A 99,279-nucleotide genomic window follows, 5' to 3' on the forward strand; every position below is an offset into this window, starting at 1 on the left:
GGCGACGCCCCGCGCGGTGCCGGCGTCGGGCTCGGTCTCGCGGTCGCACGCGGCTTCGCCGAGGCGATGGGCGGCACCCTGAACGCCGAGGACACCCCCGGCGGCGGGCTCACCATGGTCGTCACCCTTCGCGCGGGGGCGCGTCCCGAGTCCCTCTCCGTACCTTCAGAAAGGCAGGCCTCATGGTGAGTCCCGCGGGGGGTGCACCCCAGACCCCCAGAGTGCTCGTGGTCGACGACGAGCCGCAGATCGTGCGCGCCCTCGTGATCAACCTCAAGGCACGCAAGTACGAGGTCGACGCGGCCCAGGACGGGGCCACCGCCCTTCAGCTCGCCGCCGCCCGCCACCCCGACGTCGTGGTCCTCGACCTGGGGCTGCCCGACATGGACGGCGTCGAGGTGATCAGGGGGCTACGCGGCTGGACCCGGGTGCCGATCATCGTGCTGTCGGCGCGGCACACCTCCGACGAGAAGGTCGAGGCGCTCGACGCGGGCGCCGACGACTACGTGACCAAGCCGTTCGGCATGGACGAACTGCTCGCCCGGCTGCGGGCCGCCGTACGCCGTGCCGAGCCCGCCGGGGCCGGTGAGGACGAGGTGGTCGTGGAGACCGACGAGTTCACGGTCGACCTCGCGGCGAAGAAGGTCAACCGCGACGGCCGGGACATACGGCTGACGCCCACGGAGTGGCATCTGCTGGAGGTGCTGGTGCGCAACACCGGCAAGCTGGTCAGCCAGAAGCAGCTGCTCCAGGAGGTGTGGGGGCCGTCGTACGGGACGGAGACGAACTATCTGCGCGTGTACATGGCGCAACTGCGGCGCAAGCTGGAGGCTGACCCGTCGCACCCCAAGCACTTCGTGACGGAGCCCGGCATGGGCTACCGCTTCGAGAAGTGAGCCGGTGCGAGCCAGGACACGAGCCGGCGACGGCTGGGACGCGAATCGGGGTGCCGGCCGGGATACGAGTCGGGGTGCCGGCCGGGATACGAGTCGGGGTGCCGGCCGGGACGCGAATCGGGGTGCCGGCCGGGTGACGGGTCGCGGTCGTGCCGTCGGTTCGGGCGGTGGGACCGGGGTACGTGACTGGGGGTAGGTTGCTGTCAGTCACCCCGGTAGGCTTCAGACATGAGTGCTGTTCCTCGTTCCGACAAGCCGGTGGGCCGGTTCCGGCGCATGCTCGACCGGCTCTCCTCTTCGCAGGAGGACCTGGAGTCCGAGGAGCTGCGAGAGGATGCCGTGACCGCGGGCTGTACGCGCATCGGCGACTGTCACGACCGGCAGATCGTCACGGTTACTGGTACCTTGCGCACGGTTACGCTGCGTCCGCGTGCGGGAGTTCCGGCCCTGGAGGCCGAGTTGTTCGACGGCTCCGCCCCCCTGGACGTGGTGTGGCTCGGCAGGCGCTCCATCGTCGGAATAGAACCGGGGCGCAAGCTGATCGCATCGGGCCGGATCTCGATGAGCCGGGGCCGCCGGGTGCTGTTCAACCCCAAGTACGAACTGAGACCCCTCGGACGGGAGTAGCCGGTGACGTCGCTCGACAAGCCGACTGAACACACCGAAGACACGGAGCATGAAGTCCGGGCAGTGACGGAGGCCGCGCTGTTCGAGGCCTTCGGCGGCGTGCGGGGCATGATCGAGACGGTGCTGCCGGGCCTCCTCTTCGTGACCATCTACACGCTCAACAAGGATCTGCACCTGTCGGCGATCGCCGCCCTCGGTGTGTCCCTGCTGCTCGTGGTGGTCCGCCTGGCGATGAAGGACACCGTGAAGCACGCCTTCAGCGGTGTCTTCGGTGTGGCCTTCGGTGTCGTCTTCGCGATGATGACCGGCAACGCCAAGGACTTCTACCTGCCAGGCATGCTCTACACGCTGGGCCTGGCCCTGGCGTACATCGTCACGACGCTGGCCGGCGTCCCGCTGATCGGTCTGATGCTCGGCCCGGTCTTCAAGGAAAACCTCTCCTGGCGCACCCGGAATCCGGGTCGCAAGAAGGCGTACGCCAAGGCCAGCTGGGCCTGGGGGCTGATCCTGCTCGCCAAGTGCGCGATCCTCTTCCCGCTGTACTGGTGGGCCGACACCACGCAGCTCGGCTGGGTGCTGGTCGCCCTGAAGATTCCGCCCTTCCTGCTGGCGGTCTGGCTGACGTGGGTCTTCCTGGCCAAGGCTCCGCCGCCCATCGACGTCTTCGCCGAGATGGAGGCGGAGGAGAAGCGCCGGGAGGCGGAGGAGCGGCGGGACGCCGGGGCGAGGTCGGGGGAGTAGGCCTCCGCACTACCGGACTACCGGCTGGCTGGCTGGCTGGCCGGCACGGGCCGGCAGGGGGCTGGCAGGGCGGGGCCCGTGGGGTGGTCGTGCTGGAGTGCGCCGGTCGGTGGCGCCAGGTCGGGGCAGGCGGGGAGTCAGGCGGGCTGGGCGGCGAGTGGGTGTCCCGCGGGTCGACTGAGCGTGCCCACCGGCCACGGGCCGGTGTCGCGGTCGGCGGGGTGCGTTCGGGCTGGTCGGGCGTGGTTCCGGCGGGTCGGGTGAGCTGAGGTCGGGGTTGGCCCGGTGGGGGCTCGATAGGCGTCCGGCGGTCTCGTGGGCTCGGGTGTGGCTGTGCGTGTGGGGCGCCGGTGTGCAGGTGCAGGTGCAGGTGCCGGGGCTGGGTGTTTCGGTGGCTTGGGCGGGGGCCGACGCCGTCCGTTGAGTGTGCCGGTGTGCGTCTTCGGTGGGTCGGTGAGCAGTCGTCGGGGGTGTTCGGCGTTCTGCGGCTGAGCGGCTATCCGGTTCCCCCGCCCGGCCACCGGTCCGCCGAACGGGCGAGGGCGCCCCGTGATGTGCGGGGCGCCCTCGGTGTCGTGGAGACCGGTCCTCAGCCCGCAGGGTGTTCGCGGCGGACCGACAGCAGGTCTTCCAGTTGCTCCTCGCGGGCCTGCGCGGCCACGAAGAGCAGTTCGTCGCCCGCCTCCAGGGAGTCCTCACGGGAGGGGGTGAGGACGCGGGTGCCGCGGATGATGGTGACCAGGGAGGTGTCCTCGGGCCACTCCACGTCGCCGACCTGGGTACCGGCCAGGGCCGACTCCTCCGGCAGGGTCAGCTCGACGAGGTTGGCGTCGCCGTGGCTGAAGCGCAGCAGACGGACCAGGTCGCCGACGCTGACCGCCTCCTCGACCAGGGCGGACATCAGACGAGGCGTGGAGACGGCGACGTCGACGCCCCAGGACTCGTTGAACAGCCACTCGTTCTTCGGGTTGTTGACGCGGGCGACGACGCGCGGGACGCCGTACTCCGTCTTGGCCAGCAGGGAGACGACCAGGTTCACCTTGTCGTCGCCCGTCGCGGCGATCACGACGTTGCAGCGCTGGAGCGCCGCCTCGTCCAGGGACGTGATCTCGCAGGCGTCGGCGAGCAGCCACTCGGCCTGCGGGACACGCTCGACCGAGATGGCGGTCGGCGCCTTGTCGATGAGCAGGACCTCGTGGCCGTTCTCCAGCAGCTCACCGGCGATCGACCGGCCGACCGCGCCGGCTCCGGCAATGGCGACGCGCATCAGTGACCGCCCCCCAACTCGGGTCCCTCGGCGAACGACGCCTCGACCTTCTCGACATCGTCGCTGCGCATCATCACGTGCACCAGGTCGCCCTCCTGCAGCACCGTCTGCGAGGTGGGCAGTATGGCCTCGCCGAGCCGGGTGAGGAACGCCACGCGGACGCCGGTCTCCTCCTGCAGCTTGCTGATCTTGTGGCCGACCCAGGCGCTGGAGGCGTGCACCTCGGCGAGCTGGACCCCGCCGGTCGGGTCGCGCCACAGCGGTTCGGAACCGGACGGCAGCAGCCGACGGAGCATCTGGTCCGCCGTCCAGCGGACGGTGGCGACCGTCGGGATGCCGAGGCGCTGGTAGACCTCGGCGCGGCGGGGGTCGTAGATGCGGGCGGCGACGTTCTCGACACCGAACATCTCGCGGGCCACCCGGGCGGCGATGATGTTGGAGTTGTCGCCGCTGGAGACCGCGGCGAAGGCGCCGGCCTCCTCGATGCCGGCCTCGCGCAGGGTGTCCTGGTCGAAGCCGACGCCGGTGACCCTGCGGCCGCCGAACGAGGAGCCCAGTCGTCGGAAGGCGGTGGGGTCCTGGTCGATCACCGCGACCGTGTGCCCCTGTTGCTCCAGGGTCTGGGCGAGAGCGGATCCCACTCTGCCGCAGCCCATGATGACGATGTGCACGACCGTCCTTCCGAGGTCAGGAGATGTTGCCTTGGTGTGAAACAGGGTCTCAGACCGCCGCCCAAGCTACACACGCGCGGTACGCGGCGGGGACCCCTGTGCACGGTTCGCGGCGATCAGCGGCGGCTGATGCTCCAGACGCTGAGGACGGTGAGGATGCCGAGTCCCACCAGGGAGGCGGTGGCGCCGATGAGCTCTGCGGTCGCGGGCATGGGTCCTCCGGGGCTAGAGGTGAAGACGTAGAGGCAGCGCATGTGGGGAGACCGTACGAAAGGGTCGTACCGACAGGTCGAACGGACACGTCGTACGGACAGGTCTACGGTTAGTCGTACGCATGAATCGTGCGATAGGTCGTACGGAAGGGTTTTGTCATATAGGCATGTGGATGGTCGTGTCGGTCGGAACCGTGCCCTGACCTGCCGGGTATTTCACCCGGGGGGCAGATCTGGGGAGGCCGGTGGGCGACCCCCTGTTCGAAGGCTTACGATCCTCTGTTGTGTCCAAACTGACCGACGTGCCCAAACGGATCCTGATCGGGCGCGCACTGCGCAGTGACCGGCTGGGAGAAACGCTCCTGCCGAAGCGCGTCGCACTCCCTGTCTTCGCTTCCGACCCGCTCTCCTCCGTGGCGTACGCGCCCGGCGAGGTGCTGCTGGTCCTGTCCATCGCGGGTTTGTCGGCCTACCACTTCAGCCCCTGGATCGCCGCCGCGGTGGTCGTGCTGATGTTCACGGTGGTGGCTTCCTACCGGCAGAACGTCCACGCCTACCCGAGCGGCGGCGGTGACTACGAGGTCGCGACCACCAACCTCGGCCCCAAGGCCGGCCTCACCGTCGCCAGCGCCCTGCTCGTCGACTACGTCCTGACCGTCGCCGTCTCCATCTCCTCCGGCATCGAGAACCTCGGCTCGGCGATCCCGTTCGTCGTGGAGCACAAGGTGTTCTGCGCGATGGCGGTCATCCTGCTGCTGACGTTGATGAACCTTCGCGGGGTCAAGGAGTCGGGAAAGCTGTTCGCGATCCCGACGTACGTCTTCGTCGGCGGCGTCTTCATCATGATCGCCTGGGGTTCCTTCCGCGGTCTGGTGCTGGGCGACACCATGCGGGCGCCCACGGCCGACTTCGAGATCAAGCCCGAGCACCAGGGCCTCGCGGGCTTCGCCCTGGTCTTCCTGCTGCTGCGGGCCTTCTCCTCCGGCTGCGCCGCACTCACCGGCGTGGAGGCGATCTCCAACGGCGTCCCGGCCTTCCGCAAGCCCAAGTCGCGGAACGCCGCGACCACGCTGGCGCTGATGGGCCTGCTGGCCGTCACCATGTTCTGCGGCATCATCGGCCTCGCCATGGCGTCCAACGTGCGGATGGCCGAGAACCCGGCCCACGACCTGCTCGACAACGGCGTCCCCGTCGGCGCCGACTACGTCCAGAACCCGGTGATCTCGCAGGTCGCCGAGGCCGTGTTCGGCAGGGGCAGCTTCCTGTTCGTCCTGCTTGCCGCGGCCACCGCGCTGGTGCTGTTCCTCGCCGCGAACACGGCGTACAACGGCTTCCCCGTGCTCGGCTCCATCCTCGCCCAGGACCGTTACCTTCCGCGCCAGCTGCACACGCGCGGTGACCGCCTCGCCTTCTCCAACGGCATCGTGCTGCTGGCCGGCGCCGCCGCGCTGCTCGTCTGGGTCTACGGCGCCGACTCCACGCGTCTGATCCAGCTGTACATCGTCGGTGTGTTCGTCTCCTTCACCCTCAGCCAGACCGGCATGGTCCGGCACTGGAACCGGCACCTGGCAACCGAGACCGATCCCGCCAAGCGCCGCCACATGATCCGCTCGCGCGCGATCAACACCTTCGGCGCCTTCTTCACCGCCCTGGTGCTGGTCGTCGTCCTGGTCACCAAGTTCACCCACGGCGCCTGGGTGGCGCTCCTCGGCATGGTGATCTTCTACGCGACGATGACCGCGATCCGCCGCCACTACGACCACGTGGCCAAGGAACTCGCCGCCCCCGACGGGCCGAGCGACGACAGCGTCCGGCCGTCGCGGATCCACTCGGTGGTCCTCATCTCCAAGATCCACCGCCCGGCGCTGCGGGCCCTCGCCTACGCCAAGCTGCTGCGCGCGGACACCCTCGAGGCGCTCAGCGTCAACGTCGACCCGGCCGACACCAAGGCGCTGCGCGAGGAGTGGGAGCGGCGTGGGATCACCGTGCCGCTGAAGGTGCTGGACTCTCCGTACCGCGAGGTCACGCGGCCGGTCATCGAGTACGTGAAGAGTCTGCGGCGGGAGTCGCCGCGGGACGTTGTTTCCGTGATCATCCCGGAGTACGTGGTCGGGCACTGGTACGAGCATCTGCTGCACAACCAGAGCGCGTTGCGGCTGAAGGGGCGGCTGCTCTTCACGCCGGGAGTGATGGTGACGTCTGTGCCGTACCAGCTGGCGTCGTCCGAGGTGGCCAAGAACCGGGCACGCAAGCGGCAGGACTGGAACGCGCCGGGGTCGGTGCGGCGCGGACCGGCGCAGGTGCGGCCCAAGGAGCCGAGTGGCAAGGAGTGAGCGGGGCCGGTGCCCCGCCGTCGGCGCCCGGCATCGGGGTGCCCGGGAGCACGTAGACTGGTGGGCTGTTGTCCGGTCGTACCCCCCTCTCGCATCTGGAGCGCCCCCGCCATGCAGGCAGAACCGAAGAAACCGCAGGCGGGGTCGCTCGTGGGGGAGGAGTACGAGGTCGAGGTCGGCCCCGTCGCCCATGGCGGGCACTGCATCGCGCGCACCGACGCGGGCCAGGTGCTCTTCGTCCGGCACACGCTGCCCGGTGAGCGGGTCGTCGCCCGGGTGACCGAGGGCGAGGAGGGCGCGCGTTTCCTGCGGGCCGACGCGGTCGAGGTGCTCACGGCGTCCAAGGACCGCGTCGAGGCGCCCTGCCCCTACGCCGGCCCCGGCCGGTGCGGCGGCTGCGACTGGCAGCACGCCAAGCCGGGGGCGCAGCGGCGGCTGAAGGGCGAGGTCGTCGCGGAGCAGTTGCAGCGGCTCGCCGGGCTCACGCCCGAGGAAGCGGGCTGGGACGGCACGGTGATGCCGGCCGAGGGCGACAAACTGCCGGCGGGGCAGGTGCCGCAGTGGCGGACGCGGGTGCAGTACGCCGTGGACGCCTCGGGGCGTGCGGGGCTGCGCCGGCACCGCTCGCACGAGGTGGAGCCGATCGACCACTGCATGATCGCCGCCGAGGGCGTCAGTGAGCTGGGCATCGAGAAGCGCGAGTGGCCCGGGATCGCGTCGGTCGAGGCGATCGCGGCGACCGGTTCGCAGGACCGGCAGGTGATCCTGACGCCTCGCCCCGGGGCGCGGCTGCCGATCGTCGAGCTGGACAGGCCGGTGTCGGTGATGCGGGTCGGGGAGAAGGACGGGGGAGTGCATCGCGTCCATGGCCGGCCCTTCGTCAGGGAGCGGGCGGACGACCGTACCTACCGGGTCGGTTCCGGCGGCTTCTGGCAGGTCCACCCGAAGGCGGCCGAGACGCTGGTGACGGCGGTCATGCAGGGCCTGCTGCCACGCAAGGGCGACATGGCGCTCGACCTGTACTGCGGCGTCGGCCTGTTCGCGGGCGCACTGGCCGACCGGGTCGGCGAGAAGGGCGCCGTCCTCGGCATCGAGTCCGGCAAGCGGGCGGTGGAGGACGCGCGGCACAACCTCGCCGGCTTCGACCGTGTGCGGATCGAGCAGGGCAAGGTCGAGTCGATCCTGCCGCGCACCGGCATCACGGAGGTCGACCTCATCGTCCTGGACCCGCCCCGGGCCGGGGCGGGCCGCAAGACGGTGGAGCACCTGGCGTCGCTCGGCGCCCGGCGGATCGCGTACGTGGCGTGCGATCCGGCGGCGCTGGCGCGGGACTTGGGGTACTTCCGGGATGGGGGGTATGGGGTGCGGATGTTGCGGGCGTTCGATTTGTTTCCGATGACGCATCACGTGGAGTGCGTGGCGATTCTGGAGCCGGCGAAGTAGGGCGGTTGACCTGCGGCTTTGCGGTGGTCGTCGGCTACTCGACCTGTTTCCGGCTATTCATCGGGTCGAGTGGGCGTTCTTCCACTGAGGGTGGTCTGACCTGCGATGTCATGCCGAGCTGGCATCCAGGCCGACTGTGGGGTGCCATGCCGCTCGAAATTCTTGACGCTCGAACGACGCTCGTCCTGAGCAGCCGTCACAGCTCGAGGAAGCCCCGAGTTCGTCCTGGTGCGAGTGCGGGGGTCAGTCCGGGAAGTCGAGACTCTCCTGGCCAGGTCCAGGGGTGCGCCAGGATTGACGCGGCGATTTCGGTTCCTTGGTTGCGTAGGCAGGTACGGGCAGGACGCCCTCGCCCCGTAGGTCGTCGGTGGTGATGAGTGGGCCGCTGCTCACGGCGTCCAGCAGCCGGGCCTGTCGGGGTTCGAGGGCTACGAGGAGCCCGAGCGCGTTGATGAGGTCGAGCAAGTCAACGGTCCATCGGGCAGGCCAGGTTGAGGGCAGGATGTCGTTCAATGGAGTCTGCCGTTCCACGTCTGGCTTGCGCTTGCGGAAGCTGAACCATTTGCGGATCACCTGTACCCCGCCGATCCGATACTCCCAGAGTTCCGGTGCCACGGGACGAATGCGGCCCGTGCCCACCGTGAGGGTTCGCGTGTCCGCGTCGTAGGAGATATGGTCCGGCAACTCGTGGTTCTCTCCGATCGCTGCGACGCATTCCGGCTGCTCCGCCTGGGGAAGCCTCGGGGTTGCTCCGGCCGTGCTGTCTCGCTGCTCGGAGGCGAAGCGCTGGCCATACGTGTGAATCCACACCGTGCGCCTGCCCACTTCCACGACCTCCGCCCACAGTGCCGGATCACGCGTCAGAGGGATGCGGGCGCCCCGGTGAGCCGGGTTCGCTGCGAAGTGACGAGGGTAGCCGCTGTGACCGGCGATCCCCGCGATATATGCGAAGAGGTCCTCGGCGGTCACCGCCCCTCCATGCGTCTTGGTGAGCAGTTGCAGCAGACCGGGAGTCACGTTCGGATCTGACCGGTGGGGGTGGCGGTAGAGGGGAGCTACGCGGCCACCCTCCGTGCCTTTGAAGTGGTGGACGTCGGGCAGGAGGGCAGTGAAGCTCACCGCAGGGCCCGGACGGACCGACTCGGTGTGCAGTTCGGAGAGGTAGATCTGACGTCGGTCGTCGTGAGCGAACCGCAGAGCCGGTCGCGGAAAGTCGATCACCCGCCGGTCCGCTATGGCGTACTGCCGGTCGAAGGTCATCCGGCCGTAGGGAACGATGACCGGCACCGTCTCCTTCTCCTCCGCTCGGGTGCCCGTCTGTCGCTGGCCGGGCAGCGGAGGTTCCGACTTGTCCGGACGGCGGTCTCGGGTGGATTTCATCAGAGCCGCCTTGGCGTCTTCCGGGCTCTGGACAAGTCTGCGCCAGCGCCTCCGCAGGACCTCTCGACTAGGAGAGACGGGCCAATTGCGGTTGTTCGTATTGCCAGTGCTCGTCCAGGGCAGCAGCGCGTTCACTGGTGGCATGGCCGCCCACTGGGAGTCGGACGTGCCGTGGAACGGTGCCGTACACTCTGTGGGGCAGAGCTGCCAGGAGGAGCCGTCGCGGTGGCCGTTGAGGCCGAGACCGTCTAGCCAGCCGAACTTCTCCCCGCGGGTACAGGCGGGGACGTCGAGTCGCCATACTCGCGCCGGTTTGATCGGGTTCGCGGATCCGTGGCGGACGAATACAGCGATGCAGATCTCTGTCTTCACATCCTGGAAAACACGAGTGCGGGCGTCGGAGTAGGGGCCCTCGGGAGAGAGGCCGACGATCCAACCCTCGTCGGCGGCCTCACGCAGGTAGTGGCGCATGCCGGCTGCGCCCTCGCTGTCCAGGTAACCGGAGTTGGTGATGAGGGCGACGACCCCGCTGGGGGCCTTCGGTGCTCCCGTGGCTGTCACCTGGTCGAAGACCTTCCAGGTGGACCACGCCCAGAAGTAGACGTAGAGGTTGTCGAGGGCGTACCCGACGCGTCCGTTGTCCTCGGGGTGGAAGCGGGCGAGGATCGGGCCCTGGCCGTTCGGGTTGCCCTCGGTGACCCAGCGTCCGACGCCCGACTGCCTCGCACCCCGGAGGTAGGGCGGATTGCCGATGACCACCATGACCTTTTCATCCGCCTTGATCCTGTTCGCCATGCGGCGATGGCGGGCGATTGCCTCGTACATGAAGCCCAAGTGGTGTTCGACGGCGGGATCGTCGAGTGTGTCAGCCACCAGGAGCCTCGGTGGGCGGCGCGTGACATCCGCGTCGTGGGACTGGAAGGCGTGGTGCACGCGGAGTTCGGCGACCGCGTACGGCCCGGTCTGCTTCTCCAGCCCGACCAGCCGACCCGAGAGTTCCCGGAGAAGCCCGGACTTGAGCGTCTTGCCGTACTTCAGCGACAGGGACTTGGCGACGTGGTCGATGATGTTGATGAGGAAGGTCCCGGTGCCCATGGCCGGGTCGACCACGGTGACGTCCTCGCTTCCGTACCCATCCGCCTGGCCGAGCCGGTCACGCAGTATCTCGTCGGTGAACCCGACCATGAAGCGGACGACCTCGCCGGGTGTGTAGTACGTCCCCGTCCGCCGTCGCAGTTCCGGGTCGTAGGCGCTGAGAAAGCCCTCGTACAGGTGGAGGTAGGCGTCTCCGGACTCGTCCTTGAACATCTCGGGGTCGACGGCCGATATGACGTCGATCAGAGGGTCGGTGATCCCTCGCAGATCGTTGAGGGCGTCGTCTGTCAGCACCGCCAGCGCCCTGCCCATCAGGGAGTGTCGTTTACCCAATCGAATCGCGACGTCGGGGAGGGAGAGCCGGTCGAGATCGATGCGCTCAAGACGCGCCAGCAGCATGGCGAAGGTCAGTGTCTGGCTGTACTGGTCTGCGAACTCCTCCGGACGGGCATCGGGAAAGAGCAGGTCCTTCCAGTTGCCGGCCAGGATCGAGAACGCCGCGTTGGCCTCCCCGTGCTCCTCGCGGGTGAGACGTTGGGTGACCTCGTCGCGCAGCAGGCCGCAGATTCCCGCGATACGTCTGACCAGTTCGTCAATGCTGCCGTGGACGATGGGTGCCGGCAGGAAGAAGTGCGTGAGGGCACGCTCGAACCCGGTGTCCGGGGCGATGAGTTGTCGGTTACCGGTTTCCAGGTCTCCGACCAGCATTCCGGTCGGGCCGACCTGCACACCGAAACGGTAGACAGCCCACTGGTATCCGTCGGTGTACAGCACATTGTGGAGTGCCTTGATCTTCTCCCACTGCTTCCGGTCGTGGGACCTCACGGACCATCTCTCCGGATCGGCGCCCGAGCCCGGCTGCTTCAGCTCGACGTGCCCTATGGTCCTGCCGCCGCAGGCGATGGCGAAGTCGGGCCGGATCCCGAGTTCCTGGACACGACTCTGACCGTGAGCAATGAGCTTGAGGCGTTGCCGCGAGGCGATGCCGCGCAGCAGTTGCTCCACCGGCGCCGTGAGGGCGTCCTCCTTACTGCTTACCGCCCCTGCGGGACCTTGCAGCTTGGCCCTGACCTCCTCGCCGAACCGGGCGACGAGGTCCGCTACCGATCTGGTGGTGCTCTTCCCCGCCTGGATGTCCCCTCTTGCCATCGGCCCCCCAAGGTTGCACCTCTGCCGACGATCAGACTCATACAGAATGCCCATGACATACCAACCAGCAAACACAGCTAGTTGTAGGCTGATTGGCGGAATATGCCGAAAAGCCTGTGTATGGAGGGGCGTTGGAGCGCGAGCCGGGAGTGTGTCCCGTGCGGTGCCTCGCGGGCTGCTCCCTTGAGTACGGCCGCGTGACTCTCCTCGCGGATCCTCTCGTACCGCCCCGTGGCGAGCTGGCTAAGCACCCGCACTTCAAGTTCCCGGTCACCGAGCACCGCCCCCAGCAGGTTAGGGCGCTTGAGCGGAGGGTCCTGCACCGGCGCGATCCATCCGTCGGGGATCTCACGGCCCATGACGATCCACCAGCCGTTGTCCGCGGGCGGAGGCGGTACCCGCGGCGGCCTGCCTCTCCCGCGTCGCGGATTCGGCCCGGCGAGGTGCAGTCCGCGGGACCTTCAGTGGTCATCGCCACAGGGATTTGGCGCAAGTGCGACCGTCGGCAACGGCAATTCGCCTTCCTCAGTGTCCGGCCTCGCTTCGGTAACTCGGCGCGGACCGGAAGGACCCGGAATCGTCGCCGGCGTCAACCTCGACATCCCGACGTGCCGGGGCCCCCACCGCGAGCCCGCCCTGGGTCCGTACCCGCTCCGCGAGGGCGTCGACGAGCGCGAGCTGCCCGCCCGCGTGCTCGTCCGGGACAAGGACCACCCCTGCCGCGGCGCCAGGCGGGCCGGCGAGCTTGTTCATCCGGGTGATCTCGACCACCCGCGTCTCCCGCTCCGGGAGCGCCGCGTCCGGTCGGCCGGACACGTTCACGAACCCGCAACCCCCCTCACGTATCGTCCCCCGGTGTCGGGCGGTCCACCGACCGCCACCGGAGGAGTGACATGAGCAAGCCGTCGAGCACCGCCCCGATGCCGGACGAACTGAACCGCCGGCTGGGGGTGCCGGACGCCGTGGTCATCGGGCTGGGATCGATGATCGGCGCCGGAATCTTCGCCGCGCTCGCCCCCGCCGCCGGGGCCGCGGGCTCCGGGCTGCTGCTCGGTCTCGCCCTGGCCGCGGTGGTCGCCTACTGCAACGCCACCTCCTCGGCGCGGCTCGCCGCCCGCTACCCCGCCTCGGGCGGCACCTATGTCTACGGCCGCGAGCGGCTCGGCGACTTCTGGGGGTATCTGGCCGGCTGGGCCTTCGTGGTGGGCAAGACGGCCTCCTGCGCGGCGATGGCTCTCACGGCCGGCGCGTACGTCTGGCCCGGGCACGCGCACGCTGTGGCGGTCGCGGCGGTCGTGGCGCTCACCGCCGTGAACTACGCCGGCGTGCAGAAGTCCGTCTGGCTGACCCGCGTGATCGTCGCCGTGGTGCTGGGGGTGCTGGCCGCGGTCGTGGTGGCCGCCCTCACCTCGGAGCAGGCGGACGCGGCCCGGCTGCGGCTCGGGGACGACGCGACCGTCGGCGGTGTGCTCCAGGCGGCGGGCCTGCTGTTCTTCGCCTTCGCCGGGTACGCCAGGATCGCCACCCTGGGCGAGGAGGTCCGGGACCCGCGGCGCACCATCCCGCGGGCCGTCCCCCTCGCCCTCGGCATCACCCTGGCCGCCTACGCCGCGGTCGCCGTCGCCGTCCTGACCGTACTCGGTTCGGCCGGCCTCGCGGAGGCGGCCGCCCCGCTGTCGGACGCCGCCCGCGCCGCCGGGGCCGGCTGGCTGGTGCCGGTCGTGCGGACCGGTGCCGCGGTGGCCGCGCTCGGCTCGCTGCTGGCGCTCATCCTCGGCGTCTCGCGCACCACTCTCGCGATGGCCCGCGACCGGCATCTGCCGCATGCCCTGGCCGCGGTCCACCCCAGGTACAAGGTGCCGCACCGTGCCGAACTCGTCGTCGGGGCCGTGGTGGCCGTGGTGGCGGCGACGGCGGACGTTCGCGGTGCGATCGGGTTCTCGTCGTTCGGTGTGCTCGCGTACTACGCCGTCGCCAACGCCTCCGCCTGGACCCTGGCCCCGGACGAGGGCCGCCCCCACCCCGCGATCCCGGTGGCCGGGCTCGCCGGTTGTCTCGTGCTGGCGTTCGCCCTGCCGCTCTCCTCGGTGATCTCCGGAGCGGCGGTTCTCGCCGTGGGCGCGGTGGCGTACGCGGTGCGCGGGGCGGTCGGACCGCGCACCACCTGAGCGTTCTCCGGGCCGCGCCGCAGGGCCCGGGACCCTCGCCCCTGCCTCGTCACATCGGGTGTTCATCCGAGACCTTGACCACAATTGCGCAGGTCGTCGCCACTCGGGGTACCCGATACGAAGCGGCAGCTCAACCAACAGTTGCCGTTTGACAACTATGCCGCGAGGCAACAAAGTAACCGTGTCGTGACGGGGCACGGGGAAGGGTCAGCAATGTGTTCCGGTGAACGGAGGCCGTCCGGTGCACGTCGCCGGAGCGGCGGTGCGGGGAGGCCGCCGGTGGGGAGGCAGGCTCAGGCGGTCCGGCCGCCGGAGACGTCGGCGTCGTCGTGTATCCGCGCCGAGGCCGCGTCGCAGAAGGCCTCCAGCCCCTGCACCAGCGCGATCCGGCCGGCGGTGGGCATCTGGTCCAGTACCGCCTGCAGCGCCCGCTCCCTGCGCACGCGCAGATCGGACAGGAAGGCATGTCCACGGCCGCTGAGATACAGCCGTACCTCACGCCGGTCGGCCGGGCTCACCACGCGCTCGACGAATCCGGCCGCCTGGAGCCGGTCGCACAGGCGGCTGGTGGACGGCGGCGTCGAGGCCAGGGAGTCGGCGAGCGTGCGCAGGTTGATGCCCTCGTGGTGTTCGAGGACGAGCATCACGCGCAGCTGGGAGGCGGACGCGGGCGCGGTGGACGCCCGGCCCCACAGGACCTCCAGCAACTCCGCGGCCGTGGCGGTCACACGCGCGGCGACCTCGTCCGGCTCGGGGCGTGGGCGGAAGGCAGTCACTGTCACACTCTCGCAGGCACTGGGATGACCGTCAGCGTACTAGGCACGCGAGCCGGCCGACGATGCCCCGGGTGGCCGGTGCGGGCGGTTCGGGCGGCTCCACCGCCCGCGTGTGGTCCGCGGGCGCCCGGCGAAGGATTGGTGTGTGGGACATCGTGAACAGATTCGTGGCCGCTGAGCGCGCGTTGCGCACGGCGGCGCCCCATGAGTTGCTCGACGCCGTCCGCCGCGTTCTGGTCGAGCGGTACGCGGCGGAGTCCGTCGAGCTCTACATGGCCGACTACGGCCTGACCGTGCTGCAGCCGGTGTCCGTGCTGCCGCACACCCTGGAGCCGGTCCCGGTCCACAACAGCCCGGCGGGCCGGGCCTTCGGCGCCCAGGAGCCCTTCGTCGAGGACGTACGGGACGGCGTGGTCCGCGCGCACCTGCCGGTCACCGTGCGTGGCGACCGGCTCGGCGTGCTGTCGGTGACGCTGCCCGGCGGGGACCATGTGAAGGAGACCCTGGGCGAGCTGGCGGAGATCGCCGAGGTGCTCGGGCACGAGGTGGTCGTGGCCGAGCGGGACACCGACGTCTATCTTCAGGCCCGCCGCAGGGACCGGCTCACGCTCGCCGCCGAGATGCAGTGGCATCTGCTGCCCGGCCGCTCCTGCGCCCGGCCCGAGTACGAGCTGGGCGCCCAACTGGAGCCCGCCTACGCCATCTTCGGGGACAACTTCGACTGGTCCGGCACGGCCGACCGGCTGACGCTGTACGTCACCAACGGCATGGGCGAGGGTATAGAGGCCTCCCTGCTGACGAACCTGGCGATCAACGCGCTGCGCAACGCGCGGCGGGCCGGCATCCCCATCGCCGACCAGGCCGCCCTGGCCGACCAGGCGGTCTACGCCCACTACCGGGGCCGCAGCTATCTGTCGGTGCTGATGCTCGACTTCGAACTGGCCACCGGCCGCGTCCGGGTGGTGGACGCCGGCTCGCCGCGGCTGCTGCGGCTGCGCGGCGGGGCGGTCGAACGGGTCACCTTCGAGGCCCAGCTTCCGCTGGGCATGTTCGAGGAGACCGACTACGTGGCGCAGGAGTTCCGGGCGGAGCGCGGCGACCGGCTGGTGTTCGTCAGCGACGGCGTCTACGACGTGGCGTCCCCGGGCGGGGAGGTCTACGGGGACGCCGCGCTGGCACGTGCCATCCTGGCCACCCGCCTGCTGCCCGCGGCCGAGGTGCCGCGCGCCGTCCTCCGTGAGCTGACCGGCCACCGCGGCCGGCCGGCTCCGGACGACGACGCCCTCGTGGTGTGTCTGGACTGGCGGGGGCGATGATCCGGACGTGGGAAGCCCCCGCCCGGGGAAGGTGATCGCTTGTTGTTCGAGCCGCACGCCCGGGGCTAATGTTTGTCATACGGCAATAAATGGTTGAAGCTGAGCCGCTCGCCACGCCGCAGGAGCTTATGGAGAAGGAGACGATTCAGGTGCAGGAGCACGACGCGGCGGACGAGCCGGCGGCCCGGCAGGTGTCCGCCTTCCTCGACCGTTCCCGGGAGCAGATCGCCCAGCGCTGGGCCGACGCGGCCCTGTTCCGCACGGTCTTCACCGTTTCCCGGGACGAGGCCGTGGAGGCCGGAAAGGCCGTGGTCGACGCCCTGGCCGAGGTCGCCGGTTCGGGACGGCTGGAGGACATCGCGGCGCCCGGCTTCGAGGGCGTGCGCGACCAGTTGGGGCGGATGGCCTCCTCGCGGGCCCGTACCGGACTGAACCCGGCGCAGATCGCCGACGAGGTCGCCGCGCTGCGCGAACCGGCCGTGGCACTGCTGCGCGACGGCTACGCCGACCCGGCCGATGCGCAGGCGGGTGATGCCGTGGTGGCGCTGACCGTGCTGATGGGTACGCTGCGGCTCGTGGTGATGGAGCGGGCGCTCAGCGCGGGTGAGGAGCTGATCGAACGCCAGCGGCAGCAGTTGCTGGAAGTGGCCACGCCGGTGGTCAAGCTGTGGGAGGGGACCGTCGCCGTACCGCTGATCGGCACCCTGGACAGCGCGCGCAGCCAGGTCGTGATGGAGAACCTGCTGGACGCGATCGTCGCCCAGCGCGCCCGGTTCGCCATCCTCGACATCACCGGTGTGCCCACCGTCGACTCGCTGGTCGCCCAGCACCTGATGAAGACGGTGGCCGCGGCCCGGCTGATGGGCGCCGAGTGCATCGTCTCCGGCATCCGGCCGGCGATCGCGCAGACGATCGTGCACCTCGGCATCGACCTCGGCTCCGTGCTCACCCGGGCCACCCTCGCCGACGCGCTGGCCTACGCCATCACCCGGCAGGGCGCCGAGGGCTCCTCGCGTGCGGCGGCGGGAGCGAGCCCGCAGTGAGTGCGTCCGCCGACCCCGCGGCCCCGGTGCCCGTGCTGGCACTGGGCGACGTGCTGCTCGTCTCCCTCCAGGGCGAGTTGCACGACGGTATGGCCGAACAGCTCCAGCAGGACATCACCCTGCGCGTCGCGGGCAGCGGAGTCACCGGCGTGGTCATCGACATCTCCGGCGTGGACATGGTGGATTCCTTCCTCGGCCGCGTCCTGGCCGAGATCGCATCCAGCGCCCGCCTGCTGGCCGCCCGTACGGTGCTGGCCGGCATGCGGCCCGCAGTGGCGATCACGCTGGTCGAACTGGGGCTCACCCTGCCCGGTCTGCGCACCGCGCTGGACACCGAACGCGCGCTGGAACTCCTCGGCCACCCGGCGGGCGGGGGGCGCACATGACGCCGACCTCCCGCCCGGCAGCCACGACCAGCCTGCCGATCGGATCGGACGCCGATCTGGCCTGGGTACGGCAGCAGGTGCGACAGGTCGGGTCGGAACTCGGGTTCGGACTGGTGCAGTTGACCAAGCTGGTCACCGCGGCGAGCGAACTCGCCCGGAACACCCTCGTCCACGGCGGCGGAGGGCATGTGGAGATCACTCCGTTGGACAACGGGCACGACCGTGGGCTGCGGCTGTCGTTCGTCGACGCCGGTCCCGGCATCCGTGACGTGGAGAGGGCCATGACCGACGGCTACACCACCGGTGGCGGCCTGGGCCTCGGCCTCAGCGGGGCCAAGCGCCTCGTCCACGAACTGGCCATCGACACCGCACCCGGCCGCGGCACCACCGTCACCGTCGTCGCCTGGAACTCCGTACTCCCCACGGCCCGTCCGGACAGCGCATGAGCAGGGTGTGGGACATCCCCGTGCACGACTCCACCCGGGTCCGGGACGTCCGCGTCGCCGCCGAGGCGGCCGGGGCCCGGGCCGGGCTCGACCCGCACCGCATCGCGGTGGCCTCCCTCGTGGCCACCGAACTCGCCACGAACCTCGTCAAGCACGCGGACGGCGGCCGTATCGTGATCGATCTCGTCGAACGCCCCGCACCGGACGGCCCCGTGCCCTCGGTGCAGCTCGTCTCCCTCGACCACGGGCCCGGCATCACCGACGTCGAGGCGGCCCTGCGCGACGGCCACACCACCGCCGCCACCTCCCTCGGCGCGGGCCTCGGCACCTGCCTGCGGATATCGAGCGACTTCGACCTGTACAGCGTCCGCGGCCGGGGCACCGTGGCGGTCGCCCGTATCGACAGGACGCCCGCGGCCCGGCACGCCGTGCCCCCGCCAGGCCCCCGCGTGGGCGGCATCAACATCCCCCTCGCGCAGGCCGAGCACTCCGGCGACGCCTGGAGCTGGGTGCGCACCCCGACGGCGCTGACGCTGATGCTCGCCGACGGGCTCGGCCACGGCCCCAAGGCCGCCCAGGCCTCCGGTGCCGCGGTCGAGGAGCTGCACCGCTGCGGACATCTGCCGCCGGTGGAGATTCTGCGGCTCCTCAACACCGCGCTGCGGCCCACCCGGGGCGCGGCCATCGCCATAGCGCAACTGGACACGGCCAGCGAACAGCTCCGCTTCGCCGGCATCGGCAACATCGGCGCCCGCCTGCACACCGGCGGCGACTGGCGGGCGCTCGTCTCCCGCCCCGGCATCGTCGGCTCGCACTTCCCGGCCACCGTCCCCCAGCAGCAACTGGCGTGGGGGGCGGACAGCCTGCTCGTCCTGCACAGCGACGGACTGCCGAGCCGCTGGAGCCCGCCCGGCGACCCCGGCCTGCCGCACCACGACCCCGCTGTGGTGGCCGGTGCCATCCTGCGCGATGCCAGCAGCGCCGCCCGCCCCGTACGCGACGACACCAGTGTGGCCGTACTGGCCCCCGACAGCCGGACCCGCGCCCATGACCGCCGCCGCTGACACCTGGACCATCGCCTCGGCCGCCGACGCCGCCCGGGCCCGCAGCGCCGTCGCCCGGCTCACCGAGCACGCCCCGGCCCTGGACCGGGCACGCTTCCTGACCGACCTCACCGCGCAACTGCGCCGCTGCCTCGCTGAGGGCGGCGCGGAACTGGTCCTCAGCACCCGGCACACCGACCGGCTCCAGATCGACGTGCACCCCGCCGGCCGCCCCGCGCGGCGGTTCACCCTCAGCTGCCCCCAGGGGCCGGCCGGGAAAGGCGCCGACGGCACCGACCTCGCCGACGCCCTGCTCACCGCGGACGAGGACACGGGCGAACTGGTCGAGCAACTGGACGGCGTACGCCAGGAACTGGACGGCCTCCGGGAGAAGCTCGACGGACTGCGCCGGCAACAGGGCGCCCTCCAGGAGAAACTGGACGAGAAGGAGGCCCTGGTCCGCTTCCACCGCGAGGAACTGCACGAGACCAACCAGGGCGTGCTGGCCCTGCACGCCGAACTGGACGCCGCTGCCCTCGCCCAGCGGGAACTCCTCGACGCCGAACGGGCCGCGCGCGCCGAGGCCGAGAGCGCGCGCCGGCTGCTGACGTTCCTGGCCGACGCCAGCGCCGTCGTGACCGCCTCGCTCGATCACGACGCCATCCTGCACCGCCTGCCCGGGCTGCTCGTCCCCGAGTACGCCCGCGACGTCGACGTGTGGCTCTTCGACGACGAGCAGGGGCCCCGCAGCGGCGGCCGCCCCGCCGCCGCCGTGACCGCCGCCCGCACCGGCCGCCCCCAGCACGCCGCGGGCCACACCGGCGGCCTGCCCGGCGTCGACGACCTGCCCGCCTCCGTACTGGCCCCGGACCGGCCGCTGCTGTGCATCCCGCTCACCGCGCACCGCATGCTGGGCGTGCTGACGCTGACCGCGCCCGGGCCCCGCTTCGACCCGGACACCTCCGTCATGCTGGTCGAACTCGCCCGCCGGATCGGCATCGCCCTGGACCACGCCCGCCGCTACGAGCAGCACCGCGACATCGCCGAGGCCCTGCAACGCGCCCAGCTCACCGAGCTGCCCGACGTCGAGGGCGTCACCCTGGCCGCCCGCTACCTGCCCGCCACCCGCGGACTCAACATCGGCGGCGACTGGTACGACGCCTTCCCGCAGCCCGACGGCAGCCTGCTCGCGGTGATAGGGGACGTCACGGGGCACGGACTGCGGGCGGCCGTGATGATGGGCCAGTTGCGCACCGCGCTGCGCGCGTACGCCGTGGAGGGCGACGGGCCCGCCCGGATCCTCACGCGCCTGCACCACATGCTCCGCCACCAGGAGCCCGACCTGTACGCCACCGCGGTCGTCGCACGCTTCCGGCCCGGCGACCCGGCCCTCGTGTGGGCCTCCGCCGGGCATCCGCCCCTCGTGGTGCGCGAACCGGACGGGGCGGTGCGGGTCCTGGACGCCAAGCCCGGCATCATGCTGGGCGTTCCCATCCCGTACGAGTACCAGGAGCACGCCGTCGACCTGCCCCGCGGCTCGACGCTCGCCCTGTACACCGACGGCCTGGTCGAGCGGCGGGCCCTCGGAATCGACCCCGGCATCGACCGGCTCCGCGCGACGCTGGCCGCGTTCAGCGGGACCGAGCTGGAGCGCGACCTGGACGCCTCCGCCGAATCCCTGCTCAAGCCGATGCTGCACGATTCCGAACGCGACGACGACGTCTGCATGCTGCTGTGCCACACCACCAGCACGCCGTCCCCGGTGCCGGTGCCGTCACCCAGGTCGAACCGAGGAGCCGTCCGGACGGACGCGGCGGACCGGCCCCTGCCGCGCTGAGGCCGCGACTCCGCGACCGACGTCATGTGCCGGACGTCGCGTCACCGGGCAGCGGTGCCCGCCCCGTCCGGGTGCCCAGGAAGGCCCGCAGCCCCCGGCTGAGCGCGTCCCGCTCGCCCGGCTCCATCCCCGCCAGCGCCGCCCCCAGCGCCTGTGCCCGCCGCTCGGCCACATCGCCGAGCACATGCCGCCCGTGGGCCGTCAGACTCAGCCGCACCTCTCGCCGCTTGTGCGGATGCAGGCCCCGCTCCAGCAGCCCCGCGGCCTCCAGCCGGTCGCACAGCCGGCTGGCCGTCGGCAGTCCTGTGTCCAACCGCTCCGCCAGCCCCGTCAGATTCAGCCCCGGCGACACCTCCAGCGCCCGCAACGCCCGGAGCTGGTGCGGCGACAACCGCAGCACCGCCCCCTGCGCCGCCAGCGACCACAGGTCCGTCAGGCTCTCGACGGCGTCGGCGATCTCCGGCGCGACGGCCCGCGGACCGTCGCCCGAACCCTTCGCCTGATCGTCGCCGGGGCCGCCGAGGTGGGTCACGAGAACATCACTTTCAGTAAACTCCGGGCAGGTGAAAATCACCCTCTCAGACGCTGTACCCGAAGGGCGCGAGGACATACAGCCCGGTGCCGGTGCATTCCGATCGTCGTTGCCGGAGCGAAGGCGGGCAGGGGAGTTGCTCCGTTTACGCGCTTTGTTCTGTTCGCGCGGATTGCCCAACCCATGCGGAAAGCGGACCTGGTGCGACCGGCCCGGCGGCCGGGGCACGCACACCCGGCCGCCGCGGGCGTCGACCGCGGGACCGTCAGACCTGGTACCGGTCGGCCGTGACGAGGCGGACGTGCACGGTCACAGTGCCGCCGGCCCACAACTTCTCCCGGCAGCCGCGCAGTTCTTCGTAGAACTCCATCGCCTGGCGGGCGTCGCCTTCGAAGACGAGACCGGGGTCGAGTCGCGAAGCCATGAGAGCCTCCCGAAGGGAGCGGACGGTCATTGCCGCGCACCCTGGCCGGGGCCACCGCCAACCGCCCTTCGCACACGATCGCCCCCGCTTCGTCGTCGCCGACCGTGTCGCTGTTCGGCCGAACGGGTGACATGGCGTAAGAATTGGCTGGTGCAGGCGATGAGTGCGACGCAGATCGGGGGAGCCGGTGAACAGCCACGACGTCACCGATGAACAGTGGGAAGGGCTCGCCCAGGTCGTGCCGTTGCGGGGCCGCGACGCCTGGCCGTCCTCGGTGGACCACCGCGCGCTGCCGGAGGCGCCGACGGAGGCCCGCCGTCGTTTCGTCGTCCTGCGCGTCAACGTCTTCGGGGACGCGCGTGAGGTCGCCGAGACCCTGATGGCCGGCATCCCGGTCCTCCTCGACCTCACCGGAGCGGAGACGGACGTCGCCAAGCGCGTCCTGGACTTCAGCACCGGCGTCGTCTTCGGCCTGTCCAGCGGCATGCACCGCGTCGACCGCAACGTGTTCCTGCTGACCCCGCCCGGGACCGAGGTCCAGGGCCTGATGGAGGGTGCGGGGGGCCCGGGAGTGTGAAGGCGGCCCAGGGGATGCGGGAGCGCGCGGGGTGCGCGCCGGCACAGGCCGTCGTCGCTCGATCGTAGGAAGGTCCGGCAGGCGGAACGGTTCGGCCGTCCCGCGGTCTCCTACGGTCCGGACATGACCCCACCCCTCACCACCGCCACGCCCCGCACGACCCCCCACCCGCCGGCCCCGGGATGTCCGGAGCGGCCGTGCGTCACGGAACTGCGGCTGTCCGCCTTCGCCGGGCACCGCGGCACCGCGTTCCCGCTCGGGCCGTGCACGCTGCTCGCCGGGCCGAGCGGTTCCGGCAAGACGACCGCCCTGCGGGCGTACGAGGCGCTGGCCGGGCTCGGCGGCGGAGCGCGGCTCGACGAGGTGTTCCCCGACCCGGCCGCCTGCGTGCCGGAGCGGGCGCGGCCGGACGCCCAGCGGCGGCGCGGCTTCCGGATCGGCTGCACCGCGGACGGCCCCGAGGGCCCGGTACGGCTCGACCTCGCCGTGCAGGCCGAGCCGGAACTCCGCGTCGTCGGCGAGCGGTTGACGTCCGGACGCCGCGTGCTGCTGGAGACCGCGCTGCGCGATCCGGGGCGGCGTGCCGTGCAGGCCGCATGGCACAACGGGGGATCGGTGCCGGTGACGCGGGCGCCGCTCCCCGACGACCGGCTCGGCACCGCGCTGCTGCCGTTACGGGTGGCGGGCAAGACCGAAGGGCAGCGGCAGGTGCTCGCCGCCGCCGAACAGATGGTGGTGGCGCTGCGGTCGGTGTTCGCCTGCGATCCGCTGCCCGGGCGGATGCGCACCCCCGCGCCGGCCGGCTCGGGGCACCTGCTCACCGGCTGCGACAACCTCGCCGGAGTGCTGTGGCGCACCCGCGAGGAGTGCGCACGGCGGCACGGGCTGTTCGTCGCGGCGGTACGGGCCGGCTGCGCAGGGACGGTCACGGACGTGCTCGCCGAGGCGGCGGCCGACGGCACGGTCCGGGGGAGCCTCGACCGCGGCGACGGCTACCGGACCGGGTTCGGGCGGCTGGGGGACGGGGAGCTGCGGTACCTCGCGCTCGCCCTGGTGCTGCTCACCGGTCCCGGCGTCCTGGAGGTCGACCCGGCGGGAGAGGTGCCGGCCGCGCTGCAGACGCTGACCGTGCTCGCCGACGGCTTCGACCGCGCGCTGGACGTGCCGCAGCGCACCGAACTGCTGCGGCTGGCGGCCCGGATGGGGGAGCGCGGGCACATCCGCTGGGTCGGCGCGGTGAGCGACGCCTCGTGGGCGGCGGGGGAGGAGGGGATCACGGTGGTACACCTGGAGCCGTGACAGCACAGCCGGAACATCCCGGGCCGCCGGATCTCGCCACCCTTCAGCGCCGGCTCGCCGCGTTCGCCGCCGCGCGCAACTGGCAGCCGTACCACACGCCCAAGAACCTGGTCGCCGCGCTGAGCGTCGAGGCCTCCGAACTCGTCGAGATCTTCCAGTGGTTGACGCCCGAGGAGTCGGCCGGCGTCATGGCCGAGCCGGGCACCGCGCACCGCGTGAGGGACGAGGTCGCCGACGTACTGGCGTATCTGCTCCAGTTGTGCGAGGTGCTCGGCATCGATCCGCTGGCCGCGCTCGCCGCGAAGATCGACCGCAACGAGGAGAGGTTCCCGGCGCCTCAGGAACCGTGACACCCCTGCCGGCCGGTGAAGGAAGAACTCCACTTTCACTCTGCGTGAGTGAAATCCGAACTGAATCCGAATTGTTGTCCACAGATTTCGGTCTTCCACTGGCTTTTCGTCTCAGGCGACCTCACTCTGGGTAGTGAACCAGGGAGTTGAGTCAGACGTGCGGAGAGAGCGCGTCGGGACAGACGGGGGCAGCGCATGGACGCGGTGCGACTCATCCTGACGAGCAGGCGTGCCCTGGCAGGAGGCGGTGGGGTTTCCGAGATCATGACGGAGGTGTGGCAGGCGCAGGCCCTCGCCCAGGCGATCGGCAGCCGCCTCGCGGTCTCCGGGCCGCCCGAACTGCGCGGTGAGGCACTGGGGTTGACCGAGCTGGCGGGCCGCGGCTGCGGTGTGCTGGACACCCCGGAGCTGGCCCTCGGTGAGCTGCGCGCGGCCCAGCTCACCGAACTGGGCGACGCCCGCCAGGCCCTGCTCCACCTGGGCGGCCTGCTCGGCGAGGTGGGCATCGCGCTGGTCGGCATCACCTGCGCCGCCCCGGACGAGGGGACGTACTGGCAGTGCATGGAAGCCATCGACGCGGCGGACGAGTCGAGAGACCGCGTCCGGGAGATGCTCCGCAAACTGACCGACCGCGAACAGGCCGTACCGGCGCGGGAGGCCGGCTAGCGTGCAGCGGCGGCGGTGAGCCCGGCAAGGCGCCGGACGCGCGCGAGGGGCCTGCCGCCCCCCTGCCAGGGCCTACGGGGCGGCGCTGCCGGCCTCTGTGCCCGCGGTCCACGACACCGCGCTGACCGCGTGCTGTGGCCGCGGTCCACGACACGGCGCTGATCCACCGACCTGGCAGGGGCAGGACCCCGACACGCCCGGCCGGCGTCCCATGCCCTCAGACCACCCCCGCTCCCTCGGGCGGCTCAACCCCCCGCTCCTCCACCGCCGGGCGGGCCGATCTGTGCGGGCCCGCTGCCTGCAGGTCCGCGTCCAGGGCCGACAGGTCCGCGTTCAGCGCCGCCATCAGCTCCTCCATCTGCTGCAGCAGCCCCTTCGGCCGGGCCTCGCCCCCGCCCTGCTGCGGCACGGTCTCCTCGGACATGACGGCCTCCTCGGCCCTGGGCCCCCCGGGAGGGCCGATGCGGGTGTCGCCCGGCGTCGACCGGCCGGCGCGGGCGCCGGGCGGGCCGGCTCCGCCCGAGCCAACGATCACCACCGAGGCGGGTCACTGGCACGGGCGCGCACCCGCGCGCGGCGTTGACGTATTTCACCCTCGGCGGGGAAGCGGTCACGCCGTGCGCGACGGGCGCACGCACCGACGCGGTGCCCGTCCGCCCGCGCGAACAGGCAGGATGGAGGCATGGATCTTCGAATTTTCACCGAGCCCCAGCAGGGGGCGGCCTACGACACCCTGCTCACCGTCGCGAAGGCCACCGAGGACCTGGGCTTCGACGCCTTCTTCCGTTCCGACCACTATCTGAGGATGGGCTCCGGAGACGGCCTGCCCGGCCCCACCGACGCCTGGATCACCCTCGCCGGACTGGCCCGCGAGACCAAGCGGATCCGGCTCGGCACCCTGATGACCGCCGGTACCTTCCGGCTGCCCGGCGTGCTCGCCATCCAGGTCGCGCAGGTCGACCAGATGTCCGGCGGCCGGGTCGAACTCGGCCTGGGTGCGGGCTGGTTCGAGGACGAGCACACGGCGTACGGCATCCCCTTCCCGAAGGAGAAGTTCGGCCGCCTGGAGGAGCAGCTGGAGATCGTCACCGGGCTGTGGGCCACGGAGCCCGGCCGCACCTTCGACTTCCACGGCACCTACTACGACCTCAAGGACTCGCCCGCGCTGCCCAAGCCCACCCAGCCGAAGATCCCCGTCCTCGTCGGCGGCCACGGCGCGACGCGGACGCCCAGGCTGGCCGCGAAGTACGCCGACGAGTTCAACATGCCGTTCGCCTCCGTCGAGGACAGCGAGCGCCAGTTCGGCCGGGTCCGCGCCGCCGCCGAGGACGCCGGCCGGGGAGGCGACGACCTCGTCTACTCCAACGCCCTCGTCGTCTGCGTCGGCAGCAGCGACCAGGAGGTCGCCCGCCGCGCCGCCGCGATCGGCCGCGAGGTGGACGAGCTGAAGGCCAACGGACTGGCCGGTTCCCCGGCCGAGGTCGTCGACAAGATCGGCCGCTACGCCGCGATCGGCTCCCGCCGCATCTACCTCCAGGTCCTCGACCTCGGCGACCTGGACCACCTGGAGCTGATCTCCGCCCAGGTGCAGGCGCAGCTGCCGTAGGGGCGCGGAGCCGGCCGCCCCGCCGTCGCGCGCGTCACCCGGTCGGCCCCTGTCCGCGTGCCCTCGTCTCGGACGCGTGGCCGCGCCGACCGCGGGAAGGCGCCGGACAGGGCGAGGAACGCGACGGCGGGGTTGACGTAGCCGGGGACACCGGCCGGGTGGCTCGCGCCCGTCCCCGTGTGGCAGACCAGCCAAGGGCCGAACACATGCGGCGCCCCCCACGTGTACAGACGGGGAGATGCAGGTGCCGCATCCGCCGAGTCGATCGGCGCCGGTCGCGCAGAGCTGCGACGGAGGCCACTCCTCCGGTCACAGGCCGGTCACAGCCGCACCCCGGCCGGGCGGAAAAAATCCCCGGTGGCCCGGCCCTGTTGCCGATACGTTGGCTGGGACCCGCGGGCAGACATACCCGCACTTCAGACCCTTTCGAGGCAACCACCGTGTTCCTGACGATCAGTACCACCGGCACCCCTGAACGCCCCGCGACCGACCTCGGGTTCCTGCTGCACAAGCATCCCGGCAAGGCGCAGGCGTTCTCCACCTCCTACGGCACGGCACATGTCCTCTACCCCGAGGCGGACGCCGATCGCTGCACGGCGGCGCTGCTGCTGGAGGTGGACGCGGTGGCACTGGTCCGGCGCGGCAAGGGCAAGGGCCGGGGCGGCGCGCCCGACGCGGCCCTCGCGCGGTACGTCAACGACCGCCCGTACGCGGCCTCCTCACTGCTCGCCGTGGCGCTCAGCGCCGTCTTCTCCAGCGCGATGCGCGGGGTGTGCGACGCCCGCCCCGAACGCGCCACCGCGCCGCTGCCGCTGCGCGTCGAGATACCCGCGCTGCCGGCCCGCGGCGGACCCGCCCTCGTACGCGCGCTCTTCGAGCCGCTCGGGTGGACGGTGACGGCCGAACCGGTCCCGCTGGACACCGAGTTCCCGCAGTGGGGGGACTCGCGCTACGTGCGTCTGGTGCTGGAGTCCGAGACGCTGACCCTCGCCGCCGCCCTGCGCCACCTGTACGTCCTGCTCCCGGTCCTGGACGACGCCAAGCACTACTGGGTCTCCTCCGACGAGGTGGACAAGCTGCTGCGGGCCGGTGAGGGCTGGCTGCCCGGCCACCCGGAGCAGAGGCTGATCACCAGCCGGTACCTCTCGCGCCGCTGGTCGCTCACCCGCCAGGCCATGGAACGCCTCGAACTGGTGCGGCTGGCCGAGACCGACGACAGCGAGGTCGAGGACATCGACAACGCGGTCGAGGCGGAGACGGAGGAGGCCGGGAAGCCGGCGCCGCTCGCCGTGCGGCGGCGGGAGGCGATCGTGGCCGCGCTCCACGAGTCCGGTGCCGCCCGGGTCCTCGACCTCGGCTGCGGGCAGGGCCAGTTGGTGCAGACGCTGCTCAAGGACGTCCGCTTCACGGAGATCGTCGGCGTCGACGTGTCGATGCGCGCGCTCACCATCGCCTCCCGGCGGCTGAAGCTCGACCGCATGGGGGAGCGGCAGGCGGCACGCGTGAAGCTGTTCCAGGGCTCGCTCGCCTACACGGACAAGCGGCTGGGAGGCTATGACGCCGCCGTGCTCAGCGAGGTGATCGAGCACCTCGACCTGCCCCGGCTGCCCGCCCTGGAGTACGCGGTGTTCGGCGCCGCCCGCCCCCGCACGGTCCTCGTGACCACCCCGAACGTCGAGTACAACGTCCGCTGGGAGACCCTCCCGGCCGGGCACGTCCGGCACGGCGACCACCGCTTCGAGTGGACGCGCGCCGAGTTCCGCCGGTGGGCCGGGTCCGTCGCCGAACGGCACGGCTACGAGGTCGGATTCCGGCCGGTCGGACCGGAGGACCCCGAGGTCGGGCCACCCACCCAGATGGCCGTGTTCACCATGACCGGCACCGCGAAGGAGGAGAAGGCCGCATGACCGTCGACACCCCGGGGCGTACCCTGCCCGTGACCGACCTGTCCCTCGTGGTACTCGTCGGTGCCTCCGGCTCCGGCAAGTCCACCTTCGCCCGCCGGCACTTCGCACCCACCGAGGTCATCTCCTCCGACTTCTGCCGTGGCCTGGTCTCCGACGACGAGAACGACCAGAGCGCCACCCGGGACGCCTTCGACGTCCTGCACTACATCGCGGGCAAGCGTCTGGCCGCCGGCCGGCGCACGGTCGTCGACGCGACCAGCGTGCAGCCGGACGCCCGGCGGCAGCTGATCGAGCTGGCCCGGCAGTACGACGTGCTGCCCATCGCCATCGTGCTCGACGTGCCCGAGGAGGTGTGCGCCGAACGCAACGCGGCCCGCACCGACCGCGCCGACATGCCGCGCCGGGTGATCCAGCGGCACATCCGCGAACTGCGCCGTTCCCTGCGCCACCTGGAGCGCGAGGGCTTCCGCAAGGTGCACGTCCTGCGCGGAGTGGCGGAGGCCGAGAACGCCACCGTCGTCACCGAGAAGCGCTTCAACGACCTCACCCACCTCACCGGTCCGTTCGACATCATCGGCGACATCCACGGCTGCTCGGCGGAACTGGAGTCGCTGCTCGGCAAGTTGGGATACGCCGACGGAGTGCACCCCGAGGGCCGTACCGCGGTCTTCGTCGGCGACCTCGTCGACCGCGGCCCGGACAGCCCGGGTGTGCTGCGCCGCGTGATGTCGATGGTGAAGTCCGGCAACGCGCTCTGCGTGCCCGGCAACCACGAGAACAAGTACGGGCGCCACCTGCGCGGCCGCAACGTCCGCCGGACGCACGGGCTCGCCGAGACCGTCGCGCAGATGGAGGGCGAGAGCGAGGAGTTCAAGCGGGAGGTCCGGGAGTTCATCGACGGGCTGGTCAGCCACTACGTCCTCGACGGCGGCCGGCTGGTGGTCTGCCACGCGGGGCTGCCGGAGAAGTACCACGGCCGCACCTCCGGCCGGGTCCGCAGCCACGCCCTGTACGGCGACACCACCGGCGAGACCGACGAGTTCGGACTGCCGGTGCGCTACCCGTGGGCGGAGGACTACCGGGGCCGGGCGGCCGTGGTGTACGGCCACACCCCGGTCCCGGAGGCCACCTGGCTGAACAACACGATCTGCCTGGACACCGGTGCCGTCTTCGGCGGCAGGCTCACCGCGCTGCGCTGGCCGGAGCGGGAGCTGGTCGACGTACCGGCGGAGCGTGTCTGGTACGAGCCGGTGAAGCCGCTGCGGAGCGAGGCGCCGGGCGGGCAGGACGGGCGTCCGCTGGATCTGGCGGACGTGCGGGGCCGGCGGGTCGTGGAGACCCGGTACGCCGGGCGGATCTCCGTGCGGGAGGAGAACGCGGCGGCGGCCCTCGAGGTCATGAGCCGCTTCGCGGTCGACCCGCGGCTGCTGCCGTACCTCCCGCCGACGATGGCCCCGACGGCCACCTCCCGTGTCGAGGGGTATCTGGAGCACCCGGAGGAGGCCTTCGGGCAGTACCGGCAGGACGGGGTCGCGCGGGTCGTGTGCGAGGAGAAGCACATGGGTTCGCGGGCGGTGGCGCTGGTGTGCCGGGACGCGGAGGCGGCGCGGCAGCGGTTCGGCGTGGACGGGCCCACGGGCGCGCTCTACACCCGGACCGGCCGCCCGTTCTTCGACGACGGGTCGGTCACCGAGGAGATCCTCGGACGGCTGAGGACGGCGGCCGAGTCGGCCGGCCTGTTCACGGAACTGGACACGCGGTGGCTGCTGCTCGACGCGGAGCTGATGCCGTGGTCGCTGAAGGCGTCCGGGCTGCTGCGCAGTCAGTACGCGGCGGTCGGCGCCGCCTCCCGGGCGGTGTTCCCGGGTGCGGTGGCCGCCCTGGAGGGCGCCGCGGCTCGTGGCGTCGACGTCGGCGGCCTGCTGGACCGCCAGCGGGAACGGGCCGCGGACGCGGCGGCGTTCACGGAGGCGTACCGGCGCTACTGCTGGCCCACCGAAGGCCTGGACGGCGTACGCCTCGCCCCCTTCCAGATGCTGGCCGTGCAGGGCCGCAGCCTCGCCGCCCTGCCGCACGACGAGCAACTCGCCCTGCTGGACCGCCTCGTCGAGCATGACGGCACCGGCCTCCTGCGGACCACCCGGCGGCTGTACGTCGACACCGGCGACCCCGAGTCGGTCCGGGCGGGCGTCGACTGGTGGCTGGAGATGACCGGCCGGGGCGGCGAGGGCATGGTGGTCAAGCCCGTCGGGGCGGTGGTGCGCGACGAGCGGGGGCGCATGGTGCAGCCCGGCATCAAGTGCCGGGGCCGTGAGTACCTGCGGATCATCTACGGCCCCGAGTACACCCGTCCGGACAATCTGGCCCGTCTGCGCTCGCGGTTGCTGAACCACAAGCGGTCGCTGGCGCTGCGCGAGTACGCGCTCGGCCTGGAGGCCCTGGACCGGCTGGCCGAGGGCGAGCCGCTGTGGCGGGTGCACGAGGCGGTGTTCGGGGTGCTGGCACTGGAGTCGGAGCCGGTGGACCCGCGGCTGTAGCCGCCCGCGGCCGTGGGCCGGACCGTGTCCTGAACGCGGTCCGGCCCGCCGCCGTGGGGCGGCCTTCCGAAACAGGGGGTGAACAGGCGCGCGAATGGTCAGGATGGAGGCATGGGATTCCACGTCGACTCCGAGGCCGGGCGGCTGCGCCGCGTCATCCTGCACCGGCCGGATCTGGAGCTCAAAAGGCTCACCCCCAGCAACAAGGACGCCCTCCTCTTCGACGACGTCCTCTGGGTGCGCCGCGCGCGTGCCGAGCACGACGGGTTCGCCGACGTGCTGCGCGACCGCGGTGTCACCGTCCACCTGTTCGGCGAGCTGCTCGTCGAGGCCCTGGAGATCCCGGCGGCCCGCACGCTCGTCCTGGACCGGGTCTTCGACGAGAAGGAGTACGGCCCGCTGGCCACCGACCACCTCCGGGCCGCCTTCGAGGCCCTGCCCACCCGGGAGCTGGCCGAGGCGCTGGTCGGAGGGATGACCAAGCGGGAGTTCCTGGACGCGCACGCGGAGCCGACCTCGGTGCGCTTCCATGTCATGGACCTCGACGAGTTCCTGCTCCAGCCGCTGCCGAACCACCTCTTCACCCGCGACACCTCCGCCTGGATCTACGACGGTGTCTCCATCAACGCCATGCGCTGGCCGGCCCGGCAGCGCGAGACCGTCCACTTCGAGGCGATCTACCGGCATCACCCGCTGTTCCGTGACGAAGGGTTCCACCTCTGGTCCGAGGGGCAGGCGGACTACCCGTCGACCATCGAGGGCGGGGACGTACTCGTGATCGGCAACGGCGCCGTGCTCATCGGGATGAGCGAGCGGACCACCCCGCAGGCCGTCGAGATGCTGGCGCACAAGCTGTTCGCCGCGGGCTCCGCCGAGACGATCGTGGCCCTCGACATGCCCAAGCGGCGGGCCCTGATGCACCTCGACACCGTGATGACCATGGTCGACGGCGATGTGTTCACCCAGTACGCCGGGCTCGGCATGCTCCGCTCGTACACCATTGAGCCGGGGGTGGGCGAGAAGGAGCTGAAGGTCACCGACCACCCGCCGGAGCACATGCACCGCGCGATCGCCGCCGCCCTCGGGCTGAGCGAGATCCGGGTCCTCACCGCCACCCAGGACGTGCACGCGGCCGAGCGTGAGCAGTGGGACGACGGCTGCAACGTGCTCGCCGTCGAACCGGGTGTGGTAGTCGCCTACGAGCGGAACTCCACCACCAACACGCACTTGCGCAAACAGGGCGTCGAGGTGATCGAGATCCCGGGAAGTGAGCTGGGGCGGGGACGAGGGGGCCCGCGCTGCATGAGCTGTCCCGTCCAGCGGGACTCCGTATAGAAATTCTGAACTTCGTATAGACTTTCAGCGCCCTGGTCCTGTCCCCGTACGTCTGGAGCGCCCCCATGGCGACAGTCCCGACCGCTCTCGCTGGCCGCCACTTCCTCAAGGAGCTCGACTTCACCGAGCGGGAGTTCCTCGGCCTGATCGAGCTGGCCGCCGAGCTGAAGGCCGCGAAGAAGGCGGGGACCGAGACCCGGTATCTGCGGGGCCGCAACATCGCGCTGATCTTCGAGAAGACCTCGACGCGCACCCGCTGCGCGTTCGAGGTGGCCGCGGCGGACCAGGGCGCCTCGACGACGTACCTCGACCCCACAGGTTCGCAGATGGGGCACAAGGAGTCGGTCAGGGACACCGCGCGCGTGCTCGGCCGGATGTTCGACGGCATCGAGTACCGGGGGGACAGCCAGGCGAAGGTCGAGGAGCTGGCGGCCTTCGCCGGTGTCCCCGTCTTCAACGGCCTCACCGACGACTGGCACCCCACCCAGATGCTCGCCGACGTCCTCACCATGTCCGAGCACGGCCCGGGGCCGCTGACGGCGACCGCGTTCGCCTACCTCGGCGACGCCCGCTTCAACATGGGCAACTCCTACCTGGTCACCGGCGCCCTGCTCGGCATGGACGTCCGGATCGTCGCACCCAGGTCCTACTGGCCCGCCCAGGAGGTCGTGGACCGCGCCCGCGCCCTCGCCGGCACCAGCGGCGCGCGGATCACCCTCACCGAGGACGTGGCCGAGGGCGTCCGCGGCGCCCACTTCGTCGCCACCGACGTCTGGGTCTCCATGGGCGAGCCCAAGGAGGTGTGGGACGAGCGCATCACCGCGCTCGCCCCGTACGCCGTGACCATGGACGTGCTGCGCGCCACCGGCGAGCCGGACGTGAAGTTCCTGCACTGTCTGCCCGCCTTCCACGACCTCGGTACCGAGGTCGGCCGCGAGATCCACGAGAGGCACGGGCTGGACTCCCTGGAGGTCACGGACGAGGTCTTCGAGTCCGCCCACTCGGTCGTCTTCGACCAGGCCGAGAACCGGCTGCACACCATCAAGGCGGTGCTGGTCGCCACCCTGGCCTGAGCGGCACGTGTCCTGACCTTGCCTGATCAGGCCTTATGCTGGCCGGCGGCCCGGAGCCACCCTTTCCGCGGCCGCCCCGCGCCCCATCCGGGCGCACCCCGTCCCCCCCCAGAAACGAGCACCACCCGCATGCCCCGCACCTTCCGGGTGCCGCTGTACCCCGTGGTCCCGCTGCTGGGCGTCGGCTTCTGCCTGTACCTGATGTACGAGACGGGCTGGACGACCTGGGTGCAGTTCGCGGTGTTCGTGGCCGTGGGGCTCCTGGTGTACCTCGGCTACGGGCGCCGAAACTCCCGGATGGCCCAGGTCACGACGCCGGACGCGGCCGGCACCGAGGCCGGCGCTGACGCGGTACGACAGGGAGTCTGAACCACACCGCCTTGCCGGACTCGGTGGGGCGGTGACCGCAGGACGCGCTCAGCGTGCGGATCAGCAGCAGGCCCCGCCCGTGTTCCTGCCACGGGTCGGGCTCGCGGTCGGCGGGCCGCGTGAGATTGCCGGGCGGCGCGGGGTCGGGGTCGTGCACCTCGACCTTGCAGCCGGTCGGCAGCAGCTCCACGACCAGCTCTATCGGGGCGTCGCCCACGGTGTGCTCCACGGCGTTGGCGACCAGCTCGGCGGTGAGCAGTTCGGCGGTGTCGCTGTCGGCGCCGTGCTGAAGCTCCGCGAGCGCCGTACGGACCAGCGCGCGGGCCACCGGCACGGCTGCCGCGGAATGCGGCAGCGCGATGCGCCAGGAGGCGGGGGCTGAGTGACGTTCGTGCAAGGCCAGTCCGTTCATGGTGCAGGCATGTCCTGAATGCCGAGATCTTCAGGCTGTCCTGCCTTCAACCTCAGAGATGGTACGGCGCCCCTCGGCGGAGTCTCACGACGGGCACCGCCCGGGTCCTCGGACCCGGTGAGTGAGACCTACCCCGGTGAACGGACGGGTTCGCACGGATGCTCCCACTGTTACCGCGTCATTGATGTCCGGTGACGTCCGTGACCCGCCACGGCCACTGTGACCAGGTCAACACCCGGGCCCGTCTCTTATCGCGCACTCATGACGACAGTCACAGATAAGTGATAACTTCGGGGGGTAGAGGTCAGTGAGGCAGTGCCCGCCCAAGGAGGCCGCACCCCATGAGTCCCTTCACCGGCTCCGCCGCCCCCACCTCGCCCTGGCACCATCTGCGCGTGGACCGCGCCGACGGTGTGGCGACGGTCACCCTGGCCCGCCCCGACAAGCTCAACGCCCTCACCTTCGGCGCCTACGCCGACCTGCGGGACCTGCTCGCCGAGCTGTCCCGGGAACGGTCCGTGCGCGCCCTGGTCCTGGCCGGCGAGGGGCGCGGCTTCTGCTCGGGCGGGGACGTCGACGAGATCATCGGCGCCACGCTCTCCATGGACACCGCCCAGCTCCTGGACTTCAACCGGATGACCGGGCAGGTGGTGCGGGCGGTACGGGAGTGCCCGTTCCCGGTGGTCGCGGCGGTGCACGGCGTGGCGGCGGGCGCCGGGGCGGTGCTCGCGCTGGCGGCGGACTTCCGCGTCGCGGACCCCACCTCCCGCTTCGTGTTCCTGTTCACCCGGGTCGGCCTGTCCGGCGGTGACATGGGTGCGGCCTACCTGCTGCCCCGGGTCGTCGGCCTCGGTCACGCGACGCGCCTGCTGATGCTGGGCGAGCCGGTCCGGGCGCCCGAGGCCGAACGGATCGGACTGATCAGCGAGCTCACCGACGAGGGCCGGGCCGACGAGGCCGCCCACCGACTGGCCCGCCGGCTGGCCGACGGCCCCGCACTGGCGTACGCCCAGACCAAGGCCCTGCTGACGGCCGAGCTGGACATGCCGCTGGCGGCCTCGGTCGAACTGGACGCCTCGACGCAGGCCCTGCTCATGAACGGCGAGGACTACGCCGAGTTCCACAAGGCGTTCAAGGAAAAGCGGCCCCCCAAGTGGCAGGGGCGATAGGGATGCCGGCCAATCCGCTCCGTATCGCGGTCACCGGGGGAGGCCCCGGCGGCCTCTACGCCGCAGCCCTGCTGAAACGCCTCGACCCGCGACGCCGCATCACCCTCTGGGAACGCAACGCCCCCGAGGACACCTTCGGCTTCGGAGTCGTCCTCTCCGACGAAACGCTCGGCGGCATCGAGCACGCCGACCCCGTCGTCCACGAGGCGCTGCGACAGCACTTCGTCCGCTGGGACGACATCGACATCGTCCACCGCGGCGAACGGCACACCTCCGGCGGGCACGGCTTCGCCGCCCTCGGCCGCCGACACCTGCTGGAGATCCTGCACGACCGCTGCCGCGGGCTCGGCGTCGACCTCCGCTTGCGCACCGAGGCGCCGCCCCCGGCCGCGCTCTCGGCCGGCTACGACCTCGTCGTCGCCGCCGACGGGGTGCACAGCGCGATCCGTGAGGCGTACGCCGACGTGTTCCGGCCGCACATCACCGCGCACCGCTGCCGGTACATCTGGCTCGCCGCCGACTTCGCCTTCGAGGCGTTCCGCTTCGAGATCGCCGAGACCGAGCACGGCGTGATGCAGCTGCACGGCTACCCCTACGCACCCGGCGCGTCGACCGTGATCGTCGAGATGCGCGAGGAGGTCTGGCAGGCGGCGGGCTTCGACGAACTGGGCGAGCCGGAGTCGGTCGAGCGCTGCGCCAAGATCTTCGCGGACGCGCTCGGCGGCCGCCCGCTGAAGTCCAACAAGTCCACCTGGACCACCTTCCGCACGGTCGTCAACGACCACTGGTCCCACGGCAACGTCGTCCTGCTCGGCGACGCCGCGCACACCGCCCACTTCTCCATCGGCTCCGGCACCAAGCTCGCCGTCGAGGACGCGCTCGCCCTCGCGGCCTGCCTGGAGGAACGGCCCACCCTCGACGAGGCCCTGGCCGCGTACGAGGAGGAGCGCAGGCCCGTCGTCGCCTCCACCCAGCGAGCCGCCAGGGCCAGCCTGGAGTGGTTCGAGAACCTCGCCGTCCATCTGGACCAGCGGCCCCGCCAGTTCGCCTTCAACCTGCTCACCCGCAGCCGCCGGGTCACCCACGACAACCTCCGGATGCGTGACGCGCACTTCACCGAGGCCGTGGAGCGCGAGTTCGGCTGCCCGCCCGGCACGCCCCCGATGTTCACCCCCTTCCGGCTGCGCGGACTGACCCTGCGCAACCGGGTGGTGGTCTCGCCGATGGACATGTACTCGGCGGTCGAGGGTGTCCCCGGCGACTTCCACCTCGTCCACCTCGGCGCCCGCGCGCTCGGCGGTGCCGGGCTGCTGATGACCGAGATGGTGTGCGTGAGCCCCGAGGGCCGGATCACCCCCGGCTGCGCCGGGCTGTACACCGGCAAGCAGGCCGAGGCATGGCGGCGGATCACCGACTTCGTGCACAGGCAGGCACCCGGCACCGGGATCGGCGTGCAACTCGGCCACAGCGGGCGCAAGGGTTCGACCCGGCTGATGTGGGAGGGCATGGACGAGCCGCTGCCCGACGGCAACTGGCCGCTCGTGGCCGCCTCCCCGCTGCCGTACAAGCCCGGCAGCCAGACCCCGCGTGAGCTGTCCCGTGCGCAGCTCACCGACATAAGGGAACAGTTCACCGCCGCCGCCTGGCGGGCCGCGCGGGCCGGTTTCGACCTGCTCGAACTGCACTGCGCGCACGGCTATCTGCTCTCCGGCTTCCTCTCCCCGCTCACCAACCGCCGCACCGACGCCTACGGTGGCTCGCTCGCGCAGCGGCTCCGCTTCCCACTGGAGGTGTTCGACGCCGTACGGGCCGTGTGGCCGGAGGAGAAGCCGATGACCGTGCGGATCTCCGCCACCGACTGGGCCGAGGGCGGCACCACGCCCGAGGAGGCCGTCGCGATCGCCCGCGCCTTCGCCGCGCACGGGGCCGACGCGATCGACGTGTCGACCGGGCAGGTGGTGGCCGAGGAGCGGCCGGAGTTCGGGCGGTCGTACCAGACGCCGTACGCCGACCGGATCCGGCACGAGGCAGGGGTCCCGGTGATCGCGGTCGGCGCGATCTCCTCCTGGGACGACGTCAACTCCCTGATCCTGGCGGGCCGTACGGACCTGTGCGCGCTGGCCCGCCCGCACCTGTACGACCCGCACTGGACGCTGCACGCGGCCGCCGAGCAGGGGTACGACGGTCCGGGCGTCGCCTGGCCGGCCCCGTACCGTGCGGGCAGCCGCCCACCGCGCACCGGACGCACCGACGCCCCCAAACCCCGCTTGGCGCTGGGTGGTTGAATGCCACCGGCCCGGCCGTGCGGTGCTCCCGCCGGCCGGGCCGGTGAGGGGGAGTGCTCCCCGCCGGGTCACAGGCCCGCGAAGAGCGCCCCCGCGTCCCGCAGCCGCTCGTGCAGCCCCCGGAACACCGCCGCCGACCGCGCGCCCGGCCAGTTCGCGGGCAGCAGCGCGGCCGGCAGTCCGGGATCGGTGTAGGGCAGATGGCGCCAGGTGTCCAGCGCGAGCAGGTAGTCCCGGTAGGCCTCCTCGGGCGGGGTGTCCGCGCGCCGCTCCCAGGCGCGCAGTACGCCCGCGTGCCCCTCGAGGAAGGCCTCGTGCTCCTTGGCGATCGCCGCCAGGTCCCACCAGCGGGCGACCGCCTCGACGGTCGGCGTGAAGCCGAGGTGGCGGCCACGGAAGAGATCGACGTACGGGTCGAGTCGCAGCCGTCGCAGGGTGTGCCGGGTCTCCTCGTGGAGCCGGGCCGGGGCGATCCACACACCGGGCGCGGCGGTGCCGAAGCCGAGCCCGGCCAGCCGGGAGCGCAGCACGTGCCGCTTCTGCCGCTCCGACTCGGGCACGGAGAACACCGCGAGCACCCAGCCCTCGTCCTCGGGCGGCGCGGTGGCGTAGATGCGCCGGTCGCCGTCCTCCAGCAACTGCCGGGCATCGGGCGAGAGTTCGTAACCCGCCGCGCCCTGCTCGGTGCGGGCCGGGACCAGCAGGCCGCGGCGTTTGAGGCGGGACACCGACGAGCGCACCGAAGGCGCGTCCACGCCGACCGCGGCCAGCAGCCGGATCAGCTCGGCCACGGGTACCGGGCCGGGCATGAAGCGGCCGTATGCGCCGTAGAGCGTGACGATGAGGGAGCGGGGAGCGTGCTGGTCGGACACGTTGATCATCTTAGGTCGTGCGGATCACTGCCGGTCGCCCGTGGTGCGCAGACGGAACCTCTGGAGCTTCCCGGTCGCCGTGCGCGGGAGGGCGTCCAGGAAGACGATCTCCCGGGGGCATTTGTAGGGCGCCAGTTCGGACTTGACGAAGGCGCGCAGCGCGTCGGCGTCCCGTTCCGCGCCCTCCTTGAGGACGGCGTACGCCACGACCGCCATGCCGCGTGCCTCGTCGGGGCGGCCGACGACCGCCGCCTCCACCACGTCGGGATGCCGCAGCAGCGCGTCCTCGACCTCGGGCCCGGCGATGTTGTAGCCGGCCGAGATGATCATGTCGTCGGCGCGGGCGACGTACCGGAAGTAGCCGCCGGGCTCGCGGACATAGGTGTCGCCGGTGATGTTCCAGCCGCCGCGCACGTAGTCCCGCTGGCGCGGGTCGGCGAGGTAGCGGCAGCCGACCGGGCCGCGCACCGCCAGCAGGCCGGGCTCGCCGTCGGGCAGTTCGCGCCCCTCGGCGTCGACCACGCGCGCCTGCCAGCCGGGCACGGGCACACCGGTCGACCCGGGTCTGATGTGCTCGTCGGCCGCCGAGATGAAGATGTGCAGCAGCTCGGTGGCGCCGATGCCGTTGATGACACGCAGCCCGGTGCGCTCGTGCCAGGCCCGCCAGGTGGCCGCGGGCAGGTTCTCGCCGGCCGAGACGCAGCGGCGCAGCGAGGTCAGATCGTGGCCGTCGAGCTCGCCGAGCATCGCACGGTACGCGGTCGGCGCGGTGAACAGCACCGACACCCGGTGCTGGGCGATCGCGGGCAGCAACTGCTTCGGGCCCGCCTGTTCGAGCAGCAGCGCGCCGGCGCCCGCCCGCAGCGGGAAGACGACCAGACCGCCGAGGCCGAAGGTGAAGCCGAGGGGTGGGCTGCCCGCGAAGACGTCGTCGCCGCGTGGGCGCAGCACGTGTTTGGAGAAGGTGTCCGCGATCGCCAGCACATCCCGGTGGAAGTGCATGCACCCCTTGGGCCGTCCGGTGGTGCCGGAGGTGAACGCGATCAGCGCCACGTCGTCCGCGGCGGTGTCCACCGCCGGGTACGGGGTGGCGGGCGCGGGGAGGCGGAGGAGGTCGTCGGGCGCGTCACCGCCGTACGTCGTGATCCGCAGACCCGGTATCTCCGCCTTGGCGAGGTCGTCGACGGCCCGGACGTCGCACAGCGCGTGCCGGACGCGGGCGATCTCGCAGATCGTGCTCAGCTCGTGCGGGCGCTGCTGGGCCAGTACGGTCACGGCGACCGCGCCCGCCTTCAGCACCGCCAGCCAGCAGGCCGCCAGCCACGGTGTGGTCGGGCCGCGCAGCAGGACACGGTTGCCGGGGACGATCCCGAGGCCGGTGGTGAGGACGTGCGCGAGCCGGTCGACGCGGGCGCGCAGGTCGCCGTAGGTCCAGGAGGGTCCCTGCGGGGTGTGGAACGCGGGGCGGTCGCCGGGCGGGCCGTCCAGGAGGTCGGCGGCGCAGTTCAGCCGTTCGGGGTAGTGCAGCTCCGGCAGGTCGAAGCGGAGTTCGGGCCACTGCTCGCGCGGCGGGAGATGGTCGCGCGCGAAGGTGTCGACGTGGCCGGAGCGGGTCGGACGGTCGTCCATGGCGGTTCGCCCCCTTGCCTGGTCGGCGTCGTGGTGGGCTCGCACGAGGAGCGTATCGTGTTGGTGACGGCAGTCAACGGGGCGCGATACCGTCGGGTGAGACCGCTCCGGAGGGAGGACCGGCAGTGCCCGCATTCTCACTCGAACCGGACCAGGTGGCGTGGTGCGCCGAGCTGCGCGCCCTCGCCGCGCAACGGCTGCGCCCGCTCGCCGAGAAGGGCGAACCCGGCCACGTCAACCGCCCCCTCGTCACCGAACTGGGCCGACTCGGCCTGACGGACCGGCTGTTCACCTCCGGCGCGCTCGACCTCTGCCTGATGCGCGAGTCCCTCGCCTACGCCTGCACCGAGGCCGAGACCGCCCTCGCCCTCCAGGGCCTGGGCGCCCACCCCGTCCACGCCCACGGCACACCGGCGCAGCGCGACCGCTGGCTGCCGGGGGTGCGCGACGGCAGCGTGGTCGCGGCCTTCGCCCTCAGCGAGCCGGGCGCGGGCTCGGACGCGGCGGCGCTCGCCCTGCGGGCCGACCCGGACGGCGGCGCAGGGAACGCGACGGCCGCCCGGGCCGACGGCCCCCGCCGCTGGCGGCTCACCGGCGAGAAGTGCTGGATCTCCAACGCGCCCGAGGCCGACTTCTACACCGTCTTCGCGCGGACGACCCCGGACGCGGGCGCGCGTGGCGTCACCGCCTTCCTGGTGCCGGCCGACCGGCCCGGCCTCACCGGCACCGGGCTCGACATGCTCTCCCCGCATCCGATCGGCGCCCTCCACTTCGACGCCGTGCCCGTCACCGCCGACGACGTGCTCGGCGAGACCGACCGGGGCTTCCGCGTCGCCATGGGCACACTGAACCTGTTCCGGCCAAGCGTCGGCGCCTTCGCCGTCGGGATGGCCCAGGCCGCCCTGGACGCGAGCCTCGCGCACACCGCCGGACGTGAGGCCTTCGGCGGCAAGCTGAAGGACCTTCAGACCGTCGCCCACCAGGTCGCCGAGATGGCCGTGCGCACGGAGGCGGCCCGGCTGATGGTGTACGCGGCGGCGACGGCCCACGACGACGGAGCGGACGGTGTGCCGCAGCGGGCCGCGATGGCGAAGCTGCTCGCCACCGAGACCGCGCAGTACGTCGTCGACGCGGCGGTCCAGCTGCACGGCGCGCGTGCGCTGCACCGCGGCCATCTGCTCGAACACCTCTACCGCGAGGTGCGTGCCCCGCGCGTCTACGAAGGGGCCAGCGAGGTTCAGCGCGGCATCATCGCCAAGGAGCTGTACGCCACCGTGGAGGCCCGACCGTGACCACCGAGCGCATCGACCCGCCCGAGCTCTCCCCGGCCACCGGCTTCTCGCACGCCGTCGTCGCCACCGGCTCCCGTCTGGTCTTCCTGGCCGGCCAGACCGCGCTCGACACCGACGGCAAGGTGGTCGGCGACACGCTGCCCGAACAGTTCGAGCGGGCGCTCGGCAACCTGCTGACCGCCCTGCGCGCCGCCGGCGGCACCCCGGCCGCTCTCGCCCGCGTCACCGTCTACGCCACGGACGTCGCCGCCTACCGCGCACACGCCCCGGAACTCGGCCGGATCTGGCGGAGCCTGGCCGGACGGCACTATCCGGCGATGGCCGTCGTCGAGGTCGTCAGGCTGTGGGACGAGGCGGCGACGGTGGAACTCGACGGGTTCGCGGTGCTGCCCTGACGCCAGGGCGCGACCACCCGGCCGTCGGGCAGCAGCGCACCGGTGTCGTCGAAGACGATCGCGCCGCTGCACAGCAGGCTCCACCCCTGCTCGGGGTGGGCGGCGACGACGTGCGGGGCGCGGGCGTCGGGCCGGGAGCACGAAGGCTGGTGGGAACACATGGCGCACCTCAGCGGTCGAAGGACCATCCGTACACCTCACACCATCCTCCCGCAGTGAACGTGCGGGAACGGACCGCCGAGAAGCGTGACAAGACGGGGACAACACCCGGACGCCTCCCGTACGGCCGGGCGGACTCGCCACCGAAGGAGTGACGGTCACGCCCCCGGAGCCGAGCGCCCGGTACCAGTGGAAGCCCCACCTCAGGAGGTCCTTCCATGCCCATGCGCCCCGCCCTCGGCGCGGCCGTCACCGCCGCGCTGGCCCTGTTCGCCGCCACCCCCTCGACGGCGGCGGCCGCCGAACCCAGCGAGTCGATCACCGTCGACCCCAAGGGCCGCATCGCCCCCGACGGCACGATCACCCTCACCGGCACCTACCGCTGCGCCGACAGCACCGGCCCGGTCTTCGTCAGCTCCTCGATCGCCCAGACCGACCCCTGGGTCCGGTACGGCATCGGCGGCAGCCGTGCCGTGTGCGACGGCAAGGAGCACCGCTGGGAGAACACTGGCAAGCCCAGGAACCGGGTGCTCGACGCGGGCCCCGCCCATGTCGACGCCACGCTCATGGAGCTGCGCCCGCAGGGCGGCCTGCCGCTGCCCGCCTTCCACGCGGAACAGCGCAAGGACATCACCCTGGCCAAGGGCTGACCCGTCCGGTCCAGGCGCCCGCCCCGGGATTCCCGGGGCGGGCGCCTGGGCGTTCCCGGGTGCCAGGTGCCGGGTGCCCGGCGGCCGGGAGGCGGCCGTGTGCCCACGCCAGGCGGTGATCGCGGCCATGTGCCCACATCGGAGGCGCGGCGTGGGCCGACGGTGGGCGCGGTCGCGGTGACCCATGCCGGCGGCGCGGAGCAGAGTGAGGCGGATCGCCCGCCCGGCCCGTCGGGGCGCACGCCGGTACGGGTCGCGTCGGGCCGGATGCCGGTGCAGGGGTGAACAGGGAGCGTGCGCCACCGCCACGGTCAATCCCGGGAAGACACCATGACCACTCGCCGTCATCGGAGCCGGCCGCGGTCTCGGATCAGATGGGGCGGTGACCAACTCCCGGAAGGGGCCGGCCGGGGCTGTGATCTGCGGCGCCGGCCGGTCACGGCTCGGCGGGCTCACGCTTGACGTACGACCGTCAGGCCTCCCTGACGAACCCCGCCCACGTTTCGTGTGACACCCGGATGACGGGTCCGGCCACGGCCTTGGAGTCCCGGACGTGTACGACTCCCGTGCCGGCCGCGACCTCGACGCACTGGCCACCCTCGGCTCCGCTGTAGCTGCTCTTGAACCAAGCGAGGTCGGAGGCTACGGCTGAGGACTCAGAGCTGTTCATAGCGATCCCATAGCGGGCCGCGGCGAGAGTCGTCTGCTCCGGCTTGGTTTGAAGGGCGCTGGTTCCTTGAACTTCGGTGTAGACGAACCTCATTCCGTCCTTGCGTGTGATCACAGTGAATGCGCCGTCTACGCCAGCGTTGTGCTCGCGATCCGTTGGCATGACTTGCAGCTCGACGTTCTGCTTCCCGCCGATCAGGACCAGATGTTCCAACTGGCCTCGATGCACGGCCTTGCCGCCCCAAGGGTGCCGCAGTGCCGCTTCTTCGAGTACGAAGCTCAGTAGCGGCGCGGGCCAGCGGCTGAAGATGTCCTGCCGGACCAACCGGGCCGCCACCCGCTGCTCGACGGTCTCCTGGTCCAGGACCGGGCGCCGCATGTCGAGTACCGCCCTCGTGTACTCCTCGGTCTGCAGCAGACCGTTGAGAACGCCACCACGGCCCCGGCCCTCTCGTCCGTACCCTCGGTCATCGCTACCGCCTCCCTGGCCCAACGCCGCCCCGGCGGCCCCGTCACGCCGCGAGTCTCGTACTCGTGCCGCCACCGCGCGTACAGCGGATCGCGTCGTTGCGTCACCGCTGGTCACGCTACGCGACCACGGACACCGTCGTCGGCATGACGAGCCAACTCCCCAGCCCACCAGCACATCCCGAGCGAACCTGCCCGCACGATCGGGTTCGAGGTCACCGGCACCCGCACCGAACGCATGCCGCCCGGACCGGAAGCGCCGCCCGCCCCCGGCTCCGAGGACACCGGCGGCCGAGCGCCGCTTCCCGTCGCGGCGCTCGCCACCCGCTGGGGCCGGCACCTCAGGCCCGAAGGCCCGCGCAGGACGGTCGGGGCGGAGCGCGTGCCGGCAACCCCCACGTGAGCCCGTGACCGGGGTGGAAGAATGCGGCGAGATGACCTCCAGCGACTACACCCCGTTCGCCCACCTCACCACCCCCAACGCCCCCCTCTACCGCCAGGTCATGCGGGCCTTCCTCGCCGCCAAGGAGCGGTTCGCGGTGCATCTGCGGCCGGAGGACGTGCACGCCGCGCTGGACGCGGGGAACCGGCCCGCCGACCTCGAAGCGGTGACGCAGGCGCTGGACAAGCTCGTGGAGTGGGGCAACCTGCGGGCCGACCCCGACCACGCGCGGGTGACGGCGGTCGAGGACTTCTACCGCAGGCGGTTCATCTACCAGCTCACCCGGGCAGGTGAGGCGGCCGAGGCGGCGCTGGGGACGTACGACGAGGTGCTGGGGCGGCGCGGCGAACTCCAGGCGGTCGCGCTGTACGACATCGTCACGCAGCTACGGGCGCTCCTGGTGATCGCCGCGGAGGACGAGCCCGACCCCGCCAAGGCATACGTCGCGCTGTCCGTGCTGACGGCGCGGTTCACCGACCTCGCCGACAACGCCCGCGCCTTCATGGGCTCGCTCCAGCGCACCATCGACCTGCACGACATCGAGGTCGAGGCGTTCCTCGCCTACAAGGACCGGCTGATCCAGTACCTGGAGCGGTTCATCCAGGACCTCATCACCCTCGGCGGGCGGATCGCGCTGCTGATCGGGGAACTGGAGGAGCAGGAACGGGTAGCTCCGCTGCTGCGGCTGGCCGCAGTCCGCGAGGCCGCCGACGCCGCTCCCGAGGACGCCGGGCGGGCGGAGGCGGTGGCGTACGAGCGGTGGGCCGCGCGGTGGTCCGGGCTCGCCGAGTGGTTCGTCTCGGGGGAGGGACGCGAGTCGCAGGCCAGGCTGCTGCGCGGGCGGGCGCTCGGTTCGGTCCCGCAGCTCCTGGCCGTCGTACGGCAGCTCAACGAGCGGCGGGCCGGACGCTCGGACCGCTCGGCCGACTTCCGCACCCTGGCGCGCTGGTTCGCCCAGGCGCCGGACGACGAGGCGCGGCACCGGCTCTGGCGGGTGGCGTTCGCGCTGTACTCCTCCCGGCACCTCACCGTCGACGCCGACACCCTCGCCGAACGGACGGCCTCCCCGGAGCCGGCCTCCACTCCGTGGAGCGGGGCGCGACCGCTGCGGATCAGCCCCCAGCTGCGCCGCACCGGCAGCTACGAACGGCGCGGCAGGCCGCGCCGGGTGGCCGACCGGGGCGAGGCTAAGCGCCGGCTCGCCGAGATCGCCGCCCGGCAGACGGAGGAGATGAGGAGGGCCCGGGACCGCCTCGTGACGGGCGGGCCGGTGCGGCTGTCCCAGCTCGGCGAACTCGACCCGCTCGCCTTCCAGTTGTTCCTGCGGCTGCTCGGCGACGCGCTCGCCACCTGGCGGCCGGGCACGACCACCACCGCGGCCACCGGCGGGGACGGTTCGATGGAGATCCGGCTGACCGCCCTCGACGACGGATCGACGGCCGAAGTACACACCCCCGACGGTGTGTTCTTCGGCCCCGACCACCTGATCGACATCGTCGACCTCACGGTGGGGCACGGCGACCGGACCGTACCGCCATCGGCACCCGTCTCCCTCCACCTCCCCGCCCCCCGGCGCGACACCGCTCCCCGGCCCGCGGAGGAGCGATGAACGGCCCCCTCGCCGAGGTCCTCGACGGCCAGCGGCAGGCCGACCTCCAGAAGGCCGCACGCGCCCTGCTGAAGGAGCCGCTGCTCACCGCCGACGGACCGTACGCCGACGAGTTCCGGCTGGTGCGCCGGCACGCCGCCGAACTGCGGGAGTGGTTCGAACGCAACGTCGGCTGGATGCTGCGCACGGACGCCGACGCCGCACGGCTGCGCAAGACGCCGGGTACCCTCACCGACGCGACGCACCCGGCGCGCGAGGCCACCCGCAGCGCCCTGCCGTTCACCCGCCGCCGCTACGTCCTGCTCTGCCTGGCCCTGGCCGCGCTGGAACGGGGCGAGTCGCAGGTCGCGCTCGGACGCCTCGCCGAGCAGGTCGTCCTGGCCGCCGCCGATCCCGAACTCGCCGCCGCCGGCATCACGTTCACTCTGGAGCGGCGCGACGAGCGCGTCGACCTCGCGGCCGTCGTCCGTCTGCTGCTGCGGCTGGGGGTGCTGCGGCGGGTGGCCGGCGACGAGGACGCCTACGTCAGCGGATCGGGCGACGTGCTGTACGACGTGCGGCGGCGTGTGCTGGCCGGGATGCCCGCGTCCCTGCGGGGCCCCTCCATGGTCGAGTCCGAGACCTTCGAGGAGCGCCTGATGGAGATGACCGCGTGGACCGCGCTCGACAGCGAGGAGCTCAGGTTCCGGGCGGTCCGCTGGAAGCTGACCCGCATCCTCCTGGACGACCCGGTGCTGTACTACGACGACCTGACCGACGAGGAACTGGCCTACCTCACCCGGCAGCGCGGCTTCATCACCGCCCGCATCAACGAACTGACCGGACTCGTCCCGGAGGTCCGGGCCGAGGGCATCGCCATGGTCGACCCGATGGACGACCTCACGGACACGCGCATGCCGGAACAGGGCACCCGCGGTCACATCACCCTGCTGCTGGCGGGGCACCTGGCCCGGGCGGACGGGCCCGTGGAACCGGCGGAACTGGCGGCCCGCGTACGGGAACTGGCCGTGGAACACGGCGGGTTCTGGTCCAAGTCGGCGAGGGAACCGGGCGCGGAGCCCGAACTCGTCGAGCAGGCGCTGACCCGGCTGGTGGCGCTGGGACTTGCCGAGCGCACCGAACGGGGCGTCGTACCGCGGCCCGCCCTCGCGCGGTACGCGGTCGGCGATCCCGTCGTCAGGGAACCCGGACCGGCCCGCCGGCCCGCCACGACCGAGCAACCCGAGCAACCCGAGCAACCCGAACAACCCGAACAATCCGCGCAACCCGCGCAACCCGCGCAGCCCGTGCAGGACGAAAGGTGAACCACCCCGTGACCGCGCCTGACGGAGCCGGGTCGCCCGGCCCCGCGCTCCCCGCTCCCGCTCCCGGCCGGTGGCGTCCCCTGCGTATCGGACTCGTCGACCTCTTCCACTACGACGTCGAGGAGTTCTGGTTCCGCGACGGCCGGCTGCTGCTGCGCGGCAACAACGGCACCGGCAAGTCGAAGGTGCTCGCCCTCACCCTGCCGTTCCTCCTGGACGGTGACCTGTCCGCCCGCCGCGTCGAACCCGACGGCGACCCGGGCAAGCGCATGGAGTGGAACCTGCTCCTGGGCGGCGCGCACCCGCACCCCGAACGGCTCGGCTACACCTGGATCGAGTTCGGACGGCTCGACGGCACCACGGGCGAGGCACACTTCCGCACCCTGCTGTGCGGACTGAAGGCGGTCGCCGGCCGCGGCATCGCCCGCCACTGGTTCGCGGTCACCGGCCAGCGGATCGGCGCCGGCCTCGACCTGCTGGACGCGACCGGGACGGCACTGTCGCGGGACCGGCTCGCCGAGGCCGTCGGCGGTCACGGCATGGTGTACGACACCGCCAAGGCCTACCGCAGGGCGGTCGACGAAGCCCTGTTCGGGCTGGGGGAGCGGCGCTACGGCGCCCTCGTCGACCTCCTGATCCAGCTGCGCCAGCCCCAGCTGTCCAAGCGCCCCAGCGAGGCCGCCCTGTCCCGGGCACTGACCGAGGCGCTGCCGCCGATGGACCAGGCAGTCGTCGCCGACGCGGCGGAGGCGTTCCGGTCGCTGGACGAGGAGAAGGAGGAACTGCGGGCGGCCCGCGAGGCCGAACAGGCGTCCTCGGCGTTCCTCGACCACTACCGCCGCTACGCCCGCCTCGCCTCCCGGCGCCGCGCCCGTCTGCCCCGCCGTGAACACGCCCGGTACGAGAACCTGCAACGGGAACTCGCCAGGGCACAGGCGGACCGGGACCGGGCCGTGGCGGACCGCGAGGAGGCCGGTCGCAGGGTGGCCGCCCTCGATGAGCGGGCCGCCCGGCTGGCCGCTCAGGACGCCACGCTGCGGTCCCGGCCCGAGATGCGCGATGCCCGCGCGCTCGACCGTGCGGCGGACGACGCCTCCCGCACGGCCGCGGAGCTGAAGCGGGCCGAGGCCGACCGGCGTACGGCGGCCGAGGCGCACACCCGGGCCCTGGGCCGGCTCGCCACCGCGGAGGGCCGGCTCACGGCCGCCCGGGAGGCACTGGACGGCGTCCGGGACCGGGTGGCCGAGAGCGCCGCGGCCGCCCGGCTCGACGTCCCCAGGACGGAGGGAGCCCCCGACGCGGTGCTGCGCCGGGAGGCGGACGAGGCGGCCGCGAGCAGGCGGCGCGCCGTCGAGCACGTGGCGGAACTCGTCACGCGCGCCGAGCAGGCCGAGGAGCGGCACCGGGCCGCCCGGCTGCGCGCCGACGAGGCCGACGAGGAGGTCGTGCACGGCGGGGAACGGCTGGCCGAGGCGGAGGAGGCCCTCGCCCGGGCAGGGCGGGCGCTGGTCACAGCCGTACGGGAGCACCTTTCCGGGTGCGTGGAGCTGCGGCTGCCCGGGCTGCCCGGGGTCCTGGACGCCGTACAGGACTGGGCGAGCTCTCCGGACGGCCCGCTGCCCGCCCGTACGGCGGCGGGCGAGGCGCATCGCGCCGCCGCCTCCCGCCTGGCCGACCGGGCGGCCGGACTGGCCCACCGCGAGGCCGGGAGAGCGGAGCGGCAGCGGCTGGCGGCAGAGGAACTGACCACTCTCGAAACCGGTGGACAGCGCGGCCCCGCGGCTCCGCCCACGCGCACACCCGGCGTGCGGGACCGGGAGCCCGGCGCTCCGCTGTGGCGGCTCGTCGACTTCCGCCCGCACCTCTCCGAGGCCGACCGCGCGGGACTGGAAGCCGCGCTGGAGGCGTCGGGGCTCCTCGACGCCTGGGTGCGGCCGGACGGCTCCGCGGTCGCGGCGGACGGCCACGACGTGCTGCTCGACCCGGTCGGGCCGCTCGGCGGGACCGGCCTCGACCGCGCGCTGTGCCCGGCGGTCGACCCCGCGGAGCCGGGGGCCGCCGCCGTGGGGGAGGAGACGGTGGCGCGCCTGCTCGCCTCGATCGGGCTGGCCACGGGCCACGCAGACGGGCCCGGCGAAGCCTCCTGGGAGGCCGGTGACCACGGCACGTGGGTCCGCGCGGACGGGCGGTTCCGGGTCGGGGCGCTCACCGGCAGCTGGGCCAAGGACAGCGCCCAGTACGTGGGGGAAGGAGCGCGGGAGCAGGCACGTCGCGTCCGGATCGCAGAACTGCGCGCCGGGATCGACGGCTTGACGGCGGAGCGCCAACGGCTGGCCGAGGAGTCCCGCGCCGTGGCCGGGCGCCGTGCCGCGCTGGACGCCGAACTCGCCGCACTGCCCGGCGACGACGACCTGCGGCACGCCCACGCACGCGTCACCGCCGCGGCCGAAACGGTCCGCCGCGCCCGCGCCCGGCGGGACGAACGGGCCGCGGAACTGGCTCCGGCGGCGCGACGGGCCGAGCGTGCGGCGACCGAACTCACCGACACCGCGGCCGCCCTGCACCTCCCTGCCGACCACAGGGCACTGGGCGCCGTGCGACAGGCGCTCGCCGACCACGCCGCCCTCCTGGCGGCCCTGTGGCCCGCACTGCGTGAACGCGCCGAGGCCGAGCGCGCGGTGACCGGCGAACAGGAGAGACCCACAGGGCCGAACACCTCGTGTCCGAACTCGCGCGGCGCGCCACGGAAGCGGCCCGAATCGCCGCGGCGGCGGACGAACACCTCACGACGCTGCGCTCCACCGTCGGTGCGGCCGTCGCCGAGCTGCAGAGGCAGCTGGAGGAGACGGCCGAGGCGGCCCGGGCCTGCGAGCAGGAACAGCGGCGGGCCCGGGAGGAGTACGGTGACGCCGACCGGCGGGCCAGTCGCGCCGAGGGACGCATCGAGCAGCTCGCCGAGGACGTCACCGAGGCGACCGCCGCCCGTGACGAAGCCGTCGCCGCGCTCCAGCGGTTCGCCGCGACCGGATTGCTCGACGTCGCGCTACCCGATCTCGCCGTACCGGACGACGGCGGAGGGACATGGGCGGCGACCCCGGCCATCGCCCTCGCGCGCGCCGTGGAGTCACGGCTCGCCTCGATCGACGACACCGACGCGGCCTGGGAGCGTGTGCAGAAGCGGCTGAGCGAGGAGTTCGGCAGGCTCCAGGACGCGCTGTCGCGGCACGGCCACACCGCCACCGCCCGCCCGAGCGAGGACGGCATGCGGGTCGACATCGTCTACCAGGGCCGGGAACGGGCCGTGCCCGAACTCGCCGAGGCACTGTCCGTGGAGGTCTCGGAACTGACCCGCATCCTGTCCGCACGCGAACGCGAGATCCTTCAGACCCATCTGATCACCGAGGTCGCCGGGACGCTCCAGGAACTGATCGGGACGGCCGAACGGCAGGTGGCCGCCATGAACAGGGAGCTGGAGGAGCGCCCGACGTCCACGGGGATGAAGCTGCGGCTGGTGTGGAGAGCGTCCCGCCGCGCCCCGCAGGGACTGGCCCAGGCCCGCGAACGGCTGCGGCAGTCCGCTGACGCGTGGTCGCCGGAGGACCGGGCCGCGGTCGGCGCGTTCCTCCAGGAGCAGATCGCCCACCGGCAGGCCGGCGACAGCGCCGGCAGCTGGCTGGAGGACCTCACCGCCGCCCTCGACTACCGGTCCTGGCACGAGTTCGGTGTCGAACGCCACCAGCACGGCAAGTGGGTCCCGGCCACCGGACCCGCCTCGGGCGGGGAGCGGGTACTGGCCGCGTCCGTACCCCTGTTCGCCGCCGCGTCCTCGCACTACGCGAGCGCGGGCGGCGCGCACGCCCCGCGCCTGGTCACCCTGGACGAGGCGTTCGCCGGCGTCGACGACGACTCGCGCGCCAAGTGCCTCGGTCTGCTCCGCGCCTTCGACCTCGATGTCGTCATGACCAGCGAACGTGAATGGGCCTGCTACCCCCAGGTGCCGGGCATCGCGATCGCCCAGCTCTCCCGCGTCGACGACATCGACGCCGTACTGGTGACGCGGTGGGAATGGGACGGCGGCGCACGGCGGCGCGGCCCCGAGCCCGGTGCCGGGCCGGACGCGCCCGGGCCGGCCGCCGGTGCCGGCGACTCCGTCGAGAGGGCCGACGGGCCGGTGAGTCCTTCCGGCGCGCCAGGGTGGACCGCCGTCGTCGACAGCGCCGGCGGGCAGGGGTCCTTGTGGACGTGAACCATGCAAAGACCCAGTCCCACCGCGACGCGGGCCCGGCGGCGGCCGGACGCACGACACGGCCGGACGCCACCGAGGATGCGGTGCCGGCCGGGCCGCCACCGGCACAGGCCCGGACCGACGTCGACACCGAGCGCCTCGGACGTCTGCTCGGCGATCCCGGCCTTGCCTGGTTCGTGGACCGCGTGCGGCGGCGCATGGAACGCGGCCGGCCGTTGACGGGCACGGTCACCTTGTCCGGCCCCGACGCATCCCAACGGCGGGCCGCCGAACGCCTGCTGGGACGTACGCCACGCTCCAGTGGCTCCCTCGGCGTGCGCCTCGCCACCGTGGACGAGATCCTGCGTCGCTCCGGTGTCAGCCCCGGCGGACTGGCGGTGGCCGTCGTCGCCCTCACCGGCCCGGTCGTACTCCAGGCCGAGACACGGAACAGGGAGGAACAGGCCTGGGAGAAGGCGTACGCCCCGCTGGGCGTCCTCGACGGGGAGCTGGTCCACTGGGCCGAGCGAATCCGCCGTGACGGTCTCGTACGGCGCCTCGTCCGTACGCCGGAGGCCGCGGGCCCCCTGGTGGAGGCCGCCGTGCGCGCGTTGCGTGCGCTGCCCGCGTCACCTCCGGCATCGCGGGCGACGTTCGCGGCACGGAACCTCTCGGGCGCCCATGCGCTGGACGAGGGGACGCCGCTCGCCACTCTCGTCCTGTCCGGCATCCGTAGCCTCACCGGCTTCCCCGACGGCTCCGGTGCGCAGTGGCGGCGGGAGGCGTGGGCCTCGGCGGGCTTGCTCAAGGACGACCTGTCCTCGACCGTCCTCACCCTCAACATGCGCGGTACTCCACCCCTCGACTGGATGGCCGACGCGGGGGAGCCTGCGGTGCTGACGCTCCGCTCCCTCACCGGTCGCGCACCGGTTGCCACGGTTCCCGCGGCGGGAACCGTTCACATCTGCGAGAACCCGGCCGTGCTGTCCGCCGCCGCCGACACCCTCGGCCCGCTGTGCCCGCCCATGGTGTGCCTCCAGGGCCAGCCGTCGGCCGCCGCGCTCACCTTGCTGCGCGACCTGTCCAGCCGGGGGGCCCGCCTTCTTCACCACGGCGACTTCGACTGGGGTGGCGTGCGCATCGCCGCAGCACTGGCGCGAAGCGTTCCCTGGCAGCCGTGGCGCTACACGGCCGTCGACTACCGGGCAGCAGTGCCCGCAGCGGCCGAGGCCCGGGACCTGACGGGCCCGCCCGCCGCAACGCCCTGGGACCCCGCCCTGGCCGTCGCGCTCGCCGAGTGCGGTGTCCGGGTCGAGGAGGAAACGGTGCTGGACGACCTGCTCACAGACCTTGAAGCGGCCTCCCGCCGCGGCGCATTGTGAGAGCGCGGCGGACGCAGGACCGGACCAGCGGCCCGCTCGAAGGAACGATGAGCGCTCTGCGCGGCGGCCGGAAGCCCGGCCACAAGTCCCGGAGCGGTCCCGGAGGCGCCGCCACCCCCCGTCTCACCGCACGCTTCTGCGGCTTGGCAGGGACGTGACGGCGCCCTTTTCCCAGTTGTCGATGCGCCGTCGATCGCGGGGAGGGGGTGGGGATGTCCGATCTGGAGCGGATCACGGCTCGCCGTAGCGAGCTGGACGCGCTCGCCGAGGAGTTGGCCAAGCGGCTGGGGGAGGTCGGGGCCGAGCGGGAAGAGTTGGGGATCGCCGTACCCGGCGGGGCACCGGGGCCGGGAACCGCAAGAACTACTCGGGCAAGAACAAATGACACGGCCTGCTCGTGATCGCGCTCACCGACGACCGGGGCCGACTGGAATGGGTCTCCGCGGCCCGGCCCGGGGCGGACATCAGAGATCACCGCCTGCCGACACGACGAACTCACCGGCCATCTCCGCGCGGCCGGCCTCGGAGCCATCGTCGACCTGGGCTTCGTCGGCCTCGACGACAGCGGCCCGGACGCTGCCCCGCGGTGGTGATCACCGGGTCCTCGCAGTCTCCGTCGGGGCGGCAGTCGAGGAGGCTTCGACCTCGGTATGTGCCTTCGTGGGGCCGCGCGGCACAGTCACGGGAGGAGTTCGGCGGCCGCTTCCCGGTTTCGGGGCACGACCCGAATCTGCGGCCGATGGTGGCGCCAGCCGATCGCCACACGGTGACCGCCGGCTCTGACGAGCAGCAGTCCGGTCGCCGCGGCGGTGCCCGCCGCCACGGCCCCGGCCGCGGCAAGGCCGACGCGTGCTCCGTAGATGTCGGTGATCCAGCCGACCACCGGAGCGCCGAGGGGAGCGCCGCCGAGGAGGACCATCATGTACAGGGCCGTGACCCGGCCCCGCACGGTCATGGCGGCGGTGGTCTGCATCGTGGCGTTGGTGGCCACGTTGACGACCATGGCGAACAGTCCCATGGGGATCATCAGCAGGGCGAAGCTCCACATGGTCGGCGCCGCGGCGGCCGCAATCTCCACGACGCCGAAGACCAGCGCGGCGATGAAGGGCAGTCTCCGCCGCGCGGACTCGTGCCGGGCGGTGAGCAGCGCTCCGGCCAGCGAGCCTGCCGCGACCAGGGTGTTGAACAGGCTGTAGACGCCTGCGCCGGCATCGAAGACGTCGTTCGCGTAGGCGGAGAGATGGACCGGGAAGTTCAGGGCGAAGGTGCCGAAGAAGCCCACCAGGACGATGGGCCACACCAACTCCGGGTGGCCTGCGACGTAGCGCAGTCCCTCGCGCAGCTGCCCCTTTCCCCGTGGGGCGCGTTCGACGGCGTGCAGCTCCCGGGTACGCATCAGCGCCATGCAGGTCAGCGGCGCGGCGAAGGACACCCCGTTGAGGAGAAACGCCCACCCGGTACCGACGCCGGTGATCAGCAGTCCCGCGACAGCCGGCCCGACCAGGCGGGCGGACTGGAAGTTCGCCGAATTGAGACCGACCGCGTTCCGCAGCTGGCCGGGGCCGACCAGTTCGGAGAGGAACGACTGGCGCGCCGGGTTGTCGAGCACCGTGGCGAGGCCGACGGAAAAGGCGGCGGCGTACACATGCCAGACGAGGACGTGACCGGTCAGGGTAAGGGCGGCGAGGACGAGCGCGGTGACGGCCATGGCCGCCTGAGTGGCCACCAGGACGGGCCGCTTGGGCAGGCGGTCGACGAGGACGCCGCCGTACAGGCCGAAGATCAGCAGCGGCAGGAACTGCAGGGCAGTGGTGATTCCGACGGCGGTCGAGGAACCGGTGAGGCTGAGCACCAGCCAGTCCTGGGCGATGCGTTGCATCCAGGTGCCGTTGTTGGACACGACCTGGCCGAGGAAGAAGAGGCGATAGTTCCTGATCTTCAGCGAGGACAGCAGACGAGCTCTGGGGGCGGAACCGGGTCCTCGTCCCGTACTCAACTGGGTTCTCCTCCTTGTCGCCGTCCGGTGCGCGGCAGCGGTGGCTCTGCTCCCGTTCGTGGCCATGGCTCACCCGCGGACGTGTCGGCTGTCCGGCACCGAGCGGCTGCGGCAGCCGCCGGTCCGCAAGCGGCTCGCGTGACCGGCTCCCGCGCCGTGTCATGTCGTGCGGGCAGGCCGTGGGCCGTCCGACCACAGCTCCGGGAGGGGGGCGGCACGCCTATGAGACCGTGACCACGACGGGTGCCGCGGTCGAGTCGCGGACCACGAGCGTGGGCCGATGCAGAATGGAATGACCGGACTCACTGCCGTCCCCGTCCATGACCTGGCGCAGCTTGGCGAACGCGGTGGCCGCCATCTCCTGTACGGGCTGCCGCACCGTGGTAAGCGCGGGCATGGCCATACCTGCGAGCATGATGTCGTCGTAGCCGGTCACGGAGACGTCACGGCCGACCACCAGGCCTGCTTCCCGAGCGCCCGTGGCGACGCCGAGCGCGCACATGTCGTTGATGGCCACGATCGCGGTCGGCGGATTGGGGGCCGCGAGGATCTCCCGCGCCGCGACCCGCCCGAGTTCGGCGGTGTCCCGGTCGTCGAAGTCCACCGTGTCGGCTCCCGACCACACGATGCCAGCGGACGGGGGTAGGCCGGCGGCGTCCAGAGCCAGCCGGAACCCGCTGTACCGCTCGGCACGGTTGACGCTGCCGATCGAACCGGACACGAAAGCCAGGCGCGTGTGCCCCAGCTCCAAGAGGTGTTCTGTCGCCAGGCGCATGCCGAGAACGTTGTCGGTCCCGATGTTCACCACGCTGTGTGGGTCGCCGGGTTGTGCGGTGCGGTCGAAGGCGACCAGCCCCAGCCCGGCCTCGACGGTCGGCTTCACGTGGTCGAGTGAGGGCAGGGAGGAGCACAGCACGACTCCGCCGATGCCGTCGCCCCACAGTTCCTCGACGTAGCGGCGCTCCCGGTCAGGGTCCCGCTCACTGTTGCACAGAAGCATGTAGAAGCCCTCCGCCAGGGCCGCCGCTTCGAGGTGCCGGGCGAAGGTACCCCAGAACGGATTGGCCACCGACGGCACGACGAGGCCGAGCATCTGGATCCGCCCGGTGCGCAACTGCTGGGCGGCGCGGTTGGGACGGTAGCCGAGGCGGCGGATCGCCGCCTCCACCCGTGACCGCGTCTCGGGCAGCATCCTGCCGGTCCGGCCGTTGAGCAGGTTGGAGACCGTGCTCGGGGAGACTCCCGCCTCTTGCGCCACCTGGTAGATCGTTACCCCCGCCACTGGCCTCTCCCTGTGAATGAGAACGAATTGTTTCCGGACTGTTGACAGCCTGTGCGGCCGTTCCTAGTGTCTCGTGCATCGAAACACCAGTAAATCGATGCACTAACTCTACCGCAAGTGCAGCAGCCGTTCAGTGTGCACTCTCGCCGCCCAGGAGTCCTCATGCGTACACGTACTTCCGCTCTGTCCAGAAGAAGGCTTCTCGGGCTGGGCGCCGCGGCCGCAGCGGGTGTCGCCCTGTCCGCCTGTGGCGGCCCCGCGCCCCAGAAGAAGGGCGGCGGTGACGCGTCCCTGCGCCTTCTCACCCCGATCTTCGACCGTGCCGACGGCCAGAAGCTGCTCACCTCGCTGCTTGCCGACTTCAAGAAGGACCACCCCGGTGTCAGCGTCCAGGTGGACTACACCGAGTACGGAAAGCTCAACGAGAAGCTTGCTACCTCCATCGTGGGTGGCAGGCCCTACGACGTCATGCTGATGGGGGTCGGCTGGATCCCGCCCTTCGTCGATAACGGTGTACTGGCCGACCTGGGGACGAGTCGGTCCGAGCTGGACCGCACGTACAACCCGCGTGTGGTGCAGCCCGGGATCTACAACGGCAAGACGTACGCGCGCCCCATCCTGCTCGACACCAGGATGGGTATCTACCGCAAGGACATCCTGGCCGAGGCGGGAATCGACGCGCCGCCCAAGGACCTGACCGAGCTGAGGGAGATGGGCAAGGAGCTGACGGTCCGCAAGGGCGGGAAGCTGACCCGGGCCGGCGTGGACATCCTCAGCAACGACCTGCGCCAGACCTACCTTCCCCTCATGTGGGCGCACGGCGGCGACCTGTTCGCCGACGGCAAGCCCGTCTTCGACTCGGACGAGGCTGTGGCCGCCCTGCAGTGGATGGTCGACATCATCCGCACGGACAAGACCGAGGACTACGGCTTCACCCAGAAGGGAGCTGTCGTCGCCCCCCTCGTCCAGGGCCGCGCGGCGATGATGGTCGGCCACAACGACATGTGGCGACAGCTGTCCGAAAGTGCCCCGGAGCTGATCGCCGAGGACAGGGTCGCCGGGTTCATGCTGAACCAGCAGCGTCCCGCGCTGTTCCAGGGCGGCACGCTGGCCACCCTGTCCGCGAAGACGGAGTACCCCGAACAGGCCAAGGCCCTGGTGGAGTTCCTCTCCGGGGAGGAGGTCTCGCCGAAGGCGGCCGAGCAGCGCGGCAACATCCCGGCGGTCCTGAGTGCGGCCGACTCCGACTACGTCAGGAGCAACAAGCTCGTCTCCTTCGCGGTCGACAACCTCGACCACGCGTTCTCCGAGGGCGGGGTGCCCACCTGGCTGGAGATTCGGGAGGAGTTCAAGCCCGCCCTGGAAGGCGCCCTGCTCGGCAAGTCCAGCCCCGCCGACGCCCTGCGGGAACTGGCCGGGAAGGCCGAGGCGATCATCGCCAAGGGGGCGTGACGCCGATGCCCACCCAACCGACCCTTGACACGGGAAAACGGCCCGACCCGTCAGTGCATCGATTCACCAGATCGAAGGCGGCGGCGCCACGCAGCGACCGCCCCCGCCGCCGGCGTAAGTTCGGTCACGAACGGCGCCGCACCGCCTTCTTCCTGCTCGCGCCCTCGGTCATCCATCTTGTGTGGTGGATCGGCATCCCCGTCGTCGCCACGTTCGTCCTTGCGTTCACCGACTACGACGTCCTCGCGAACACGGTCACCTTCAACGGTCTGGACAACTTCCGGGAGATCTTCGGCGATCCGACGTGGAACTCTTCCATCTGGCACACCGTCATCTTCACCTTCTTCACCGTGCCGGTGGCCATGGCGATCGCCGTGGTTCTCGCACTCCTGCTCAACGTCAAGTTGCGAGGCTCGGCCTGGTACCGTGCGGCCGTCTTCATGCCGCACGTCACCGCGACCGTGGCGATCGCCCTGGTGTGGATGTGGATGTTTGAACCCCGGCTCGGTGTCGTGAACACGATGCTCGCCTGGGTCGGCATCGACGGACCGGTCTGGCTGGCCGACCCCGACTGGGCGCTCACCGCCGTGATCATCGTGAGCATCTGGAAGGGCATCGGCATCAAGATGCTGATCTACCTGGCCGCCCTGCAGTCCATGCCGGAGGACGTGTACGAGGCGGCGAGGATCGACGGCGCCTCACAGGTGCGGCAGTTCTTCGCCATCACCCTGCCGCTGCTGAAGCCGGCGACGTTCTTCGTCCTGGTGGTGTCGATCATCGACTCCTTCCAGGCGTTCGACCAGCTCTACGTGCTGACGCCCGACGGCGGGCCAGACAACTCGACGACGGTCATGACGTACGAGATCTACCGCACCGCGTTCAAGGAGTTCAACATGGGTGCGGCCTGCGCGCAGAGCGTGGTGCTGTTCGTGTTCCTGCTGGTGCTCATGCTGATCAGCCGGCGTCTCACCGGAAAGGAAGACGATGTCCGCTGAGAAGCTCACTCCCGGCGTCGCTCCCGTGGCGCCCCCGCGCACCGGCAGACCACTGCTGACCCGGCGACTGCGACGCGTGGCACTGCACCTGGTGCTCGCCACCGTGTCGCTGGTGATGGCCATCCCCTTTCTCTGGATGATCATCACCTCGCTGAAGACGGACCCGGACCTGGCCTCCTACCCCCCTGGTCTGCTGCCCGAGATCTGGGACTGGGACAACTACCCCGAAGCCCTCGAGTACGCTCCCTTTGGGACCTACTTCCGCAACAGCCTCTTCATCTCGATCGGACACACGGCACTGAATCTGGCGCTGGCCTCCATGGCAGGCTACGCCCTGGCTCGTATCCAGTTCCGCGGCAGCACGATCATCTTCATGGGTGTGCTGGCCACCATGATGATCCCCAGCTACACCAAGATCATCCCCCAGTACCTGATCGCCAAGGGCATCCCGTTCTTCGGCGGCAACGACTATCTCGGACGAGGCGGCCACGGCTGGCTGGACTCGTGGTGGGGTCTCATCATTCCGGGCGCGCTGACCCCGTTCGCCATCTTCCTCTTCCGACAGTTCTACCTCTCCCTGCCCCGCGAGCTGGAGGAGGCCGCCCGTATCGACGGCATGGGGGAGTTCGGGATCTACGCCCGGGTGATGACGCCTCTCGTCAAGCCGGCCATCGCCACTGTCGCACTGCTGACCTTCGAGAGCAGCTGGAACAACTTCCTGTGGCCGCTGATCATCACGACCGACACCGACCTGCGCGTCATCCAGGTGGGGCTCTCGGCCTTCCAGCAGGCCGACCAGAACGCCTGGGCCTACCTGATGGCCGGCACGGCACTCGCCACCATCCCGATGGTCGCGCTGTTCCTGCTCGCGCAACGCTATTTCGTCCAGGGCTTCGCCAACTCCGGCATCAAGTAGCCCTCTTGTTCACCTCGATATCTCTCTGGAGAACCTCTCATGCCTTTTGACCTCACGGGGCGCCGTGCGCTCGTCACCGGCGCAGGCCACGGCATCGGCGCGGCAGTCGCGCTCTGTCTGGCCCGGGCGGGTGCCGACGTGATCGTCCACTACGGGCACTCCGCCGACGCGGCGGAGCGCGTCGTGGCCGAGATCAACGGGCTCGGACGCAAGTCCACGGCCGTCGCGGCGGACGTCACGGACACAGCGGCCGTGGAGCGCCTGGTCGACGAGACCATCACCTTTCTGGGCGGTCTCGACATCGTCGTCGCCAACGCCGGGCATCTCGTCGGGCGTGTCCCGGTCTCCGAGATGACCGAGGAGCACTTCCACAGCGTCATCGACGTCAATCTCACCTCCGCCTTCCGGACGTGCCGGGCGGCCCTGCCGCACCTACGGGACGCCGGGCCCGCAGGACGCGTCATTCTCATGGCCTCGCAGGCGGCTCACGACGGCGGCGGTCCCGGAGCAACCGCCTACGCGGCGGCCAAGGCCGGTGTGATCGGCTTCGCCAAGGGCCTGGCCAAGGAGATCGGCGGCTCCGGGGTCACGGTCAACGCGCTCGCTCCCGGATACATCGGCGACACCGCCTTCCACGGCACGTTCACCGCGCCCGAGGCCCGGCGCGGCATGGTGGAGAAGCTGCCCATCGGGCGGGCGGGCACCGTGGAGGACGTCGCCGGTGCGGCCGTCTATCTCGCCTCCGACGAGGCCGGGTACGTCACCGGAGCCACCTTCGACATCGGCGGTGGCGCATGGCCGCGCTGACCGTCCCCCGGGAAGCCGGCGGGTGGTGGCACGCGTACGTCTGCCCCGCCCACGGCGTCGAACTGGACCACGGTGACCTGCTCGCCGGAGCGTTCCCCGCCAACGGTGCCGCCTGCCGCTACGGCTGCCGCCTGGACACCGACGCCGTACGGGGCGCGAGGACGGTACTGGCACACCAGGCGATCGCCCAGCGGCTGCGGCACCTGGCCGCCGGGCCGCCCGCCGAGCGTCACGAGGCCGTCACCGCGCTGCACCGGTACGCCGAGCTTTACGCCGGCCTGCCGGGCGTGCACACGGGCGCCGACGACTGGATGCTGCGCGGCCGGCTCTTCCACCAGGCGCTGACCGAAGCCATCTGGGCGGTCAACATCGCCCACGCGGCCCGCACCCTCGCCTCCCATCGCGACGCCGGCCCCGCTCTGGGCCCGCTCGTCCCCTTGCTGGAATCACTGCGGGAGGCGGCCGGCAGGGCACGAAGCGAACTCCTGCGCAAGGGAGACGCGCGTTCCAACTACACGGCCTGGCTCGCCGCCGCGGAGATCGCCTGCCACGGTGCCCTCGACGTGATCGCCGGTACCGTCCCCGACCCGGTACGCCTGGCGGAGGAGTACGGCCTCGGCGCCCACATGCGCGTGTCGGTGCACAGGGACGGCTGGGAATGGGAGGCGAGCACCTACTACCACCTGTTCGTCCTGCGCGCCTACCTGCTCGCGCTGCGTGGCGCCCGTCCTGACCAGGTACCGGACGACATGGCGGGGGTCCTGGGCGCGATGGTCTCGGCGCTGGCCGGCGTGGCCGCCCCGGACGGGACGCTGCCCGCGCTCCACGACGGCCCGTACCGGCGTGCCGGACAGGCGGCGGAGATCCGGGAGGTGGCCGCGCTTACGGGGCGGCTGTTCGCCGGCGATCCGCTGAAGTGGGTGGCGCAGGCCGCCGAACGCGACTCGACCGCTCGCCTTCCCGAAGACCTTGAGGGGTGGTTCGCCGGCGGCCCGCTTCCCACGCCGGCTCAGCGGTCATCCTTCCCCGACGCCGGGTTCGCGGTCTTCCGGTCCACGGGCGTCCACGCCGTACTGGACGCCGGGCCGCACGGCGGCGGCCACGGGCACCGTGACAAGCTGTCGCTCTACCTCTACGCGGACGACGGCACCGCCTGGCAACCGGACCCCGGCCAGGTCCCGTACGCCCATCAGGGCCTGAGGAAGCACTACGCGAGCACGGCGGCCCACCCCACCTTCCGGGTGGACGAAACGGAACAGCGCCCCTGCGACGCCGTGCTCGACGGCGACACCGGCCGGTGCGACCAGGCCTACGACGGGGTGACGGCGACCAGGCAGGTGGTCGAGGACCGGCGCTACCTGCTCGACATCCTCGTCCTGGAAGCCTCCGCCGAGTGTCGTCTCACCGCACAGCTGCGCCCCGGCACTGAGCTCGACGTCGTGGCCCAGGGCCTGGACCGGGCCCGCACCGTCTGGGGAGACGGCGACTCCGCCGTCCTGACGGGCTGCCACGTCGCCCGGCCACCGGCCGAGTTCACCGTGGTCACCCATCCCGGTACCGCCGACGATCCCGCGCGGGCACGGCAGGGCGTGGACTGGTCGCTGACCGGCCGGCGGGCCGTGTTCGTCTCCGTCTACCAGGCCGCAGACGCCACTCCTTCCGTCCGCCGGGTGAGCCTGTCCGAACGGACCGTCCACATCGATCTGGCCGACGGAACCGTCGCCACCCATCCCATCGGAGCGTGAGAACCCATGCTGCTTCTCGAGGGACGACTCGAATCGCTGCGCGGCGAACTGAACGGCACCCACGCCGCCCAGTGGCGAAGGCTGCACGAGCAGTGCGATTGGTATCGACGGCAGACCCCGCCCGCGGAACACCCCGAGGCGAGCATCACCTACTTCGGTCCCGCCGCGGCCAACCTCGCTCTCGCCTACCGGCTCACGGGCCAGCGCGGCTATCTTGAGGAGGCGTGGCGCTGGATCTCCGCCTGCGCCGCCTTCCCCCACTGGGGCCGCGCCCACATGCCCGACCACGACCTCGACGCTGGCTGGCTGCTGCACGGGCTCTCCCTCGCCTACTCCTGGCTGGGGGAGGACCTGGAGCCGCAGCGGCGTGAGATTCTGCGCGCCAAACTGGAACTCCAGGGCGAGCGGCTGTACTCCTTCGCCGAGGAGACCACGGGCCGCTGGTGGTCGAGCGCGTACTGGCAGAACCACAACTGGATCTGCTGGACCGGTATCGCCACCGCGGGCTACGCCCTGGGACGCCCCGAGTGGAGCAAGGCAGCCCGGACGAACCTGGAGACCGTCCTCAAGATGCTTCCCGAGGACGGTTCAGACGCGGAAGGCGTCGTGTACTGGCGGTACGGCGTGCCGTGGCTCGCCATCCACACCGACCTCGTGGAGAACCAGGAGAACACCGGCCTGTGGTCGGTCGGCGGCTTCCTGCGCAACACCACACGCTGGCGCCTGCACCAGAGCGTGCCGGGTTTCGAGGAGAACATCGACCACGGCGACTGCCATGACCGGCGCAGCGGCCACAGCGTCGCCCTCTACTACCGTCTGGCCTCCGCCTACCGGAACGGCACGGCGCAGTGGCTGGGGAACCTGGTCGCGGAACGCCACTTCTGGCGCGAGGCATACGAATCGGGTGTGCGGCCCGGCGTCATGCCCGAAGCCTTCCTCGAACTGCTCTGGTACGACCCGCACGTGACACCCGTCGCACCCGACCTGGAGCCCGTCACGGCCTACTTCCCGGACCTGGGGCAGATCACGGCGCGCACCGGATGGGACGACGCGGCCACCTGCGTCAGCTTCAAGGCCGCGCCCGGCGGCGGACACCGGGCCTGGGAGGAGGGGCACCGGCTGAAAGCCGCGGGCGGCTGGGACGCCATGAGCGCGGGCCACCACCACCCCGACGCCGGCGCCTTCGTCCTCCACGCGCACGGCGCCTTCCTCGCGGTGGACGAGGGATACAGCAACCACAAGCGCGCCGCGCACCACAACCTGATCCTGGTCGACGGAGAGGGCTGGGCGGACGAGGGCCGCTACCACGTCTACGAAGGCATACCGCACGAGCGCCAGGCACGTGTACGTGACGTGCTCGCCCAGGACGGATTCGCCCATGCCACGGCGGAGTCCGCCGCGATGTTCCCCGAACGACTGGGGGTACGGCGCGTCGACCGCACACTGGTGGTGACGCCGCTGGGGCGGGTCGTCATCCTCGACGAACTCGAGGCCGACGCACCGCGAGAGTGGACCTATCTGCTGCACACCGACTGGCCCACCACACAGCTGGACCCCGACGGCTGGCGCCTGGAATCGGGGCCCGCGAGCGCACGGCTCACCCGGCTGCTTCCCACCGACGCCGCGGCCACACGCCACCGCACCGAGGTCGAGGCGAACCCGACCTCCAGCACCCCCAGCCTCAAGGTCAGCAAGACGCTGCACACCCTGCGCCTGACGACGCCAAGGACCGGCACGGCCAGGTTCCTGACCGTCCTCGACAGTACGGGCGCGCTGGACCCGCACCCCCTCCCGGCCGTGCTCCTGCCCTCGGACCAGGGCCACGCGGTCTCCGTCGGCCAGGGCGACGAGACCGAACTGGTCCTCCTCGCCCCCCTGGCCGGGGTCATCGAGACGGAACGCGTGAGCGCCGACGCCGCGGCGGTCGTCCTCTCCGGCACGCGCACCGCCGCCGTACGGGCGCGTCGTGTCGAGATCGACGGCACCGTCACACTGCGGAACGACGAACCGTTCACCGGGCTACTGCCCGCCCGTACCGCCGACGCCTAGGAGGCACACCAAGATGATGGGCTGGGAGCGAGGTGCCCTGCGCGCCATGGAGTTCGTCGCACAGCCGGCACTGGCGGGCGCGGCCTTCTGCCTGCTGGCACTCGGCGTGGTCACCTGGCTCCCGGCGCTGGCCGCGGCGGCGACGGCACTGCAGGACTGGCGGCGTGACGGCGGAGGCCGCCCCTTCACCGGAACGCTGCGTGCCTTCCCGCGCTGCTGGCGCGCCCTGTGGAAGGACGGACTCGCCGCCAGCGCCCTGACCGCCCTCCTCGTGGTGAACTGTCTCTTCCTCCTCAGTACGGGAGGGCCGGCCGCGTTCGTTCTGCTCCCCGTGCAGTTCGTCCTGCTGGCGACACTGGCGGTGTACTCCCTGTCCCTCGCGGCCGGGATCGCCGTGAACGCCTCCGACGAGTTCCGGCGCCGCGCGGCCGCACTGGCCTTCGGTTCGCCGCGTCGCGGTCTGGCCCTCCTGCTCGTCCTGCTGCTCGCCCCCCTTGCGGTCCTGCCCGTTCCCCTCGGCCCCCTACTGCTCGGACCCACCATCCCCCTGCTCCTCGCCCTCTCCCTCCACGCGCCCGTCAAGAAGAGGAATCCAGCATGAGAGTCACTCGGTACGCCGTTTCCGCCGCTGCCTTACTCGTTCTGACGGGAGCCTCGGTTCCCGCGGTGGCCGCCGTCGCGCCCCCGGTCGGGGCAGGCGTCCCACCCCTGGGTGCCCACGACGTCTACGTCTCACCGCAAGGCAGCGACACCAACCCCGGCACGCGCAAGGCGCCCTTCGCCGGCATCCAGCGGGCCCTGGACGTGGCCGGCCCCGGAACAACCGTGCACCTGGCACCGGGACGGTACCTTCAGGACTTCGTCAGCCGGAGCCCCGGGGTTACCATCAGCGGGCCCCGGTCCGCCGTGGTCCAGGGAACGGGCGCCGGCCGAGCAGTGGGGGAGATCCAGCACGACAGCGTCCGGCTGACCGGGTTCACCGTCGACGGCCTGGTCGGCGACGCCACCGAGAAGTCCGGCTACCGCAAAAAACTGCTGTATGTCATGAGCGCGACACCAGGTGACGGTGTCGACGGCCTGCGCGTCGACCGCATGACCTTCCGCAACGCCGGTGAGGAATGCGTACGACTGCGCTACCTGGTCACCGGCGCAGAGGTCGCCCACAACCGGATCACCGGATGCGGCGTGTGGGACTTCCGCTTCGCCGACGGCGGCAAGGTGGGCGAGGGCATCTACCTGGGCACGGCACCCGAGCAGCAGGGTATGAACGGCGCCCCGGACGACCGGCCGGACGTCAGCCGCGACAACTGGATCCACCACAACAGGATCGACACCCAGGGCAACGAGTGCGTGGACATCAAGGAGAACTCCACCGCGAACCTGGTCGAGCACAACGACTGCACAGGTCAGCGTGACCCCAACTCCGCGGGCCTGGACGCGCGTGGCAGCGGCAACACGTTCCGGGCCAACCGCTCGCACCACAACGTCGGAGCTGGCGTCCGGGTCGGTGGCGACACCCCCACGGACGGCATCCACAACACCATCGAGGACAACGTCCTCCTCTCCAACACTGCGGGGGGCATCAAGTTCGAAGCCACCCCGCAGGGCCGGGTGTGCGGTAACACCCTGGCCGGCAACACCGGCGGCGACGCGACAGGCACCTACGGGAACGAGTACGAGCCGTCGCGCCCCTGCTGACCGCAGAAGAAGGCACCCGACACGACCGACAGTGAGGAATCAGCAGACATGAACCGCACCCGCAAGCGCACTCTCGCCACCACAGGCGTGGCCGCACTCTCCGCCCTGGCCGCCCTCACCCTCCCGCTCACCACCGCGGGCACCGCCACCGCCGCCGCCCCCTGCGACTACCCCGCCCAGCAGCTCAACCTGACCAACTGGAAGGTCACCCTGCCGACCGGCTCCAGCGGCTCGCCCACCGAGGTCAAGCAGCCCGCTCTTGCGACCTTCTCGTCCAGCCCCTGGTTCACCGTGAACTCCGCGTGCACCGGCGTCCAGTTCCGGTCGGCGGTCAACGCCGTCACGACACCCAACTCCAGCTACGGGCGCGCCGAGCTGCGCGAGATGACCGACAACGGAACCAAGAACGCCTCCTGGTCGGCGACGTCCGGCACCCACACCATGACCTTCCGGGAGGCGTTCAACAAGCTTCCCAACGACAAGCCGCACGTCGTCGGCGCGCAGATCCACGACGGCGACGACGACGTCACCGTCTTCCGTCTGGAAGGCACCAGCCTCTACATCACCAAGGGCGACAACACCCACCACAAGCTGGTGACCAGCAACTACCAGCTGAACACGGTCTTCGAGGGCAAGTTCGTCGTCAGCGGCGGCCAGATCAAGGTCTACTACAACGGCGTCCTCCAGACCACGATCCCGCACACCGCGTCCGGCAACTACTTCAAGGCCGGCGGCTACACCCAGGCCAACTGCGGCAACTCGTCCCCGTGCAGCAGCTCCAACTACGGACAGGTGACCGTCTACAAGCTCCAGGTCACTCACTCCTGACGGCGAACGGTGCCGGGCCTCGGGTAAGGAGGCCCGGCACCTCCGACGCACCGTACAGCGAGTAGTGCCGCACACCCACCCCGCCCCCTGCCCTCCTGCCGCCCGGCACTCCCGGAAGGAACGGACCACGCCCGGCCGGACGGCCTCGCGGCCAAGGCCGTGGGACGGCAGGTGCGCCCCGACGTCGGCCCGGCGCACCCGTGGGCCCGGCCCGGGCCTGCAGCTCGTGGCCGATGTCCGCGGCTGTGGCCCCTCGACCGCACCAGAGGGGCCACACAGCCGTGTTCAGAAGCAGAGCCCTCACTACAGACAGGACACGAAGCACCAGTGAACCGCGCCAACAGCTCATCGCCCGCGCAGCCGGAATGCCCGGTCACCCGGGAGATCTTCGCCCGCGGCCTGATCGCGATCCTCCGCGCGCCCACCACCGCGCACTTCCCGGCCGTTGTCGACACGCTGCTCGGCGCGGGAATCCACGCCATCGAGATAACTCTCACCACCCGAGGCGCCCTGCGGTGCATCCGTGACCTCAAGGCCGCATACGGCTCCGAGGCGGTCATCGGGGCGGGAACGGTCCTGACCGGCAGCGAGGCACAGGCGTGCGCCGACGCCGGCGCCACATTCGTCGTCTCGCCCGTCGCGGCCGGCGATGTCGTCCGTACGGCCCGCGCCGCAGGCATCGCCACCTACCCCGGCGCGCTCACCCCCACCGAGATCCACACCGCGGCCGGCACCGGGGCGCCCGCTGTGAAACTCTTCCCCGCCTCGGCCGTCTCGCCCCGGTACATCTCCGACCTGCACGGTCCTCTGCCGGACATCCCCATCATCCCGACCGGGGGCATCTCCCTGACCGACATTCCGGGATGGATGGCGGCCGGTGCCGCCGCCGTGGGACTCGGCACACCTCTCATCGGCGCGGCCGCGACGGAGGGCGTGGACAAGGACCTCGCCGCCCGCAGCCGCCAAGCGGTCGACGCCGTCACCGAAGCCCGGGCGGCACGGTGACGCGCCCTCTCACCGCCCCCGCAACGCGAACCGCGGGCGGTCTGCTCACCTTCGGCGAAACGATGGGGCTGGTCGCCGCGACCGGCATCGGCACCCTGGAACACGCACGCGACTTCACCTTCGGCGTCGGCGGCGCCGAGAGCAACGTCGCCATTGGAGTCGCACGCCTCGGCGCTCCGGCCACCTGGATCGGACGCGTGGGAAGCGACGCTGCGGGGGACCTCGTCGACCGCCGTCTGCGAGCCGAAGGCATCCGGACCATCGCGGTGCGGGACACGTCGTTCACGGGCCTCATGGTCCGCCACCAGCGGGCCGCCGGCGTGGTCCACGTCGACTACCACCGCGCCGGATCGGCCGGATCCCGTCTCACCTCCCGCGACATCCCCGTGGACACGGTCCAGCAGGCCGCGATCCTGCACTTGAGCGGCATCACCCCAGCCCTGAGCACCTCCGCCCGCGAAGCCACCTGGCACGCCGTCGCCGCCGCCAAGGCGCACGACGTGCTCGTCAGTGTCGACGTCAACTACCGCAGCAAGCTCTGGCACCGGGATACCGCCGGACCCGAACTGCGAGAACTCGTCGCAGCGGCGGACATCGTCTTTGCCGGAATCGAGGAAGCCCAGCTCGTCCTCCATTCCCGAGCCGATGCCCCCGAACGTCTGGCCATGGACCTGGCGGCGATGGGCCCGGCCGAGGCCGTCATCAAGACCGGCGCCCAGGGTTGCACCGCCCGGCTCGACGGCGTGACGCACGTCGAGCCGGCGCTGCCCGTTTCCGTCGTCGACACCGTCGGAGCCGGCGACGCCTTCGTGGCAGGCTACCTCGCAGAGCACCTGGAGGGCGGCGACCCTGCCCAACGCCTCCGGACGGCCTGCGCGACGGGCGCGTACGCCGTGTCCGTGCCGGGGGACTGCGAGCTACTGCCGACTCGGGGTGAGCTGGCGGCCTTCCTGACGGCCGGGGACATCCTCCGATGACTCCCAGCCCTTGAGCCGGACCCGTGTACGTATCCGCACCCACCTGTCAGGATCGCCGTGTGGCCGCGTCTCCTGTGACCTTGGAAAGAATCACGCTCGACGACTGGCGAGCCGTTCACTCATGGGCTCATCTCGCCGAGGCTTGCCGCTTCCAGACCTGGGGACCGAACACCGAGGAACAGACGCGCGCCTTCGTGGAGGCGGCAGCCGACGCCTGGTCGCAACGCCTTCCGCGGAGACTCGTCCATACCGCCCGGGTGGGGGGCACCGTGCTCGGTATGGGCGAGTTGCACCTTCGCAGTCGCCTGCAGCGCCAGGGCGAGATCACCTACGTCGTGCATCCGCGAGCGTGGGGGCAAGGCATCGGCACGGAGATCGGGCGCCTACTTCTCTCACTCGGCTTCACCCAGTTGGGGCTTCACCGGGTCTACGCCACCTGCGACCCGCGGAACGTTGGGTCGTCCCGGGTGCTCACCAAGCTCGGCATGACCTACGAGGGGCACCTGCGGCACACTGCACGGATCCGGGACGGCTGGCGGGACTCGCTGGTCTTCAGCGTCCTCGAGGAGGAATGGCGTGCTGGGGCACGGAGCGACGCCGACGCAGCCGGGCCGACCACCGACAACTGAGGTGTGCGAGGTGCCTTGGCCGTCGGCACCATGATTGGACCGGCTCCGCAGCCGGGGGTTACGTCCGCTCGAGCGGTGTATCGACGGCCGCTCGGTGATCTCGTCCTGAAGTTGTGCGGTGACGCGGCGGCAGCAGATGAGTGTGCAGGCGAGGCTGGTGAAGGCGAGGAAGTGCCCGGCTTTGCGTTCGTAGCGGGGGTGGAGGCGGCGGCAGCCGGCGAGCCAGGCCCTGGTCCGTACGATGGTCCAGCGATGTCGCCCGGGTCGCCGTGAGTTGTCGATGCCCTTGCGCGCAATGCGGTGCTGGATGCCTCGCTGTGCCAGCCATTGCCGCAGATGGCGGTAGTCGTATCCCTTGTCGGCGTGGAGCTTGGCGGGCCTGCGGCGACGGGGGCCGCGGCGGGAGCGGATCGGGGGTATGCCCTTCACGAGCGGGGCCAGGGCCTTGCTGTCGTGGACGTCGGCGTCGGAGATCCCGACGGACAGGGGCAGACCGGTCCGCTCGGTGATCAGATGGATCTTCGAGCCGTACGCGCCCGGTCGACAGGATTCGGACCGCTGCGGGAGCCGAGTTCGTCGAGGACCAGACGGTGGAGCTCGGCCCGCACCCGGGCCTTCGTCCACTCGGTGAAGCGGCGGTGGGCCGTCGCGCCGGACGGGCCGAACGAGGCCGTCGGCAGTTGCTGCCATGTGCAGCCCGAGGTCGCCACGAACACGATCGCGGCCAGCACCTCACGATCGCCGTGACGACGCCGGCCGCCACCCTTGCAGCTTTCAGATGTCGCGGAAGATCTCGATCTGCGCCCCGATCGAGTTCAGCCGCTCGGCCAGATCCTCGTAACCCCGGTTGATGACATAGACGTTGCGCAGCACCGACGTCCCCTCCGCCGCCATCATCGCCAGCAGGACGACCACGGCGGGACGCAGGGCCGGCGGGCACATCATCTCGGCGGCGCGCCAGCGGGTGGGGCCCTCCACCAGGACGCGGTGGGGGTCCAGCAGCTGGAGCCTGCCGCCGAGGCGGTTCAGGTCCGTGAGGTAGATGGCCCGGTTGTCGTACACCCAGTCGTGGATGAGCGTCTTGCCCTGCGCGACCGCCGCGATCGCCGCGAAGAACGGGACGTTGTCGATGTTCAGGCCGGGGAACGGCATGGGGTGGATCTTGTCGATCGGCGCCTCCAGCTTGGAGGGCCGCACGGTGAGGTCCACCAGCCGGGTACGGCCGTTGTCGGCGACGTACTCGGGGGTGCGGTCGTGGTCGAGGCCCATCTCCTCCAGTACCGCCAGCTCGATCTCCAGGAACTCGATCGGCACCCGGCGCACCGTCAGCTCGGACTCGGTGACCACGGCGGCGGCGACCAGGCTCATCGCCTCGACCGGGTCCTCGGAGGGGGAGTAGTCCACGTCGGCGTCGATGGTCGGCATGCCGTGCACGGTGAGCGTGGTGGTGCCGATGCCCTCGACCTTGACGCCGAGCGCCTCCAGGAAGAAGCAGAGGTCCTGGACCATGTAGTTGGAGGAGGCGTTGCGGATGACGGTCACGCCGTCGTGGCGGGCGGCGGCGAGCAGCGCGTTCTCGGTGACCGTGTCGCCGCGCTCGGTCAGCACGATCGGGCGGTCCGGCCGCACGGACCGGTCGATGACGGCGTGGTACTGACCCTCCGTCGCCGTGACGTCCAGCCCGAACCGGCGCAGCGCGATCATGTGCGGCTCGATGGTCCGCGTACCGAGGTCGCAGCCGCCGGCGTACGGCAGCTTGAAGCGGTCCATGCGGTGCAGCAGCGGGCCGAGGAACATGATGATGGAGCGGGTGCGCCGGGCCGCCTCGGCGTCGATGGAGGCCAGGTCCAGATCGGCCGGCGGCACGATCTCCAGGTCGACGCCGTCGTTGATCCACCGGGTACGGACGCCGATGGACCCGAGCACCTCCAGGAGGCGGTACACCTCCTCGATGCGGGCGACCCGACGCAGCACCGTGCGCCCCTTGTTGAGCAGTGAGGCGCACAGCAGTGCGACGCACGCGTTCTTGCTCGTCTTCACATCGATGGCCCCGGACAGCCGGCGACCGCCGACCACCCTCAGGTGCATCGGGCCCGCGTAGCCCAGAGAGACGATCTCACTGTCGAGAGCTTCACCGATTCGGGCGATCATCTCAAGGCTGATGTTCTGATTGCCGCGCTCGATGCGATTGACGGCACTCTGACTGGTGCCGAGAGCCTCGGCAAGCTGCGACTGTGTCCAGCTCCGGTGCTGCCGGGCGTCACGGATGAGCTTGCCGATGCGTACGAGGTAGTCGTCTGCCATGGGGCTGAGGCTATCTCAGATATGAGATGGCGCCTTCTGGGGGGTCCATCGGGGTGACGACCCGTCAACGCCGCCGTGCCGAACGGGTCCTGCGCCATCCGAAAGGTCCGGGCAAATCCATCGATGTCGTACGACGTCCGGTGCTGCTGTGAGTGCGACGCGGGCCGTTCTTGCCGCCCGTCGTGATGGACCAGGAGCGCCGGTTGATGTTCAGCCGCACCCCCGGCAGGATCTGGAAGCTCTTACGGAACGTGAGTGGCATCTGCGCCTCCATCCAGTGCTCGCCGGCCTTCCCGGCTCACCTTCGGTTACCCCGGCTCGGCGCACTGATGACCGAAAAGGGGAGGGGGGTCGCGCAGAGGGCGGGGCGAACGAGATCACACCGGGTCCGGGCATGACCGTCCAGCCCCTATGTACTAGAGTTATCTCGACATCGAGATATCTGCCTGGGCGCACCGCGGCCGCCACCCCAGTAAGGGTGACCTAACTTAGCCTTACCTCAGCGGATTGGCCAAGACGGCGTGGCGGCAGGATGCGGTGGTACGCGCACATGAATGAAGGAGACTGTCGTGTCGGCGAACAGCTTCGACGCCCGCAGCACGCTGCAGGTGGGCGACGAGTCGTACGAGATCTTCCGCCTGGACAAGGTGGAGGGCTCGGCCCGGCTCCCCTACAGCCTTAAGGTCCTGCTGGAGAACCTGCTCCGCACCGAGGACGGCGCGAACATCACCGCCGACCACATCCGCGCCCTCGGCGGCTGGGACTCGCAGGCCCAGCCGTCCGAGGAGATCCAGTTCACGCCGGCCCGCGTGATCATGCAGGACTTCACCGGCGTCCCCTGTGTCGTCGACCTCGCCACCATGCGTGAGGCGGTCAAGGAGCTCGGCGGCGACCCGGCGAAGATCAACCCGCTGGCCCCGGCCGAGCTGGTCATCGACCACTCCGTCATCGCCGACAAGTTCGGCACCGACGACGCCTTCAAGGTGAACGTCGACCTGGAGTACGGCCGCAACAAGGAGCGCTACCAGTTCCTGCGCTGGGGCCAGACCGCCTTCGACGAGTTCAAGGTCGTCCCGCCCGGCACCGGCATCGTCCACCAGGTGAACATCGAGCACCTGGCCCGCGTCGTCATGGTCCGCGACGGCAAGGCCTACCCCGACACCCTGGTCGGCACCGACTCGCACACCACCATGGTCAACGGCCTCGGTGTCCTCGGCTGGGGCGTCGGCGGCATCGAGGCCGAGGCCGCGATGCTCGGCCAGCCGGTCTCCATGCTCATCCCGCGCGTCGTCGGCTTCAAGCTCACCGGTGAGCTCAAGCCGGGCACCACCGCCACCGACCTGGTGCTCACCATCACCGAGATGCTGCGCAAGCACGGCGTCGTCGGCAAGTTCGTCGAGTTCTACGGCGAGGGTGTGGCGGCCACGAGCCTCGCCAACCGCGCCACCATCGGCAACATGTCGCCGGAGTTCGGCTCCACCGCCGCGATCTTCCCCGTAGACGACGAGACGCTGAACTACCTGCGTCTGACCGGCCGCTCCGAGCAGCAGGTCGCACTGGTCGAGGCGTACGCCAAGGAGCAGGGCCTGTGGCTGGACCCGGCCGCCGAGCCGGACTTCTCCGAGAAGCTGGAGCTCGACCTCTCCACGGTCGTCCCCTCCATCGCCGGCCCCAAGCGCCCGCAGGACCGCATCGTCCTCGCGAACGCCGCCGAGCAGTTCAAGCAGGACGTCCGCAACTACGTCGACGCCGTGGACGAGGCGGGCCAGGAGTCCTTCCCGGCCTCCGACGCCCCGGCCGTCACCCCGAACGGCGCCCCGTCCAACCCGGTCACCGTGACCGCCCCCGACGGCACCTCGTACGAGATCGACCACGGTGCGGTGACGGTCGCGGCCATCACCTCCTGCACCAACACCTCCAACCCCTACGTCATGGTCGCCGCCGCCCTCGTGGCCAAGAAGGCGGTCGAGAAGGGCCTGACCCGCAAGCCGTGGGTCAAGACCACCCTCGCCCCGGGCTCCAAGGTCGTCACCGACTACTTCGAGAAGGCGGGCCTGACCCCGTACCTCGACAAGGTCGGCTTCAACCTCGTCGGCTACGGCTGCACCACCTGCATCGGCAACTCCGGCCCGCTGCCGGAGGAGGTCTCCCAGGCCGTCAACGACCACGACCTCGCCGTCACCTCGGTCCTCTCCGGCAACCGGAACTTCGAGGGCCGTATCAACCCCGACGTCAAGATGAACTACCTGGCGTCCCCGCCGCTGGTCGTCGCCTACGCGATCGCCGGTTCCATGAAGGTGGACGTCACCAAGGACGCCCTGGGCACCGACCAGGACGGCAAGCCGGTCTACCTCCAGGACATCTGGCCGACCGAGGCCGAGGTCAACGACGTCGTCGCGGGCGCCATCGGCGAGGACATGTTCTCCAAGTCCTACAGCGACGTCTTCGCCGGCGACGCCCAGTGGCAGGCGCTGCCGATCCCGACCGGCAACACCTTCGAGTGGGACGCCGAGTCCACCTACGTGCGCAAGCCCCCGTACTTCGAGGGCATGCGGATGGAGCCGGACCCGGTGCAGGACATCGCCGGCGCCCGGGTGCTCGCCAAGCTGGGCGACTCGGTCACCACCGACCACATCTCCCCGGCCGGTGCCATCAAGGCCGACACCCCGGCCGGCCAGTACCTCACGGAGCACGGCGTCGAGCGCCGCGACTTCAACAGCTACGGCTCCCGCCGCGGCAACCACGAGGTCATGATCCGCGGTACGTTCGCCAACATCCGCCTGCGCAACCAGATCGCGCCGGGCACCGAGGGCGGCTACACGCGCGACTTCACGCAGGACGGCGGCCCGGTCTCCTTCATCTACGACGCCTCGCGCAACTACATCGAGCGGGGCATCCCGCTGGTCGTCCTCGCGGGCAAGGAGTACGGCTCCGGCTCGTCCCGCGACTGGGCGGCCAAGGGCACCGCGCTCCTCGGCGTCAAGGCCGTCATCGCCGAGTCGTACGAGCGTATCCACCGCTCCAACCTCATCGGCATGGGCGTCCTGCCGCTGCAGTTCCCCGAGGGCGGGTCCGCCGCGTCCCTCGGCCTGACCGGCGAGGAGACCTTCTCCTTCACCGGCGTCACCGAGCTGAACGACGGCACCACGCCGCGCACGGTGAAGGTCACCACCGACACGGGCGTCGAGTTCGACGCGGTCGTCCGCATCGACACCCCCGGTGAGGCCGACTACTACCGCAACGGCGGCATCATGCAGTACGTGCTGCGCAGCCTGATCCGCAAGTAGGGGATCGGGTTAGGGCGATCGGGCCGCACCCCCGGCAACGGGGGTGCGGCCCTCGTCGTGCCCGGGGAGCCGCTACGGGTGGCCGGCCGGCCGCTGGGCCGACTGCTGGTACGCCCGCAGCTTCTCGGGCGCCAGGACCCAGTAGGTCCCGTCGATGCCGTCAGGCCCCACGGTGAGGCTCACCAGAGCGACGGGGCCCCCGTCCTGGGTCAGCAGCGCGCCGGGCATGCCGTTGACGGCGACCACGCTGTACTCCGCGCGGGGGAAGAACTTCTTGGCGGACCCGCAGACCATGGCCACCCGCTCGGCCCCCACGATCTTGACCCGGGCGACGCCGCGCATGCCGTTGCCGTCCGCGTAGGCGACCGCGTCGGCCGACAGCACGTGCTCCAGCGCGGCCACGTCGCCGTCGCGCGCGGCCGCCACGAACGCGTCGAGCAGCCGCCGGTGCTGTGCCGTGTCGACGGGTTCCCGGCGTTCGGCGGACAGGCGTTTGCGGGCCCGGCTGACGATCTGCCGGGTGTTGGCCTGCGTCAGCCGCAGCATGTTCGCGATCTCGTCGTAGGCGTAGTCGAACGCCTCCCGCAGCACGTAGGCCGCCCGCTCCACGGGGTTCAGCTTCTCCAGGACCAGCAGCACGGCCAGCTCCAGCGCCTCGCCGCGCTCCGCGCCGACCTGGGGATCCACACTGGTGTCCACGGGCTCCGGCAGCCACGGGCCCACGTAGGCCTCACGGCGGACCCGCGCCGACTGAGCCACGTTGATCGCCAGCCGAGTGGTGATCTTCGCCAGATAGGCGGCGGGCTCGAGCACCGTGCTCCGGTCGACCTCCTGCCACCGCATCCACACGTCCTGCACCACGTCCTCGGCCTCGGACACGCTGCCCAGGATGCGGTACGCGATGCCGAACAGCCGGGGACGCAGCTGCTCGAACTCCTCCGCAGCCTCCTTCAGAGAGTCCTCGCCGGGGGGCTGTCCCTGGTCCATGTGCCGATGCCTCCGCTGTTCGACCGTCGTGCCCCCGGGGCAGGCGTTCCTCCGGTGCAGGGAGGGCCCGCCCACAGCGATCCTACGGCGGCCACCCGGCGGGAGGCACACAGGGCGAGCGGCGTCTCCCGCGAAGAATCGCGCGGGAGACGCCGCACCGGACCCGGTGGCCCTACCGGCCGAGCAGCTCGACCTCCGAGAGCGCCGCCTCCCCGGAGGTGAGGACCAGGCGGTACCCGGCGTAGTCCCCGGCCCGCGGCACGGAGAACGCCCGGGTCTGCCGGTCCCACCGGAAGGACTCGCCCGCGCGCTCGTCCAGCGTCCGCCACCTCGTGCCGTCCGCCGTGCCCTGGAGCTTCCACCCGCTCGGTGCCTTCGTGCGGTCGGCGGAGGTGAGCGTGTACTGGACGGCCTTCGCCCGCCCGGACACCGGCAGCTCCACGGACGTCAGGCTCGCGTTCGTCGCCGAGGTGTTGTCGAAGAGCGCGCCCTCGCCCGTGGTCAGGTCCGTGCGAGGCGCCGGCACCTTGTCGTCCTGGGTGATGGAGACCGGTGCCGCGTTCCTGCCCGTGCCCCACCTGGACGGCTTCGGCCCCATGTCGAACTCCAGCACCCCGCCCCTGGCCAGCAGCGAGTGCGGGAGCGAGGTCGAGGTCCAGCCGCGGCCGTTGACCTTCAGGCCCTGCACGTAGATGTTCTTCGCGCTGTTCTTCGGCGCCCGGACCACCAGGTCCCGGCCGTTGTCCAGGTGGACGGTCGCCTTGGTGAACAGCGGTGAGCCGACCGCGTACTCGCCGCTGCCCATCACCAGCGGGTAGAAGCCGAGCGCGGAGAAGAGGAACCAGGCCGACTGCTCGCCGTTGTCCTCGTCGCCGTGGTAGCCCTGGCCGATCTCGCTGCCGGTGTAGAGGCGGGACAGCACCTCGCGCACCTTCTCCTGTGCCTTCCAGGGCCGGCCGGCCGCGTCGTACATGTAGATCGCGTGATGGGCGACCTGGTTGGAGTGCCCGTACATGCCCATCCGGACGTCCCGGGCCTCGGTCATCTCGTGGATGACACCGCCGTAGGAGCCGACGAACTCGGGCGAGGCCGTCTCCGGGGTCGCGAAGTACTCGTCCAGCTTCTCGCCGAGCCCGTCCCGGCCGCCGTAGAGGTTGGCGAGCCCGCGGCTGTCCTGCGGGGCGGTGAAGGCGTAGCCCCAGCCGTTGGTCTCGGTGTAGTCGTAACCCCACACACGCGGGTCGTACTTCGACGACTCGACCCGCCACTCGCCCTGTGCGTCGCGGCCCTGGAAGAAGCCGGCCTCGGAGTCGAAGAGGTTCACGTACTCCTGGGCACGGTTCAGGAAGTACTCCGACTCCTCCTTGTAGCGCTTCTCCCCGGTCTTCTCGTACAGCGTCCGGCCCATCCGGGAGATGCCGTAGTCGTTGAGGTAGCCCTCCAGCGCCCACGACAGGCCCTCGTGCGTCTCGGTGCTGGTCCAGCCGAGGAAGGGGGAGGTCGCCATGCCCTTGCGGCCCACGCCCGAGGACGGCGGCACCACGGTCGCGTTCTTCACCGCCGCGTCGTACGCCGCCTTCGCGTCGAAGTCGACGCCCTTGACGTACGCGTCCGCGAACGCGACGTCCGAGGAGGTGCCGGTCATCAGGTCCGCGTACCCCGGCGAGGACCAGCGTGAGGTCCAGCCGCCGTCCTTGTACTGCTGCACGAAGCCGTCGACCATCTCTCCCGCCTGGCGGGGCGTCAGCAGCGAGTACGCCGGCCACGTGGTGCGGTAGGTGTCCCAGAAGCCGTTGTTGACGTAGACCTTGCCGTCGACGATCTTCGCCCCGGTGTGGGTCGGGGTGTCCTGACCCGTCATGGGCGAGAACGGCGAGGCGTACTTGTAGGTGGAACCGACCTTCTCGAAACCGGAGTTGGGGTACAGGTAGAGCCGGTAGAGGCTGGAGTACAGCGTGGTCAGCTGGTCCGGCGTCGCGCCCTCGACCTCGACCTTGCCGAGCAGCCGGTCCCACAGCCGCTGCGCCTTCGCCTTCACCGTCTCGAAGGAGGTGCCCTGCGGGATCTCCTGGCGCAGGTTGTCCTTGGCCTGATCGACGCTGATCAGCGAGGTCGCCAGGCGCAGGGTGACCGTGCGGTCGGCGCCCGCGTCGAACCGCAGGTGGCCCTTCACCCCGCTCGAGAAGCCCTCCTTCACCGGTTTGTCGAAGGTGCCGTAGACGAAGAGCCGGGTCGCGCCGGTCGACAGGCCGGACTTCACGTCCGAGTAGCCTGTCACCACGCCGTTGGCCTTGTCGAGGGTCAGACCCGCCTGGTCGGTCACGTTGTCGAAGAGCACGCTCGCGTCGTCGCCGGGGTAGGTGAAGCGGAGCATCGCCGCGTGGTCCGTCGGGGTCATCTCGGCCTTGAGGCCGTTCTCGAAGCGCACCCCGTAGTAGTGGGGCCGCGCGACCTCGTTCTCGTGCCGGAAGGCCAGCGCACGCGCCGTACGGGCGATGTCCGGGGTGCCGGTGGCGGCGGACGGCATCACCTGGAAGGTCTGCCGGTCGCCCATCCAGGGGCTCGGTTCGTGACTGGCGCTGAACGCCTGGATCGTCGGCAGGTTGTCCGCGTTGTTCGCACGCGCGTAGTCGTACAGCCAGCTGAGCGAACCCGCGTTGGTCACCGGCGTCCAGAAGTTGAAGCCGTGCGGCACGGCGGTCGCCGGGAAGTTGTTGCCGCGCGAGAATCCGCCGCTGGAGTTGGTGCCGCGCGTGGTGAGCGCGTAGTCCGACAGGTGCGCCCTGGGCTTCTCCGGGGCCTTCACGGCCAGCGACACGTCGTCCACCCAGCCGCGGAACTTCGCCGGGCCGGTGGGGGAGTCGTACGCCACCAGGATCCGGTCGACGGTCTTGCCGGCCGCCACCGAGCCGATCCGGGAGACGACGTTGTTCCACTGGTTGACGTACAGCACCTTGGCCTCGCCCTGCCCGCGCGGGCTGAGGCCGAAGCCGTGCTGGTCCCGCGCCCCGAGGCCGCTCAGGTGGGTGCCGTCGGTGAACGCGAGGTCGACGGAGACGTTGGTGGCGGCGTAGTCCCGGTCGCCGTCCGCCATCGACGGGAAGATCCGGTACGAGAGCGCGGTGTCCCGGCCGACGGCCACGTCGACGTCGAAGATCTTGTTGTACGAGTACGCGCGGCCGTCCGCCACGTGCCGCCCCGCGTACCGCAGCGCCCGCTTGCCGGTGAAGCCGGCTCCCGCCTTCGCGGTGGGCGAGCCGCTCGGGCCGCGGTCGACCAGCGACAGCATGTCCTGCGGGACCGGTCCCTCGCCGCCGCCGGTGGAGAACTGCACGTCCGCCAGCTGGAGGATGGTTCCGCCGTTGTTCTTGGTGATGTCCAGCCGGTAGTGCCGGAACTCGGCGGCGGCGGCCTCCGCTATGTCGTACGTCTTCGTCTGGAAACGCTCCGGGAAGGTCTCGCCGGAGCGGGTGTCCAGCGTCTTCCAGTCCTTGCCGTCGGTGGAGCCCTTCAGGGTCCAGTCCGCCGGGTCCCGTTCGGCGTGGTCGTTGGCCGAGGTGAGGGCGTACCGGGCCAGTTTCACCGGCGCGTCCAGGTCGAACTCGACCCAGCCCGTGGGCGTGAACGTCAGCCACTTGGTGGTGGGCTCGATGTCGACCAGGCTCTCCTTCACCTCGCCGGCCCCGGCGTTCTCGCCGTTCGCCCGCACGTCGGTGACGTGGTCGGTGACGTTGCCCGGAATGCCGCTGCTGTAGCCGCCGTCCACGCCCGCGGCCCGCTTGCTCCCGTCCGGCGCGGTGTCGACGGTGTTCAGCCAGTCCGGTGCCGGGTCCCCCGTTTCGAACGAGGAGGTGAACTCCCGATCGGCCGCGGGTGCTTCCGGAAGGGCGACGGCCACGCCCTGGGAACCGACGGCCATGACAAAGGCGGCCGTTGTCACGACCGCCGTACTCCATCTGTGCCGACCTCTGTGCCGCATCCGCCAACCCACTCCCTGCACGTTGTGGACAACGTTGTCAATTTCCGTGCGCAAGGACCAGTAGTGACTCAAGTGGCCGATCCTGTCAAGGGTGTTGACTGTGCCGTTCGAGACCTATGTCGCGGATTTTTCCGGCAAGGCGCCCACCGGCGACTCGTATTTCCGCGAGGTCTCAACTCGGAAAAGACCGACGGCGAACCTTGCATTCGATCTTGCTCCGTCGGCGGGAAGTGGACTATACCTGTCGGCGATTCACATGATGCGCACTTCCCGCACGACCCTGCTTGACCCGACCGCGGTGCCGGGGAGGATCCGGTTCACCGCCTGAGTCCTGTTCAGAAGGCGAGGACTTGAGCATGGGATCCCCATCCGCAGAGAACCCCGGCGCCGATGGCGTCGGCCGCCGTGCACTGATCAAACGCTCCGCCGCGCTCGGCCTGGTCTCCGTACCCGCGATGAGCTTCCTGTCCGCCTGTGCCAGTGGCGGCGGGGATGACGAACCGTCCGACGGCACCCAGGGCAAGACGTCGAAGGACAACCCCTTCGGCGTGAAGGAGGGCAGCAAGCTCGACGTCGTCATCTTCAAGGGCGGTTACGGCGACGACTACGCCAAGGCGTGGGAGGCCGCGTTCCAGAAGAAGTGGGGCGTCACCTCCACGCACACCGGAACGCAGGAGATCACCGGCAAGCTCCAGCCCCGTTTCAACGCGGGCAACCCGCCGGACATCGTGGACAACTCCGGCGCCCAGAAGATCAAGATCGATGTGCTGTACAAGAACGACCAGCTGCTCGACCTCGCCGAGGTGCTGGACGCGCCGAGCGTGGACGACCCCTCGAAGAAGGTCCGGGACACCGTCATTCCCGGCACCCTGGACCCGGGGCTGCAGAGCGGAAAGGTCGTCGCCCTCAACTACATCTACACGGTCTGGGGACTGTGGTATTCCGGAAAGCTTTTCGAGGAGAAGGGCTGGCAGGAGCCGAAGAGCTGGGACGACTTCCTGGCCATCTGCAAGGACGCGAAGTCGCAGGGCATCGGCGGGCTCGCGCACCAGGGCAAGTACCCGTACTACATCAACGTCGCCATCATGGACCTGATCGCCAAGAAGGGCGGACTGGACGCCATGAAGGCGATCGACAACCTCGACCCGAAGGCGTTCGTCGGCTCCGACGCGGCGCAGGCCGCCGTGGAGGCCGTCTACGAGGTCGTCGAAAAGGGCTACCTCATGCCCGGCACGAACGGGCTGGAGCACACCGAGGCACAGACCCGGTGGAACCAGTACAAGGCCGCGTTCATCACCAGCGGCTCCTGGCTGGAGAACGAGCAGCTGAAGCAGACGCCGTCCGACTTCGACATGAAGTTCCTTCCCATGCCGCTGCTGCCGGACAGCGTCATGCCGTTCGAGGCGATTCGCGCCGGCTCCGGTGAGCCATTCATCATCCCCTCCAAGGCGAAGAACCTGCCGGCCGCCAAGGAGTTCATGCGGATGATGCTGTCGCGGGAATGGTCGACGCTCTTCGCCAAGGAGGCGAACTCGCTGACCATACTCCAGGACGGGGTCGACCCCAGCGTCCAGCTGCGGCCCGGTACGCAGTCCACGGTCGAGGCGTCCAAGGCGGCGGGCGAGAACACTTTCCGATTCCTGTACACCGAGTGGTACAGCGAGATGGACACCGCGATCCAGAACGCGTCCAACGAGCTGATGGCGCGGCGGATCCAGCCCAAGGAGTGGCTGAAGAGGGCGCAGGCCGCGGTGGACAAGGCGGCGAAGGATCCCGCGTCCAAGAACAACCGTCGGGAATAGTTCTCCGGGGAATGCCGTGGGGTGCGGTGGACTGTGTGGTGCGGGCCTTCACCGGCTTGTCGCGCGGTTCCCCGCGCCCCTTCGGGTCGGGACAGCAGGGGCAGGTTTCATGCGCAAGGGGCAGTACCGGTTCGTCGCGGGGTTTCTCCTGGTTCCCGTGGCGCTCTATCTCGTCTTCGTCATCTGGCCGTACATCCAGACGTTCGGGTACTCCCTGACCGACTGGAAGGGGCAGTCGCAGACCTTCGACTTCGTCGGTCTCGACAACTACAAGGCGTTGTTCCAGGACGACATCTTCATGGGTGCCATCCGGCACAACATCCTGTTCCTGGTCTTCATCCCGGTGATCACCATTCTGCTCGCGCTGTTCTTCGCCTTCATGCTGAACGCGGGCGGGCGCAGCCGGGCCGGCGGGGTCGCGGGCGTGGCCGGGTCCAGGTTCTACAAGGTGGTGTACTTCTTCCCGCAGGTGCTCTCGCTGGCGATTCTCGCGGTGCTCTTCGGCGCCGTGTACCGCAGTGACAGCGGCGGCATGCTCAACGGCCTTCTGGTGAAGCTGGGCCTGGTCGACCCGGACAGTCCCGTCGAGTGGCTCAACGAACCCGACTTCGTGCTGTGGGCGCTGATCCTGGTCGTGGTGTGGCACGGCGTCGGCTTCTATCTGGTGCTCTTCTCCGCCGCCATGCAGTCCATCCCGCGGGACATCTACGAGGCCGCGCTCATCGACGGTGCCGGGCGGGCCCAGTCGTTCTTCCGTATCACCCTGCCGCTGCTGTGGGACTCCGTGCAGACCGCCTGGGTCTACCTCGGTATCGCGGCGATGGACATGTTCATCCTGGTGTCCACCATGACCTCGGGAGAGTTCGGCGGCGGACCGGACCACGCCAGCGAGGTCATGTCGACGGTGATGATGCGCAACTTCCTCTACTACGGGAAGAGCGGCTACGCCTGCGCCATGGGCGTCGTCATGCTCCTTCTCACCCTGATCCTGTCCGTGGTCATGCTGCGCGCCACCCGCCGCGAGCGCGTCGAGTTCTGAGCGGGAGAGACGACGATGAGCGCACCCATCAAGGAGAACGCCCCCGCCCTCGCCAAGGAGCCCTCGTACCGGCCCCCGGACCGGGCCGGTGAGCGGCGCGGCGAGGGCGTGGCGCTGAACGCGTTCTCGCACGGTTTCCTCGCCCTGTGGGCCCTGATGATCGTCCTGCCGCTGCTGTGGCTGGTCCTCAGCTCCTTCAAGACCGACTCGCAGATCGCGGGCTCGGCCTTCGGCTGGCCGCAGAACTGGTCCTTCGACGTGTTCACGCGCGCGTGGGAGAAGGGCATCGGCGACTACTTCTTCAACACGGTCGTCGTGCTCGTCTTCTCGGTGCCGCTGACCATGCTGTTCGGCTCGATGGCGGCGTACGTGCTGGCGCGCTACCAGTTCTGGGGAAACCGGCTGCTGTACTACTTCTTCGTGGCCGGCGCGATGTTCCCCGTGTTCCTGGCCCTGGTCCCGCTGTTCTTCATGGTGAAGCGGCTGGACATGCTGAACACGTACCAGGGCCTGATCCTGGTCTACGTCGCCTACTCGATGCCGTTCACCGTGTTCTTCATGCACGCCTTCTTCCGGACCCTGCCCACGGCGGTGTTCGAGGCGGCGATCCTGGACGGGGCCTCCCACAGCCGGACCTTCTTCCAGATCATGCTGCCGATGGCCAAGCCCGGCCTGATCAGCGTGGGGATCTTCAACATGCTCGGGCAGTGGAACCAGTTCATTCTGCCGACGGTCCTGATGCAGCCGCAGAGCGGTGACGATCCCGAGCGCTACGTCCTCACCCAGGGGCTCGTCCAGCTGGAACAGCAGCAGGGCTACGCCTCCGATCTGCCCGTGCTCTTCGCGGGTGTGACCATCGCCATGATCCCGATGCTGGTCGTGTACCTGTCGTTCCAGCGGCAGGTGCAGGCGGGGCTCACGTCGGCAACCCTGAAGTGAAGGGGCGATAGCTTCCCGTAACCGTTCGCACACACACCGCTTCCCGCCCTGGAAGCGGTGTGTGTGCTGTGCGCCCGGGCCGCTGAAACTGTTCAACCTCTTGACGGGAGGCAACCCGAACGGCTCAGCTTAGAGTTCACTAGTTGGACATAGACGGGGCCTCATCGAAGCGGTCCCGCGCGCGGGAGGTCGTCGTGGAGACTCCGGGGTCGCAGTCGTCGCTGCACCGAGCCAACCTGGAGCGCGTGGTCCGAGCCGTACGGCTGGCCGGATCCCTCACCCAGGCGGAGATCGCAAGGACGACCGGTCTGTCCGCGGCGACGGTCTCCAACATCGTCCGTGAGCTCAAGGACGGCGGAACGGTCGAGGTCACACCCACCTCGGCGGGTGGCCGCCGGGCCCGCAGCGTCTCGCTCAGCGGTGACGCCGGCATCGTCATCGGCGTCGACTTCGGCCACACCCACCTGCGCGTCGCGGTCGGGAACCTCGCCCACCAGGTGCTGGCCGAGGAGTCCGAGCCGCTGGACGTCGACGCCTCCGCCGCGCAGGGCTTCGACCGGGCGGAAGAGCTGGTCAACCGGCTGATCGCGGCGACCGGGGTGGACCGCGCCAAGATCGCCGGGGTGGGCCTCGGGGTGCCCGGCCCGATCGACGTGGAGTCCGGGACCCTGGGCTCCACGTCGATCCTGCCCGGCTGGACCGGCGCCCGGCCCGCCGAGGAGCTGCGGGGGCGGCTCGGCGTACCGGTGCACGTGGACAACGACGCCAACCTGGGTGCCCTGGGCGAGCTGGTCTGGGGCGGCGGCAAGGGCGTGCGGGACCTGGCGTACATCAAGGTGGCCAGCGGTGTCGGCGCGGGGCTGGTGATCGACGGGAAGATCTACCGGGGCCCTGGGGGCACCGCCGGGGAAATCGGACATATTACACTCGATGAGTCCGGCCCCGTCTGCCGCTGCGGAAACCGGGGCTGCCTGGAGACCTTCGCGGCCGCGCGCTACGTGCTCCCGCTCCTCCAGCCCAGCCACGGCAGTGACCTGACCATGGAGGGCGTCGTACGGCTGGCGCGGGACGGTGACCCGGGCTGCCGTCGGGTGATCGCCGATGTCGGCCGCCACATCGGCAGTGGAGTGGCCAACCTGTGCAACCTGCTGAACCCGAGCCGGGTGGTCCTCGGCGGTGATCTCGCCGAGGCCGGAGAGCTGGTGCTCGGGCCCATAAGGGAGTCCGTCGGCCGCTACGCCATCCCCAGCGCCGCGCGCCAACTGTCCGTTCTCCCAGGGGCACTTGGCGGCCGTGCGGAGGTGCTCGGGGCGCTCGCCCTCGCGCTCAGCGAGATGGGCGATTCGACACTTTTGGACGGTGGCGTCGGTGGCGCGCTTCCGGCCGTTGCACCTGCCTTCACTTAGAGAACGGATGGCACCGTTGCCAACCCGTTAAGGATTTACTTCTTGACGTCGCACGTGTGGCCGAGTTGACTTCCAGCCACCTCGGCCGCAACGACGCGGCCTCGTCAGGGAGGTTATGAAGTGAACACGCGTATGCGTCGTGCCGCCGTTGCCATTGCCGCGGGTGCCATGGCCGTCTCGCTGGCCGCTTGTGGCAGCGCTGAGGAAGCGGGCGGCGCCAGCGACGCCAGCGACGCCGGCGGCTCCGCCGCGAAGGGCGACAACATCAAGGTCGGCCTGCTCCTTCCGGAGAACAAGACCGCGCGTTACGAGAAGTTCGACCGGCCGCTGATCGAGAAGAAGATCAAGGAGCTGACGAACAACAAGGCGGAGATCCAGTACAACAACGCCCGCCAGGACGCCAACCTTCAGGCCCAGCAGGTCGACACGATGATCACCAACAAGGTGGACGTGCTGATCCTGGACGCCGTGGACGCCAAGGCCATCAAGAACTCCGTGCAGAAGGCCGCGGACGCCGGCATCAAGGTCGTCGCCTACGACCGCCTGGCCGAGGGCCCGATCAGCGCCTACACCTCGTTCGACAACGAGGAGGTCGGCCGCACCCAGGGCGAGGCCCTCCTCGAGGCCCTGGGCGACAAGGCCAAGGACAGCCAGATCGTCATGATGAACGGCTCGGTCACCGACCCGAACGCCGCCCAGTTCAAGAAGGGCGCGCACTCCGTTCTCGACGGCAAGGTGAAGATCGGCAAGGAGTTCGACACCAAGGAGTGGTCGCCGGACAACGCCAACTCCAACATGGAGGCGGCGATCACGGCGCTCGGCAAGAACAAGATCGCCGGTGTCTACTCCGCCAACGACGGCATGGCGGGCGGCATCATCACCGCCCTGAAGGCCGCGGGCATCGCCGACGTCCCGGTCACCGGCCAGGACGCCGAGCTGGCCGCCGTGCAGCGCATCATCATGGACCAGCAGTTCATGAGCGTCTACAAGTCCTACCCGCAGGAGGCCGAGGTCGCCGCCGAGATGGCGGTCGCCCTGGCCAAGGGTGAGGACCTGGGCGCCATCGCCAAGGACAAGGTCTCCAGCGGCAGCGCCAAGGACGTCCCGGCGGTCCTGGTCCCGGTGATCTCCCTGACCAAGGAGAACATCAACGACACCGTGATCAAGGACGGCATCTACACCGCCGACGAGATCTGCACGGGCAACTACAAGTCCGCCTGCGACAAGCTCGGCATCGGCGGCTGATCCGGTCCCGGCCCCTCTCCAAGTACGGGAACCCGTCAGCGGGTTCCCGTACCGGTCGGCCGGACCACAGGCTCCTCCGGCGCCCCGCGTCACACACAGCCCCGCAAGCTAGTCACGGGGCGCCGGCGGAACATCCCCCAGTCTTTCTGCACAACCTCCCGCCGGGTCAGGCGGCGAAGGAGATGGTTCACGTGTCCGCTACGCCCGTGCTGGCGTTGCGCGGGGTCTCCAAGCGGTTCGGTGCCGTTCAGGCGCTCACCGACGTAGAGCTTGAGGTCCACGCCGGTGAGGTGGTCGCCCTGGTCGGCGACAACGGCGCCGGAAAGTCCACGCTGGTCAAGACGATCGCCGGCGTGCATCCCATCGATGAGGGCGTCATCGAATGGGAAGGCAAGGCCGTTTCGATCAGCAAGCCGCACGACGCCCAGGCACTGGGCATCGCGACCGTCTACCAGGACCTCGCGCTGTGCGACAACATCGACGTCGTCGGCAACCTGTTCCTCGGCCGTGAGCTGAGGAAGTGGGGCGTGCTCGACGAGGTCGAGATGGAGCGCCGCTCGCGCGAGCTGCTGAAGACGCTCTCGATCCGCATCCCCAGCGTGCGTATCCCGATCGCCTCGCTCTCCGGCGGTCAGCGCCAGACCGTGGCCATCGCGCGCTCGATGCTCGGCGAGCCCAAGCTCGTCATCCTCGACGAGCCGACCGCCGCCCTCGGCGTCGAGCAGACCGCCCAGGTGCTGGACCTGGTGGAGCGGCTTCGGGAGCGCGGCCACGCCGTGATCCTGATCAGCCACAACATGGCCGACGTCAAGGCCGTCGCCGACAAGGTGGCGGTACTGCGCCTCGGCCGCAACAACGGCGTCTTCGAGGTCAAGACGACCTCGCAGGAGGAGATCATCTCCGCCATCACGGGCGCCACCGAGAACGCCGTGACCCGCCGTGCGGCGCGCACGAACGGGGAGGTTTCCAAGTGAGCGTCGACAAGACCTCCACGGCCGCGGCGAACGGCCAGACCGTCGAGAACCCCGAGGCGGCCGCCGCCGCGGTGACCGCGGTCGACCCCCGGCTGCTCGTGCGCGAGCAGGGCCTGGCCGGCTACCTCGGCGAGTTCAGGCGCAAGATGAAGGCGGGCGAGCTGGGTTCCATCCCGGTCGTCATCGGCCTGATCATCATCTGCGTCGTCTTCCAGAGCCTGAACTCCGCGTTCCTGTCCGCCCAGAACATCAGTGACATCACCGTCACGATGGTCGGCACGGGCATGATCTCGGTCGGCATCGTCTTCGTGCTGCTGCTCGGCGAGATCGACCTGTCCGTCGGCTCGGTCAGCGGCGCCTCCAGCGCCATCGCGGCCGTGCTCGCGGTGAACCAGGGCTGGCCGGAGTGGGCGGCGGTGCTCTTCGCCGTCGCCGCGGGTGCCGCCATCGGCGCCGCCCACGGCTTCTTCTTCGCGGTGCTCGGCGCCCCGGCCTTCGCCGTGACGCTGGCGGGCCTGCTCTTCTGGCTGGGCTTCATGCTCCAGACGCTGGGCGAGAACGGCACGATCAACCTCGACAGCGACGGCTTCATCGGTCAGCTGACGACGTACTTCTTCACGGACGTCGCCGCCGCGTACGGCCTGGCGGCCGTGGTGACCGCGATCTTCTTCGTCACCTCCTTCCTCGGCAACCGGCGCCGCGAGGCGGCGGGCGTCCCGTCCCGGCCCATGAGCGACACCCTGCTGCGCACGGGGCTGCTCGCGGTGGTCTCCTTCGCCGCGGCGTTCATGTACAACCAGTACAAGGGCCTGCCGCTGGCGACCGTGATCTTCCTGGTGTTCCTGGTCGGCACGGACTTCCTGCTCCGCCGGACGACGTACGGCCGCAAGGTCTTCGCGCTCGGTGGCAGTGTCGAGGCGTCCCGGCGTGCGGGCATCAACGTCACGGCGGTCCGGATCTCCGTGTTCGCGATCTCCGGCGGCTTCGCGGCGATCGGCGGTCTGTTCCTGGCGTCGAAGATCGCGTCCGCGAACCAGAGCGCGGGCACCGGCGACCTGCTGATGAACGCCATCGCGGCCGCCGTGATCGGTGGTACCTCGCTGTTCGGCGGCCGTGGACGCACCTGGAACGCGCTGCTGGGTGTGCTGGTGATCGTCTCCATCCAGTACGGGCTCCAGCTGGAGTCCATCGCCGAGCCGGTGAAGTACATGATCACGGCAGGTGTGCTGCTGACCACGGTGGTCATCGACTCGGTCACCCGGCGGACCCAGAAGACCGCCGGCCGGGCGTAGGGGCTGCGCCGCGGGGGTGCGGTGGTCCGCCGGGCGCCGGTCCGGTGCGGCTGACCGCGCCCGTGCGGCGGAGCCGCATGTCGGCACAGCCCCGCGCCCCTGGGGGCGTGGCAGTCCCGCTCCCCCTCGAACATGTGCCCGGCACCAACGGCGGTGCCGGGCACAGCCGTGTCGTAGAAGGGCCCTGTCCGGGGTAGAGCCGAACGCGTGACGTACGACCCACCGTCCTGGCGTCGGGGGGTGGGGCGGAACATTAGACTCGACAAGCCCGGTAACAGCTCGAACAGCTCTACTGCAAGGAGGCACGGGTGCCGCTGCTGACCCGCATCACGGGACCGCGCGATCTGGACCGGCTCAGCCTGGAAGAGCTGGACCAGCTGGCCGAGGAGATCCGGACCTTCCTTGTCGAGGCCGTCTCCAAGACCGGCGGCCACCTCGGCCCCAACCTCGGCGTGGTCGAGCTGACCATCGCCCTGCACCGCGTGTTCGAATCACCGAAGGACAAGGTGCTCTGGGACACCGGCCACCAGGCCTACGTCCACAAGCTGCTCACCGGACGCCAGGACTTCTCCCGGCTGAAGATGAAGGGCGGCCTGTCCGGCTACCCCTCGCAGGCCGAGTCCGAGCACGACGTCATCGAGAACAGCCACGCCTCCACGGTCCTCGGCTGGGCCGACGGCCTGGCGAAGGCCAACCAGCTGCTCGAACGCGACGACCACGTGGTCGCCGTGATCGGCGACGGCGCGCTCACCGGCGGCATGGCCTGGGAGGCGCTGAACAACATCGCCGACGCCAAGGACCGCCCGCTGGTCATCGTCGTCAACGACAACGAGCGCTCCTACGCCCCCACGATCGGCGGCCTCGCCAACCACCTCGCGACGCTGCGCACCACGGACGGCTACGAGCGCTTCCTCGCGCGCACCAAGGAGGTCCTGGAGCGCACCCCGGTCGTCGGCCGGCCGCTCTACGACACCCTGCACGGCGCCAAGAAGGGCCTGAAGGACTTCATCGCCCCGCAGGGCATGTTCGAGGACCTGGGCCTCAAGTACGTCGGCCCGATCGACGGCCACGACATCGAGGCGCTGGAGTCCGCGCTGGCCCGCGCCAAGCGCTTCGGCGGCCCCGTCATCGTGCACTGCCTCACCGAGAAGGGCCGTGGCTACCAGCCCGCCCTCCAGGACGAGGCCGACCGCTTCCACGCCGTCGGCAAGATCCACCCCGACACGGGCCTGCCGATCGCCTCCTCCGGCGCCGACTGGACCTCCGTCTTCGGCGACGAGATGGTCAAGCTCGGCAAGGAGCGCGAGGACATCGTCGCCATCACCGCCGCGATGCTCCAGCCGGTCGGCCTGGACCGCTTCGCGAAGGTCTTCCCGGACCGGGTGTACGACGTCGGCATCGCCGAGCAGCACGGCGCCGTCTCCGCGGCGGGCCTGGCCACCGGCGGAGTGCACCCCGTCTTCGCCGTGTACGCCACCTTCCTCAACCGCGCCTTCGACCAGGTCCTGATGGACGTCGCCCTGCACAGGTGCGGCGTGACCTTCGTGCTGGACCGGGCCGGTGTCACCGGCACCGACGGCGCCTCCCACAACGGCATGTGGGACATGTCGATCCTCCAGGTCGTCCCCGGCCTCAGGCTCGCCGCCCCGCGCGACGCCGAGCAGGTGCGCGCCCAGCTGCGCGAGGCCGTCGACGTCGACGACGCGCCGACCGTGGTGCGCTTCTCCAAGGGCGCCGTCGGTCCCGCCGTACCCGCGGTGGGCCGGATCGGCGGCATGGACGTGCTGCGCGAGCCCGGCACCACCACGCCCGATGTGCTCCTCGTCTCGGTCGGCGCGCTCGCGCCGATGTGCCTGGAGGTCGCCTCGCTCCTCGACAAGCAGGGCATCTCCACCACCGTCGTCGACCCGCGCTGGGTCAAGCCCGTCGACGAGGCCATGGCCCCGCTCGCCGACCGGCACCGCGTGGTCGTCACCGTCGAGGACAACTCCCGCGTCGGCGGCGTCGGCTCGGCCGTCGCCCAGGCTCTGCGGGACGCGGGCGTCGACGTACCGCTGAGGGACTTCGGCATCCCGCCGCGTTTCCTCGACCACGCCTCCCGCGCCGAGGTCATGGCGGAGATCGGGCTGACCGCCCCGGACATCGCCCGGCAGGTCACCGGCCTGGTCTCCCGGCTCGACGGGCGCTACGAGCGGACGGCCGCCGACGAGATCGAGGCCGCGCGCGACTGACCGGGCGCCACCCGGAGCCCTCTGAATGGGCCGGTGCCGCCACTCTTCACAGTGGCGGCATCGGCCCATTCGCGTGAGACGGCGCGTGCCGGGGCATACGCACTACGCCCCCTCTCGATCATGTCGAGGACGACAAGCGTGGGAGGTCCGCCGTGAGCAGCACCCTCTTCCGGACGAAGAAGGTCGAGCAGTCCATCCTCGATACCGAGGAGCCAGAGCACGCGCTCAAGAAATCCCTGTCCGCCCTGGACCTGACGGTCTTCGGCGTCGGTGTGATCATCGGCACCGGCATCTTCGTCCTCACCGGGTCGGTCGCGAGGAACAACGCCGGACCGTCCGTCGCGCTGTCCTTCGTGGTGGCAGGCGTCGTCTGCGCTCTCGCCGCGCTCTGCTACGCCGAGTTCGCCTCCACCGTCCCGGTGGCCGGCTCGGCGTACACCTTCTCCTACGCCTCCCTGGGGGAGCTGCCCGCCTGGATCATCGGCTGGGACCTCGTCCTGGAGTTCGCGCTCGGCACGGCGGTGGTGGCCGTCGGCTGGTCGGGGTACATCGCCTCGCTGCTGGAGAACGCCGGCTGGCAACTGCCCGAGGTGCTCGGGACCCGGGAGGGCGCCGACGGGTTCGGCTTCGACATCCTCGCCTCCGCCCTGGTGCTGGTGCTCACCGCCATCCTCGTGGTCGGCATGAAGCTCTCCGCCCGGGTGACCTCCGTCGTGGTCGCCATCAAGGTGACCGTCGTCCTCGTCGTGATCATCGCCGGCGCGTTCTTCATCACCGGCAGCAACTACGAGCCGTTCGTCCCCGACCCCGAGCCCGTGGCGGCGGGCCGCAGCCTGGACGCGCCGCTCGTGCAGCTCATGTTCGGCTGGGCGCCGGCCAACTTCGGCGTGCTGGGCATCTTCACCGCCGCCTCCGTGGTCTTCTTCGCCTTCATCGGATTCGACATCGTGGCCACCGCCGCCGAGGAGACCAAGAACCCGCAGCGCGACATGCCCCGCGGCATCCTCGGCTCGTTGTTCATCTGCACCGCCCTCTACGTGGCGGTGTCGATCGTCGTCACCGGGATGCAGAACTACCGCGAACTGTCCGTGGACGCCCCGCTCGCCGACGCCTTCAAGGCCGTCGGACAGCCCTGGTTCGCGGGCTTCATCAGCTTCGGCGCCGCCGTCGGCCTGACCACCGTCTGCATGATCCTGCTGCTCGGACAGACCCGCGTCTTCTTCGCGATGAGCCGCGACGGCCTGCTGCCGCGCTTCTTCTCCCGCGTCCACCCGCGGTTCAAGACCCCGCACCGGCCGACCATCGTGCTCGGCGTGCTCATCGCGATCCTCGCGGGCTTCACGCCCCTTCAGGAGCTCGCGGCCCTGGTGAACATCGGCACCCTGTTCGCCTTCGTGATCGTCGCCATCAGCGTGATCATCCTGCGCAGGACCCGCCCCGACCTGCACCGCGCCTTCCGCACCCCGTGGGTGCCGGTGCTGCCGATCGTGTCCGTGCTGGCCTCGCTGTGGCTGATGCTGAATCTGCCCGCCGAGACCTGGGTCCGGTTCGCCGTCTGGATGGCGATCGGCGTCGTCGTCTACTTCCTGTACGGCCGCTCCCACAGCCGCCTCGGACGCCATGGGGAGACCACCGCCGCGGAGGTCATGCGTCCCCCGCGCGGCGACAAGGAGTGAGCGACCCGTTCCGGGCATCCGGCCTCGTATGTCCTGTTTCTGTGGGACATATGAGGCCGGATAGCGTACGGCCATGCGCGCCGAGCCTCTCGCCCCACCACGCCCCGTAGCCGAACGAGGGGCGGCGCACGGATACTGGACCCGGCTGCTGCCCCTGCTGGCGGCCCTGGCCTGCCTCACGCGCGTGCCGTCCTTCGTACGGCCGCTGTGGAACCCCGACGAGGGCTATCTCGCCGTACAGGCGCGCATGCTGGCGCACGGCGGGGCACTGTACGAGACGGTCGTGGACCGCAAACCGCCGCTCGTGCCGTGGCTGTACGAGGGGGCGTTCGCGCTGGCCGGCTCCGAGTCGCTCGCCCCGGTCCGGGTGCTGGCGGTGCTGGCGCAGTTGCTCACGGCCGTCGCGCTCGCCTCGCTCGCGCGGCGACGGTGGGGCGACCGCGCGGGCCGTACCGCCGGAGTGCTGTACCTGCTGGTGTCCGTAGGACTCCACCCCGAGGACGCGCAGGCCGCCGGCTTCGAGGTCTTCATGCTGCCGTGCACGGCCGCCGCCATGTGGTGCGCGGACCGGCGCCGCTGGGGATGGGCCGGCACGGCCGTCGCCGGGGCCTTCCTCGCCAAGCAGACCGGTGCGGCCGTACTGCTGCCGGTGCTCTGGCTGTATGTCCGTAACGGCGGCGCCGCGAAGGGCGGGCTGCTGCGGCTCGCGGCGGGGGCCGTCCTGCCGGTGCTGGGCGCGGCCCTGGCCACCGACCCGGCGGGCTTCGTGTTCTGGACGGTGACGGGCTCGGCGGCGTACGCCTCGTTCACCGGTTCCGAACTGCACGTTCTGAGCCGGGGCCTGGCCAACGCCGCGCTGCTGGCCGTGGGATGCGCCGGGCTGCTGCCACCGGTGGTACGGGCGTTGCGGGTGGTGCGCGCAGGTGCGGCGGAGCTGTGGCTGTGGCCGGCCGCGTCGGCGGGTGCGGTGCTGGCCGGGTTCCACTTCTTCGGCCACTACTACCTGCAACTCCTGCCCCCACTCGCCCTGCTGGCGACCGCCGCGCTGCACGTCCTGCCCCGTGAACGCCTGGTGACAGCCGTCGTCACGTCGGCCCTGTGCTGCGGCCTCTTCCTCGCCTGGGGGCTGTTCGCCCCACGCCCCGAACTCGCCCACGTCCAGCGACTGGCACAAGCCACGGCCCGCCGCACCGAGCCCGGCGACCGCGTCCTCGTCTGGGGCATGCACCCGGAGACGTACTGGCTGGCCGACCGCGCCCCCGCCAGCCGCTACCTCACCGCCGGCCTGCTCACCAACTACAGCGGCGGCCGCAACGGCCCCCAGGTCGGCGAGAAATACGGCGTCGAGGGCGCCTGGCCCGCCTTCCGCGCCGAACTCGCCGCCCATGCCCCCGCCCTGATCGTGGACGACTCCCGCGGCAAGCCGTACGCGCCGGAGCGGGTCCCGAGCCTGCGCAAGATCCTGGTGGCGGGATACGAGGAGGTGGGAGAGGTCGACGGGGCGGTGCTGTACGCGCGGGTGGGCAAGGGCGCGGGGAAGCCGTAGGGGGCGCGGGGAGACCGTAGGGGGTACGTGAGGCGGTCGGGGCGCGAGGAAGGCCGGATGGGCACGGAGCCGTCGGGGGAGCGCCTGGTGGCAGGGGAGTTCCTGGCAGTGGGGAGTGTCCGGCGGTGGGGGGTGTCCGGCGGTGGGGGGTGTCCGGCGGTGGGGGGTGTCCGGCGGTGGGGGGTGTCCGGCGGTGGGGGGCCGCGCTAGCGGTTCACCGACCGGGGGCCCGCCACCTCCGCGCCCAGTTCCGTCACCCGGCGCCTGAGCTCGCGGTCGGCCGTGACGACCAGACAGGGGCGGTCGCCCACCTCGCCGACCAGTTCGACCATGCGGTCGTCGCCGCTGCCGGGTGCCGCGTCCACGCGTACGCCCGGCACGGACTCCACCCCGCGGGCCGCGCCCTCCACCACGAGGACGATCTCCACGGGCTCCGGGTGCCCCGGCAGGCCGTCGACCGCCAGCCGGTCGCGCAGGCGCTCGGCCGCGCCGTGCCGGTCGCGCCACCAGCCGTCGGGGACCGAGCCGACCACGTTCGCCGCGTCGACGATCACCAGGAGCGGGGCAGTCATGTGACCCAGGGTCCCACGAGCCGCCGGCGGGAACCCGGGGGATGCCCGATTAAAGTAGGAGCGTGCCAATGGTCCCTGCGGTGAACGGCGACTGGCTGATACGAGGCCGGGACGGGCGGCTCAGCGCCTACGCCCCGGGCGGTGAGGCCGTCCATTGCCGGGCCGAACGTCACCCGGGCGGCGACTGGCTCCCGCCCCGGAAGGCGGGCGGCGAGCAGCGGCTGCTGCCCGGCATCGCGGTGGGCCAGGGCGCCGACGGCTACGCGCACCTCGTCGCCTGGCGGCCCACGCCGAACGGCGAGGCGGGCCTCGTGCACTCCACGCACTTCCGCCCGCACCTCGCCGCGCTGGACTGGCTTCCTATCGGTCACCCCGACAAGAAGGGGAAGCGGACCGGGATGCCCGCCGTGGCCGTGGACGCCGAGGGGCGCGCCTACCTGTTCGTGCGCAACCGCGGCAGGGGTGTGCAGACCATCAACCAGAAGGAGCGTGGCGGCTGGAACGGCTGGCACGACCTGAAGGGCTCCCGGGTGGCCGAGGAACTCGCCGCCGTCACCGGGGAGTCGGGCCGGGTCGAGGTGTACGCCACGAACCCCGACGGCATCCTGCGCTGGCACCAGCAGGAGCCCGGCGCCCGCCCGGTCGCCGCCGATCCGCTGCCGGTGCGTGTGGCGCCGGGCTCGCTGAGCGCGCTGCCCACCTCCAAGGAGCACACGACGCTGTTCTTCGCCGATCCCGACGGCACCCTGTACGCCTGGCGTCCCGACGGCGACCCGGTCGCGCTGGCCGCCGCGGCCGGGCCGGGACCGGTGGCGGTGCTGCGCTGTGAGCTGGAAGGCCATGACTGCACCGTTCTCGCCCGGCGTTCGTCCTCGGGGCGGGTGGCGTTCGCGGCGTATCCCACGGAGCGGGAGTCGGCCGGCCCGGGGTGGACCGAGTGGGGCCCGCGGCTGCCGGCGGGCTCGCGGGTTGCCCTGGCCCAGGACACCGAGGGCCGCGTCGTCGCCGCGACGGCCACGCCGGACGGCGAACTGCGCGTGGCCCGGCAGAAGGACGGGCCCGGACTGGATCTGGCGGCCTGGCAGGCCGTCTGAGGGCGCGTACGACCGGCGAGGCGCCCCCCGTCCACCTCAAGCCGGCATCCGTGACACCCGCGCCCTCATCGACGCCCGCACCCGCCTCGTCAGCCGCCCGCCGTCCGGCCCGGTCGGCGGGAACCTGCGTCGCGAGCCGCCGCGGGAGGCACGGCCGCACCACCACCGCCCAGTTCACCCTGGCCGCCCTCGCCCGGCACCGCGAGACCGGGCACCACCCGGTCGTCGAGCACTACCGCGACGGCGTACGACGCGGCGGGCGCCGTCACCGTCGCGGCCATCGGCACGGACGGGCGCCCGCGCGCGCCGCCGGTTGTCGGCGACGGCGGGGAGCCCGCTGGGGACGTGGCGCCGGCCCGGCACATATGACGGAGGGCCCCCGCCGTGCGGAGGCCCTCTGTCACGTCAGGTGGCGGTTACGCCGGGACGCTCGCGACTCCCTGCTCCAGGAACCGCTTCCCGTTCACCCGCTCGGCGACGCCCTCGCGGTCCAGGTACGGCGTGATGCCGCCCAGGTGGAAGGGCCAGCCGGCGCCGGTGATCAGGCACAGGTCGATGTCCTGCGCCTCGGCGACGACGCCCTCGTCGAGCATCAGCCCGATCTCCTGCGCCACCGCGTCCAGCACCCGGGCCCGCACCTGTGCCTCGGTGAGTACCGAGTCGCCCTGCTTCAGCAGCGCGGCGACCTCCGGGTCCAGCTCGGGCTTGCCGCTGTCGTAGACGTAGAAGCCGCGCTTGCCCGCCTCGACGACCGCCTTGAGGTTCGGGGAGACCGTGAAGCGGTCCGGGAACGCCTTGTTGAGGGTTTCCGAGACGTGCAGCCCGATCGCCGGGCCGACCAGCTCCAGCAGCACCAGCGGTGACATCGGCAGACCCAGCGGCTCGATCGCCCGCTCGGCCACGTCGACCGGCGTGCCCTCGTCGATGACGTTCTGGATCTCGCCCATGAAGCGGGTCAGGATGCGGTTCACGACGAAGGCCGGGGCGTCCTTCACCAGCACGGCCGTCTTCTTCAGCTTCTTGGCGACGGCGAACGCCGTGGCCAGCGAGGCGTCGTCGGTCCGCTCGCCGCGGACGATCTCCAGCAGCGGCAGGATCGCGACCGGGTTGAAGAAGTGGAAGCCGACGACCCGCTCGGGGTGCTTCAGCTTCGACGCCATCTCCGAGACGGAGAGGGAGGAGGTGTTGGTCGCGAGAATCGCGTGCGCCGGAGCGACCGCCTCGACCTCCGCGAACACCTTCTGCTTGACGCCCATCTCCTCGAACACGGCCTCGATGACGAAGTCGGCGTCCGCGAAGCCCTCGGCCTTGTCCAGGACACCGGTCACCAGCGCCTTGAGGCGGTTGGCCTTGTCCTGGTTGATCCGGCCCTTGCCGAGCAGCTTGTCGATCTCGGCGTGGACGTAGGCGACACCCTTGTCGACGCGCTCCTGGTCGATGTCGGTCAGCACGACCGGCACCTCGAGGCGGCGCAGGAACAGCAGGGCGAGCTGGGAGGCCATCAGACCGGCGCCGACGACACCGACCTTGGTGACCGGGCGGGCCAGGTTCTTGTCCGGGGCGCCCGCCGGGCGCTTGCCGCGCTTCTGCACCAGGTTGAACGCGTAGATGCCGGCGCGCAGTTCGCCACCCATGATCAGGTCGGCGAGTGCCTTGTCCTCGGCGTCGTAGCCCTGCTGGAGGTCGCCGTTCTTGGCGGCGGCGATGATGTCGAGGGCGCGGTAGGCGGCCGGGGCGGCGCCATGCACCTTGCCGTCGGCGATGAAGCGGCCCTTGGCGACGGCCTGGTCCCAGCCCTCGCCGCGGTCGATCACCGGGCGCTCGATCCGGATCTCGCCCTTGAGGACGGAGGCCGTCCAGATGAGCGACTGCTCCAGGAAGTCGGCGCCCTCGAAGATCGCGTCGGCGATCCCGAGCTCGTAGACCTGCTTGCCCTTGAGCTGCTTGTTCTGGTTGAGGCTGTTCTCGATGATCACCGAGACGGCCTTCTCGGGGCCGATCAGGTTGGGCAGCAGGGTGCAGCCGCCCCAGCCGGGGACCAGGCCGAGGAAGACCTCGGGGAGCGAGAAGGCGGGGATGGCCGCCGACACCGTGCGGTAGGTGCAGTGCAGGCCGACCTCGACACCGCCGCCCATCGCGGCGCCGTTGTAGTACGCGAACGTCGGCACGGCGAGAGCGGCGAGACGCTTGAAGACGTCGTGGCCGCCCTTGCCGATGGCGAGCGCGTCCTTGTGCTCCTTGAGCAGCTCGACGCCCTTGAGGTCGGCGCCGACGGCGAAGATGAACGGCTTGCCGGTGACACCGGCGCCGACGATCTCACCGTCCGCGGCCTCCTTCTCGACCTGGTCGATCGCGGCGTTCAGGTTCGCCAGCGACTGCGGGCCGAAGGTGGTCGGCTTGGTGTGGTCCAGGCCGTTGTCCAGAGTGATCAGGGCGAAGCGCCCGGCACCCAGGGGGAGGTCGAAGTGGCGTACGTGCGCGCTGGTGACGACCTCGTCAGGGAACAGCGCCGAGGCCTGCTGCAGAAGCTCGGTGGTGGTGCTCACTTGTCCCCCTCGAAGTGCGGGTTCTCCCAGATGACCGTCGCGCCCATGCCGAAGCCGACGCACATGGTGGTCAGGCCGTAGCGGACGTGCGGCTGCTCCTCGAACTGGCGGGCCAGCTGCGTCATCAGGCGGACGCCGGAGGAGGCCAGCGGGTGGCCGAAGGCGATGGCGCCGCCGTACTGGTTGACGCGCGCGTCGTCGTCGGCGATGCCGTAGTGGTCCAGGAAGGCCAGGACCTGGACGGCGAAGGCCTCGTTGATCTCGAAGAGGTTGATGTCCTCGATGGAGAGGCCCGCCTTGGCGAGGGCCTTCTCGGTGGCCGGGATCGGGCCGTAGCCCATGACCTCCGGCTCGACGCCCGCGAAGGCGTACGAGACGAGGCGCATCTTCACCGGCAGGTCGTGCTCGCGGGCGAAGTCCTCGCTCGCGATGATCGACGCGGTGGCACCGTCGTTCAGACCGGCCGCGTTGCCCGCCGTGACCCGGCCGTGCACACGGAACGGGGTCTTCAGACCGGCCAGGTTCTCCAGGGTCGTCCCCGGGCGCATCGGCTCGTCGGCGGTGACCAGGCCCCAGCCCGTCTCACCGGCCTCCGCGTTCGTGCGGCGCACCGAGACCGGCACCAGGTCGGCCTGGATCTTGCCGTTGGCGTACGCCTTGGCGGCCTTCTCCTGCGAGCGCACCGCGTACTCGTCGGCGCGCTGCTTGGTGATGTGCGGGTAGCGGTCGTGCAGGTTCTCCGCCGTCATGCCCATGAACAGGGCCGACTCGTCGACGAGCTTCTCGCTGACGAACCGCGGGTTGGGGTCGACGCCCTCGCCCATCGGGTGGCGGCCCATGTGCTCGACACCGCCGGCGATGACGGCGTCGTACGCGCCGAAGGCGATGGAGCCGGCCGTGGTGGTCACGGCGGTCAGGGCGCCCGCACACATGCGGTCGATCGAGTAGCCGGGCACCGACTGCGGCAGGCCCGCGAGGATACCGGCGGTGCGGCCGATGGTCAGGCCCTGGTCACCGATCTGCGTGGTCGCGGCGATGGCGACCTCGTCGATCTTCTTGGGGTCCAGGCCGGGGTTGCGGCGCAGCAGCTCCCGGATCGCCTTCACGACGAGGTCGTCGGCGCGGGTCTCGTGGTAGATGCCCTTCGGGCCCGCCTTGCCGAACGGGGTGCGGACGCCGTCTACGAAGACGACGTCCCTGACGGTACGAGGCACGATGGCTCTCCTCCAGGGTGCGGGATGGCACTGCTGCGGCACGCATGCGCTGAGCGCGCGCTCAGTCACCATGCTACTTATGGGTAACGTAGCTGCACAGTCCCCCCGGAACGAGCGGTGAAGGTCACACTGTCCGCCGGTGCCCGCACAGGGGGTATGGCTGAATCCAGCCGCGCCGCCGTGCCCGTTCGGAACAGCGCGTCGACCTGATCCCGCCGGGCCCAAGAACGCCCCTCAGGGGCGCGCGGAACTGCGCGACCAGCCACGACGACCCCGCAGCCGCCCCGCACGACACCTCCCT

The 99,279-nt window shown here is 71.1% G+C and carries 76 protein-coding genes and 6 pseudogenes; 57 read left to right on the forward strand and 25 right to left on the reverse strand.

Annotation, left to right across the window (positions count from 1 at the left end; all coding sequences use genetic code 11):
* The 4 genes from ACGF8A_RS11595 to ACGF8A_RS11610 form a co-directional block, all read left to right on the forward strand.
* Positions 1–189: ATP-binding protein (locus ACGF8A_RS11595; protein ID WP_393106746.1), on the forward strand; the 189-nt coding region annotated here is incomplete at its 5' end.
* On the forward strand, positions 183–896 hold the full coding sequence (locus tag ACGF8A_RS11600; RefSeq protein WP_393106748.1) for a response regulator: 714 nt from the start codon (positions 183–185) through the stop codon (positions 894–896). The genes ACGF8A_RS11595 and ACGF8A_RS11600, both read left to right, overlap by 7 nt.
* Before the next feature lie 228 nt (positions 897–1,124).
* Entirely contained in the window at positions 1,125–1,523 is a 399-nt protein-coding gene (locus tag ACGF8A_RS11605; protein ID WP_393106750.1) for an OB-fold nucleic acid binding domain-containing protein, read from the forward strand.
* Between the two features lie 3 nt (positions 1,524–1,526).
* Positions 1,527–2,264 carry a DUF3159 domain-containing protein gene (locus tag ACGF8A_RS11610; protein ID WP_393106752.1) on the forward strand — a complete coding sequence of 246 codons (738 nt, stop codon included), beginning with the start codon at positions 1,527–1,529 and terminating at the stop codon, positions 2,262–2,264.
* A gap of 589 nt (positions 2,265–2,853) precedes the next feature.
* Here ACGF8A_RS11610 and ACGF8A_RS11615 read toward each other — a convergent pair.
* Complete coding sequence (locus ACGF8A_RS11615) at positions 2,854–3,531, reverse strand: potassium channel family protein (RefSeq protein WP_393106754.1); 678 nt, start codon at positions 3,529–3,531, stop codon at positions 2,854–2,856.
* Positions 3,531–4,202 carry a potassium channel family protein gene (locus tag ACGF8A_RS11620; RefSeq protein WP_393106756.1) on the reverse strand — a complete coding sequence of 224 codons (672 nt, stop codon included), beginning with the start codon at positions 4,200–4,202 and terminating at the stop codon, positions 3,531–3,533. Before ACGF8A_RS11620 ends, ACGF8A_RS11615 begins: the two co-directional genes overlap by 1 nt.
* A 496-nt stretch (positions 4,203–4,698) precedes the next feature.
* Here ACGF8A_RS11620 and ACGF8A_RS11625 point away from each other — a divergent pair, with 496 nt between their 5' ends.
* Together ACGF8A_RS11625 and ACGF8A_RS11630 are read left to right on the forward strand one after the other, a co-directional pair.
* Complete coding sequence (locus ACGF8A_RS11625) at positions 4,699–6,747, forward strand: APC family permease (RefSeq protein WP_393106758.1); 2,049 nt, start codon at positions 4,699–4,701, stop codon at positions 6,745–6,747.
* A 111-nt stretch (positions 6,748–6,858) separates the two neighbouring features.
* Positions 6,859–8,190 carry a class I SAM-dependent RNA methyltransferase gene (locus ACGF8A_RS11630; RefSeq protein WP_393106760.1) on the forward strand — a complete coding sequence of 444 codons (1,332 nt, stop codon included), beginning with the start codon at positions 6,859–6,861 and terminating at the stop codon, positions 8,188–8,190.
* A gap of 243 nt (positions 8,191–8,433) precedes the next feature.
* Here the strand turns inward: ACGF8A_RS11630 and ACGF8A_RS11635 are convergent, their stop codons facing one another.
* Positions 8,434–11,814, reverse strand: a complete 3,381-nt coding sequence (locus tag ACGF8A_RS11635; RefSeq protein ID WP_393106762.1) for a type ISP restriction/modification enzyme — start codon at positions 11,812–11,814, stop codon at positions 8,434–8,436.
* A gap of 525 nt (positions 11,815–12,339) precedes the next feature.
* The gene (locus ACGF8A_RS11640; protein ID WP_393106764.1) at positions 12,340–12,630 is read right to left on the reverse strand and encodes a hypothetical protein; all 291 of its coding nucleotides are present in this window, start codon (positions 12,628–12,630) and stop codon (positions 12,340–12,342) included.
* A 77-nt stretch (positions 12,631–12,707) separates the two neighbouring features.
* Between ACGF8A_RS11640 and ACGF8A_RS11645 the strand changes: the two genes are divergently transcribed.
* Positions 12,708–13,982: an APC family permease gene (locus ACGF8A_RS11645; protein ID WP_393106766.1), complete on the forward strand. Its 1,275-nt coding sequence runs from the start codon at positions 12,708–12,710 to the stop codon at positions 13,980–13,982.
* 293 nt (positions 13,983–14,275) lie between these two features.
* Here the strand turns inward: ACGF8A_RS11645 and ACGF8A_RS11650 are convergent, their stop codons facing one another.
* Positions 14,276–14,764, reverse strand: coding sequence for a MarR family transcriptional regulator (locus ACGF8A_RS11650; protein WP_393106768.1), 489 nt, complete (start codon positions 14,762–14,764; stop codon positions 14,276–14,278).
* A 149-nt stretch (positions 14,765–14,913) separates the two neighbouring features.
* On the opposite strand from ACGF8A_RS11650, the gene ACGF8A_RS11655 reads away from it, so the two are divergent.
* The 6 genes from ACGF8A_RS11655 to ACGF8A_RS11680 all read left to right on the forward strand — a co-directional run bounded on the left by ACGF8A_RS11655 (position 14,914) and on the right by ACGF8A_RS11680 (position 20,829).
* Entirely contained in the window at positions 14,914–16,074 is a 1,161-nt protein-coding gene (locus tag ACGF8A_RS11655) for a PP2C family protein-serine/threonine phosphatase (RefSeq protein ID WP_393106770.1), read from the forward strand.
* Positions 16,075–16,217: 143 nt separating this feature from the next.
* Positions 16,218–17,117: an STAS domain-containing protein gene (locus tag ACGF8A_RS11660; protein ID WP_393107215.1), complete on the forward strand. Its 900-nt coding sequence runs from the start codon at positions 16,218–16,220 to the stop codon at positions 17,115–17,117.
* Positions 17,114–17,503, forward strand: a complete 390-nt coding sequence (locus ACGF8A_RS11665) for an STAS domain-containing protein (protein ID WP_393106772.1) — start codon at positions 17,114–17,116, stop codon at positions 17,501–17,503. Before ACGF8A_RS11660 ends, ACGF8A_RS11665 begins: the two co-directional genes overlap by 4 nt.
* Positions 17,500–17,949, forward strand: coding sequence for an ATP-binding protein (locus tag ACGF8A_RS11670; protein WP_393106774.1), 450 nt, complete (start codon positions 17,500–17,502; stop codon positions 17,947–17,949). The genes ACGF8A_RS11665 and ACGF8A_RS11670 overlap by 4 nt, the downstream gene beginning before the upstream one ends.
* Entirely contained in the window at positions 17,946–19,013 is a 1,068-nt protein-coding gene (locus ACGF8A_RS11675) for a SpoIIE family protein phosphatase (RefSeq protein WP_393106776.1), read from the forward strand. The genes ACGF8A_RS11670 and ACGF8A_RS11675 overlap by 4 nt, the downstream gene beginning before the upstream one ends.
* A complete protein-coding gene (locus tag ACGF8A_RS11680; RefSeq protein ID WP_393106778.1) occupies positions 18,997–20,829 on the forward strand; it encodes a SpoIIE family protein phosphatase in 1,833 nt (610 codons plus the stop codon). The genes ACGF8A_RS11675 and ACGF8A_RS11680 overlap by 17 nt, the downstream gene beginning before the upstream one ends.
* Positions 20,830–20,851: 22 nt before the next feature.
* Here ACGF8A_RS11680 and ACGF8A_RS11685 read toward each other — a convergent pair whose 3' ends face one another.
* Complete coding sequence (locus ACGF8A_RS11685) at positions 20,852–21,361, reverse strand: MarR family winged helix-turn-helix transcriptional regulator (protein WP_393106780.1); 510 nt, start codon at positions 21,359–21,361, stop codon at positions 20,852–20,854.
* A gap of 265 nt (positions 21,362–21,626) precedes the next feature.
* Positions 21,627–21,785 carry a hypothetical protein gene (locus tag ACGF8A_RS11690; protein ID WP_393106782.1) on the reverse strand — a complete coding sequence of 53 codons (159 nt, stop codon included), beginning with the start codon at positions 21,783–21,785 and terminating at the stop codon, positions 21,627–21,629.
* Between the two features lie 187 nt (positions 21,786–21,972).
* Here ACGF8A_RS11690 and ACGF8A_RS11695 point away from each other — a divergent pair, with 187 nt between their 5' ends.
* From ACGF8A_RS11695 to ACGF8A_RS11710, 4 genes are all read left to right on the forward strand, one after another.
* Positions 21,973–22,362, forward strand: a complete 390-nt coding sequence (locus ACGF8A_RS11695; RefSeq protein ID WP_393106784.1) for a cell division protein SepF — start codon at positions 21,973–21,975, stop codon at positions 22,360–22,362.
* Between the two features lie 123 nt (positions 22,363–22,485).
* Positions 22,486–23,661 (forward strand): AAA family ATPase, encoded by a 1,176-nt coding sequence (locus ACGF8A_RS11700; RefSeq protein WP_393106786.1) that lies wholly within the window; start codon positions 22,486–22,488, stop codon positions 23,659–23,661.
* A complete protein-coding gene (locus tag ACGF8A_RS11705) occupies positions 23,658–24,011 on the forward strand; it encodes a nucleotide pyrophosphohydrolase (protein WP_393106788.1) in 354 nt (117 codons plus the stop codon). The genes ACGF8A_RS11700 and ACGF8A_RS11705 overlap by 4 nt, the downstream gene beginning before the upstream one ends.
* Before the next feature lie 195 nt (positions 24,012–24,206).
* Positions 24,207–24,677, forward strand: a complete 471-nt coding sequence (locus tag ACGF8A_RS11710; protein ID WP_393106790.1) for a DUF6099 family protein — start codon at positions 24,207–24,209, stop codon at positions 24,675–24,677.
* 217 nt (positions 24,678–24,894) lie between these two features.
* On the opposite strand, the gene ACGF8A_RS11715 is transcribed toward ACGF8A_RS11710, so the two are convergent.
* Positions 24,895–25,101: a hypothetical protein gene (locus ACGF8A_RS11715; protein WP_393106792.1), complete on the reverse strand. Its 207-nt coding sequence runs from the start codon at positions 25,099–25,101 to the stop codon at positions 24,895–24,897.
* A gap of 258 nt (positions 25,102–25,359) precedes the next feature.
* On the opposite strand from ACGF8A_RS11715, the gene ACGF8A_RS11720 reads away from it, so the two are divergent.
* The 6 genes and pseudogenes from ACGF8A_RS11720 to ACGF8A_RS11745 form a co-directional block, all read left to right on the forward strand.
* On the forward strand, positions 25,360–26,283 hold the full coding sequence (locus ACGF8A_RS11720) for an LLM class F420-dependent oxidoreductase (RefSeq protein ID WP_393106794.1): 924 nt from the start codon (positions 25,360–25,362) through the stop codon (positions 26,281–26,283).
* Between the two features lie 440 nt (positions 26,284–26,723).
* Positions 26,724–28,190 carry a 3' terminal RNA ribose 2'-O-methyltransferase Hen1 gene (locus ACGF8A_RS11725; protein ID WP_393106796.1) on the forward strand — a complete coding sequence of 489 codons (1,467 nt, stop codon included), beginning with the start codon at positions 26,724–26,726 and terminating at the stop codon, positions 28,188–28,190.
* Positions 28,187–30,727: a polynucleotide kinase-phosphatase gene (locus ACGF8A_RS11730; protein ID WP_393106798.1), complete on the forward strand. Its 2,541-nt coding sequence runs from the start codon at positions 28,187–28,189 to the stop codon at positions 30,725–30,727. The genes ACGF8A_RS11725 and ACGF8A_RS11730 overlap by 4 nt, the downstream gene beginning before the upstream one ends.
* 111 nt (positions 30,728–30,838) lie before the next feature.
* Complete coding sequence (locus ACGF8A_RS11735; protein WP_393106800.1) at positions 30,839–32,062, forward strand: arginine deiminase; 1,224 nt, start codon at positions 30,839–30,841, stop codon at positions 32,060–32,062.
* 65 nt (positions 32,063–32,127) lie between these two features.
* A complete protein-coding gene (gene argF / locus ACGF8A_RS11740) occupies positions 32,128–33,135 on the forward strand; it encodes an ornithine carbamoyltransferase (protein ID WP_393106802.1) in 1,008 nt (335 codons plus the stop codon).
* A gap of 129 nt (positions 33,136–33,264) precedes the next feature.
* Positions 33,265–33,504: pseudogene (locus ACGF8A_RS11745) on the forward strand (amino acid permease C-terminal domain-containing protein); the annotation flags it as partial.
* Here ACGF8A_RS11745 and ACGF8A_RS11750 read toward each other — a convergent pair.
* Entirely contained in the window at positions 33,443–33,916 is a 474-nt protein-coding gene (locus ACGF8A_RS11750; protein ID WP_393106804.1) for an ATP-binding protein, read from the reverse strand. The pseudogene ACGF8A_RS11745 and the gene ACGF8A_RS11750 sit on opposite strands and share 62 nt — an antisense overlap.
* A 341-nt stretch (positions 33,917–34,257) precedes the next feature.
* On the opposite strand from ACGF8A_RS11750, the gene ACGF8A_RS11755 reads away from it, so the two are divergent.
* Positions 34,258–35,085 (forward strand): enoyl-CoA hydratase family protein, encoded by an 828-nt coding sequence (locus ACGF8A_RS11755; RefSeq protein WP_393106806.1) that lies wholly within the window; start codon positions 34,258–34,260, stop codon positions 35,083–35,085.
* 2 nt (positions 35,086–35,087) lie between these two features.
* Entirely contained in the window at positions 35,088–37,370 is a 2,283-nt protein-coding gene (locus ACGF8A_RS11760) for a bifunctional salicylyl-CoA 5-hydroxylase/oxidoreductase (protein WP_393106809.1), read from the forward strand.
* A gap of 68 nt (positions 37,371–37,438) precedes the next feature.
* Here ACGF8A_RS11760 and ACGF8A_RS11765 read toward each other — a convergent pair whose 3' ends face one another.
* Both ACGF8A_RS11765 and ACGF8A_RS11770 read right to left on the reverse strand, forming a co-directional pair.
* Positions 37,439–38,251, reverse strand: a complete 813-nt coding sequence (locus tag ACGF8A_RS11765) for a PaaX family transcriptional regulator C-terminal domain-containing protein (protein ID WP_393106811.1) — start codon at positions 38,249–38,251, stop codon at positions 37,439–37,441.
* 15 nt (positions 38,252–38,266) lie between these two features.
* Complete coding sequence (locus ACGF8A_RS11770; protein ID WP_393106813.1) at positions 38,267–39,871, reverse strand: AMP-binding protein; 1,605 nt, start codon at positions 39,869–39,871, stop codon at positions 38,267–38,269.
* A gap of 125 nt (positions 39,872–39,996) precedes the next feature.
* Between ACGF8A_RS11770 and ACGF8A_RS11775 the strand changes: the two genes are divergently transcribed.
* Positions 39,997–41,163 carry an acyl-CoA dehydrogenase family protein gene (locus ACGF8A_RS11775; RefSeq protein ID WP_393106815.1) on the forward strand — a complete coding sequence of 389 codons (1,167 nt, stop codon included), beginning with the start codon at positions 39,997–39,999 and terminating at the stop codon, positions 41,161–41,163.
* On the forward strand, positions 41,160–41,558 hold the full coding sequence (locus ACGF8A_RS11780) for a RidA family protein (protein WP_393106817.1): 399 nt from the start codon (positions 41,160–41,162) through the stop codon (positions 41,556–41,558). Before ACGF8A_RS11775 ends, ACGF8A_RS11780 begins: the two co-directional genes overlap by 4 nt.
* Here ACGF8A_RS11780 and ACGF8A_RS11785 read toward each other — a convergent pair.
* Positions 41,558–41,719: pseudogene (locus ACGF8A_RS11785) on the reverse strand (DUF5999 family protein); the annotation flags it as partial. The gene ACGF8A_RS11780 and the pseudogene ACGF8A_RS11785 sit on opposite strands and share 1 nt — an antisense overlap.
* A gap of 216 nt (positions 41,720–41,935) precedes the next feature.
* Between ACGF8A_RS11785 and ACGF8A_RS11790 the strand changes: the two are divergent.
* Positions 41,936–42,367, forward strand: coding sequence for a DUF6299 family protein (locus tag ACGF8A_RS11790; RefSeq protein ID WP_393106819.1), 432 nt, complete (start codon positions 41,936–41,938; stop codon positions 42,365–42,367).
* Between the two features lie 472 nt (positions 42,368–42,839).
* Here ACGF8A_RS11790 and ACGF8A_RS11795 read toward each other — a convergent pair.
* Both ACGF8A_RS11795 and ACGF8A_RS11800 read right to left on the reverse strand, forming a co-directional pair.
* Positions 42,840–42,989 (reverse strand): annotated as a pseudogene (locus ACGF8A_RS11795) (DUF397 domain-containing protein); the annotation flags it as partial.
* 12 nt (positions 42,990–43,001) lie between these two features.
* Positions 43,002–43,466: pseudogene (locus ACGF8A_RS11800) on the reverse strand (DUF5753 domain-containing protein); the annotation flags it as partial.
* A 472-nt stretch (positions 43,467–43,938) separates the two neighbouring features.
* Here ACGF8A_RS11800 and ACGF8A_RS11805 point away from each other — a divergent pair.
* The 4 genes and pseudogenes from ACGF8A_RS11805 (at position 43,939) to ACGF8A_RS11820 (ending at position 52,466) form a co-directional block, all read left to right on the forward strand.
* Entirely contained in the window at positions 43,939–45,555 is a 1,617-nt protein-coding gene (locus ACGF8A_RS11805; protein ID WP_393106821.1) for a TIGR02677 family protein, read from the forward strand.
* The gene (locus ACGF8A_RS11810; protein ID WP_393106823.1) at positions 45,552–46,859 is read left to right on the forward strand and encodes a TIGR02678 family protein; all 1,308 of its coding nucleotides are present in this window, start codon (positions 45,552–45,554) and stop codon (positions 46,857–46,859) included. The genes ACGF8A_RS11805 and ACGF8A_RS11810 overlap by 4 nt, the downstream gene beginning before the upstream one ends.
* 8 nt (positions 46,860–46,867) lie before the next feature.
* A pseudogene (locus ACGF8A_RS11815) lies at positions 46,868–51,105 on the forward strand (TIGR02680 family protein).
* Positions 51,102–52,466 (forward strand): TIGR02679 family protein, encoded by a 1,365-nt coding sequence (locus ACGF8A_RS11820; RefSeq protein WP_393106825.1) that lies wholly within the window; start codon positions 51,102–51,104, stop codon positions 52,464–52,466. Before ACGF8A_RS11815 ends, ACGF8A_RS11820 begins: the two are co-directional and overlap by 4 nt.
* 679 nt (positions 52,467–53,145) lie before the next feature.
* On the opposite strand, the gene ACGF8A_RS11825 is transcribed toward ACGF8A_RS11820, so the two are convergent.
* Together ACGF8A_RS11825 and ACGF8A_RS11830 are read right to left on the reverse strand one after the other, a co-directional pair.
* Complete coding sequence (locus ACGF8A_RS11825) at positions 53,146–54,462, reverse strand: MFS transporter (protein WP_393106827.1); 1,317 nt, start codon at positions 54,460–54,462, stop codon at positions 53,146–53,148.
* 220 nt (positions 54,463–54,682) lie between these two features.
* Positions 54,683–55,744, reverse strand: a complete 1,062-nt coding sequence (locus tag ACGF8A_RS11830; protein ID WP_393106829.1) for a LacI family DNA-binding transcriptional regulator — start codon at positions 55,742–55,744, stop codon at positions 54,683–54,685.
* Positions 55,745–55,906: 162 nt separating this feature from the next.
* On the opposite strand from ACGF8A_RS11830, the gene ACGF8A_RS11835 reads away from it, so the two are divergent.
* The 12 genes from ACGF8A_RS11835 (at position 55,907) to ACGF8A_RS11890 (ending at position 68,845) form a co-directional block, all read left to right on the forward strand.
* Positions 55,907–57,196: an ABC transporter substrate-binding protein gene (locus ACGF8A_RS11835; protein ID WP_393106831.1), complete on the forward strand. Its 1,290-nt coding sequence runs from the start codon at positions 55,907–55,909 to the stop codon at positions 57,194–57,196.
* A 5-nt stretch (positions 57,197–57,201) separates the two neighbouring features.
* Positions 57,202–58,191: a carbohydrate ABC transporter permease gene (locus ACGF8A_RS11840; protein ID WP_393106833.1), complete on the forward strand. Its 990-nt coding sequence runs from the start codon at positions 57,202–57,204 to the stop codon at positions 58,189–58,191.
* Positions 58,181–59,107, forward strand: a complete 927-nt coding sequence (locus ACGF8A_RS11845) for a carbohydrate ABC transporter permease (RefSeq protein ID WP_393106835.1) — start codon at positions 58,181–58,183, stop codon at positions 59,105–59,107. Before ACGF8A_RS11840 ends, ACGF8A_RS11845 begins: the two co-directional genes overlap by 11 nt.
* Before the next feature lie 39 nt (positions 59,108–59,146).
* Positions 59,147–59,914, forward strand: coding sequence for an SDR family NAD(P)-dependent oxidoreductase (locus ACGF8A_RS11850; protein ID WP_393106837.1), 768 nt, complete (start codon positions 59,147–59,149; stop codon positions 59,912–59,914).
* Positions 59,902–61,659: a heparinase II/III family protein gene (locus ACGF8A_RS11855; protein ID WP_393106839.1), complete on the forward strand. Its 1,758-nt coding sequence runs from the start codon at positions 59,902–59,904 to the stop codon at positions 61,657–61,659. The genes ACGF8A_RS11850 and ACGF8A_RS11855 overlap by 13 nt, the downstream gene beginning before the upstream one ends.
* Before the next feature lie 6 nt (positions 61,660–61,665).
* Positions 61,666–63,708 (forward strand): hypothetical protein, encoded by a 2,043-nt coding sequence (locus tag ACGF8A_RS11860; protein ID WP_393106841.1) that lies wholly within the window; start codon positions 61,666–61,668, stop codon positions 63,706–63,708.
* 13 nt (positions 63,709–63,721) lie between these two features.
* Entirely contained in the window at positions 63,722–64,309 is a 588-nt protein-coding gene (locus ACGF8A_RS11865; RefSeq protein ID WP_393106844.1) for a hypothetical protein, read from the forward strand.
* A complete protein-coding gene (locus ACGF8A_RS11870; protein ID WP_393106846.1) occupies positions 64,306–65,406 on the forward strand; it encodes a DUF1565 domain-containing protein in 1,101 nt (366 codons plus the stop codon). Before ACGF8A_RS11865 ends, ACGF8A_RS11870 begins: the two co-directional genes overlap by 4 nt.
* 48 nt (positions 65,407–65,454) lie before the next feature.
* Complete coding sequence (locus ACGF8A_RS11875) at positions 65,455–66,234, forward strand: polysaccharide lyase family 7 protein (RefSeq protein ID WP_393106848.1); 780 nt, start codon at positions 65,455–65,457, stop codon at positions 66,232–66,234.
* A 327-nt stretch (positions 66,235–66,561) separates the two neighbouring features.
* Positions 66,562–67,239, forward strand: a complete 678-nt coding sequence (locus ACGF8A_RS11880; RefSeq protein WP_393106850.1) for a bifunctional 4-hydroxy-2-oxoglutarate aldolase/2-dehydro-3-deoxy-phosphogluconate aldolase — start codon at positions 66,562–66,564, stop codon at positions 67,237–67,239.
* Entirely contained in the window at positions 67,236–68,216 is a 981-nt protein-coding gene (locus ACGF8A_RS11885) for a sugar kinase (RefSeq protein ID WP_393106853.1), read from the forward strand. Before ACGF8A_RS11880 ends, ACGF8A_RS11885 begins: the two co-directional genes overlap by 4 nt.
* Before the next feature lie 74 nt (positions 68,217–68,290).
* A complete protein-coding gene (locus ACGF8A_RS11890) occupies positions 68,291–68,845 on the forward strand; it encodes a GNAT family N-acetyltransferase (RefSeq protein ID WP_393107217.1) in 555 nt (184 codons plus the stop codon).
* Between the two features lie 117 nt (positions 68,846–68,962).
* Here the strand turns inward: ACGF8A_RS11890 and ACGF8A_RS11895 are convergent.
* The 3 genes and pseudogenes from ACGF8A_RS11895 to ACGF8A_RS11905 all read right to left on the reverse strand — a co-directional run.
* Positions 68,963–69,612 (reverse strand): annotated as a pseudogene (locus tag ACGF8A_RS11895) (IS5 family transposase); the annotation flags it as partial.
* Positions 69,613–69,619: 7 nt separating this feature from the next.
* Positions 69,620–71,149, reverse strand: coding sequence for a helix-turn-helix domain-containing protein (locus ACGF8A_RS11900; RefSeq protein WP_393106855.1), 1,530 nt, complete (start codon positions 71,147–71,149; stop codon positions 69,620–69,622).
* Between the two features lie 64 nt (positions 71,150–71,213).
* The gene (locus ACGF8A_RS11905; protein WP_393106857.1) at positions 71,214–71,411 is read right to left on the reverse strand and encodes a DUF4236 domain-containing protein; all 198 of its coding nucleotides are present in this window, start codon (positions 71,409–71,411) and stop codon (positions 71,214–71,216) included.
* A gap of 307 nt (positions 71,412–71,718) precedes the next feature.
* Between ACGF8A_RS11905 and acnA the strand changes: the two genes are divergently transcribed.
* Positions 71,719–74,436 (forward strand): aconitate hydratase AcnA, encoded by a 2,718-nt coding sequence (gene acnA / locus ACGF8A_RS11910; RefSeq protein WP_393106860.1) that lies wholly within the window; start codon positions 71,719–71,721, stop codon positions 74,434–74,436.
* A gap of 72 nt (positions 74,437–74,508) precedes the next feature.
* Here acnA and ACGF8A_RS11915 read toward each other — a convergent pair whose 3' ends face one another.
* Positions 74,509–75,423, reverse strand: coding sequence for an RNA polymerase sigma-70 factor (locus ACGF8A_RS11915; RefSeq protein ID WP_393106862.1), 915 nt, complete (start codon positions 75,421–75,423; stop codon positions 74,509–74,511).
* 172 nt (positions 75,424–75,595) lie between these two features.
* Positions 75,596–79,402: a GH92 family glycosyl hydrolase gene (locus tag ACGF8A_RS11920; protein ID WP_393106864.1), complete on the reverse strand. Its 3,807-nt coding sequence runs from the start codon at positions 79,400–79,402 to the stop codon at positions 75,596–75,598.
* 100 nt (positions 79,403–79,502) lie between these two features.
* Here ACGF8A_RS11920 and ACGF8A_RS11925 point away from each other — a divergent pair, with 100 nt between their 5' ends.
* The 11 genes from ACGF8A_RS11925 to ACGF8A_RS11975 all read left to right on the forward strand — a co-directional run bounded on the left by ACGF8A_RS11925 (position 79,503) and on the right by ACGF8A_RS11975 (position 93,552).
* Positions 79,503–79,730 carry a hypothetical protein gene (locus ACGF8A_RS11925; RefSeq protein ID WP_393106866.1) on the forward strand — a complete coding sequence of 76 codons (228 nt, stop codon included), beginning with the start codon at positions 79,503–79,505 and terminating at the stop codon, positions 79,728–79,730.
* Between the two features lie 28 nt (positions 79,731–79,758).
* Positions 79,759–81,204 (forward strand): N-acetylglucosamine/diacetylchitobiose ABC transporter substrate-binding protein, encoded by a 1,446-nt coding sequence (ngcE, locus tag ACGF8A_RS11930; protein WP_393106868.1) that lies wholly within the window; start codon positions 79,759–79,761, stop codon positions 81,202–81,204.
* A gap of 109 nt (positions 81,205–81,313) precedes the next feature.
* A complete protein-coding gene (locus ACGF8A_RS11935) occupies positions 81,314–82,243 on the forward strand; it encodes a carbohydrate ABC transporter permease (protein ID WP_393106870.1) in 930 nt (309 codons plus the stop codon).
* Positions 82,244–82,258: 15 nt separating this feature from the next.
* Positions 82,259–83,182 (forward strand): carbohydrate ABC transporter permease, encoded by a 924-nt coding sequence (locus tag ACGF8A_RS11940; RefSeq protein ID WP_393106872.1) that lies wholly within the window; start codon positions 82,259–82,261, stop codon positions 83,180–83,182.
* 194 nt (positions 83,183–83,376) lie between these two features.
* Entirely contained in the window at positions 83,377–84,588 is a 1,212-nt protein-coding gene (locus ACGF8A_RS11945) for an ROK family protein (RefSeq protein WP_393106874.1), read from the forward strand.
* A gap of 132 nt (positions 84,589–84,720) precedes the next feature.
* Complete coding sequence (locus ACGF8A_RS11950; protein ID WP_393107220.1) at positions 84,721–85,833, forward strand: sugar ABC transporter substrate-binding protein; 1,113 nt, start codon at positions 84,721–84,723, stop codon at positions 85,831–85,833.
* A gap of 182 nt (positions 85,834–86,015) precedes the next feature.
* On the forward strand, positions 86,016–86,807 hold the full coding sequence (locus tag ACGF8A_RS11955; protein ID WP_393106876.1) for an ATP-binding cassette domain-containing protein: 792 nt from the start codon (positions 86,016–86,018) through the stop codon (positions 86,805–86,807).
* Positions 86,804–88,099, forward strand: a complete 1,296-nt coding sequence (locus ACGF8A_RS11960; protein WP_393106878.1) for a sugar ABC transporter permease — start codon at positions 86,804–86,806, stop codon at positions 88,097–88,099. Before ACGF8A_RS11955 ends, ACGF8A_RS11960 begins: the two co-directional genes overlap by 4 nt.
* Positions 88,100–88,407: 308 nt before the next feature.
* Positions 88,408–90,330 (forward strand): 1-deoxy-D-xylulose-5-phosphate synthase, encoded by a 1,923-nt coding sequence (dxs, locus tag ACGF8A_RS11965; RefSeq protein ID WP_393106880.1) that lies wholly within the window; start codon positions 88,408–88,410, stop codon positions 90,328–90,330.
* Positions 90,331–90,482: 152 nt separating this feature from the next.
* Positions 90,483–92,006: an amino acid permease gene (locus ACGF8A_RS11970; protein ID WP_393106882.1), complete on the forward strand. Its 1,524-nt coding sequence runs from the start codon at positions 90,483–90,485 to the stop codon at positions 92,004–92,006.
* A gap of 73 nt (positions 92,007–92,079) precedes the next feature.
* Positions 92,080–93,552 (forward strand): glycosyltransferase family 39 protein, encoded by a 1,473-nt coding sequence (locus tag ACGF8A_RS11975; RefSeq protein WP_393106884.1) that lies wholly within the window; start codon positions 92,080–92,082, stop codon positions 93,550–93,552.
* Between the two features lie 206 nt (positions 93,553–93,758).
* Here ACGF8A_RS11975 and ACGF8A_RS11980 read toward each other — a convergent pair whose 3' ends face one another.
* Positions 93,759–94,124, reverse strand: coding sequence for an NTP pyrophosphohydrolase (locus tag ACGF8A_RS11980; protein WP_393106886.1), 366 nt, complete (start codon positions 94,122–94,124; stop codon positions 93,759–93,761).
* 68 nt (positions 94,125–94,192) lie between these two features.
* On the opposite strand from ACGF8A_RS11980, the gene ACGF8A_RS11985 reads away from it, so the two are divergent.
* A complete protein-coding gene (locus ACGF8A_RS11985) occupies positions 94,193–95,218 on the forward strand; it encodes a hypothetical protein (RefSeq protein ID WP_393107222.1) in 1,026 nt (341 codons plus the stop codon).
* A gap of 89 nt (positions 95,219–95,307) precedes the next feature.
* On the opposite strand, the gene ACGF8A_RS11990 is transcribed toward ACGF8A_RS11985, so the two are convergent.
* The 3 genes from ACGF8A_RS11990 to ACGF8A_RS12000 all read right to left on the reverse strand — a co-directional run bounded on the left by ACGF8A_RS11990 (position 95,308) and on the right by ACGF8A_RS12000 (position 98,978).
* Positions 95,308–95,499 carry a hypothetical protein gene (locus tag ACGF8A_RS11990; RefSeq protein WP_393106888.1) on the reverse strand — a complete coding sequence of 64 codons (192 nt, stop codon included), beginning with the start codon at positions 95,497–95,499 and terminating at the stop codon, positions 95,308–95,310.
* 135 nt (positions 95,500–95,634) lie between these two features.
* On the reverse strand, positions 95,635–97,764 hold the full coding sequence (locus tag ACGF8A_RS11995) for a 3-hydroxyacyl-CoA dehydrogenase NAD-binding domain-containing protein (protein ID WP_393106890.1): 2,130 nt from the start codon (positions 97,762–97,764) through the stop codon (positions 95,635–95,637).
* Entirely contained in the window at positions 97,761–98,978 is a 1,218-nt protein-coding gene (locus tag ACGF8A_RS12000; RefSeq protein WP_393106893.1) for a thiolase family protein, read from the reverse strand. The genes ACGF8A_RS11995 and ACGF8A_RS12000 overlap by 4 nt, the downstream gene beginning before the upstream one ends.
* Between the last annotated feature and the right edge of the window lie 301 nt (positions 98,979–99,279).

Source organism: Streptomyces sp. NPDC047706 (genome assembly GCF_043204795.1).
Classification (GTDB): Bacteria; Actinomycetota; Actinomycetes; order Streptomycetales; family Streptomycetaceae; genus Streptomyces.

What these genes read in the sequence shown, in the direction of transcription:
- ACGF8A_RS11630 (WP_393106760.1), top strand. Translation starts at nt 6,859, where the DNA reads ATGCAGGCAGAACCGAAGAAACCGCAGGCGGGGTCGCTCGTGGGGGAG.
- ACGF8A_RS11755 (WP_393106806.1), top strand. Translation starts at nt 34,258, where the DNA reads ATGAGTCCCTTCACCGGCTCCGCCGCCCCCACCTCGCCCTGGCACCAT.
- ACGF8A_RS11940 (WP_393106872.1), top strand. Translation starts at nt 82,259, where the DNA reads ATGAGCGCACCCATCAAGGAGAACGCCCCCGCCCTCGCCAAGGAGCCC.
- ACGF8A_RS11990 (WP_393106888.1), bottom strand. Translation starts at nt 95,499, where the DNA reads ATGGCCGCGACGGTGACGGCGCCCGCCGCGTCGTACGCCGTCGCGGTA.
- ACGF8A_RS11920 (WP_393106864.1), bottom strand. Translation starts at nt 79,402, where the DNA reads ATGCGGCACAGAGGTCGGCACAGATGGAGTACGGCGGTCGTGACAACG.
- ngcE (WP_393106868.1), top strand. Translation starts at nt 79,759, where the DNA reads ATGGGATCCCCATCCGCAGAGAACCCCGGCGCCGATGGCGTCGGCCGC.
- ACGF8A_RS11855 (WP_393106839.1), top strand. Translation starts at nt 59,902, where the DNA reads ATGGCCGCGCTGACCGTCCCCCGGGAAGCCGGCGGGTGGTGGCACGCG.
- ACGF8A_RS11870 (WP_393106846.1), top strand. Translation starts at nt 64,306, where the DNA reads ATGAGAGTCACTCGGTACGCCGTTTCCGCCGCTGCCTTACTCGTTCTG.
- ACGF8A_RS11845 (WP_393106835.1), top strand. Translation starts at nt 58,181, where the DNA reads ATGTCCGCTGAGAAGCTCACTCCCGGCGTCGCTCCCGTGGCGCCCCCG.
- ACGF8A_RS11760 (WP_393106809.1), top strand. Translation starts at nt 35,088, where the DNA reads ATGCCGGCCAATCCGCTCCGTATCGCGGTCACCGGGGGAGGCCCCGGC.
- ACGF8A_RS11710 (WP_393106790.1), top strand. Translation starts at nt 24,207, where the DNA reads ATGGACGCGGTGCGACTCATCCTGACGAGCAGGCGTGCCCTGGCAGGA.
- ACGF8A_RS11975 (WP_393106884.1), top strand. Translation starts at nt 92,080, where the DNA reads ATGCGCGCCGAGCCTCTCGCCCCACCACGCCCCGTAGCCGAACGAGGG.
- ACGF8A_RS11615 (WP_393106754.1), bottom strand. Translation starts at nt 3,531, where the DNA reads ATGCGCGTCGCCATTGCCGGAGCCGGCGCGGTCGGCCGGTCGATCGCC.
- ACGF8A_RS11675 (WP_393106776.1), top strand. Translation starts at nt 17,946, where the DNA reads ATGAGCAGGGTGTGGGACATCCCCGTGCACGACTCCACCCGGGTCCGG.
- ACGF8A_RS11715 (WP_393106792.1), bottom strand. Translation starts at nt 25,101, where the DNA reads ATGTCCGAGGAGACCGTGCCGCAGCAGGGCGGGGGCGAGGCCCGGCCG.
- ACGF8A_RS11980 (WP_393106886.1), bottom strand. Translation starts at nt 94,124, where the DNA reads ATGACTGCCCCGCTCCTGGTGATCGTCGACGCGGCGAACGTGGTCGGC.
- ACGF8A_RS11955 (WP_393106876.1), top strand. Translation starts at nt 86,016, where the DNA reads ATGGTTCACGTGTCCGCTACGCCCGTGCTGGCGTTGCGCGGGGTCTCC.
- ACGF8A_RS11680 (WP_393106778.1), top strand. Translation starts at nt 18,997, where the DNA reads ATGACCGCCGCCGCTGACACCTGGACCATCGCCTCGGCCGCCGACGCC.
- ACGF8A_RS11670 (WP_393106774.1), top strand. Translation starts at nt 17,500, where the DNA reads ATGACGCCGACCTCCCGCCCGGCAGCCACGACCAGCCTGCCGATCGGA.
- ACGF8A_RS11865 (WP_393106844.1), top strand. Translation starts at nt 63,722, where the DNA reads ATGATGGGCTGGGAGCGAGGTGCCCTGCGCGCCATGGAGTTCGTCGCA.
- ACGF8A_RS11770 (WP_393106813.1), bottom strand. Translation starts at nt 39,871, where the DNA reads ATGGACGACCGTCCGACCCGCTCCGGCCACGTCGACACCTTCGCGCGC.
- ACGF8A_RS11790 (WP_393106819.1), top strand. Translation starts at nt 41,936, where the DNA reads ATGCCCATGCGCCCCGCCCTCGGCGCGGCCGTCACCGCCGCGCTGGCC.
- ACGF8A_RS11700 (WP_393106786.1), top strand. Translation starts at nt 22,486, where the DNA reads ATGACCCCACCCCTCACCACCGCCACGCCCCGCACGACCCCCCACCCG.
- ACGF8A_RS11935 (WP_393106870.1), top strand. Translation starts at nt 81,314, where the DNA reads ATGCGCAAGGGGCAGTACCGGTTCGTCGCGGGGTTTCTCCTGGTTCCC.
- ACGF8A_RS11950 (WP_393107220.1), top strand. Translation starts at nt 84,721, where the DNA reads ATGCGTCGTGCCGCCGTTGCCATTGCCGCGGGTGCCATGGCCGTCTCG.
- ACGF8A_RS11905 (WP_393106857.1), bottom strand. Translation starts at nt 71,411, where the DNA reads ATGCCACTCACGTTCCGTAAGAGCTTCCAGATCCTGCCGGGGGTGCGG.
- argF (WP_393106802.1), top strand. Translation starts at nt 32,128, where the DNA reads ATGGCGACAGTCCCGACCGCTCTCGCTGGCCGCCACTTCCTCAAGGAG.
- ACGF8A_RS11915 (WP_393106862.1), bottom strand. Translation starts at nt 75,423, where the DNA reads ATGGACCAGGGACAGCCCCCCGGCGAGGACTCTCTGAAGGAGGCTGCG.
- ACGF8A_RS11835 (WP_393106831.1), top strand. Translation starts at nt 55,907, where the DNA reads ATGCGTACACGTACTTCCGCTCTGTCCAGAAGAAGGCTTCTCGGGCTG.
- ACGF8A_RS11635 (WP_393106762.1), bottom strand. Translation starts at nt 11,814, where the DNA reads ATGGCAAGAGGGGACATCCAGGCGGGGAAGAGCACCACCAGATCGGTA.
- ACGF8A_RS11765 (WP_393106811.1), bottom strand. Translation starts at nt 38,251, where the DNA reads ATGATCAACGTGTCCGACCAGCACGCTCCCCGCTCCCTCATCGTCACG.
- ACGF8A_RS11645 (WP_393106766.1), top strand. Translation starts at nt 12,708, where the DNA reads ATGAGCAAGCCGTCGAGCACCGCCCCGATGCCGGACGAACTGAACCGC.
- ACGF8A_RS11600 (WP_393106748.1), top strand. Translation starts at nt 183, where the DNA reads ATGGTGAGTCCCGCGGGGGGTGCACCCCAGACCCCCAGAGTGCTCGTG.
- ACGF8A_RS11805 (WP_393106821.1), top strand. Translation starts at nt 43,939, where the DNA reads ATGACCTCCAGCGACTACACCCCGTTCGCCCACCTCACCACCCCCAAC.
- ACGF8A_RS11690 (WP_393106782.1), bottom strand. Translation starts at nt 21,785, where the DNA reads ATGGCTTCGCGACTCGACCCCGGTCTCGTCTTCGAAGGCGACGCCCGC.
- ACGF8A_RS11985 (WP_393107222.1), top strand. Translation starts at nt 94,193, where the DNA reads ATGGTCCCTGCGGTGAACGGCGACTGGCTGATACGAGGCCGGGACGGG.
- ACGF8A_RS11875 (WP_393106848.1), top strand. Translation starts at nt 65,455, where the DNA reads ATGAACCGCACCCGCAAGCGCACTCTCGCCACCACAGGCGTGGCCGCA.
- ACGF8A_RS11840 (WP_393106833.1), top strand. Translation starts at nt 57,202, where the DNA reads ATGCCCACCCAACCGACCCTTGACACGGGAAAACGGCCCGACCCGTCA.
- ACGF8A_RS11735 (WP_393106800.1), top strand. Translation starts at nt 30,839, where the DNA reads ATGGGATTCCACGTCGACTCCGAGGCCGGGCGGCTGCGCCGCGTCATC.
- ACGF8A_RS11850 (WP_393106837.1), top strand. Translation starts at nt 59,147, where the DNA reads ATGCCTTTTGACCTCACGGGGCGCCGTGCGCTCGTCACCGGCGCAGGC.
- ACGF8A_RS11810 (WP_393106823.1), top strand. Translation starts at nt 45,552, where the DNA reads ATGAACGGCCCCCTCGCCGAGGTCCTCGACGGCCAGCGGCAGGCCGAC.
- ACGF8A_RS11750 (WP_393106804.1), bottom strand. Translation starts at nt 33,916, where the DNA reads ATGAACGGACTGGCCTTGCACGAACGTCACTCAGCCCCCGCCTCCTGG.
- ACGF8A_RS11605 (WP_393106750.1), top strand. Translation starts at nt 1,125, where the DNA reads ATGAGTGCTGTTCCTCGTTCCGACAAGCCGGTGGGCCGGTTCCGGCGC.
- ACGF8A_RS11860 (WP_393106841.1), top strand. Translation starts at nt 61,666, where the DNA reads ATGCTGCTTCTCGAGGGACGACTCGAATCGCTGCGCGGCGAACTGAAC.
- ACGF8A_RS11720 (WP_393106794.1), top strand. Translation starts at nt 25,360, where the DNA reads ATGGATCTTCGAATTTTCACCGAGCCCCAGCAGGGGGCGGCCTACGAC.
- ACGF8A_RS11900 (WP_393106855.1), bottom strand. Translation starts at nt 71,149, where the DNA reads ATGGCAGACGACTACCTCGTACGCATCGGCAAGCTCATCCGTGACGCC.
- ACGF8A_RS11730 (WP_393106798.1), top strand. Translation starts at nt 28,187, where the DNA reads ATGACCGTCGACACCCCGGGGCGTACCCTGCCCGTGACCGACCTGTCC.